The organism is Streptomyces vulcanius, assembly GCF_042653945.1.
Taxonomy (GTDB): Bacteria; Actinomycetota; Actinomycetes; order Streptomycetales; family Streptomycetaceae; genus Streptomyces; species Streptomyces mangrovi.
In genome coordinates, this window is the sequence record NZ_JBHSFK010000027.1 from 57,672 (window position 1) to 169,123 (window position 111,452).

Annotated in this window: 99 protein-coding genes, 1 pseudogene and 1 riboswitch; of the genes and pseudogenes, 66 read left to right on the plus strand and 34 right to left on the minus strand. The window is 72.0% G+C overall.

Annotated elements, in window-relative coordinates:
• Positions 1-35: 35 nt before the first annotated feature.
• Genes ACFPIH_RS34495 through nusB form a run of 3 tightly spaced genes read left to right on the plus strand, consistent with a single transcriptional unit; the run spans position 36 to position 2,194 of the window.
• Positions 36-1,142 (plus strand): aminopeptidase P family protein, encoded by a 1,107-nt coding sequence (locus tag ACFPIH_RS34495; RefSeq protein ID WP_381181405.1) that lies wholly within the window; start codon positions 36-38, stop codon positions 1,140-1,142.
• Between the two features lie 54 nt (positions 1,143-1,196).
• Complete coding sequence (gene efp, locus ACFPIH_RS34500; protein ID WP_381181403.1) at positions 1,197-1,763, plus strand: elongation factor P; 567 nt, start codon at positions 1,197-1,199, stop codon at positions 1,761-1,763.
• 2 nt (positions 1,764-1,765) lie between these two features.
• Positions 1,766-2,194 carry a transcription antitermination factor NusB gene (gene nusB / locus ACFPIH_RS34505; protein ID WP_381181401.1) on the plus strand — a complete coding sequence of 143 codons (429 nt, stop codon included), beginning with the start codon at positions 1,766-1,768 and terminating at the stop codon, positions 2,192-2,194.
• Between the two features lie 217 nt (positions 2,195-2,411).
• On the opposite strand, the gene bldD is transcribed toward nusB, so the two are convergent.
• Positions 2,412-2,912, minus strand: coding sequence for a transcriptional regulator BldD (gene bldD / locus ACFPIH_RS34510; protein WP_009313753.1), 501 nt, complete (start codon positions 2,910-2,912; stop codon positions 2,412-2,414).
• Between the two features lie 254 nt (positions 2,913-3,166).
• On the opposite strand from bldD, the gene pyrR reads away from it, so the two are divergent.
• The 14 genes from pyrR (at position 3,167) to ACFPIH_RS34580 (ending at position 19,895) form a co-directional block, all read left to right on the plus strand.
• A complete protein-coding gene (gene pyrR / locus ACFPIH_RS34515) occupies positions 3,167-3,724 on the plus strand; it encodes a bifunctional pyr operon transcriptional regulator/uracil phosphoribosyltransferase PyrR (protein ID WP_381181399.1) in 558 nt (185 codons plus the stop codon).
• An 86-nt stretch (positions 3,725-3,810) separates the two neighbouring features.
• Positions 3,811-4,800: an aspartate carbamoyltransferase catalytic subunit gene (locus tag ACFPIH_RS34520; RefSeq protein ID WP_381181397.1), complete on the plus strand. Its 990-nt coding sequence runs from the start codon at positions 3,811-3,813 to the stop codon at positions 4,798-4,800.
• Positions 4,801-4,806: 6 nt separating this feature from the next.
• Positions 4,807-6,093: a dihydroorotase gene (locus ACFPIH_RS34525; protein WP_381181395.1), complete on the plus strand. Its 1,287-nt coding sequence runs from the start codon at positions 4,807-4,809 to the stop codon at positions 6,091-6,093.
• A complete protein-coding gene (locus tag ACFPIH_RS34530; protein WP_381181393.1) occupies positions 6,090-6,689 on the plus strand; it encodes a PH-like domain-containing protein in 600 nt (199 codons plus the stop codon). The genes ACFPIH_RS34525 and ACFPIH_RS34530 overlap by 4 nt, the downstream gene beginning before the upstream one ends.
• Positions 6,686-7,840 (plus strand): glutamine-hydrolyzing carbamoyl-phosphate synthase small subunit, encoded by a 1,155-nt coding sequence (gene carA, locus ACFPIH_RS34535; protein ID WP_381181391.1) that lies wholly within the window; start codon positions 6,686-6,688, stop codon positions 7,838-7,840. Before ACFPIH_RS34530 ends, carA begins: the two co-directional genes overlap by 4 nt.
• Positions 7,833-11,141: a carbamoyl-phosphate synthase large subunit gene (gene carB / locus ACFPIH_RS34540; protein ID WP_381181389.1), complete on the plus strand. Its 3,309-nt coding sequence runs from the start codon at positions 7,833-7,835 to the stop codon at positions 11,139-11,141. The genes carA and carB overlap by 8 nt, the downstream gene beginning before the upstream one ends.
• Before the next feature lie 54 nt (positions 11,142-11,195).
• The gene (locus ACFPIH_RS34545; RefSeq protein WP_381181387.1) at positions 11,196-12,305 is read left to right on the plus strand and encodes a quinone-dependent dihydroorotate dehydrogenase; all 1,110 of its coding nucleotides are present in this window, start codon (positions 11,196-11,198) and stop codon (positions 12,303-12,305) included.
• A complete protein-coding gene (gene pyrF / locus ACFPIH_RS34550) occupies positions 12,302-13,144 on the plus strand; it encodes an orotidine-5'-phosphate decarboxylase (RefSeq protein WP_381181385.1) in 843 nt (280 codons plus the stop codon). Before ACFPIH_RS34545 ends, pyrF begins: the two co-directional genes overlap by 4 nt.
• Positions 13,145-13,434: 290 nt before the next feature.
• The gene (locus tag ACFPIH_RS34555) at positions 13,435-13,758 is read left to right on the plus strand and encodes an integration host factor (protein WP_003977346.1); all 324 of its coding nucleotides are present in this window, start codon (positions 13,435-13,437) and stop codon (positions 13,756-13,758) included.
• Positions 13,759-13,818: 60 nt separating this feature from the next.
• Positions 13,819-14,412 (plus strand): guanylate kinase, encoded by a 594-nt coding sequence (gene gmk, locus ACFPIH_RS34560; protein ID WP_381181384.1) that lies wholly within the window; start codon positions 13,819-13,821, stop codon positions 14,410-14,412.
• A 66-nt stretch (positions 14,413-14,478) separates the two neighbouring features.
• Positions 14,479-14,751, plus strand: a complete 273-nt coding sequence (gene rpoZ / locus ACFPIH_RS34565) for a DNA-directed RNA polymerase subunit omega (protein ID WP_003977348.1) — start codon at positions 14,479-14,481, stop codon at positions 14,749-14,751.
• A gap of 111 nt (positions 14,752-14,862) precedes the next feature.
• On the plus strand, positions 14,863-16,065 hold the full coding sequence (coaBC, locus tag ACFPIH_RS34570) for a bifunctional phosphopantothenoylcysteine decarboxylase/phosphopantothenate--cysteine ligase CoaBC (RefSeq protein WP_381181382.1): 1,203 nt from the start codon (positions 14,863-14,865) through the stop codon (positions 16,063-16,065).
• Between the two features lie 240 nt (positions 16,066-16,305).
• A complete protein-coding gene (metK, locus tag ACFPIH_RS34575) occupies positions 16,306-17,514 on the plus strand; it encodes a methionine adenosyltransferase (RefSeq protein ID WP_381181380.1) in 1,209 nt (402 codons plus the stop codon).
• 182 nt (positions 17,515-17,696) lie between these two features.
• Positions 17,697-19,895 carry a primosomal protein N' gene (locus tag ACFPIH_RS34580; protein ID WP_381181378.1) on the plus strand — a complete coding sequence of 733 codons (2,199 nt, stop codon included), beginning with the start codon at positions 17,697-17,699 and terminating at the stop codon, positions 19,893-19,895.
• 90 nt (positions 19,896-19,985) lie between these two features.
• Here the strand turns inward: ACFPIH_RS34580 and ACFPIH_RS34585 are convergent, their stop codons facing one another.
• Entirely contained in the window at positions 19,986-20,534 is a 549-nt protein-coding gene (locus ACFPIH_RS34585) for a hypothetical protein (protein ID WP_381181376.1), read from the minus strand.
• 236 nt (positions 20,535-20,770) lie between these two features.
• On the opposite strand from ACFPIH_RS34585, the gene fmt reads away from it, so the two are divergent.
• Together fmt and ACFPIH_RS34595 are read left to right on the plus strand one after the other, a co-directional pair.
• Positions 20,771-21,703: a methionyl-tRNA formyltransferase gene (gene fmt, locus ACFPIH_RS34590; protein WP_381181374.1), complete on the plus strand. Its 933-nt coding sequence runs from the start codon at positions 20,771-20,773 to the stop codon at positions 21,701-21,703.
• A 55-nt stretch (positions 21,704-21,758) separates the two neighbouring features.
• The gene (locus tag ACFPIH_RS34595; RefSeq protein ID WP_381181372.1) at positions 21,759-23,186 is read left to right on the plus strand and encodes an RsmB/NOP family class I SAM-dependent RNA methyltransferase; all 1,428 of its coding nucleotides are present in this window, start codon (positions 21,759-21,761) and stop codon (positions 23,184-23,186) included.
• Here ACFPIH_RS34595 and ACFPIH_RS34600 read toward each other — a convergent pair.
• On the minus strand, positions 23,167-25,308 hold the full coding sequence (locus ACFPIH_RS34600; protein ID WP_381181370.1) for an MMPL family transporter: 2,142 nt from the start codon (positions 25,306-25,308) through the stop codon (positions 23,167-23,169). The two genes, ACFPIH_RS34595 and ACFPIH_RS34600, sit on opposite strands and share 20 nt — an antisense overlap.
• A gap of 128 nt (positions 25,309-25,436) precedes the next feature.
• On the opposite strand from ACFPIH_RS34600, the gene rpe reads away from it, so the two are divergent.
• From rpe to ACFPIH_RS34640, 8 genes are all read left to right on the plus strand, one after another.
• A complete protein-coding gene (gene rpe, locus ACFPIH_RS34605) occupies positions 25,437-26,123 on the plus strand; it encodes a ribulose-phosphate 3-epimerase (RefSeq protein ID WP_381181368.1) in 687 nt (228 codons plus the stop codon).
• A 134-nt stretch (positions 26,124-26,257) separates the two neighbouring features.
• Complete coding sequence (locus ACFPIH_RS34610; RefSeq protein WP_381181366.1) at positions 26,258-27,301, plus strand: sugar-binding transcriptional regulator; 1,044 nt, start codon at positions 26,258-26,260, stop codon at positions 27,299-27,301.
• A gap of 77 nt (positions 27,302-27,378) precedes the next feature.
• The gene (locus tag ACFPIH_RS34615) at positions 27,379-27,687 is read left to right on the plus strand and encodes a barstar family protein (protein WP_381181364.1); all 309 of its coding nucleotides are present in this window, start codon (positions 27,379-27,381) and stop codon (positions 27,685-27,687) included.
• 119 nt (positions 27,688-27,806) lie between these two features.
• The gene (locus ACFPIH_RS34620) at positions 27,807-29,255 is read left to right on the plus strand and encodes a GuaB1 family IMP dehydrogenase-related protein (protein WP_381181362.1); all 1,449 of its coding nucleotides are present in this window, start codon (positions 27,807-27,809) and stop codon (positions 29,253-29,255) included.
• 40 nt (positions 29,256-29,295) lie between these two features.
• Positions 29,296-29,748, plus strand: a complete 453-nt coding sequence (locus tag ACFPIH_RS34625; RefSeq protein ID WP_381181360.1) for an Lrp/AsnC family transcriptional regulator — start codon at positions 29,296-29,298, stop codon at positions 29,746-29,748.
• 91 nt (positions 29,749-29,839) lie between these two features.
• Entirely contained in the window at positions 29,840-30,979 is a 1,140-nt protein-coding gene (locus ACFPIH_RS34630; protein WP_381181508.1) for an MFS transporter, read from the plus strand.
• A 189-nt stretch (positions 30,980-31,168) separates the two neighbouring features.
• Positions 31,169-31,957, plus strand: a complete 789-nt coding sequence (locus ACFPIH_RS34635) for a carbon-nitrogen hydrolase family protein (protein WP_381181358.1) — start codon at positions 31,169-31,171, stop codon at positions 31,955-31,957.
• A 38-nt stretch (positions 31,958-31,995) separates the two neighbouring features.
• Complete coding sequence (locus ACFPIH_RS34640) at positions 31,996-33,714, plus strand: flavin monoamine oxidase family protein (protein ID WP_381181356.1); 1,719 nt, start codon at positions 31,996-31,998, stop codon at positions 33,712-33,714.
• A 7-nt stretch (positions 33,715-33,721) separates the two neighbouring features.
• Here ACFPIH_RS34640 and ACFPIH_RS34645 read toward each other — a convergent pair whose 3' ends face one another.
• Complete coding sequence (locus ACFPIH_RS34645) at positions 33,722-34,414, minus strand: DUF5995 family protein (RefSeq protein WP_381181506.1); 693 nt, start codon at positions 34,412-34,414, stop codon at positions 33,722-33,724.
• A 186-nt stretch (positions 34,415-34,600) separates the two neighbouring features.
• Here ACFPIH_RS34645 and ACFPIH_RS34650 point away from each other — a divergent pair, with 186 nt between their 5' ends.
• Positions 34,601-35,716, plus strand: a complete 1,116-nt coding sequence (locus tag ACFPIH_RS34650) for a glycoside hydrolase family 6 protein (RefSeq protein WP_381181504.1) — start codon at positions 34,601-34,603, stop codon at positions 35,714-35,716.
• A gap of 7 nt (positions 35,717-35,723) precedes the next feature.
• On the opposite strand, the gene ACFPIH_RS34655 is transcribed toward ACFPIH_RS34650, so the two are convergent.
• Positions 35,724-36,938 (minus strand): MFS transporter, encoded by a 1,215-nt coding sequence (locus tag ACFPIH_RS34655; RefSeq protein WP_381181354.1) that lies wholly within the window; start codon positions 36,936-36,938, stop codon positions 35,724-35,726.
• Between the two features lie 139 nt (positions 36,939-37,077).
• Here ACFPIH_RS34655 and ACFPIH_RS34660 point away from each other — a divergent pair, with 139 nt between their 5' ends.
• A complete protein-coding gene (locus ACFPIH_RS34660) occupies positions 37,078-38,427 on the plus strand; it encodes an ROK family transcriptional regulator (protein ID WP_381181352.1) in 1,350 nt (449 codons plus the stop codon).
• On the opposite strand, the gene ACFPIH_RS34665 is transcribed toward ACFPIH_RS34660, so the two are convergent.
• Both ACFPIH_RS34665 and ACFPIH_RS34670 read right to left on the minus strand, forming a co-directional pair.
• The gene (locus ACFPIH_RS34665; RefSeq protein ID WP_381181350.1) at positions 38,424-39,185 is read right to left on the minus strand and encodes an SDR family oxidoreductase; all 762 of its coding nucleotides are present in this window, start codon (positions 39,183-39,185) and stop codon (positions 38,424-38,426) included. The two genes, ACFPIH_RS34660 and ACFPIH_RS34665, sit on opposite strands and share 4 nt — an antisense overlap.
• Positions 39,186-39,279: 94 nt before the next feature.
• Positions 39,280-40,164, minus strand: coding sequence for an RNA polymerase sigma-70 factor (locus tag ACFPIH_RS34670; RefSeq protein WP_381181348.1), 885 nt, complete (start codon positions 40,162-40,164; stop codon positions 39,280-39,282).
• 96 nt (positions 40,165-40,260) lie between these two features.
• Positions 40,261-40,391, plus strand: a riboswitch (FMN riboswitch).
• Positions 40,392-40,537: 146 nt separating this feature from the next.
• Between ACFPIH_RS34670 and ACFPIH_RS34675 the strand changes: the two genes are divergently transcribed.
• The 9 genes from ACFPIH_RS34675 to ACFPIH_RS34715 all read left to right on the plus strand — a co-directional run bounded on the left by ACFPIH_RS34675 (position 40,538) and on the right by ACFPIH_RS34715 (position 47,931).
• Entirely contained in the window at positions 40,538-41,143 is a 606-nt protein-coding gene (locus tag ACFPIH_RS34675) for a riboflavin synthase (RefSeq protein ID WP_381181346.1), read from the plus strand.
• A complete protein-coding gene (locus tag ACFPIH_RS34680; protein WP_381181344.1) occupies positions 41,140-41,799 on the plus strand; it encodes a nicotinamide mononucleotide transporter family protein in 660 nt (219 codons plus the stop codon). The genes ACFPIH_RS34675 and ACFPIH_RS34680 overlap by 4 nt, the downstream gene beginning before the upstream one ends.
• Positions 41,796-43,085, plus strand: coding sequence for a bifunctional 3,4-dihydroxy-2-butanone-4-phosphate synthase/GTP cyclohydrolase II (locus ACFPIH_RS34685; protein WP_381181342.1), 1,290 nt, complete (start codon positions 41,796-41,798; stop codon positions 43,083-43,085). The genes ACFPIH_RS34680 and ACFPIH_RS34685 overlap by 4 nt, the downstream gene beginning before the upstream one ends.
• 22 nt (positions 43,086-43,107) lie before the next feature.
• Entirely contained in the window at positions 43,108-43,593 is a 486-nt protein-coding gene (gene ribH / locus ACFPIH_RS34690) for a 6,7-dimethyl-8-ribityllumazine synthase (protein ID WP_381181340.1), read from the plus strand.
• A 34-nt stretch (positions 43,594-43,627) separates the two neighbouring features.
• Positions 43,628-43,900, plus strand: a complete 273-nt coding sequence (locus ACFPIH_RS34695) for a phosphoribosyl-ATP diphosphatase (protein ID WP_133916329.1) — start codon at positions 43,628-43,630, stop codon at positions 43,898-43,900.
• A 55-nt stretch (positions 43,901-43,955) separates the two neighbouring features.
• A complete protein-coding gene (gene hisG, locus ACFPIH_RS34700; RefSeq protein ID WP_381181337.1) occupies positions 43,956-44,813 on the plus strand; it encodes an ATP phosphoribosyltransferase in 858 nt (285 codons plus the stop codon).
• Between the two features lie 27 nt (positions 44,814-44,840).
• Entirely contained in the window at positions 44,841-45,323 is a 483-nt protein-coding gene (locus ACFPIH_RS34705; protein WP_381181335.1) for a PH domain-containing protein, read from the plus strand.
• Positions 45,324-45,523: 200 nt separating this feature from the next.
• Complete coding sequence (locus ACFPIH_RS34710) at positions 45,524-46,849, plus strand: hemolysin family protein (RefSeq protein ID WP_381181334.1); 1,326 nt, start codon at positions 45,524-45,526, stop codon at positions 46,847-46,849.
• Positions 46,846-47,931, plus strand: a complete 1,086-nt coding sequence (locus ACFPIH_RS34715) for a hemolysin family protein (protein ID WP_381181333.1) — start codon at positions 46,846-46,848, stop codon at positions 47,929-47,931. Before ACFPIH_RS34710 ends, ACFPIH_RS34715 begins: the two co-directional genes overlap by 4 nt.
• Before the next feature lie 139 nt (positions 47,932-48,070).
• Here ACFPIH_RS34715 and ACFPIH_RS34720 read toward each other — a convergent pair whose 3' ends face one another.
• Together ACFPIH_RS34720 and ACFPIH_RS34725 are read right to left on the minus strand one after the other, a co-directional pair.
• Positions 48,071-49,939, minus strand: a complete 1,869-nt coding sequence (locus ACFPIH_RS34720; protein WP_381181331.1) for an AAA family ATPase — start codon at positions 49,937-49,939, stop codon at positions 48,071-48,073.
• A gap of 458 nt (positions 49,940-50,397) precedes the next feature.
• The gene (locus ACFPIH_RS34725) at positions 50,398-51,042 is read right to left on the minus strand and encodes a uridine kinase family protein (RefSeq protein ID WP_381181502.1); all 645 of its coding nucleotides are present in this window, start codon (positions 51,040-51,042) and stop codon (positions 50,398-50,400) included.
• A gap of 104 nt (positions 51,043-51,146) precedes the next feature.
• Here ACFPIH_RS34725 and ACFPIH_RS34730 point away from each other — a divergent pair, with 104 nt between their 5' ends.
• From ACFPIH_RS34730 to ACFPIH_RS34740, 3 genes are all read left to right on the plus strand, one after another.
• On the plus strand, positions 51,147-52,505 hold the full coding sequence (locus ACFPIH_RS34730; protein WP_381181329.1) for a peptidase C39 family protein: 1,359 nt from the start codon (positions 51,147-51,149) through the stop codon (positions 52,503-52,505).
• Between the two features lie 82 nt (positions 52,506-52,587).
• Complete coding sequence (locus ACFPIH_RS34735) at positions 52,588-52,728, plus strand: SCO1431 family membrane protein (RefSeq protein ID WP_381181327.1); 141 nt, start codon at positions 52,588-52,590, stop codon at positions 52,726-52,728.
• A 93-nt stretch (positions 52,729-52,821) separates the two neighbouring features.
• Positions 52,822-53,478, plus strand: coding sequence for a TetR/AcrR family transcriptional regulator (locus tag ACFPIH_RS34740; RefSeq protein ID WP_381181325.1), 657 nt, complete (start codon positions 52,822-52,824; stop codon positions 53,476-53,478).
• Positions 53,479-53,532: 54 nt separating this feature from the next.
• Here the strand turns inward: ACFPIH_RS34740 and ACFPIH_RS34745 are convergent, their stop codons facing one another.
• Together ACFPIH_RS34745 and ACFPIH_RS34750 are read right to left on the minus strand one after the other, a co-directional pair.
• Entirely contained in the window at positions 53,533-54,744 is a 1,212-nt protein-coding gene (locus ACFPIH_RS34745) for a glycoside hydrolase family 18 protein (RefSeq protein WP_381181323.1), read from the minus strand.
• Between the two features lie 56 nt (positions 54,745-54,800).
• A complete protein-coding gene (locus ACFPIH_RS34750; protein WP_381181321.1) occupies positions 54,801-55,055 on the minus strand; it encodes a hypothetical protein in 255 nt (84 codons plus the stop codon).
• Positions 55,056-55,207: 152 nt separating this feature from the next.
• On the opposite strand from ACFPIH_RS34750, the gene ACFPIH_RS34755 reads away from it, so the two are divergent.
• Both ACFPIH_RS34755 and ACFPIH_RS34760 read left to right on the plus strand, forming a co-directional pair.
• Entirely contained in the window at positions 55,208-56,332 is a 1,125-nt protein-coding gene (locus ACFPIH_RS34755) for an Rv3169 family protein (RefSeq protein ID WP_381181319.1), read from the plus strand.
• 4 nt (positions 56,333-56,336) lie between these two features.
• Positions 56,337-57,431: a phosphotransferase family protein gene (locus tag ACFPIH_RS34760; RefSeq protein ID WP_381181317.1), complete on the plus strand. Its 1,095-nt coding sequence runs from the start codon at positions 56,337-56,339 to the stop codon at positions 57,429-57,431.
• Between the two features lie 10 nt (positions 57,432-57,441).
• On the opposite strand, the gene ACFPIH_RS34765 is transcribed toward ACFPIH_RS34760, so the two are convergent.
• Positions 57,442-57,888 (minus strand): hypothetical protein, encoded by a 447-nt coding sequence (locus ACFPIH_RS34765; protein ID WP_381181315.1) that lies wholly within the window; start codon positions 57,886-57,888, stop codon positions 57,442-57,444.
• 268 nt (positions 57,889-58,156) lie between these two features.
• Here ACFPIH_RS34765 and ACFPIH_RS34770 point away from each other — a divergent pair, with 268 nt between their 5' ends.
• From ACFPIH_RS34770 to fxsA, 4 genes are all read left to right on the plus strand, one after another.
• Positions 58,157-58,597, plus strand: a complete 441-nt coding sequence (locus ACFPIH_RS34770; protein ID WP_381181313.1) for an Lrp/AsnC family transcriptional regulator — start codon at positions 58,157-58,159, stop codon at positions 58,595-58,597.
• Between the two features lie 69 nt (positions 58,598-58,666).
• Entirely contained in the window at positions 58,667-60,268 is a 1,602-nt protein-coding gene (locus ACFPIH_RS34775) for an amidohydrolase (RefSeq protein WP_381181311.1), read from the plus strand.
• Between the two features lie 682 nt (positions 60,269-60,950).
• Complete coding sequence (locus ACFPIH_RS34780) at positions 60,951-61,874, plus strand: polyprenol monophosphomannose synthase (protein ID WP_381181309.1); 924 nt, start codon at positions 60,951-60,953, stop codon at positions 61,872-61,874.
• Between the two features lie 46 nt (positions 61,875-61,920).
• Positions 61,921-62,454 carry an FxsA family membrane protein gene (fxsA, locus tag ACFPIH_RS34785; RefSeq protein WP_381181307.1) on the plus strand — a complete coding sequence of 178 codons (534 nt, stop codon included), beginning with the start codon at positions 61,921-61,923 and terminating at the stop codon, positions 62,452-62,454.
• 109 nt (positions 62,455-62,563) lie between these two features.
• On the opposite strand, the gene ACFPIH_RS34790 is transcribed toward fxsA, so the two are convergent.
• The 4 genes from ACFPIH_RS34790 to yczE form a co-directional block, all read right to left on the minus strand.
• Entirely contained in the window at positions 62,564-62,938 is a 375-nt protein-coding gene (locus ACFPIH_RS34790) for an RNA polymerase-binding protein RbpA (protein WP_020128921.1), read from the minus strand.
• Positions 62,939-63,216: 278 nt separating this feature from the next.
• Positions 63,217-64,554 carry an MFS transporter gene (locus ACFPIH_RS34795; protein WP_381181305.1) on the minus strand — a complete coding sequence of 446 codons (1,338 nt, stop codon included), beginning with the start codon at positions 64,552-64,554 and terminating at the stop codon, positions 63,217-63,219.
• Positions 64,555-64,602: 48 nt separating this feature from the next.
• The gene (locus ACFPIH_RS34800) at positions 64,603-65,370 is read right to left on the minus strand and encodes a glycerophosphodiester phosphodiesterase family protein (RefSeq protein ID WP_381181303.1); all 768 of its coding nucleotides are present in this window, start codon (positions 65,368-65,370) and stop codon (positions 64,603-64,605) included.
• On the minus strand, positions 65,367-66,086 hold the full coding sequence (gene yczE / locus ACFPIH_RS34805) for a membrane protein YczE (protein ID WP_381181301.1): 720 nt from the start codon (positions 66,084-66,086) through the stop codon (positions 65,367-65,369). The genes ACFPIH_RS34800 and yczE overlap by 4 nt, the downstream gene beginning before the upstream one ends.
• Positions 66,087-66,120: 34 nt before the next feature.
• Here yczE and ACFPIH_RS34810 point away from each other — a divergent pair, with 34 nt between their 5' ends.
• Positions 66,121-67,629, plus strand: a complete 1,509-nt coding sequence (locus tag ACFPIH_RS34810; protein ID WP_381181299.1) for an SCO1417 family PLP biosynthesis transcription factor — start codon at positions 66,121-66,123, stop codon at positions 67,627-67,629.
• 38 nt (positions 67,630-67,667) lie between these two features.
• Here ACFPIH_RS34810 and ACFPIH_RS34815 read toward each other — a convergent pair whose 3' ends face one another.
• Both ACFPIH_RS34815 and ACFPIH_RS34820 read right to left on the minus strand, forming a co-directional pair.
• Positions 67,668-69,260, minus strand: a complete 1,593-nt coding sequence (locus tag ACFPIH_RS34815; protein WP_381181297.1) for a P-loop NTPase family protein — start codon at positions 69,258-69,260, stop codon at positions 67,668-67,670.
• A 52-nt stretch (positions 69,261-69,312) separates the two neighbouring features.
• Positions 69,313-69,507: a hypothetical protein gene (locus ACFPIH_RS34820; RefSeq protein ID WP_381181295.1), complete on the minus strand. Its 195-nt coding sequence runs from the start codon at positions 69,505-69,507 to the stop codon at positions 69,313-69,315.
• 262 nt (positions 69,508-69,769) lie between these two features.
• Between ACFPIH_RS34820 and ACFPIH_RS34825 the strand changes: the two genes are divergently transcribed.
• From ACFPIH_RS34825 to ACFPIH_RS34845, 5 genes are all read left to right on the plus strand, one after another.
• Complete coding sequence (locus ACFPIH_RS34825) at positions 69,770-70,162, plus strand: ankyrin repeat domain-containing protein (protein WP_381181293.1); 393 nt, start codon at positions 69,770-69,772, stop codon at positions 70,160-70,162.
• Positions 70,163-70,498: 336 nt separating this feature from the next.
• Positions 70,499-71,920: a HEAT repeat domain-containing protein gene (locus ACFPIH_RS34830; protein WP_381181292.1), complete on the plus strand. Its 1,422-nt coding sequence runs from the start codon at positions 70,499-70,501 to the stop codon at positions 71,918-71,920.
• 192 nt (positions 71,921-72,112) lie between these two features.
• Positions 72,113-73,240, plus strand: a complete 1,128-nt coding sequence (locus ACFPIH_RS34835) for a glycosyltransferase family 4 protein (protein ID WP_381181290.1) — start codon at positions 72,113-72,115, stop codon at positions 73,238-73,240.
• Complete coding sequence (locus ACFPIH_RS34840) at positions 73,237-74,577, plus strand: glycosyltransferase (RefSeq protein WP_381181288.1); 1,341 nt, start codon at positions 73,237-73,239, stop codon at positions 74,575-74,577. The genes ACFPIH_RS34835 and ACFPIH_RS34840 overlap by 4 nt, the downstream gene beginning before the upstream one ends.
• Positions 74,574-75,425 (plus strand): SGNH/GDSL hydrolase family protein, encoded by an 852-nt coding sequence (locus tag ACFPIH_RS34845; protein WP_381181286.1) that lies wholly within the window; start codon positions 74,574-74,576, stop codon positions 75,423-75,425. The genes ACFPIH_RS34840 and ACFPIH_RS34845 overlap by 4 nt, the downstream gene beginning before the upstream one ends.
• Before the next feature lie 10 nt (positions 75,426-75,435).
• Here ACFPIH_RS34845 and ACFPIH_RS34850 read toward each other — a convergent pair whose 3' ends face one another.
• The 5 genes and pseudogenes from ACFPIH_RS34850 to ACFPIH_RS34870 all read right to left on the minus strand — a co-directional run bounded on the left by ACFPIH_RS34850 (position 75,436) and on the right by ACFPIH_RS34870 (position 80,095).
• Positions 75,436-76,305, minus strand: a complete 870-nt coding sequence (locus ACFPIH_RS34850) for a 5-oxoprolinase subunit C family protein (RefSeq protein ID WP_381181284.1) — start codon at positions 76,303-76,305, stop codon at positions 75,436-75,438.
• Between the two features lie 179 nt (positions 76,306-76,484).
• Positions 76,485-77,084: pseudogene (gene pxpB / locus ACFPIH_RS34855) on the minus strand (5-oxoprolinase subunit PxpB); the annotation flags it as partial.
• 56 nt (positions 77,085-77,140) lie between these two features.
• Positions 77,141-77,899: a LamB/YcsF family protein gene (locus ACFPIH_RS34860; RefSeq protein WP_381181282.1), complete on the minus strand. Its 759-nt coding sequence runs from the start codon at positions 77,897-77,899 to the stop codon at positions 77,141-77,143.
• A gap of 67 nt (positions 77,900-77,966) precedes the next feature.
• Positions 77,967-78,797, minus strand: a complete 831-nt coding sequence (locus ACFPIH_RS34865) for a putative hydro-lyase (RefSeq protein WP_381181281.1) — start codon at positions 78,795-78,797, stop codon at positions 77,967-77,969.
• Positions 78,794-80,095 carry an MFS transporter gene (locus tag ACFPIH_RS34870; RefSeq protein WP_381181279.1) on the minus strand — a complete coding sequence of 434 codons (1,302 nt, stop codon included), beginning with the start codon at positions 80,093-80,095 and terminating at the stop codon, positions 78,794-78,796. The genes ACFPIH_RS34865 and ACFPIH_RS34870 overlap by 4 nt, the downstream gene beginning before the upstream one ends.
• Before the next feature lie 136 nt (positions 80,096-80,231).
• Here ACFPIH_RS34870 and ACFPIH_RS34875 point away from each other — a divergent pair, with 136 nt between their 5' ends.
• From ACFPIH_RS34875 to ACFPIH_RS34895, 5 genes are all read left to right on the plus strand, one after another.
• Positions 80,232-80,945 carry a GntR family transcriptional regulator gene (locus tag ACFPIH_RS34875; RefSeq protein ID WP_381181277.1) on the plus strand — a complete coding sequence of 238 codons (714 nt, stop codon included), beginning with the start codon at positions 80,232-80,234 and terminating at the stop codon, positions 80,943-80,945.
• A gap of 60 nt (positions 80,946-81,005) precedes the next feature.
• A complete protein-coding gene (locus ACFPIH_RS34880) occupies positions 81,006-82,532 on the plus strand; it encodes a hypothetical protein (RefSeq protein WP_381181275.1) in 1,527 nt (508 codons plus the stop codon).
• Positions 82,529-82,657 carry a hypothetical protein gene (locus tag ACFPIH_RS34885; RefSeq protein ID WP_381181274.1) on the plus strand — a complete coding sequence of 43 codons (129 nt, stop codon included), beginning with the start codon at positions 82,529-82,531 and terminating at the stop codon, positions 82,655-82,657. Before ACFPIH_RS34880 ends, ACFPIH_RS34885 begins: the two co-directional genes overlap by 4 nt.
• Positions 82,658-82,659: 2 nt before the next feature.
• The gene (locus ACFPIH_RS34890; protein ID WP_381181272.1) at positions 82,660-83,538 is read left to right on the plus strand and encodes a hypothetical protein; all 879 of its coding nucleotides are present in this window, start codon (positions 82,660-82,662) and stop codon (positions 83,536-83,538) included.
• Between the two features lie 85 nt (positions 83,539-83,623).
• Positions 83,624-88,273 (plus strand): hypothetical protein, encoded by a 4,650-nt coding sequence (locus tag ACFPIH_RS34895; RefSeq protein WP_381181270.1) that lies wholly within the window; start codon positions 83,624-83,626, stop codon positions 88,271-88,273.
• A 41-nt stretch (positions 88,274-88,314) separates the two neighbouring features.
• Here ACFPIH_RS34895 and ACFPIH_RS34900 read toward each other — a convergent pair whose 3' ends face one another.
• Entirely contained in the window at positions 88,315-88,893 is a 579-nt protein-coding gene (locus ACFPIH_RS34900; protein ID WP_381181268.1) for a hypothetical protein, read from the minus strand.
• 424 nt (positions 88,894-89,317) lie between these two features.
• On the opposite strand from ACFPIH_RS34900, the gene ACFPIH_RS34905 reads away from it, so the two are divergent.
• From ACFPIH_RS34905 to ACFPIH_RS34920, 4 genes are read left to right on the plus strand one after another with little or no spacing between them, the layout of a single operon-like run.
• Positions 89,318-92,335, plus strand: a complete 3,018-nt coding sequence (locus ACFPIH_RS34905) for a sensor histidine kinase (protein WP_381181266.1) — start codon at positions 89,318-89,320, stop codon at positions 92,333-92,335.
• Positions 92,332-92,766: a roadblock/LC7 domain-containing protein gene (locus ACFPIH_RS34910; protein ID WP_381181264.1), complete on the plus strand. Its 435-nt coding sequence runs from the start codon at positions 92,332-92,334 to the stop codon at positions 92,764-92,766. The genes ACFPIH_RS34905 and ACFPIH_RS34910 overlap by 4 nt, the downstream gene beginning before the upstream one ends.
• A 9-nt stretch (positions 92,767-92,775) precedes the next feature.
• Positions 92,776-93,171 carry a DUF742 domain-containing protein gene (locus ACFPIH_RS34915; RefSeq protein ID WP_381181262.1) on the plus strand — a complete coding sequence of 132 codons (396 nt, stop codon included), beginning with the start codon at positions 92,776-92,778 and terminating at the stop codon, positions 93,169-93,171.
• Positions 93,172-93,223: 52 nt separating this feature from the next.
• Complete coding sequence (locus ACFPIH_RS34920) at positions 93,224-93,829, plus strand: GTP-binding protein (RefSeq protein ID WP_381181261.1); 606 nt, start codon at positions 93,224-93,226, stop codon at positions 93,827-93,829.
• A 36-nt stretch (positions 93,830-93,865) separates the two neighbouring features.
• Here ACFPIH_RS34920 and glpK read toward each other — a convergent pair whose 3' ends face one another.
• From glpK to ACFPIH_RS34945, 5 genes are all read right to left on the minus strand, one after another.
• A complete protein-coding gene (gene glpK / locus ACFPIH_RS34925; protein ID WP_381181258.1) occupies positions 93,866-95,386 on the minus strand; it encodes a glycerol kinase GlpK in 1,521 nt (506 codons plus the stop codon).
• Between the two features lie 88 nt (positions 95,387-95,474).
• A complete protein-coding gene (locus ACFPIH_RS34930) occupies positions 95,475-96,206 on the minus strand; it encodes an MIP/aquaporin family protein (RefSeq protein WP_381181256.1) in 732 nt (243 codons plus the stop codon).
• 257 nt (positions 96,207-96,463) lie between these two features.
• Positions 96,464-98,098: an EAL domain-containing protein gene (locus ACFPIH_RS34935; RefSeq protein WP_381181254.1), complete on the minus strand. Its 1,635-nt coding sequence runs from the start codon at positions 98,096-98,098 to the stop codon at positions 96,464-96,466.
• 144 nt (positions 98,099-98,242) lie between these two features.
• On the minus strand, positions 98,243-99,433 hold the full coding sequence (locus ACFPIH_RS34940) for a lipid-transfer protein (protein ID WP_381181253.1): 1,191 nt from the start codon (positions 99,431-99,433) through the stop codon (positions 98,243-98,245).
• Entirely contained in the window at positions 99,430-99,855 is a 426-nt protein-coding gene (locus ACFPIH_RS34945; RefSeq protein WP_381181500.1) for a Zn-ribbon domain-containing OB-fold protein, read from the minus strand. The genes ACFPIH_RS34940 and ACFPIH_RS34945 overlap by 4 nt, the downstream gene beginning before the upstream one ends.
• Before the next feature lie 138 nt (positions 99,856-99,993).
• On the opposite strand from ACFPIH_RS34945, the gene ACFPIH_RS34950 reads away from it, so the two are divergent.
• A complete protein-coding gene (locus tag ACFPIH_RS34950) occupies positions 99,994-100,530 on the plus strand; it encodes an NUDIX domain-containing protein (RefSeq protein WP_381181251.1) in 537 nt (178 codons plus the stop codon).
• A gap of 4 nt (positions 100,531-100,534) precedes the next feature.
• On the opposite strand, the gene ACFPIH_RS34955 is transcribed toward ACFPIH_RS34950, so the two are convergent.
• Positions 100,535-102,901 (minus strand): glycoside hydrolase family 31 protein, encoded by a 2,367-nt coding sequence (locus ACFPIH_RS34955; protein ID WP_381181249.1) that lies wholly within the window; start codon positions 102,899-102,901, stop codon positions 100,535-100,537.
• A gap of 212 nt (positions 102,902-103,113) precedes the next feature.
• Between ACFPIH_RS34955 and ACFPIH_RS34960 the strand changes: the two genes are divergently transcribed.
• Positions 103,114-105,090, plus strand: coding sequence for an acetoacetate--CoA ligase (locus ACFPIH_RS34960; protein WP_381181247.1), 1,977 nt, complete (start codon positions 103,114-103,116; stop codon positions 105,088-105,090).
• 18 nt (positions 105,091-105,108) lie between these two features.
• On the opposite strand, the gene ACFPIH_RS34965 is transcribed toward ACFPIH_RS34960, so the two are convergent.
• The gene (locus tag ACFPIH_RS34965) at positions 105,109-106,428 is read right to left on the minus strand and encodes an aminotransferase class I/II-fold pyridoxal phosphate-dependent enzyme (protein WP_381181245.1); all 1,320 of its coding nucleotides are present in this window, start codon (positions 106,426-106,428) and stop codon (positions 105,109-105,111) included.
• 112 nt (positions 106,429-106,540) lie between these two features.
• Here ACFPIH_RS34965 and ACFPIH_RS34970 point away from each other — a divergent pair, with 112 nt between their 5' ends.
• Positions 106,541-107,749, plus strand: coding sequence for an MFS transporter (locus ACFPIH_RS34970; RefSeq protein WP_381181244.1), 1,209 nt, complete (start codon positions 106,541-106,543; stop codon positions 107,747-107,749).
• Positions 107,750-107,783: 34 nt separating this feature from the next.
• Positions 107,784-108,686, plus strand: coding sequence for a hypothetical protein (locus ACFPIH_RS34975; RefSeq protein WP_381181242.1), 903 nt, complete (start codon positions 107,784-107,786; stop codon positions 108,684-108,686).
• Positions 108,687-108,771: 85 nt separating this feature from the next.
• Here ACFPIH_RS34975 and ptsP read toward each other — a convergent pair whose 3' ends face one another.
• The 3 genes from ptsP to ACFPIH_RS34990 all read right to left on the minus strand — a co-directional run.
• Positions 108,772-110,442 carry a phosphoenolpyruvate--protein phosphotransferase gene (ptsP, locus tag ACFPIH_RS34980; protein ID WP_381181240.1) on the minus strand — a complete coding sequence of 557 codons (1,671 nt, stop codon included), beginning with the start codon at positions 110,440-110,442 and terminating at the stop codon, positions 108,772-108,774.
• 114 nt (positions 110,443-110,556) lie between these two features.
• Positions 110,557-111,006 carry a PTS sugar transporter subunit IIA gene (locus ACFPIH_RS34985; RefSeq protein ID WP_381181238.1) on the minus strand — a complete coding sequence of 150 codons (450 nt, stop codon included), beginning with the start codon at positions 111,004-111,006 and terminating at the stop codon, positions 110,557-110,559.
• Positions 111,007-111,263: 257 nt separating this feature from the next.
• Positions 111,264-111,452 (minus strand): hypothetical protein (locus ACFPIH_RS34990; RefSeq protein WP_381181236.1); only part of this gene is annotated, 189 nt, incomplete at its 5' end.

Here is a 111,452-nt window from a genome sequence, read left to right on the forward strand (position 1 = left end):
CGGCACAAATCCCGCTCGACTCATACGCTCGACTCATGTCCGAGGTGTACGCGTCGCGCCGCACACGACTGAGGGACCGCTGCAACGCAAGCGGCACCACAGCCGCACTCATCACCAGCCCCGCCAACGTGAGATACCTCGCAGGCGCGGCCCCGCACGGCGCCGTCCTGCTCCTGGGCACGCAGGAGGACCTCCTCGTCTGTCCGGGCCCGCCCGACGACCGCCCCACCGAGGGCCGGCCGGACGACAGCCTTCTCGTCCACGCCCTGCCGCGCGCCGGCGGCGACCCCGCGGTGGCCGCCGCCGACCTGCTCAAGGCCCAGGGCGGAGACTCCCTCGCGATCGAGGAGCACCACCTCACCGTGGCCCGCCACCGGCAACTCCACTCGGTCGCCCCCCGGCTGCGCGTCGCGGACCTCGGCACGACCGTCGAACAGCTCAGGGTCGTGAAGGACGAGGAGGAGATCTCCTGCCTCCGCATCGGCGCCGAGATCACCGACCAGGCCCTGGGCGAGCTGCTGGAGTCGATCCTCGTCGGCCGCACCGAACGCCACCTCGCGCTGGAACTGGAGCGGCGGCTCGTCGACCACGGCGCCGACGGCCCCGCCTTCGCCACCTCCGTCGCCACCGGCCCCAACGCCGGCCGGCGCGGACACCGGCCCACCGACCGCCGGGTCGAGGAGGGCGACTTCCTCTCCGTCTGCCTGGGCGCGAACTACCACGGCTACCGCTGCGAGATCGGCCGCACCTTCGTCATCGGGACCTCGCCCGCGGACTGGCAGATCGAGCTGTACGACCTGGTCTTCGCCGCCCAGCGCGCCGCACGGGAGGCGCTGGCCCCCGGGGCCGCGTACCGCGACGTGGACCGCGCGGCACGTCAGGTCCTGGACTCCGCGGGGTACGCGGAGCACCTCCCGGCCCTCTCGGGGCACGGTGTCGGGCTCGAAATCGACGAGGACCCGCAGTTGGCCCCCGCGGCCATGGGTAAACTGGACGCCTGCGTGCCGGTCACCGTCGAACCGGGGGTCCACCTCCCGGGCCGGGGCGGTGTCCGGATCGATGACACGCTCGTCGTACGCCCCGAGGCGGACGGCGGACCCGAGCTACTCACCATCACGACCAAGGAGCTGCTCGCACTCTAGGCAAAGGTGCGTGCCCCCGGGGTCGTCCACGTCAGTCCAGGAGATTCCGCAACCGTGGCTTCCACGAACGACCTCAAGAACGGCCTGGTGCTCAAGCTCGAAGGCGGCCAGCTCTGGTCCGTCGTCGAGTTCCAGCACGTCAAGCCCGGCAAGGGCCCGGCCTTCGTGCGCACCAAGCTCAAGAACGTGCTCTCCGGCAAGGTGGTCGACAAGACCTTCAACGCCGGCGTCAAGGTCGAGACGGCCACCGTCGACAAGCGGGACATGCAGTTCTCGTACAAGGACGGCGAGTACTTCGTCTTCATGGACATGGAGACCTACGACCAGCTGATGATCGACCCCAAGGCCGTCGGCGACGCCGCGAACTTCCTGATCGAGGGCTTCACCGCGGTCGTCGCGCAGCACGAGGGCGAGGTGCTCTTCGTCGAGCTGCCGGCCGCCGTCGAGCTGGTCATCGCCGAGACCGAGCCGGGCCTCCAGGGCGACCGCTCCACCGGTGGCACCAAGCCCGCCACCCTGGAGACCGGTTACCAGATCCAGGTCCCGCTCTTCATCACCACCGGAGAGAAGATCAAGGTCGACACCCGCACCAGCGACTACCTCGGCCGGGTGAACAGCTAACCGTGGCTGCTCGCAACACGGCCCGCAAGCGCGCCTTCCAGATCCTCTTCGAGGGCGACCAACGCGGGGTCGACGTCCTGACGGTCCTCGCGGACTGGGTGCGGCTCTCCCGGAGCGACACCCGGCAGCCGCCGGTCAGCGAGTTCACGATGCAGCTGGTCGAAGGCTACTCGGGGCACGCGAAGCGCATCGACGAGCTGCTCTCCCAGTACTCCGTGGGCTGGACGCTCGACCGGATGCCAGTCGTCGACCGCAACATCCTGCGGCTCGGCGCGTACGAGCTGATCTGGGCCGACGAGACCCCGGACGCCGTCGTCATCGACGAGATGGTGCAGCTGGCGAAGGAGTTCTCCACGGACGACTCGCCGTCGTTCGTCAACGGCCTGCTGGCCCGGCTCAAGGAGCTCAAGCCGTCGCTCCGCCGGGAGTAGCTCCGCCGGAAGAAGCCGGGGACTGGGGTCGTACGTGGCCTGCGGGCCGCCTGTGGCTTGTCGCGCAGTTCCCCGCGCCCCTGAGGGGGGCGACCTCGCCGGAGGGCCCACAGCGCACGCTGTGGGCCCTCCGGCGTTGCAACAGAAAGCCGGGGTGGCCCGAACGGTCAGGTTCGGGCCACCCCGGCGGCACGTTTCTGCTGAAGCGGCGGAGCGGCTAGCTCTCCTCGTGGGACACCGCGCGACGCGCGTCCGCATCCAGCACGCCCCAGCTGATCAGCTGCTCGGTGAGGACCGAGGGGGACTGGTCGTAGATCACCGCGAGAGTGCGCAGGTCGTCCTGGCGGATCGACAGCACCTTGCCGTTGTAGTCACCGCGCTGCGACTGGATCGTCGCCGCGTAGCGCTGCAGGGGTCCCGCCTTCTCGACCGGAACGTGGGCCAGCCGCTCCAGGTCCAGGACCAGCTTCGGCGGGGGCTCGGCCGCCCCGCCCGGGGTGGTGCCCGGCAGCAGCTCCTGGACGGGGACGCCGTAGAAATCCGCCAGCTCGGCAAGGCGCTGCACGGTCACGGCGCGGTCGCCGCGCTCGTACGAACCGACCACGACCGCCTTCCAGCGTCCCTGGGACTTCTCCTCGACACCGTGGAGGGAAAGGCCCTGCTGGGTGCGGATCGCCCGGAGCTTGGCCCCGAGCTGTTTGGCGTATTCGCTGGACATATAGCTCCCCGGCACTGGGTCGACGCTACTGGCTTTGGTTCCATGCCGCGCGGCTGGTAACTCATTGTGAGGTTACGCAGCGTGATTCTTCTGCGTCAAGCCGAATGGTCCACACCGACTCTTCCGTGGTATCGATGGCCGATTACGCCAAGGGGGTGATGCCGGGCGGTCCGCGCAGGCTGCTACGGTGGATGGCGCAAACCCGACGTCCTTTAAGATCCGTCCCGTGAGGCGGAGAAGGAGGTCCTTTTCGTATGGACATCCAAGCGTCCGATGCGCGGCCCGTTCTCGAAGGCCCCGACATCGCGCGGGTACTGACCCGCATCACCCACGAGATCGTCGAACGCGCCAAGGGCGCCGACGACGTGGTGCTCCTGGGGATTCCCACCCGAGGCGTCTTCCTTGCCCGGCGGCTCGCCGCCAAGCTCGAGGAGATCACCGACCGCAAGATCCCGGTCGGCTCGCTCGACATCACCATGTACCGCGACGACCTGCGCATGCACCCGCCGCGTGCGCTGGCCCGCACCGAGATCCCCGGTGACGGCATCGACGGCCGGCTGGTCGTCCTCGTCGACGACGTGCTCTTCTCCGGCCGCACCATCCGCGCCGCCCTCGACGCCCTGAACGACATCGGGCGCCCGCGCGCGGTCCAGCTCGCCGTCCTCGTCGACCGCGGCCACCGCGAACTGCCCATCCGCGCCGACTACGTCGGCAAGAACCTCCCCACGTCGCTGCGGGAGACGGTCAAGGTGCTGCTCGCCGAGGAGGACGGCCGGGACACCGTGCTGCTCGGTGTGAAGCAGACCCAGTAGCGGACCTGCGGCGCGTGCCGTCCCGGCGCGCCCCCGTCTGCCCGGAATCTCCCTACATACGTGAACTGCCTTACGGAGCCTGACAGATGCAGCGTCATCTCATCTCGGCCGCCGACCTCACCCGCGACGACGCCGTCCTGATCCTCGACACCGCCGAGGAGATGGCCCGGGTGGCCGACCGGCCCATCAAGAAACTGCCCACCCTGCGCGGCCGTACGATCGTCAACCTCTTCTTCGAGGACTCCACGCGCACGCGTATCTCCTTCGAGGCCGCCGAGAAGCGGCTCTCCGCGGACGTCATCAACTTCTCCGCCAAGGGCTCCAGTGTCTCCAAGGGCGAGTCCCTGAAGGACACCGCCCAGACGCTCGAAGCCATGGGCGTCGACGCCGTCGTCATCCGGCACGGCGCCTCCGGAGCGCCGTACCGCCTGGCCAACTCGGGCTGGATCGACGCGGCCGTCGTCAACGCGGGCGACGGCACCCACCAGCACCCCACCCAGGCGCTCCTCGACGCCTTCACCATGCGCCGCCGACTGGTCGGCCGGGACGCCGGGCTCGGCCAGGACCTCGCGGGCAGGCGCATCACCCTCGTCGGCGACGTCCTGCACAGCCGCGTCGCCCGCTCCAACGTCGACCTGCTGCACACCCTCGGCGCCGAGGTCACCGTGGTCGCCCCGCCCACCCTGATCCCGGTCGGCGTCGAGGCCTGGCCCTGCGAGGTGTCGTACGACCTCGACAGCACCCTGTCCAAGTCCGACGCGGTGATGATGCTGCGGGTGCAGCGCGAGCGGATGAACGCCGCGTTCTTCCCCACCGAGCGCGAGTACTCCCGGCGCTACGGCCTCGACGGCGACCGCATGGCGAAGATGCCCGAGCACGCCATCGTGATGCACCCCGGCCCGATGGTCCGCGGTATGGAGATCACCGCCGAGGTCGCCGACTCCCCGCGCTGCACCGTCGTCGAGCAGGTCACCAACGGCGTGTCCATCCGGATGGCCGTCCTCTACCTGCTCCTGGGCGGCAACGAACCCGCCGTCAGCCACGCCCGTACCACCGGTATCACCGAGGAGAAGTAAGAACCCATGAGCAAGATCCTGATCCGTGGTGCGAAGGTGCTCGGCGGCGAGCAGCAGGACGTCCTGATCGACGGCTCGCAGATCGCGGCGGTGGGCCAGGGGCTCTCGGCCGACGGCGCCGAGGTCGTCGCGGCCGCCGGCAAGGTGCTGCTGCCGGGTCTCGTCGACCTGCACACCCATCTGCGGGAGCCGGGCCGCGAGGACTCCGAGACGGTCCTGACGGGGACCAGGGCGGCCGCGAGCGGCGGTTACACGGCCGTCTTCGCCATGGCCAACACCTTCCCCGTCGCCGACACCGCCGGTGTCGTCGAGCAGGTCTACCGGCTCGGGCAGGAGCACGGCTACTGCGACGTCCAGCCGATCGGCGCCGTCACCGTCGGCCTGGAGGGCCGCAAGCTCGCGGAACTCGGCGCCATGCACGAGTCGGCGGCCGGGGTCACCGTCTTCTCCGACGACGGCAAGTGCGTGGACGACGCGGTGATCATGCGGCGCGCGCTGGAGTACGTGAAGGCGTTCGGGGGGGTCGTCGCCCAGCACGCGCAGGAGCCCCGGCTCACCGAGGGCGCGCAGATGAACGAGGGCGTCGTCTCCGCCGAGCTGGGCCTCGGCGGCTGGCCCGCGGTGGCCGAAGAATCGATCATCGCCCGGGATGTCCTGCTCGCCGAGCACGTCGGCTCCCGCGTCCACATCTGCCATCTGTCGACCGCCGGATCCGTCGAGATCGTCCGCTGGGCGAAGTCCCGGGGCATCGACGTCACCGCCGAGGTCACCCCGCACCACCTGCTCCTCACCGACGACCTGGTGCGCACCTACGACCCCGTCTACAAGGTCAACCCGCCGCTGCGCACCGAGCGCGACGTGCTCGCCCTGCGCGAGGCCCTCGCCGACGGCACCATCGACATCGTCGCCACCGACCACGCCCCGCACCCGCACGAGGACAAGGACTGCGAGTGGGCCGCCGCCGCCATGGGCATGGTCGGCCTGGAGACCGCGTTGTCAGTGGTCCAGGAGACGATGGTGGAGACAGGCCTGCTGGACTGGGCCGGGGTCGCCGAGCGCATGTCCTTCAAGCCCGCCGGGATCGGCCGGGCGAAGGGGCATGGGCGTCCCGTCTCGGCTGGTGAGCCCGCCAACCTCACGCTCGTCGACACGGCATACCGTGGGTCCGTGGACCCCGCGGGCTTCGCCTCGCGCAGCCGGAACACCCCGTACGAGGGGCGCGAGCTGCCGGGCCGTGTGACGCATACGTGGCTCCGGGGCAAGGCCACGCTCGTCGACGGGAAGCTCACGTGACATCTTCAGTACCACTGCTCACGGGTTTCACGGCCCTCGCGGCCGAGAAGGAATCGGCCCAGGTGACCGACTGGGCCGCGCGGATCGGCTGGGTGGTCGGCCTCGGTCTGTTCGTCGCCCTCGTCTACTGGCTGATGCGCGAGGGCTGGAAGTGGCGCGGCACGCTCCAGGGCGACATCCCCGAGCTGCCCGCCGCGCCTTCCCCGCCGGGTGAGGCGAGACTGACCGTGTTGTCGATGAGTGGCCGCTACCACGGCTCCACCACGGCGGGACAGTGGCTCGACCGCATCGTGGCGCACGGCCTCGGCACCCGCAGCCGCGTTGAGCTGACGCTCACGGACGCGGGACTTTACGTCGTACGCCCCGGCGCGACCGACTTCTTCGTCCCGGCCGCCGCGCTGCGCGAGGCCCTGCTCGGCAAGGGCATCGCAGGCAAGGTCCTCACCGAGGGCGGACTGCTCGTGGTGACCTGGGCGCACGGCGACCGGCTGATCGACTCCGGATTCCGCTCCGACCACGCGGCCGAGCACACCGAGTGGGTCGAGGCCATCAACTCCATGATCAAGAACAACACGACGGAAGGCGCCGAACGATGACGACCTCCACCAGGGGAACCGCTTTCGCAAGGAAGGCGCTTCCCGCCGTACTCGTCCTGGAGGACGGCCGCACCTTCCGCGGCCGTGCCTACGGGGCCGTGGGGGAGACCTTCGGCGAAGCGGTGTTCTCCACCGGGATGACCGGCTACCAGGAGACCCTGACCGATCCGTCCTACGACCGCCAGATCGTCGTCGCGACGGCCCCGCAGATCGGCAACACCGGCTGGAACGACGAGGACGACGAGTCGGCCCGCATCTGGGTCTCCGGCTACGTGGTCCGCGACCCCGCGCGCGTGCCGTCCAACTGGCGCGCCAAGCGCTCCCTGGACGACGAACTGGTCGCTCAGAACGTCGTCGGGATCTCCGGCATCGACACACGCGCGCTGACCCGTCATCTCCGCGAGCGCGGCTCCATGCGCGCCGGCATCTTCTCCGGCGAGGCCGTCGGTTCCGAGACCGAGCTCCTCGCGCGCGTGCAGGCCCAGCCGCACATGAAGGGCGCGAGCCTCTACGAGGAGGTCGCCACCAAGGAGGCGTACGTCGTCCCGGCGGTCGGTGCGAAGCGGTTCACGGTCGCGGCCGTCGACCTCGGCATCAAGGGGATGACACCGCACCGGATGGCCGAGCGAGGCATCGAGGTGCACGTCCTCCCGGCGACGGCGACCGAGGAGGACATCTACGCCGTCAGCCCCGACGGGGTCTTCTTCTCCAACGGTCCCGGTGACCCGGCCACGGCCGACGGCCCCGTGGCGCTCATGACGGCTGTCCTGAAGCGGAAGACGCCGCTGTTCGGCATCTGCTTCGGCAACCAGATCCTGGGCCGTGCCCTGGGCTTCGGCACGTACAAGCTGAAGTACGGCCACCGCGGCATCAACCAGCCGGTGCAGGACCGTACGACGGGCAAGGTCGAGGTCACCGCGCACAATCACGGCTTCGCCGTGGACGCGCCGCTCGACCAGGTCAGCGACACGACGTTCGGCCGCGCCGAGGTCTCCCACGTCTGCCTCAACGACAACGTGGTGGAGGGGCTGCAGCTGCTCGACCAGCCGGCCTTCTCCGTCCAGTACCACCCCGAAGCGGCAGCAGGCCCGCACGACGCCGCCTACCTGTTCGACCGCTTCGTATCCCTGATGGAGGCCCAGCGTGCCTAAGCGCACCGATATCCAGTCCGTCCTGGTCATCGGCTCGGGTCCGATCGTCATCGGGCAGGCCGCCGAGTTCGACTACTCCGGCACGCAGGCGTGCCGGGTGCTGCGGGCCGAGGGCCTGCGCGTGATCCTGGTCAACTCCAACCCGGCGACGATCATGACGGACCCGGAGATCGCCGACGCGACCTATGTCGAGCCGATCACCCCGGAGTTCGTCGAGAAGATCATCGCCAAGGAGCGGCCCGACACCCTGCTGCCCACCCTGGGCGGCCAGACGGCCCTCAACACGGCGATCTCGCTGCACGAGAACGGCGTCCTGGCGAAGTACGGCGTCGAGCTGATCGGCGCCAACGTCGAGGCGATCCACAAGGGTGAGGACCGCAACCTGTTCAAGGACGTCGTCGAGGCCGTCCGCGGCAAGATCGGGCACGGCGAGTCCGCCCGTTCCGTCATCTGCCACACCATGGACGAGGTCCTCGCGGGCGTCGGCGAACTCGGCGGCTACCCGGTCGTGGTGCGTCCCTCCTTCACCATGGGCGGCGCGGGTTCGGGTTTCGCTCACGACGAGGAGGAGCTGCGCCGCATCGCGGGGCAGGGCCTGACGCTCTCGCCGACCACGGAGGTGCTCCTTGAGGAGTCCATCCTGGGGTGGAAGGAGTACGAGCTGGAGCTGATGCGCGACAAGCACGACAACGTCGTGGTCGTGTGCTCCATCGAGAACTTCGACCCCATGGGTGTGCACACCGGTGACTCGATCACGGTGGCGCCGGCGATGACGCTGACCGACCGCGAGTACCAGATCCTGCGGGACATCGGCATCGCCGTGATCCGTGAGGTCGGTGTCGACACCGGCGGGTGCAACATCCAGTTCGCGGTGGACCCCGAGGACGGGCGGGTGATCGTGATCGAGATGAACCCGCGCGTGTCGCGTTCCTCGGCCCTCGCCTCCAAGGCGACCGGTTTCCCGATCGCCAAGATCGCGGCCAAGCTCGCCGTCGGTTACACCCTGGACGAGATCCCGAACGACATCACGCGCGAGACGCCGGCCTCCTTCGAGCCGACGCTCGACTACGTGGTCGTGAAGGCCCCGCGCTTCGCCTTCGAGAAGTTCCCGAGCGCCGACTCCACGCTGACCACGACCATGAAGTCGGTCGGCGAGGCCATGGCGATCGGCCGGAACTTCACCGAGGCGTTCCAGAAAGCCCTGCGGTCGCTGGAGAAGAAGGGCAGCCAGTTCACGTTCGTGGGCGAGCCCGGCGAGAAGTCTTCGTTGCTGGAGGAGTCCCGGCGCCCGACCGACGGCCGGATCAACACCGTCATGCAGGCCATCCGCGCGGGTGCCACCCCGGAGGAGGTCTTCGCGTTCACGAAGATCGACCCCTGGTTCGTCGACCAGCTCTTCCTCATCAAGGAGACGGCCGACGAGCTCGCCGCAGCCGACCGCCTGGACGCCGATCTGCTCGCCGAGGCCAAGCGGCACGGCTTCTCGGACCAGCAGATCGGTGAGATCCGGGGTCTGCGTGAGGACGTGGTGCGGGAGGTGCGGCACGCGCTGGGGGTGCGCCCGGTCTACAAGACGGTCGACACCTGCGCCGCCGAGTTCGCCGCGAAGACGCCGTATTTCTACTCCTCCTACGACGAGGAGAACGAGGTCGCGCCCCGGGAGAAGCCGGCCGTCATCATCCTGGGGTCGGGGCCGAACCGGATCGGGCAGGGCATCGAGTTCGACTACTCCTGCGTGCACGCCTCCTTCGCGCTGTCCGACGCCGGGTACGAGACGGTGATGGTCAACTGCAACCCGGAGACCGTCTCCACGGACTACGACACCTCCGACCGCCTGTACTTCGAGCCGCTGACCCTCGAGGACGTGCTGGAGATCGTCCACGCCGAGACGCAGGCCGGACCCGTCGCCGGAGTCATCGTCCAGCTCGGCGGGCAGACTCCGCTGGGTCTGGCGCAGGCGCTGAAGGACAACGGCGTGCCGATCGTCGGCACCCCGCCGGAGGCGATCCACGCGGCCGAGGACCGGGGCGCGTTCGGGCGGGTGCTGGCGGAAGCCGGTCTGCCGGCTCCGAAGCACGGGACCGCGACGACCTTCGCCGGCGCCAAGGCCATCGCGGACGAGATCGGCTACCCGGTCCTCGTACGGCCCTCCTACGTCCTCGGCGGGCGGGGCATGGAGATCGTCTACGACGAGACCCGGCTGGCCTCCTACATCGCCGAGTCGACCGAGATCAGCCCGACCCGGCCGGTCCTCGTCGACCGCTTCCTCGACGACGCCATCGAGATCGACGTCGACGCCCTCTACGACGGCCAGGAGCTGTACCTCGGCGGGGTGATGGAGCACATCGAGGAGGCCGGCATCCACTCCGGCGACTCGGCGTGCGCGCTGCCCCCGATCACCCTCGGCGGGCACGACATCAAGCGGCTGCGGGCCTCGACGGAGGCCATCGCGCGCGGGGTGGGGGTGCGCGGTCTGATCAACATCCAGTTCGCGATGGCCGGTGACATCCTCTACGTCCTGGAGGCCAACCCGCGCGCGTCCCGTACGGTCCCCTTCACGTCGAAGGCGACCGCGGTGCCGCTGGCCAAGGCCGCCGCGCGCATCTCCCTGGGCGCGACCGTCGCCGAACTGCGCGCCGAGGGGCTGCTCCCGGCGACCGGCGACGGCGGTGAGCTGCCGCTGGACGCGCCGATCTCCGTCAAGGAGGCCGTGATGCCGTGGAGCCGCTTCCGCGACACCTCCGGGCGCGGTGTGGACACCGTCCTGGGGCCGGAGATGCGCTCCACCGGTGAGGTGATGGGCATCGACTCCGTGTTCGGGACGGCGTATGCGAAGTCGCAGGCGGGCGCGTACGGGCCGCTGCCGACCAAGGGACGGGCGTTCATCTCCGTCGCCAACCGCGACAAACGCTCGATGATCTTCCCGGCGCGTGAACTGGTCGCCCACGGCTTCGAACTGCTCGCCACCTCCGGCACCGCCGAGGTCCTCAAGCGCAACGGGATCAACGCGACCGTGGTGCGCAAGCAGTCCGAGGGGACCGGGCCGAACGGGGAGAAGACCATCGTCCAGCTGGTGCACGACGGCGAGGTCGATCTGATCGTCAACACCCCCTACGGCACCGGTGGGCGGCTGGACGGGTACGAGATCCGTACGGCGGCCGTGGCGCGGTCCGTGCCCTGTCTGACCACGGTCCAGGCGCTCGCCGCCGCCGTCCAGGGCATCGACGCCCTCCACCACGGCGACGTGGGCGTCCGCTCACTCCAGGAACACGCACAACACCTGACCGCGGCCCGCGACTAGCAGCCAGGAGGGGGACACCGGAAACGGTGTCCCCCTCTTCATGAGGACACCTACATGTACAAGATCTTCTTCCGTCTGGTCTTCCGGCGGATGGACCCCGAGCAGGCCCACCACCTCGCCTTCCGCTGGATCAGGCTGGCCGTCCGGATCCCCGTGCTGCGTACCTTCCTGGCCGCCGCCCTCGCGCCCCGCCACAAGGAGCTGCGTACCGAGGCGTTCGGGCTGCGGATGCACGGTCCGTTCGGGCTCGCCGCCGGCTTCGACAAGAACGCGGTCGCGATCGACGGCATGTCGATGCTGGGCTTCGACCACGTAGAGATCGGCACGGTCACCGGGGAGCCGCAGCCGGGCAACCCCAGGAAGCGGCTCTTCCGGCTCGTGCCGGACCGGGCGCTCATCAACCGCATGGGCTTCAACAACGAGGGTTCGCTGGCCGTGGCCGCCCGGCTCGCCTCGCGTGAGCCGGTGTTCCGGACCGTCGTGGGCGTCAACATCGGCAAGACCAAGGTGGTCCCGGAGGCGGAGGCCGTCGGCGACTACGTGAAGTCGACCGAGCGGCTCGCGCCGTTCGCCGACTACCTGGTCGTGAACGTGTCGTCGCCGAACACGCCCGGGCTGCGCAACCTTCAGGCGACGGAGGCGCTGAGGCCGCTGCTGAGCGCCGTCCGCGAGGCCGCCGACCGTCGGGTGACGTCGCGACGCGTCCCGCTGCTCGTGAAGATCGCCCCGGACCTCGCAGACGAGGACGTGGACGCCGTCGCCGATCTGGCCGTCGAGCTGGGCCTGGACGGGATCATCGCCACGAACACCACGATCGCGCGCGAGGGACTCGGTCTGACATCCGATGCCTCGTTCGTGAAGGAGACCGGCGGGCTGTCCGGGGCGCCCCTCAAGGAGCGCTCCCTGGAGGTGCTGCGGCGTCTCTACGCGCGCGTGGGCGACCGGATCACCCTCGTGGGCGTCGGCGGCGTCCAGGACGCCGAGGACGCCTGGCAGCGCATCCTCGCCGGGGCCACGCTGGTGCAGGGCTACAGCGCCTTCATCTACGAAGGACCCTTCTGGGGCCGCGCCATCCACAAGGGGCTCGCCGCGCGGCTGCGCACGAGCCCGTACGCCACCCTCGCCGACGCGGTCGGCGCCGACGTGAGGAAGAACACTCCATGACCCTGGAGCCCTTCGGCGCGCGCCTGCGCCGCGCCATGGACGAGCGCGGCCCGCTCTGCGTCGGGATCGACCCGCACGCCTCCCTGCTCGCGGAGTGGGGCCTGAACGACGACGTGGCGGGCCTCGAGCGGTTCAGCCGCACGGTCGTCGAGGCCGTCGCCGACCGGGTCGCCGTGCTCAAGCCGCAGAGCGCGTTCTTCGAGCGGTTCGGCTCGCGCGGGATCGCCGTCCTGGAGACGTCGGTGCGGGAGGCGCGGGCCGCCGGCGCCCTGGTGGTCATGGACGCCAAGCGAGGCGACATCGGCTCGACCATGGCCGCGTACGCCGAGTCCTTCCTGCACAAGGACGCGCCGCTGTTCTCGGACGCGCTCACCGTCTCCCCGTTCCTCGGCTACGGCTCGCTCAGCCCTGCCGTCGCGCTGGCCAGGGAGAACGGTACGGGGCTGTTCGTGCTGGCGCTGACCTCCAACCCGGAGGGCGGCGAGGTCCAGCACGCGGTGCGGGCGGACGGCCGGGACGTCGGCGCGACCGTACTGGCCCACCTGGCCGCCGAGAACGCCGGGGAGGAGCCCCTGGGCTCCTTCGGGGCCGTCGTCGGCGCGACGCTCGGCGATCTCTCGTCGTACGACCTCGCCGTCAACGGTCCACTGCTCGCGCCCGGCGTCGGCGCGCAGGGGGCGACCCCGGCGGACCTTCCCCGGGTCTTCGGGGCCGCCTTGCGCAATGTCGTGCCGAACGTCAGCCGCGGGGTGTTGCGCCACGGTCCCGACGCGGTCGCGCTGCGTGACGCGGCGGAACGGTTCGCGGAGGAGATCCGGGTGGCGACGGCGTCCGCCTGAGCGCTCGTCCGCCGTCCCGTCCGACGCCGTTTCAAACCTCCGATGAGTGCGTCTCGGCCGGTCAGAGGCTGGATACATTCTCAAATCCGGGGCACTATGTCTGAAATATCCTGTACTGACAGAGGCTGACCAGGACTTTTCCTCTGTTCTCGCTGACTCGGGCGGACTTGGCCGCTAGTCTCCGAGCAGGGTGAACGGGCAAGCGTGTTGCTCGTGGCTCCCCAGGTGTGGGGCGACTAGGTTCCTCACCGGTCCGTATCCGACAGTTCGACATCCGAGGTGACGTAGGCGTGGCTCTTCCGCCCCTTACCCCCGAACAGCGCGCAGCCGCGCTCGAAAAGGCCGCCGCGGCTCGCCGGGAGCGGGCCGAGGTCAAGAATCGACTCAAGCACTCCGGCGCCTCCCTGCATGAGGTCATCAAGCAGGGTCAGGAGAACGACGTCATCGGCAAGATGAAGGTCTCCGCCCTGCTCGAGTCCCTGCCGGGCGTGGGCAAGGTCCGCGCCAAGCAGATCATGGAGCGGCTCGGCATCTCCGAGAGCCGCCGGGTGCGCGGTCTCGGTTCCAACCAGATCGCTTCCCTGGAGCGTGAGTTCGGCAGCACCGGCTCCTGATCCCGGGCTCGGCCGGGAGGGGAGTCCCGGGCACTCCGGGATTGCTGGAATAATCGCTGCATGGCTGCAACATTCCGGGGGACGACCCCCGAGCCCCCGGACGCACGTCCGCGGCTGACCGTGCTCTCCGGCCCCTCAGGGGTCGGTAAGAGCACGGTCGTCGCGCATATGCGCAAGGAACACCCCGAGGTCTGGCTCTCGGTGTCGGCGACGACCCGTAGGCCCCGCCCGGGTGAGAAGCACGGAGTCCACTACTTCTTCGTCTCCGACGACGAGATGGACAAGCTGATCGCCAACGGCGAGCTCCTCGAGTGGGCCGAGTTCGCGGGCAACCGCTACGGCACTCCGCGGACCGCGGTGCTGGAACGCCTGGAGGCGGGTGAACCCGTCCTCCTGGAGATCGACCTCCAGGGCGCCCGGCAGGTCCGTGAGTCCATGGCGGAGGCCCAGCTGGTGTTCCTGGCTCCGCCCTCCTGGGAGGAGCTGGTGCGCAGACTCACCGGGCGGGGCACCGAGCCGCCCGAGGTCATCGAGCGCCGGCTCGAGGCCGCGAAGATCGAACTCGCGGCCGAGCCGGAGTTCGACGTGACCCTGGTCAACACCTCCGTCGAGGATGTGGCGCGCGAGCTGCTAGCCTTGATGGATGTCGTGTGATCACGACTGTGTGATCAGGCTTGTGTGATCACGATCATTTTTTTCCCATCCATCGGAAGGTAGAGCGTGTCCTCTTCCATCTCCGCGCCCGAGGGCATCATCAACCCGCCGATCGACGAGCTCCTCGAGGCCACCGACTCGAAGTACAGCCTCGTGATCTACGCGGCCAAGCGGGCCCGCCAGATCAACGCGTACTACTCGCAGCTCGGCGAGGGCCTCCTCGAGTACGTCGGTCCGCTCGTGGACACCCACGTCCACGAGAAGCCGCTCTCCATCGCCCTCCGCGAGATCAACGCGGGGCTGCTGACCTCCGAGGCAATCGAAGGCCCGGCGCAGTAGTAGCAGTAGTACTTTCAGCTTTGTGCTGACTTTTCCACAGGCCCGGCAGCGCGACTGCCGGGCCTGTGGTGTGTCATGGGGTAGTACGTTTCCGAGGTGCGGGGAGAGACGGTGGACAAGCCGAAGGTCGTTCTGGGCGTCAGCGGGGGCATCGCCGCGTACAAAGCCTGTGAGCTGCTGCGCAGACTGACCGAGTCGGGCCACGACGTACGGGTGGTCCCCACCGCCGCCGCGCTGCACTTCGTCGGCGCCGCCACCTGGTCCGCCCTCTCCGGCAACCCGGTCTCCACCGAGGTCTGGGACGACGTCCAGGAGGTCCCGCACGTCCGCATCGGCCAGCACGCCGATCTGGTGGTCGTCGCCCCGGCCACCGCGGACATGCTCGCCAAGGCCGCCCACGGCCTCGCCGACGACCTCCTCACCAACACACTGCTCACGGCCCGCTGCCCGGTCGTCTTCGCCCCCGCGATGCACACCGAGATGTGGGAACACCCGGCGACCCAGGAGAACGTGGCCACGCTGCGCCGCCGGGGCGCCGTAGTGATCGAGCCGGCCGTCGGCCGCCTCACCGGCGTCGACACCGGCAAGGGCCGGCTGCCCGACCCCGCCGAGATCTTCGAGGTGTGCCGCCGGGTGCTGGCCCGGGGGGTGCGCGAACCCGACCTCGTCGGCCGGCACGTCGTGGTCAGCGCCGGTGGCACCCGCGAGCCGCTCGACCCGGTCCGCTTCCTCGGCAACCGCTCCTCCGGCAAGCAGGGTTACGCCCTCGCCCGCACCGCCGCCGCCCGTGGCGCCCGTGTCACCCTGATCGCCGCGAACACCGCCCTGCCCGACCCCGCCGGCGTCGACGTGGTGCGGATCGGTACGGCCGTACAGCTCCGCGAGGCCGTCCTGAAGGCGGCCTCGGACGCCGACGCGGTGGTGATGGCCGCCGCCGTGGCCGACTTCCGGCCGGAGACCTACGCGGCCGGAAAGATCAAGAAGAAGGACGGCCGGGACCCCGACCCCATCGTCCTCGTACGGAATCCGGACATCCTCGCGGAGATCTCAGCCGAACGGCCCCGCCCCGGTCAGGTGGTCGTCGGCTTCGCCGCGGAGACCGACGACGTCCTCGCCAACGGCCGGGCCAAGCTGCGGCGCAAGGGATGCGACCTGCTGGTGGTGAACGAGGTGGGGGAGCGCCGCACATTCGGCTCAGAGGAGAACGAGGCACTTGTGCTGGGTGCCGACGGAAGTGAGACCCCGGTGCCGCACGGCCCCAAGGAAGCCCTGGCCGAAATCGTGTGGGACCTGGTGACGATACGACTGACCTGACGGTTTGATGCGCATCGCCGTTCCCTCGCGGCTCGCTCGATTCGTGCGTGGCGACGCTGGCCAAGCACGCTCGGCATTCGGCAGAATGCCCGTGCCGCAGGTCACAGCACTCCCGAGAGGCGAGACAGGTGGGCCGGTGGTGGGGCTCGACGGATAAACTGTTCCCGGACGACGCCGGGCGCAGCTCCCGTCGCGTCCACCAATGATCAGCCAGCAGCCGCTGCAACCCCAGGGAGCGTTGTGTCCCGTCGCCTGTTCACCTCGGAGTCTGTGACCGAAGGTCACCCCGACAAGATCGCTGACCAGATCAGTGACACCATTCTCGACGCCCTCCTGCGCGAGGACCCGACCTCCCGGGTCGCGGTCGAGACCCTGATCACGACCGGTCTGGTGCATGTGGCCGGTGAGGTCACCACCAAGGCGTACGCGCCGATCCCCCAGCTCGTCCGGGACAAGATCCTCGACATCGGCTACGACTCCTCGAAGAAGGGCTTCGACGGCGCCTCCTGCGGCGTGTCGGTGTCCATCGGCGCGCAGTCCCCGGACATCGCGCAGGGCGTCGACACCGCGTACGAGTCCCGGGTCGAGGGCGATGACGACGAGCTCGACAAGCAGGGCGCCGGCGACCAGGGCCTGATGTTCGGCTACGCCTCCGACGAGACGCCGACCCTGATGCCGCTCCCGATCTTCCTGGCGCACCGCCTCTCCAAGCGCCTGTCGGACGTCCGCAAGAACGGGACCATCCCCTACCTGCGCCCCGACGGCAAGACCCAGGTCACCATCGAGTACGACGGCGACAAGGCCGTCCGCCTCGACACCGTCGTCGTCTCCTCGCAGCACGCGAGCGACATCGACCTGGAGTCCCTGCTGGCCCCCGACATCCGCGAGTTCGTCGTGGAGGTCGAGCTGAAGGCGCTGCTCGACGAGGGCATCAAGCTCGACACCGAGAACTACCGCCTGCTGGTCAACCCGACCGGCCGCTTCGAGATCGGCGGCCCGATGGGCGACGCCGGCCTCACCGGACGCAAGATCATCATTGACACCTACGGCGGTATGGCCCGCCACGGTGGCGGCGCGTTCTCCGGCAAGGACCCGTCCAAGGTGGACCGTTCGGCGGCGTACGCGATGCGCTGGGTCGCCAAGAACGTGGTCGCCGCAGGTCTGGCCGCCCGCTGCGAGGTCCAGGTGGCCTACGCGATCGGCAAGGCCGAGCCGGTCGGTCTGTTCGTCGAGACCTTCGGCACCAACAAGGTCGAGACCGAGAAGATCGAGAAGGCCATCGACGAGGTCTTCGACCTGCGTCCGGCCGCCATCATCCGCGACCTCGACCTGCTGCGCCCGATCTACGCCCAGACCGCCGCGTACGGCCACTTCGGCCGTGAGCTGCCCGACTTCACCTGGGAGCGCACGGACCGGGTGGACGCGCTGCGCAAGGCCGCGGGGCTGTAGACCGCGGACGTAGAACCGTAGAACACACGACGGCGGCTCCCAGGAGCCGCCGTCGTGGTGCGTGGTCACGCCTTCTGGGTCTCCGCCGAGGGCGCGGCGAGGTAGGCGCGGCGGTCGGGGGCGCGGTCGGTGAAGTGGCTCGCGTGGAGCCGATGTCAGTGGCGTTTGGTAAGAATGCAGGCGTGAGCAGCGAGAACGAGCAGGGGGGCGGTGGCGCGGGCGGATCGGGCGCGCCGCCGGAGCAGCTCGCGCTGATCCGGGAGAGCGTGCGCCGGGCCAAGGCACCCCGGGCCAAGCCGCGGACCTGGCGGGGAGCCGAGCTGGCCGAGGAGCTGCCGGTCGCGCGGGTCCTCGTCGACAAGGGCGTGCTCCATCTCGACCGGTACTTCGACTACGCCGTGCCCGCCGAGCTGGACGCCGACGCACAGCCCGGAGTCCGGGTGCGGGTGCGGTTCGGCGCCGGGCGGGGCCGCGTGCGCGAGGGGCGGCGCGAGGGCGGCGGCCTCATCGACGGCTTCCTCGTCGAGCGGCTCGCCACGTCCGACTACTCGGGGCCGCTGGCCGCGCTCGCCCAGGTCGTGTCGCCCGAGCGGGTGCTGAGCCCCGAACTCCTGGGGCTGGCACGCGCCGTCGCAGACCGGTACGCCGGGAGTCTGGCGGATGTGCTCCAGCTGGCCGTCCCGCCGCGCAACGCGCGCGCGGAGCAGCGCCCCTCACCCGAACCGCTGCCCCCGCCTCCGGTGCCGGCGGCCGGGACCTGGGAGCGGTACGAGCGGGGGGACGCGTTTCTCCAGTCACTGGCCTCGGGGGGCGCACCGCGCGCGGTGTGGAACGCGCTGCCCGGTCCCGGGTGGAGCGAGGAGCTGGCGCGGGCCGTGGCCTCGACGCTCGCCTCGGGACGCGGCGCGCTCGTGGTCGTACCGGACGGACGGGTCGCCGCGCGGGTCGACGCCGCGCTGACCGAGTTGCTGGGGGAGGGGCGGCACGCGCTGCTGACGGCGGACGCGGGGCCGGAGAAGCGGTACCGGGAGTGGCTCGCCGTGCGGCGGGGAAGCGTGCGCGCCGTGGTCGGGACCCGGGCCGCCATGTTCGCCCCGGTACGGGACCTCGGTCTCGTCGCCCTCTGGGACGACGGGGACGACAGCCACAGCGAGCAGCACGCCCCGCAGCCCCATGCGCGGGAGGTGCTGCTGCTGAGGGCGGCGCAGGACGGGTGCGCGTTCCTGCTGGGGGGCTGGAGCTGCTCGGTGGAGGGCACGCAGCTGGTGGAGAGCGGGTGGGCGCGTCCGCTGGTCGCGTCCAGGGAACAGGTACGCCAGGCCGCGCCCCTGGTGCGGACGGTGGGAGACCAGGACCTCGCCCGGGACGAGGCCGCGCGGGCGGCCCGACTGCCCACCCTTGCCTGGCAGGCGGTCCGGGACGGGCTGCGGCACGGGCCCGTGCTGGTGCAGGTGCCGCGACGGGGATACGTGCCGCGGATGGCGTGCGTGCAGTGCCGGGCCGCCGCCCGGTGCCGGCACTGCTCCGGGCCGCTGGAGGCGCGGGACGGCGGGGCGTTGTGGTGCGGGTGGTGCGGGCGTGAGGAGAGCGCCTGGCACTGCCCGGAGTGCGGGTCGGTCCGGTTGCGGGCACAGGTCGTCGGGGCGCGCCGGACCGCCGAGGAGCTGGGGCGGGCGTTTCCGGCGGTGCCCGTGCGGACCTCCGGGCGGGAGCATGTGCTGGACACCGTGCCCGCGACGCCCGCGCTGGTCGTGAGCACACCGGGGGCCGAGCCGGTCGCCGAGGGCGGGTACGCGGCGGCGCTGCTGCTGGACGGCTGGGCGATGCTCGGGCGGCCCGATCTGCGGGCCGGCGAGGACGCGCTGCGCCGTTGGATCGCGGCGGCGGCGCTGGTACGGCCGCAAGGGGAGGGCGGGACGGTGGTCGTCGTCGCCGAGCCGACGCTGCGGCCCGTGCAGGCGCTGGTGCGGTGGGATCCCGTGGGGCACGCGCTGCGGGAGCTCGCCGAGCGGGCGGAGCTGGGGTTCCCGCCGGTGTCGCGGATGGCCTCGGTGTCGGGGACGGCGGAGGCGGTGGCCGCGTTCCTGGGGGCGGTGGAACTGCCTCGGGAGGCGGAGGTGCTGGGGCCGGTGCCGGTGCCCGTCACACCGCCGGGGCGACCGCGGCGGGCCGGGGGGCCGCCGCCGGGGGAGCAGTGGGAGCGGGCGCTGATCCGGGTGCCGCCGGGCCGGGGCGCCGCGCTGGCCGGGGCGTTGAAGGCGGCACAGGCGGCTCGGATGGCTCAGGGGAGCCGGGGGGGCCGGGGAGGCCGGGGGACCCAGGGGAGCCGTGGTGGGGAGGAGAGTGTCTGGGTACGGATCGATCCGGCGGACATCGGGTGAGGGGCGGCGGGGCGGGCACCATGCGGCTGCCCTCTCGGGCAGGTGCCTAGAGGGCAGGTGCCGAGAGGGCAGGAGTGGGGGCGTGGCGCGTCAGCCGTTGCGGGGGGCGGGGAACGCGGTCGGTCTTGCCTCGTCGCGCAGGGCCTGGCTGCCCGCCGTCGGCTGGGTCGGCATGGAGCGGGCGGCGGGGACGGTGGGAACCGTGGGGATGCCCGTGTTCACGCTGACCGTGCGGGGGCCGGTCGGCTCCGGCGCCCGTTCGGCCTCGGCGCTGGGCGGCGGGGCGGTGGTGGCGCGGCGGGCGCCGTAGCGGCGGTGGACGGCCTGCTTGGTGACTCCCAGCGCGGAGCCCACCGCGTCCCACGAGAAGCCGAGCGAACGGTCGAAGTCCACCGCGGCGGTGACCAGGGTCTCGACGCTGTCCCGGAGTTCCTGGGCGAGGCGGACCGTGGGAGCGGGGGCGCGTCCGTAGACGACGAAACCGGCGGCGGGGCCGGAGCGGCGCGGGCGGTAGACGTTGCCCAGTTGGGCGGTGAGGGTGCGGAGTGCGTCCACCTGCCGGCGGACCCGCTCGATGTCCCGCACCAGCAAGTGCAGGCTGGCCCGGGCCTGGGCGTCGTGGGTTGCATGGTCGGCCATGAACAAGCCTCTCGAACCGGCGTTGAAAGAGAAGGGAAGTCAACTCGTTCTTGACAACGCGGGTTTGCTCCGCTGGTCACGGTGTGGGGGCGTATGGGCATATGCGTACGCCCCCTCGGGAGCGCCCGCCGCCGCGGCTGTCCCGTTGTGCGGCCGTCCCGTTGGTGTGCGGTGGCTGCGCCATAAACTTGAGCGTTGCCCGTCGTCCGTTCCGTCCGAGAGGCGTTTGTCTACTTATGAGGCTTGTCTTCGCCGGTACACCTGAGGTTGCCGTTCCCGCGCTGGACGCCCTGATCGCCTCCGGGCGGCATGAGGTGGCCGCCGTCGTCACCCGCCCCGACGCGCCGGCCGGGCGGGGACGGCGGCTGGTCGCGTCGCCCGTGGCGCAGCGGGCCGAGGAGGCGGGGATCGAGGTGCTGAAGCCCGCCCGGCCCCGCGAGCCGGAGTTTCTGGAGCGGCTGAGGGAGATCGCGCCCGAGTGCTGTCCCGTCGTGGCCTACGGGGCCCTGCTGCCCAGGGTCGCGCTGGACATCCCCGCGCACGGGTGGGTCAACCTGCACTTCTCGCTGCTGCCCGCGTGGCGCGGCGCGGCGCCCGTGCAGCACTCCGTCATGGCGGGGGACGAGATCACCGGGGCGTCGACCTTCCTCATCGAGGAGGGCCTCGACTCCGGGCCCGTGTACGGGACCGTCACCGAGGAGATCCGGCCCGCCGACACCAGCGGTGACCTCCTCACCCGGCTCGCCTTCGCCGGCGCCGGGCTGCTCGCCGCCACCATGGACGGCGTCGAGGACGGCACGCTGAAGGCCGTACCGCAGCCGGGCGACGGAATCACCCTCGCGCCCAAGATCTCCGTCGAGGACGCGCACGTCGACTGGGCCGCTCCCGCGCTGCGGGTCGACCGCGTCGTGCGCGGCTGCACCCCCGCGCCCGGGGCCTGGACCGTCTTCCGGGGCGAGCGGCTGAAGCTCGTCCAGGTCCAGCCGGTGCCTGGGCGCGACGACCTCGCCCCGGGCGTCCTCCAGGTCGGCAAGAACAATGTGTACGTGGGCAGCGGCTCGTACGCCGTGGAACTGCTGTGGGTCCAGGCGCAGGGGAAGAAGCCCATGCGGGCCGCGGACTGGGCGCGCGGGGTGCGCATCGGGGACGGTGAGATCCTCGGGCGGTGAGCGCGGCGACGTAGGCTTGGCGGGTATCCCTTACTGATATCCGGAGCACCTTTTCGTGAGCGAACAGCACCACCGTCCCCGTAAGCCCGGCAAGCCCTACCGCCGGCCGCAGAAGGACCCCGTCCGCATCCTCGCCTTCGAGGCGCTGCGGGCCGTGGACGAGCGGGACGCCTACGCCAACCTCGTGCTGCCGCCGCTGCTGCGCAAGGCGCGGGAGAAGGCGGGACCCGACAAGTTCGACGGGCGGGACGCCGCGCTGGCCACCGAGCTCGTGTACGGGACGCTACGGCGGCAGGGAACGTACGACGCCGTCATCGCCGCGTGTGTCGACCGGCCGCTGAAGGAGGTCGATCCGCCGGTGCTCGATGTGCTGAGCCTCGGCGCGCATCAGCTGCTCGGAACCCGGATCCCCGCCCACGCCGCCGTGTCCGCCTCCGTCGAGCTGGCCCGGGTGGTGCTCGGCGACGGGCGGGCCAAGTTCGTCAACGCCGTGCTGCGGAAGGTCGCGCAGCACGATCTGGACGGGTGGATCGAGCGGATCGCCCCGCCCTACGACGACGATCCCGAGGACCATCTCGCGGTCGTGCACTCGCATCCCCGCTGGGTCGTCTCCGCACTGTGGGACTCGCTCGGCGGCGGACGGGCCGGCATCGAGGAACTCCTGGCGGCCGACAACGAGCGGCCCGAGGTGACCCTCGTCGCCCGGCCGGGGCGGGCCACCACCGAGGAACTCCTCCAGGAGGAGGCCGCGGTGGCCGGGCGCTGGTCGCCGTACGCCGTGCGGCTCAGCGAGGGCGGCGAGCCGGGCGCCGTCGACGCCGTACGGGAGGGCCGGGCCGGAGTGCAGGACGAGGGGAGTCAGCTGGTCGCGCTGGCGCTCGCCAACGCGCCCGTCGAAGGGCCGGACGAACGGTGGCTCGACGGGTGTGCCGGGCCCGGCGGCAAGGCCGCGCTCCTGGCCGCCCTGGCCGCAGAGCGCGGGGCCACCCTCCTCGCCTCGGAGAAGCAGCCGCACCGGGCGGGACTGGTCGCCAAGGCGCTGGCCGGCAACCCCGGGCCGTATCAGGTCATCGCCGCCGACGGGACCCGGCCGCCCTGGCTGCCGGGGTCGTTCGACCGTGTGCTGATGGACGTGCCGTGCACCGGCCTGGGTGCGCTGCGGCGGCGGCCGGAGGCACGGTGGCGGCGCCGGCCGGAGGATCTGGAGGGGTTCGCGCCGTTGCAGCGCGGGCTGCTGCGGACCGCGCTGGAGTCCGTGCGCGTCGGGGGTGTCGTCGGATACGCCACCTGCTCCCCGCACCTCGCCGAGACCCGGGCCGTCGTCGCCGACGCTCTCAAGCAGTTCCCGGAGGCCGACCTCATCGACGCGCGTCCGTTGCTGCCGGGCGTACCGGCGCTCGGGGACGGGCCCGACGTACAGCTGTGGCCGCATGTGCACGGGACCGACGCGATGTATCTGGCGCTCATCCGTCGGACCGGGTGACCGCCGGTTCCTTCGGCGGCGCCTCCGCGACGTCCTCCCGCGCCCGGCGGTGCGGCCACCAGATCTTCGGGCCGATGTCCAGGAACAGGGAGGTCACCAGCACCGACCGTACGACGAAGGTGTCCAGGAGGACGCCCAGGGCGACCGCGAAGCCGATCTCGGCGAAGGCGACCATGGGGAGGGTGCCCAGGGCGGCGAAGGTGCCCGCCAGCACCAGGCCGGCCGAGGTGATCACCGAGCCCGTCGCGGCGAGGCCGGTCACCACCCCCGGCCGGGTGCCCTGGTGGGCCGCCTCCTCGCGGATCCGGGTGGTCAGGAAGATGTTGTAGTCGATGCCCAGGGCGACCAGGAACACGAAGACGAAGAGCGGGAAGTCCGTCGACTCGCCCGCGTAGTCGAAGATGTGGCGGAACGCCAGCGCGCTGAGCCCGAGGGCCGCCGCGAAGGACAGGATCACCGTGCCGACCAGCAGCAGCGGGGCGATCAGGGCGCGCAGCAGGCCGCAGAGGATCAGCAGGACCACGCCCAGGACCAGCGGGATGATCAGGATGTTGTCGTGGGTGGTCGCCGTGTCCGCGTCCAGCAGGGCCGCCGTGCCGCCGCCCACCTGCGCGTCGGCGTCGGGCACCGCGTGCACGGCGTCCCGGACCCGCTCCACGGTGTGTTTCGCGGCCTCGCTGTCCGAGGGGTCGCTCATGGTCGCCTCGAAGAGCACCTTGCCGTCGTAGAGCGGTTTCGTGCCGGCAGGCAGCCCCAGGGAGGTCGGGACGACGCCGTCCGTGGCGGCCACCGCCTGGCCCACCTGCCGGGCCTGGGCCTGGCGGGAGACGATCACGAGCGGGTCGCCGCTGCCCGCAGGGAAGTACTGCTCCGAGATCTCCTGACCGGTGATCGAGTCGGGTTTGTCGGTGAAGGCGTCGGCGTTGCTGATGCCCTCCGCGCGCAGCTGGATCAGGCCGAGGGAGCAGATCGCGAGGACCAGCGCGGTCACCGCCCAGACCATGCGCGGACGGCGGGCGAAGGAGCGGCCCATACGGGCCCAGAGCCCTTGTTCGGTCGGGTCGGCGGTGCCGTAGTGCGGGATCACCGGCCAGAAGATCCAGCGGCCGCAGATCACCAGCAGGGCCGGGAAGAGCGTCATCATGACGAGCAGCGCCACCGCGACGCCGATGGCCGCGACCGGGCCGAGGCCGGCGGTGGAGTTCATCTCGGCGGCCGTCAGCACGAGCATGCTCAGCACGACCGTGGCGCCGGACGCCAGCACCGCCGGGCCCGCGCGGTGCAGGGCCAGGGCCATCGCCTCGTGACGGTCCTGGTGCCGGCGCAGCTCCTCTCGGTAGCGGGCCACGAGCAGCAGGGCGTAGTCCGTGCCCGCGCCGAAGACGAGGACCGTGAGGATGCCGGCGCTCTGTCCGTTCACGGTCAGACCCGCGTGCTCGGCCAGGAAGTAGATCAGGGCCTGGGCGGTGAACAGGGCGACGACCACGCCGAGCAGCGGGACCACCAGGAGGGTGGGGCTGCGGTAGGTGATCAGGAGCATGACGATGACGACGGCCATCGCCGACAGCAGCAGGGTCGAGTCGATGCCCTCGAAGGCCTCGGAGAAGTCCGCGGAGGTGCCGCCGGGGCCGGTGATGTGCACGGCCAGGCCGGCCCCGCCCTTGCCGACGACGTCCCGGATGGAGTCCACCGCCGGGGCGATCCGCTCCCAGCCCTTCTCGTCCATCGTGATCGGCACGTAGAGCTGCGCGGCCCGCGGGTCCACCGTGCGGTCGTAGACCGGGCCGCGGGTCTCGGCGCCCCGGATGCCGTGGTCGGTGAGCTGCTTGAGCCGGCCCGCGTCCTCGGTGATCTGCGCCCGGTCCTCGGCCGTCAGACCGCTCTCGCGCGCGTACACGACGACGGCTGGGATCTGCTCGGGGCGGAAGTCCTTCGAGATCTCCAGGACCTGTGTGGACTCGGCCGACCCCGGCAGCCACGACGCCGCGTCGTTGTCCTGGGCGTCACTGAGCTTCGAGGCGAACGGCGCCGTCAGAAACAGCACGACCACCCACAGCCCCAGCACCATCCACTTGGCACGCCGCCCACACACGAGGTGCGCGATCCCACGGTTCCCGTTCATGCCGACCCCCGCCTGTAAGGGGCACGGAGAACACCGCGACCAGCCCCACACGGCTCGCGGTGCACAACTGACCGTAGCCACCCCGGACCGATGCGGCCAACCCCCGAAGGGCATGGCAGGCTTGGGGCATGGCCCCGCAGATCAGCCCCAGCATCCTGTCCGCCGACTTCGCCCGCCTCGCGGACGAGGCGAAGTCGGTGGAGGGAGCCGACTGGCTCCACGTCGACGTCATGGACAACCATTTCGTCCCGAACCTCACCCTCGGTGTGCCGGTCGTAGAGTCCTTGGCCCGTGCGACGGATACCCCGCTGGACTGCCATCTGATGATCGACGCCCCCGACCGCTGGGCCCCGCAGTACGTCGAGGCGGGTGCCTCGTCCGTCACCTTCCATGTCGAGGCCGCCGCGGCGCCGGTGCGGCTCGCCCGCGAGATCCGCGCCAAGGGCGCCCGGGCCTCCATGGCGCTCAAGCCCGCGACGCCCATCGAGCCGTACGAGGACCTGCTGCCCGAGCTCGACATGGTGCTGATCATGACGGTCGAGCCGGGCTTCGGGGGCCAGGCCTTTCTCGACATCATGCTCCCGAAGATCCGCCGCACCCGCGAGTTGATCACCAAGCACGGTCTGCAGCTGTGGCTCCAGGTGGACGGCGGCGTCTCGGCCTCGACGATCGAACGCTGCGCGGACGCGGGCGCGGACGTCTTCGTCGCCGGCTCGGCGGTGTACGGCGCCGAGGACCCGGCCGAGGCGGTCCGCGCGCTGCGCGCCCAGGCGGCGGCGACCACCGCGAAGGCGAGCTGGGCCTGCGCCCACTGAACAGCAGGCTGACCGCGTACGTAGCCCACTGAATACGCGGACCATGCGGACACTGGGCCACAGGAACGTGAACGGCTCTCGTCAGGGCTGATCAAGACCGCCGGATCTGCGAGGATGAACGGCGTATCCAGAGTGTGAACAGCAGTGAGGAGATCGCCGTGTCGGGTATGTCGGCGGGCCGGTCAGCCATGCGGATGGGACCCGCTGAGCTGGTCCAGGCGGCGGCCATGGCCCGCCGCTTCTACCTCGAGGGCAAGTCCAAGATCCAGATCGCGGAGGAGTTCGGCGTCAGCCGCTTCAAGGTGGCCCGGGTCCTGGAGACCGCCCTCGAACGGGATCTCGTACGTATCGAGATCCGTGTGCCGGCCGAGCTGGACGCCGAGCGCTCCGACGCGCTCCGCGCCCGCTACGGCCTCAGGCACGCCGTTGTGGTCGAGTCCCCGGCCGATGTCGAGGAGTCGCCCGACCCCGAGAACCTCGGGGAGGTGGCCGCCGACCTGCTCGGCGAACTGGTGAACGAAGGTGATGTCCTGGGCCTGGCCTGGGGCCGCTCCACCATCCACATGGCGGCGGCCCTCGACCGGCTGCCGCCGTGCACGGTGGTGCAGCTGACGGGCGTGTACGACGCCGGGACCGCCGAGCGCGGTTCGGTGGAGGCGGTGCGGCGCGCCGCCCAGGTGTCGGGCGGCGACGCGCACCCGATCTACGCGCCGATGCTGCTGCCGGACGTGGCCACCGCGGAGGCGCTGCGTCATCAGACCGGGATCGCCCGGGCCTTCGAGTACTTCGACAAGGTCACGGTCGCCTGTGTCTCCATCGGCTCCTGGGAGCCGGGTATCTCCACGGTGCACGACATGCTCACCGAGGAGGAGCGCGCGCACTACTCCACCCTCGGCGTCGCCGCCGAGATGTCCGCGCACCTGTTCGACTCCGACGGCCGCAGGGTCGGACGGGATCTGGGCGAGCGGTGCATCACCGTCAAGGCCGACCAGCTCCGCCGGGTCCCCGAGGTCGTCGCGATCGCGGGCGGGCAGCGGAAGGCCGCCGCCATCGACGCGGTACTGCGCTCCGGGCTGGTCACCAGCCTGGTGACGGACACGTCGGCGGCCGACTATCTGATGGCGGCAGGACCGAACCCGAAGCCGGCCCTCAACCGGACCGACCCGGACGGAATCTGACGGAAGACCAGGGGACGGGTCGCTTCGGCGGCCGTCCCCTTCTCTCCGCAACACGACTCGCTCAGGACGGTGGCTGGATGACCGAGCAGGCGCTCACGCTGGATCTCGACGGGGTCATGGACAAGGCGGCGCTGATGGACCGGTGCGCGCGGGACCTGGAGCTGCCGGAGTGGTTCGGGCGGAACTGGGACGCCCTCGCCGACAGCCTCACCGAGTTGTCGGCGCTGCCCGAGTCGGGGGCGCTCGTGGTCGTCGTACGGAACTGGCAGCCCTATGCGAAGGCGCGGCCGGAGGAGTGGGAGATCGCGCTGGAGGTGTTCTCCTCGGGGGTGGCGCGGGTGCCGGGGCTGTCCGTACTGCTGGCTCTTGGGGGATCCTCCAAGTAGGGCGCTGAGCTGCTTGGCCGTTCCGTCGGGGCCGGATGCCGCGGGCTGCATGGGACACTGAAGTACGTGCTTCTCCCCCTGGCTGACCTGTCCGGGGGTCACCTCTGATCGACTGGGATGTGCAGCACGTGCGTTTCCTCAACGACATCCGGCCCGCGTACGACCTCACCTACGACGACGTCTTCATGGTGCCGAGCCGTAGCGCGGTCGGGTCGCGGCAGGGTGTGGACCTCGCCTCTCCGGACGGCACGGGTACCACCATCCCGCTGGTCGTGGCCAACATGACCGCCATCGCGGGGCGCCGGATGGCCGAGACGGTGGCCCGGCGCGGCGGTCTCGTCGTCATCCCTCAGGACATCCCGATCGACGTCGTCACCGAGGTCGTCACCTGGGTCAAGAGCCGGCATCTGGTGCTGGACACCCCGATCGTGCTCGCCCCGCACCAGACCGTCGCGGACGCCCTCGCACTGCTGCCCAAGCGCGCGCACAACGCGGGTGTCGTCGTCGACGAGGACGGCCGTCCGGTCGGTGTCGTCACCGACCGGGACCTCACCGGCGTCGACCGGTTCACCCAGCTCGAGGTCGTCATGTCCCGCGACCTGGTGCTCCTGGACGCCGGCATCGACTCCCGCGAGGCCTTCAACGCCCTCGACGCGGCCAACCGGCGCTACGCCCCCGCCGTGGACGAGGACGGCAGGCTCGCCGGCATCCTCACCCGCAAGGGCGCCCTGCGCGCCACGCTGTACACGCCGGCCACCGACGCGCGGGGGCGGCTGCGTGTCGCCGCCGCCGTCGGCATCAACGGCGACGTCGCCGGCAAGGCCAAGCAACTGCTCGACGCGGGCGTGGACACGCTCGTCATCGACACGGCGCACGGCCACCAGGAGTCGATGATCAGCGCGGTCCGGGTGGTCCGGACGCTCGACCCGCAGGTCCCGGTCGTGGCTGGCAACATCGTCTCCGCCGAGGGTGTGAAGGACCTGGTCGAGGCGGGCGCCGACATCATCAAGGTCGGGGTCGGACCGGGCGCCATGTGCACCACCCGGATGATGACCGGCGTCGGCCGGCCGCAGTTCTCCGCCGTCCTGGAGTGCGCCGCCGAGGCGCGCAAGCACGGCAAGCACGTGTGGGCCGACGGCGGGGTGCGCCACCCGCGTGACGTCGCCATGGCCCTGGCCGCCGGTGCGTCCAACGTGATGATCGGGTCGTGGTTCGCGGGGACGTACGAGTCCCCGGGCGACCTCCAGCAGGACGCCCAGGGCCGCCTCTACAAGGAGTCCTTCGGCATGGCGTCCGCGCGCGCCGTCCGCAACCGTACGTCGGAGGAGTCGGCCTACGACCGGGCCCGCAAGGCGCTGTTCGAGGAGGGCATCTCCACCTCCCGGATGTTCCTCGACCCGGCCCGCCCGGGCGTCGAGGACCTCATCGACTCGGTCATCGCCGGCGTCCGCTCCTCCTGCACCTACGCCGGCGCGAACTCCCTGGAGGAGTTCGCAGAGAAGGCCATCGTCGGCATCCAGAGCGCGGCCGGCTACGCGGAGGGCAAGCCGCTGCACGCCAGTTGGTAGCCCCACCCGGGTGCCGTACGAAAGAAGTGATCAACCCACCGTGCTGAACGATCTCGACGAACGCATCGTGCACGCCCTCGCCGAGGACGCCCGCCGTTCCTTCGCGGACATCGGGCAACTGGTCGGCCTGTCCGCGCCCGCCGTGAAGCGGAGGGTGGACCGGCTGCGGGCCGTCGGAGCCATCACCGGTTTCACCGTGCGGGTCGATCCGGCGGCCCTCGGCTGGGAGACCGAGGGGTTCGTCGAGATCTACTGCCGGCGCAACACCTCCCCGGAGACCATCCGGCGGGGCCTGGAGCGCTATCAGGAGGTGGTCGCCGCGTCCACCGTCACGGGTGACGCGGACGCCGTCGCCCAGGTCTTCGCCTCCGACATGCGCCACTTCGAGCGGGTCCTGGAACGGATCGCCGGGGAGCCCTTCGTGGAGCGCACCAGGTCGGTCCTGGTCCTGTCCCCGCTGCTGCGCCGTTTCTCCTCCGGCTCACCGACCTGAGGATTTTCGCTGGGCAGCGGGGCCGGAGCTGTCTAACATCGGTGGCATGACCCGGCGACATTGATCCACCACCCGCTCCGGCACCCGTCGACTGACCGCGACGCTGTACGCGTACGCGTTCCTCGACGAGTTCGTGCTGCTCTACCCGGTGTACGCGCTGCTGTTCGCGGACACCGGGCTGTCCGTCTGGCAGATCTCCTCCCTCTTCGTCCTGTGGTCGCTCACCGGCGTCCTGCTGGAGATCCCCTCCGGCGCCTGGGCCGACGCGGTCTCCCGACGCCTGCTGCTGTGGCTGGGCCCGCTCCTTGGCGGGGCCGGCTTCGCCCTCTGGGTGCTCTTCCCGTCGTACTGGGCCTTCGCGGCCGGATTCGTGCTGTGGGGCGTGCGCGGAGCGCTGAGCTCCGGCGCGCTGGAGGCGCTGGTCTACGAGGAACTGGAGCTGCTCGGCGCCGCCGACCGCTACGCCCGCGTGACGGGCCGCTCCCACGCGGCGGGCCAACTGGCCGCGATGGCGGCGATGGGCCTGGCCGGACCGGTCTTCGCGGCCGGCGGCTACCCGGCCGTCGGCGCGGCCAGCGTCCTCGCCTGCGTCCTCTGCGCCGCGACCGCGACCCGCTTCCCCGAACACCGGCGGCCCACCGGCGACGGCGACGGCTGGGCGGCGACCCTGCGGTCCGGACTCACCGACGCCCACCGCGACCGCTCGGTGCGCGGCGCCCTGCTGCTGGTTCCGGCCGTGACGGCGGTGTGGGGCGCCCTCGACGAGTACACGTCCCTGCTGGTCCGGGACACCGGCGTGACCGAGACCGCCGTTCCCTACTACCTGATGCTGATCTGGGCCGGCGTCACGGCCGGCAGCCTGCTCGCCGGGCCCGCCGAGCGGCTGGGCAGGACCGGATTCGCCGCCGTGCTCACGGGCTCCGCGCTCGCCCTCGCCGTCGGCGCGCCGGCCGGCACCCCGGCGGGCATCGTCCTGGTCGCCCTCGCCTTCGGCGGCTTCCAGCTGGCGACCGTCCTGGCCGACGTCCGGCTCCAGCACCGTATCGAGGGCACCGGCCGGGCCACCCTCACCTCGGTCGCGAGCCTGGGCACCGAGGTGGTGACCATCGGGGTCTACGGCGTGTACGGCGCCCTCGGCTCGGAGTTCGAGCACGGCACGGTGTTCGCGCTGTGCGCCGCGCCGTACCTGGTGACGGCACTGGCGGTTGCCCGGAGGAGGCGCACGCAATGAATCGCTGCCGAGGGCTCAGCAGACGCAACAGATCGTTCACCGGCGCGCAACGGCTCCTCCTTGTCGGGCCAGGCGCACCGCCCGTACCGTTTACGTGGCCCCCGCAACGACCTGGGTGGCACCCCACAAGCCCCCGCAACGAACTCGGTGGCCCCCACAACCACCCCTCCGCCCCGGTGAGGACCACGCATGCGCGCCGCCCTGCTCCAGAGCTCCGGACGTCCCGGCTCCGTCGTCGAGAACCTCAAGGTCCTCGACGAGGCCGCGGGCCGGGCCGTCGCCGCGGGTGCCGGGCTGCTCGTCGCGCCGGAGATGTTCCTCACCGGGTACGCCATCGGCGACGGCATCGCCCGTCTCGCCGAGCCCGCCGACGGCGACTCCGCCGACGCGGTCGCCGAACTCGCCGGCCGGCACGGGCTCGCCCTCGCCTACGGCTACCCCGAGCGCGACTCGGACGCGGTGTACAACTCCGCCCAGTTGATCTCCGCCGACGGAACCCGCCTCGCCAACTACCGCAAGACGCACCTCTTCGGCTGCTTCGAGCGCGACCACTTCACCCCCGGCGAGCAGCCGGTCGTCCAGGCCGAGCTGGACGGCCTCCGCGTCGGCCTCATGATCTGCTACGACGTCGAGTTCCCGGAGAACGTCCGCGCCCACGCGCTGGCCGGCACGGATCTGCTGCTCGTCCCGACCGCGCAGATGCACCCCTTCCAATTCGTCGCCGAGTCGATGATCCCGGTGCGCGCCTTCGAGAACCAGATGTACGTCGCGTACGTCAACCGGGTCGGCCAGGAGGGCGAGTTCGAGTTCGTCGGACTCTCCACGCTGGCCGGCCCCGACGGGGTCGCCCGAGCCCGGGCCGGACGCGGCGAGGAGCTGATCCTCGCCGACGCCGACCCCGTCGCCCTCACCGTCTCCCGCGAGGCGAACCCGTATCTGAAGGACCGTCGACCCGGTCTCTACGGGTCCCTCGTCTGAACCTCCCGAACCTTCACGCTGCAAGGAGTCCGTACCCCATGACGTCCATGGTGCCCAACGCCGTCGAGCACGCAGACGAGCCGCAGCAGCCGCCGATCACCATGTTCGGGCCGGACTTCCCGTACGCCTACGACGACTTCCTCGCCCACCCGGCGGGGCTCGGCCAGATCCCCGCGACCGAGCACGGCACCGAGGTGGCGGTGATCGGCGGCGGACTGTCCGGGATCGTCGCCGCCTACGAGCTGATGAAGATGGGCCTCAAGCCCGTCGTCTACGAGGCCGACCGGATCGGCGGACGGCTGCGGACCGTCGGTTTCGACGGCCCCGGCACCGAGGGCCTGACCGCGGAGATGGGCGCGATGCGCTTCCCGCCCTCCTCCACCGCCCTCCAGCACTACATCGACCTGGTCGGTCTGGAGACCCGCCCCTTCCCCAACCCCCTTGCGGAAGCCACCCCTTCGACGGTCGTCGACCTCAAGGGCGAGTCGCACTACGCCGAGACGGCCGCGGACCTCCCGCAGGTCTACCGCGATGTCGCCGAGGCCTGGAACAAGTGCCTCGAAGACGGCGCCGACTTCTCCGACATGAACCGCGCGATGCGCGAGCGGGACGTGCCGCGCATCCGGGAGATCTGGGCGAGGCTCGTCGAGAAGCTCGACAACCAGACCTTCTACGGTTTCCTCTGCGACTCCGAGTCCTTCAGGTCCTTCCGGCACCGCGAGATCTTCGGCCAGGTCGGCTTCGGCACCGGCGGCTGGGACACCGACTTCCCCAACTCCATCCTGGAGATCCTGCGCGTCGTCTACACCGAGGCCGACGACCACCACCGCGGCATCGTGGGCGGTTCCCAGCAACTCCCGCTGCGGCTCTGGGAACGCGAGCCGGAGAAGATCGTCCACTGGGCGTACGGGACGTCTCTCGCGAGCCTGCACCCGAACGGCGAGCCTCGCCCCGCCGTGACCCGGCTGCACCGCACCGCCGGCAACCGGATCACAGTCACGGACGCGAACGGCGACATCCGCACCTACCAGGCGGCGGTCTTCACCGCCCAGTCCTGGATGCTGCTCTCCAAGATCGCCTGCGACGACTCGCTCTTCCCGATCGACCACTGGACCGCCATCGAGCGCACCCACTACATGGAGTCGAGCAAGCTCTTCGTCCCCGTCGACCGCCCGTTCTGGCTCGACAAGGCCGTCGACGACAGGGGAAATCCGACCGGGCGGGACGTCATGTCGATGACGCTCACCGACCGTATGACGCGCGGGACCTACCTCCTCGACGACGGCCCGGACCGGCCCGCCGTCATCTGCCTCTCCTACACCTGGTGCGACGACAGCCTGAAGTGGCTGCCGCTGTCCGCGAACGAGCGGATGGAGGTCATGCTGAAGTCGCTCGGCGAGATCTACCCGAAGGTCGACATCAGGAAGCACGTCATCGGCAGCCCGGTGACGGTGTCGTGGGAGAACGAGCCCTACTTCATGGGCGCGTTCAAGGCCAACCTGCCCGGCCACTACCGCTACCAGCGCCGCCTGTTCACCCACTTCATGCAGGACCGGCTGCCCGCCGACAAGCGGGGCGTCTTCCTCGCCGGCGACGACGTCTCCTGGACGGCGGGCTGGGCGGAGGGCGCGATCCAGACCGCGCTGAACGCCGTCTGGGGCGTCATGCACCACTTCGGCGGCGCGACGGACGCCACCAACCCGGGCCCGGGCGACGTGTACGACGAGATCGCGCCGGTCGAGCTGCCGGAGGACTGAGCGCGCCTCACAGGGGCGTGAGCAGCATGCGCCCCGCGAAGCCGACCGCCGTGTCGAGACGTTCGGTGAACTCCTGGGCCACGTCCGGGAGTCCGCGCAGCGCCCACAGCGCCCTCGCCGCCGTCCAGGTGGCGTCCCGGGCCCGCTCCAGGCTCCAGGAACCGAGCAGGTGGGTGAGCGGATCGGCGATCTGGAGCAGGTCGGGGCCCGGCATCAGCTCCTCGCGGATGCGTTCCTCCAGCGCGACCAGGACATCGCCCACCCGCTCGTACTCGTCCGCCAGGTCGGCCGGTTCACAGCCGAGGCTACGACAGGCGTCCACGACGGCCAGCGCGAGATCGTGTCCGATGTGCGCGTTGATGCCCGCGATCGCGAACTGCAGGGGGCGTACGCCGGGATGGTGGCGCATCTGGAACAGCGGGCGCCAGCAGGCCGGCGGCCGTCGGTCGGCGGCGACCGCGTCCACCGCCGCGAGGTAGCGCTCGGCGAACCGCACGTCCAGCGTGGCCGCGGCCCGCGCGTCGGTGAGCCGGCCGGTGTCGATCCGCCGGTCGACCTCCCAAGTCACCGCGAGGTAGACGCGGTTGAAGACCGCGAGTCCGTCCTGCGGTGGCAGGGCCGCGTCCAGGGCGCACATCCGGGCGAGCACGTCGTCGACGGTCGGGTCCGTTGCCGGGTCCGTCGCGTCGGTGGTGTCCATGGGCGGGTGGACAGAAGTGGTGAACTGTTCCCATTGGGGCATGGGGGAAGGTTCGCAGCCCTAGGCTGGCCCGCGCGTCGGCCGTCCGGTCGCTTTCCCCGGAACGGGGCAACGGGCCCGGCGCGGGGGAGGGGGAACAGCACGGTGCCAGAGGTACGTGAGTGGCGGGCCGGCCGTCGGGGTGTCATGGTCGCGGTCGCCGCGGCGGTGGTCGCGCTGGGCACCGCGGCCGGGACGATGACCGCGCTCGGGGCGGGGGACGACGGACGGGAACAGCGCGGGGCGCGACCACGCGCGAGTTCCACGACCCCCTCCGCGTCGCCTTCTTCGTCGCCCTCGCCATCCCCCTCGCCCTCCCCCTCGGTTTCGCCTTCTCCCACGAGGGCCGCGGTCGGTGCGACGCCCGCCCCCAGCCGCACGGTGCGGAAGACGCGGGCCGTGTCCCGTCTCTACCGGCACCCCGACTCCCAGGTGCTCGACTGGCTGCGCGACCACCCGGCCGACCCGCGCCGGGCGGTCATCGAGTCCCGGATAGCCGGCCGGCCCGCCGCCGTGTGGTTCACCGAGTACACCCCGGACACGATCACCGCGCGGGTCCGCACGGTCACCTCCACCGCCGCGGCGCAGCGCCGGGTGCCGGTCCTCGTGGTGTACGCGATCCCGGACCGCGACTGCGGCGGCGCCTCCGAGGGCGGCGCGCCCGACCTGGACTCCTACGACGGCTGGATCGACCGGTTCGCCGCAGGGCTCGGCTCCGGCGAGGCCGTGATCGTCCTGGAGCCCGACTCGATCGCCCAGTCCGACTGCCTCGACGAGGGAGCGCGCGCTGACCGTTTCGCCGCGCTGGCCCGTGCCGGGCGCGTCCTGAAGTCGGCGAACCCGAAGGCCCGTGTGTACTACGACGCCGGTCACTCCGGCTGGAACAGCCCCGCGCGGCAGGCCGACCTGCTCAGGGAGGCGGGCGCCGCGTCCGCGTTCTCCGACGGCGTGTTCAGCAACGTCTCCAACTTCCACACCACGGCCGACGAGACCGCCTACGACCGGCGTGTCCTGGATGCCCTCGGCGGTCCGGCGGGCCTCGGTGCCGTGATCGACACCAGCCGCAACGGAAGCGGCGCCCCCGCCGACGAGGAGTGGTGCGACCCGGACGGGCGGCGGATCGGCCGGACGCCCACGCTCGACACCGGCGAGGCCCGCATCGACGGCTACCTGTGGGTGAAACTGCCGGGGGAGTCCGACGGCTGCAAGGGCGCCGCGGGCGAGTTCAGCCCGTCGTACGCCTACGAACTGGCCTCGCCCTGACGCTCCTTCAGGGGCGTGGGCCGGGCACCGCCGCCGCCCGCGGGCCGGTCTTCGCGGTGGTCGGCCGCTCGCCGCCGCGCAGGACGCCCGCGAACACCATGAGCCCGCAGGCCAGCGCCGTGACCACGCCGAACGACACCATCAGGCTGGTCGCCTGGGCCACCCCGCCGATCAGGCTCGGCGCGATCAGCCCGGAGGTGTACGTGATCGTCGCGACGCCCGCGATGGCCTGACTGGGGTTCGGCCCGCTGTGCCCGGCCGCGGCGAAGCACAGCGGTACGACGACGGCGATGCCGAGGCCCATCAGGCCGAACCCGGCCATCGCCACCGCCGGATGCCCGGCGAGGACGATCAGCAGGCCGCCCAGCGCGGCCAGCGCGCCTCCCGCCCGGACGGTCCGCACCGCGCCGAAGCGGTTCACCACCGCGTCGCCCACGATCCGGGCCGCCGCCATCGTGAGCATGAAGCCGGTCGTGCAGGCCGCGGCGAGGCCGGCCGACGCCTCCAGCCGGTCGCGCAGATAGACCGCCGACCAGTCCAGGCTCGCCCCCTCCGCGAACACCGCGCAGAACCCGACCGCGCCGATCAGCACCGCCGTGCGCGGCGGCAGCGCGAAGCGCGGCGGCGGCTCCTCGTCCTCGGTGGGCCTGAGGTCCGGCACCCAACGGCAGACCAGCATTCCGAGCGCGGTCAGCGTGGCAGCCGCCAGGGCGTGGTGCACACGCGCGTCCGAACCCAGATGCGCGGCGAGGGTGCCCGCCGCCGAGCCGATCAACGCGCCGACGCTCCACATGCCGTGCAGCCCGGACATGATCGACTTGCCGAGCTGCCGCTCCACCTCGACGCCGAGCGCGTTCATCGCCACGTCCGCCATGCCCGAGGTCGCGCCGTACACGAACATCGCCAGGCAGAGCGTGAGCAGGTTCGGCGCCAGCGACGGCAGGGTGAGCGACAGCGTCCACAGGGCGAGCAGGACGCGCAGTGTGGCACGGCTGCCGAAGCGGTGGGTTATCCGGCCGGCCAGCGGCATCGCGCAGGACGCGCCGAACGCGGTGAACGCCAGCGAGAAGCCGAGCTGGCCCGCGCTCACCCCGGCGTGGTCCTGGATCCACGGCACGCGCGTGGCGAACGAGCCGGTGACCCCGCCGTGCACGGTGAACGCGGCCGCCACGGCGTACCGGGCGCGCCCGACCCCCGACGGCGCCTGGACCACATCGCTCATTCTGCTGCCCCTCCCGGCTCTCTGCCGTCCCACTGCGGCGCGGTCGTAAACTGGCGATCGGTAAACTATCAGGAACCCTGCCTGATAAATAGATGGCTTTCCGGACCGCTCGATCGGCCGGCCATGGGAGGATCCGCGCATGCCCGCATCCCCGAGCACCGCCCGGGCCATCAACGACCGGCTCGCCCTGCGGCTCCTGCAGGACGAGGGCCCGTTGACGGCGGGGCAGTTGAAACAGCTCACCGGCCTCTCCCGGCCGACGGTCGCCGACCTGGTCGAGCGCCTCACCGCCGCCGGTCTGATCGAGGTCGCGGGGGAGACCGGCGAGCAGCGCCGCGGGCCCAACGCCAGGCTGTACGGCCTGGTCGCCGACCGCGCCCAGCTGGCCGCCCTGGACGTCCGCACCGAGGGCGTCGCCGTGCTCGTGTCCGACCTGGTGGGCCGGGTGCTCGCGGAGGCGTCGGTGCCGATCGACGGCGACATGGGCACCGGGCCCGCCGTCGAACAGGCGGTGACGCTGGTCGAGCGGGTGGCGAAGGAGGCGGGGGCCGACCGGCTGCACACCGTCGGCATCGGCGCGCCCGGCCTGATCGACCCGGCGAGCGGCGAACTGTACGACTCCGGCGGGCTGCCCGAGTGGCACCGGAGGCTGGTGGCCGTCCTCCAGGAACGCCTCCCGCACGCGCGCGTGAGCGTCGAGAACGAGACCAACCTCGCCGCCCTGGCCGAGCAGCGGGAGGGCGCCGCCCGGGACCGCGACACCTTCGTCCTCCTGTGGCTCGGCCACGGCACCGGCGCGGCCGTCGTCCTCGACGGTCACCTGCGCCGGGGCGCCTCCGGCGGCACGGGCGAGATCGGCTTCCTCCCGGTGCCTGGCACCGGCGCCCTCCCGTCGGCCACGGACTGCGAGGGCGGTTTCCACTCCCTGGCGGGCTCGGCGGCGATCGCGGCACTCGCGCGCGACCACGGACTGCCGGCCCTTCCGGAGGGAGAGGAACCGGCGGGCGCGGCGGGGGTACGGGAGGCGGTCCGCCTGATCGGAGGTGTGGGTGTGGGCGCGGCCAGCGGTGGGAGTGGTGCGGCGGCGGGAGGTGTGGGTGTGGGCGCGGGTGGGGCCTCGGCCGGAGGTGAGGGTGGGGCCGCGGCCCGAGGTGACGGTGGGGCCTCGGCCGGAAGTGAGGGTGGGGCCGCGGCCCGAGGTGACGGTGTCGGCGCGGCCGGTCGGTTCCTGGACGCCCTCGCCGAACGCATCGCCCTCGGTGTCGCCTCCGTCGTGGCCGTCCTCGATCCCGGGTGCGTGGTGCTGGGTGGCGAGGTCGGGCGGGCCGGCGGGTCCGTGCTGGCCGAGCGGGTGGCCGTACGGCTTCGGCTGATGGCGCCGCTGCCCACCGAGGTGCGGCCCAGCGCCCTGGGCGGTGGCGCGGTCCTGCGCGGCGCACTGCTCACGGCACGCGAGTCCGCGCAGGAGGAGCTGTTCGGGACGCCTTAGTGGCGGACCTGGCGAAGCGTGCGGGAGCGTGCCGCCAGGTACTCCTCGAACGTGCCCTTCCCCACCGCCCGTTCCGGCGCCAGATGACCCCCCGCCCGGAACCCCCGGTAGGCCGCGCCCCACAGCGGCACGTGCACCAGCCGCCGCCGCTTGCCGCTCGCCCTCAGATACGCGCGGGTCAGCGACTCGAACGTACGGACCTCCGGCCCCGCCATGTCCTCGACCCGCCCCGCAGGCGCGCCGACCGCCAGCTCCACGAGCCGGTCCGCGACCTCGGCCACCTCCACCGGCTGGTCGCTCACCCCGGCCGGCAGGAACATCACCGGCACCCTGGCCAGCCCCTCGAACAACCGGAGCAGCAGATCGTGGAACTGGGTCGCGCGCAGCACGGTCCAGCCGAGGCCGGACTCCTCCAGCAGCCTCTCCACGCCGAGCTTCATCCTGTAGTAGCCGAACGGCACCCGGTCCACCCCGACGATCGAGATGTAGACCAGGTGCCGTACCCCCGCCGTCCGCGCCGCCGCGATCAGGTTCGCCGCCGCCCGCTCGTCGCCCCCGAGCGGGGTGCTCGCGCAGTGCACGACCGTGTCCACGCCGACGAGCGCCGCGTCCAGGCCCGGTCCGCCCTCCCGCAGGTCGACGCCGTACGGCTGACTGTGCCGGCTCAGTACCCGCACCTCGTGGCCGTCCGTCCGCAGCCGCTCGGCGAGGCGCCGGCCGAGGGTTCCGGTGCCACCGGTCACCAGGATCGTGGTCAAGCTGCTCAGCCCCTTCCGACACGGACGCCCCGGTCGGACGCCCTCCGCCAGCCGAGACCGAGAGGCCCCCACGAAAAGTGACGGGCCCCGGCGGTCACGCCAGCTGACGCCGTACGAAGTCCAGCTTGTCCGGGTTCAGCACGGCCCGCACGCCCACGATCCGTCCGTCGCGGTACTCGAACCCGATCGCGCTGACCAGGACGCCGTCCTCCCAGGCGAGCAGGCCGGGCGTGCCGTTGAGCTCGGACACCGAGAACGTGACCCGCGCGGCGAATTTCTTGAAGATGCCCCCCAGGAACCGCATGACCTTCTCGCGTCCCTCGATCGGCTGCGGCGCCGCGGAGACCTTGCCGCCGCCGTCGCCCCACCAGGTCACGTCGTCCGCGAGCAGCCGTTCCAGGTCGGAGAGGTCCCCCTCCCGGGCCGCCGCCAGGAACGAGGCGACCAGCTCCTCCTGCCGCTCCGGAACCACCTCGAAGCGGCCCTCCTCCAGCGCCAGCCGCTGCTCCGCCCGCCGGTACAGCTGACGGGAGTTGGCCTCGGTCAGGTCGAGCGTCTCCGCGATCTCCCGGTGGCTGTACGCGAACGCCTCCCGCAGCACGTACACCGCCCGCTCGGTGGGCGTCAGCCGCTCGAGGAGCACCAGCATCGCGAGCGAGACGGCGTCCCGCCGCTCGGCCGACTCCAGCGGTCCCAGGGTGCCGTCGGACGTGACGACCGGCTCGGGCAGCCAGGGTCCGACATAGGTCTCACGCCGCGCCCGGGCGGAGGTCAGACGGGTGAGGCAGAGGTTGGTGACGGTCTTCGCCAGCCAGGCCGCCGGGTGCGTGATCACACTGCGGTCGGCCCCGCTGAACCGCAGATAGGCGTCCTGGACGGTGTCCTCGGCCTCCTCGGCGGAGCCGAGCATCCGGTAGGCCAGCCGGAACATCCGGGGACGGTGGGTCTCGAACTCCTCGGCGATCGTGGTCGTCGTCATGGAGCCACCCTGTCAGAACCGGCCCTGTGAGCCACCCCACACCCTTCACCCGTATGGGCGCGCATCGGGCGTGGCACACTGACCGTGTACCTAAAGCAGCGCACTCCGGGGTCGGTGAAAGTCCGAACCGGCGGTTACAGTCCGCGACCCGGTCACTTCCAGTGGCCGGTTGACCAGGTGAAATTCCTGGACCGACGGTTAAAGTCCGGATGGGAGGCAGTGCGCGGCGGGCGGGCATTCGTGCGCGCCGCCGTATGTGTACTCGTCCAGGCGGACGAGTCTGTCGGCGTCGCCCCGGTGTTCTCGTCCGTGTTCTCTGTCGTCATCGACAGCCCCGGAGTCCGTGCCCGAATGAGGCAGGAGGACCCGGGAAGTGTTCACCGGAATCGTCGAAGAGCTGGGTGAGGTCACCGCCGTCGAGAGTCTCGGCGACGCCTCCCGCTTCCGGCTGCGTGGCCCCGTCGTGACCGACGGCGCGAAGCACGGCGACTCCATCGCCGTGAACGGTGTCTGTCTCACCGTCGTCGAGCACGAGGGCGACGAGTTCACCGCCGACGTCATGGCGGAGACCCTCGACCGCTCCAGCCTCGGCGCCCTCGCCGTGGGCTCCCGTGTCAACCTCGAACGCCCCACCGCCGTCGGCGACCGCCTCGGCGGACACATCGTGCAGGGCCATGTCGACGGCACGGGCCGGGTGTTGGAGCGCAAGCCCTCCGAGAACTGGGAGATCGTCAAGGTCTCCCTCCCCGCCGACCTCGCCCGCTACGTGGTCGAGAAGGGCTCCATCACCGTCGACGGCATCAGCCTCACGGTCGTCGAGGCCGGCCCCGACTACTTCACCGTCAGCCTGATCCCCACCACGCTCGCCCTGACCACGCTCGGCCGCAAGCAGCCCGGCGACCCGGTCAACCTCGAGGTGGACATCGTCGCCAAGTACGTCGAGCGCCTCCTGGCGAACACGCAGGGAGCGGGCCGGTGAACTCGCTGAACTCCGAGGCGTTCACCCTCCTCGACCAGCACATCATCTGGTCGGACATGATCGGCAACACCCTCGGCCTGATCACCCTCGCCCTCGGCTGGCGGCGCTCCCTGCTGACCTGGCCCGTGCAGTTCCTCTCCGGCCTGGTCCTCTTCACCGCCTTCTACGGCCATCTCGCGGGCAGTGCCGGCAAGCAGGTCGTCGTCATGGTCGTCGCCCTGTACGGCTGGTGGCAGTGGAACCGCTACAAGGGGCAGTCCGAAGACGGAGGGGCCGGAGGTGACGGCCACATCGTGCCGCGCTTCGCCACCTGGCCCGAGCGCGGAGCGATGATCGGCGCCGCCGCCGTCGGCACGGTCGCCGTCGCCCTGCTCTTCGAGAACTACCCGTCCCTGTCCTGGGACCCCTGGCCGGACGCGTACATCTTCGTCGGCACGATCGTCGCCATGTACGCCCAGGCCCGCGGCATGGTCGAGTTCTGGATCGCCTGGCTTCTCGTCGACGTCGTCGGCGTCCCCCTCAACTTCGCCAACGGCTACGCCTTCTCCGGCTTCGTCTACGTCATCTACGGCGCGCTCGTCCTGTGGGGCCTGCGCGACTGGTGGCTGCGCTCCCGTCAGGGCACGCGGCCCGCTCTGGAAGGAGCGACGGCATGAGCACGGCACCGATCCTGTACAGCACCGAAGGTCTGGAGGACCTCACACTCGACCCCGTCGAGCAGGCCATCGCCGACATCGCGGCCGGCCGCCCGATCGTGGTCGTCGACGACGAGGACCGCGAGAACGAGGGCGACCTCGTGGTCGCCGCCGAGAAGGCCACCCCCGAGATCGTCGCCTTCATGATGAGCGAGTGCCGCGGCCTGATCTGCGCCCCCATGGAGGGCGAGGAACTCGACCGGCTGAAGCTCCCCCAGATGGTCGAGGACAACACCGAGTCGATGAAGACCGCGTTCACGGTCTCCGTCGACGCGTCCGCCGCGCACGGCGTCACCACCGGTATCTCCGCCGCCGACCGCGCCATCACCCTCCAACTCCTGGCGGGCGGCGCCGCGGAGCCGACGGACCTCGTCCGCCCCGGCCACATCTTCCCCCTCCGCGCCAGGCCCGGCGGTGTGCTGACCCGCAACGGCCACACCGAGGCCGCCGTCGACCTCGCCCGCCTCGCCGGACTGCGCCCGGCCGGCGCGATCGTCGAGATCGCCGGGGAGGACGGCCGTATGCTCCGCCTCCCGGAACTGATCCCGTTCGCCCGCAAGCACGGCCTGACGATCATCTCCATCGAGGACCTCATCGCCTACCGCCGCAGCTCCGAGCCGACGGTCCGCCGCGAGGCCGAGACCCGGCTGCCCACCGTCCACGGCACCTTCACCGCCTACGGCTACCGCTCCACCGCCGACGGCGTCGAGCATGTCGCCCTCGTCCACGGCGAGATCGGCGAAGGCGAGGACGTCCTCGTCCGCGTCCACTCCGAATGCCTCACCGGCGACGTCTTCGCCTCGCTGCGCTGCGACTGCGGCCCCCAGCTCGACGCGTCCCTGGAACGCATCCAGAGCGAGGGCCGGGGCGTGCTCGTCTACCTGCGCGGACACGAGGGCCGGGGCATCGGCCTGCTGTCCAAACTGAGGGCGTACGAACTCCAGGAGCAGGGCCACGACACCCTCGACGCCAACCTGGAGCTGGGCCTGCCCGCCGACGCCCGCGACTACGGCGCCGGCGCGCAGATCCTCGAGGACCTCGGCGTGCGCAGCGTCCGGCTGATGACCAACAACCCCGAGAAGACCGACGCGCTCGTCCGGCACGGCATCGAGGTGACCAAGCGCGAGCCGATGCCCGTGCAGGCGGGCGAGCACAACATCCGCTACCTGCGCACCAAGCGCGACCGGATGGGACACGACCTGCCCTGGCTGGACACGGCACCCGTGTCCCCCTGCGGCAACCAGTAACGACAGCACTTCTAGGAGAGACGTGAGCGGCAAGGGCGCACCGGAACTGTCCGTACGCAATGTGGGTGACCTCAGGGTCGCCGTCATCGCGGCACAGTGGCACGAGAAGGTGATGGACGGTCTGGTCGACGGCGCGCTGCGCGCCCTGCACGACCTGGGCATCGACGAACCGACCCTCCTGCGGGTCCCCGGCAGCTGGGAGCTCCCGGTCGTCGCCAAGGTCCTCGCGGGCCGCGGCTACGACGCGATCGTCGCCCTGGGGGTCGTCATCCGCGGCGGCACCCCCCACTTCGAGTACGTGTGCCAGGGCGTCACCCAGGGCCTCACCCAGGTCTCCGTCGAGACCGGCGTCCCCGTCGGCTTCGGTCTCCTCACCTGCGACACCGAGGAACAGGCCCTGGACCGGGCCGGCCTGGCGGGCTCCAACGAGGACAAGGGGCACGAGGCGGTGACGGCGGCGGTGTCGACCGCGGCCACCCTCCGCTCAGTATCTGAACCCTGGAGGTAGGCAGTCCGGCACAACGGCTAGGGTGAGCAGCACCATGTCCAAGAAGACGTTCGAGGAGCTCTTCTCCGAGCTCCAGCAGAAGGCCGCCACCGGCGACCCCGCCACCTCCCGCACCGCCGAACTGGTCGGCAAGGGCGTCCATGCCATCGGCAAGAAGGTCGTCGAAGAGGCCGCCGAGGTCTGGATGGCCGCCGAGTACGAGGGCAAGGAGGCAGCCGCCGAGGAGATCTCTCAGCTGCTCTACCACGTCCAGGTGATGATGGTCGCCCGCGGAATCTCACTGGACGACGTGTACGCCCACCTGTAAAACCCCTTTCAGACAACTCACCCCTTTTCACGTTCACGCGAAGGACACCGACCTCATGCTGCGCATCGCCGTCCCCAACAAGGGTTCCCTCTCAGGCCCTGCGGCGGACATGCTGCATGAGGCCGGCTACCAGCAGCGCCGCGAGTCCAAGGAACTGCGCATCGTCGACCCGGAGAACGAGGTCGAGTTCTTCTACCTCCGCCCCCGCGACATCGCGATCTACGTCTCCTCCGGCCGCCTCGACATCGGCATCACCGGCCGCGACCTGCTCATCGACTCCGGCGCCGGCGCCGAGGTGATCCTCCCGCTCGGCTTCGCCCGCTCCACCTTCCGCTTCGCCGCCAAGCCGGGCACCGTCGGCGCCATCGAGGACCTCAAGGGCAAGACGGTCGCCACCTCCTACGAGGGCATCGTCGCCGGACACCTGGCCGAGCACGGCATCGAAGCCTCCGTCGTCCACCTCGACGGCGCCGTGGAGACCGCCATCGAACTCGGTGTCGCCGAGGTCATCGCCGATGTCGTCGAGACCGGGACCTCGCTGCGCAACGCCGGTCTGGAGGTGTTCGGCGAGCCCATCATGAAGTCCGAGGCCGTCGTGATCCGCCGCGTCGGCGCGGAGGCCGAAGACACCGCCGAGCCGAAGGTCCAGCAGTTCCTGCGCCGCCTCCAGGGCGTACTGGTCGCCCGGACGTACGTGATGATGGACTACGACTGCCGCGTCGAGCAGCTGGAGAAGGCCGTCGCGCTGACCCCCGGCCTGGAGTCGCCGACCGTCTCCCCGCTGCACAACGAGGGCTGGGTCGCCGTCCGCGCCATGGTCCCCGCCAAGGAGGCGCAGCGGATCATGGACGACCTGTACGACATCGGCGCCCGGGCCATCCTGACCACGGCCATCCACGCCTGCCGCCTCTGACCTCAGCCCCTTACCTCAGCCGGGAACATGTCCGATCTTCCGGGTAGCGAACTGCCCAACCTGCCCGTCACCTTCCGGCCAGGCCGTACCCGCGCGGTGCTGCTCTCGGCCGGGGTGGCGATCTTCCTCGTCATCTCCGCCATCGCGATGCTGCTGGAGAAGCTCGGCCCGGGGGAGCGACTCAGCTTCGTCTTCACCGGTGGCCTGATCTTCTGGGTGCTGGCCCGGCTCGCCCGGGTCCGGGTCGTCGCCGACGACTCCGGTGTCACCGTCGTGAACATCGCGAGCAGCCGCCGTCTGGACTGGGCCGAGATCATCCAGGTGAACCTCCGTCCGGGCGACCCCTGGGTGTTTCTCAACCTCACCGACGGCACCAGCCTGCCCGCGCTCGGCATCCAGCCCGGCATCGACAAGCAGCAGGCCATCGCGGACGCACGGGCGCTGCGCGCGCTCGTCGAGGCCCGCTCCGTCCGGGACCCCGAAGCGTCCACAGGGCAAGATCAGGGCTGACTCGGGGACATCCACCCTGCCGCAACGGGCCCTGTCTTGATTAATCTGGTGACGGAGGCGTTCCCTTTGGCCCTCCGCCCCTGTTGTGCCCTGCCGGGTTCACAGGGGTTCCTGCTACCCGAGGAGTGACCCTCTCCGGCGATGGACGGTTCGTCCTGTAGTACCTGCGCCGCCCCCTTCCCTGCTGAGGCGGCGGCAACATGACCATCCCCCTGCTGCTCCTGGCAGCCGCGTTCCTGCTCATCCTCGCCAACGGCTTCTTCGTCGCCGCCGAGTTCGGCCTCGTCACGGTCGAGCGCCCGGAGGCGGAGAAGGCGGCCGCCGAGGGCGACAAGCGAGCCCGTACGGTCGTGGAGTCGCTGAAGGAGCTCTCGTTCCAGCTCTCCGGCACCCAGCTCGGCATCACCATCACCTCGCTGGTCGTCGGCATGCTCGCCGAACCCGCGCTCGCCGAGCTGCTGCACGGCCCGTTCACCGCGATCGGCATCCCCGAGGGCGCCGTCTCCGGGGTCGCCGTGGTCGTCGGCATGCTGCTGGCGTCCGCCGTCCAGATGGTGATCGGCGAGCTCGTGCCCAAGAACTGGGCGGTGTCCAGGCCCCTGCAGGTCGCGCGCTTCGTCGCCGGCCCGCAGCACACCTTCTCCCGTCTGTTCCGCCCGGTGATCTCGGTCCTCAACACCGTGGCCAACCGGCTGGTGCGCGCCCTGGGCGTCGAGCCCACCGAGGAGCTGGCCTCCGCCCGCACCCCCGGTGAACTCGTCTCGCTGGCCCGCCACTCGGCCCAGGCCGGGGCGCTCGAACAGGACACGGCGGACCTCTTCGTCCGGACCCTGTCCCTGGCCGAGCTCACCGCCCAGCATGTGATGACCCCACGCGTGAAGGTCAGCGCCCTGCAGTCCTCGGCCACCGCCGAGGACGTGGTCAACCTGACCCGGGCCACCGGCCTGTCCCGTTTCCCCGTCTACCGCGAGAAGATCGACGAGATCGTCGGCATGGCCCACCTCAAGGACGCTCTGGCCGTCCCCGTCCGCGACCGCCTGCGCACCCCGGTCGTGCGTATCGCCCGCCCGGCGCTGCTGGTCCCCGAGACCCTGCCCGTCCAGCCCCTGCTGGCCCGGCTGCGCAGCGAACAGCCCATCGCCGTCGTCGTCGACGAGTACGGCGGCACGGCCGGCGTGGTCACCCTGGAGGACATCGTCGAGGAGATCGTCGGCGAGGTCCGCGACGAGCACGACGGCCAGGACACCCCCGAACTCGCCCCCGCCCCGCCCGAGGACGGCAGGCCCGCCTGGGATGTCGACGGCAGCTGCCGGGTCGACACCCTCCAGCGCATAGGCCTGGAGGTGCCCGAGGGGCCGTACGAGACGGTCGCGGGCCTCGTCGCCGACCTGCTCGGCCGGATCCCGGCCGTGGGCGACCGGGCCGAACTGCCCGGCTGGCGCCTCTCGGTACGCAGGGTCGGCCACTACCGTGCCGAACGGATCCGGCTGGTGCGCACCGGGCGGGTCGTGGAGGTCTCCCGATGAACGTCCTCCAACTCGTCTTCGCCGCGCTCCTGGTCCTCGCCAACGGCTTCTTCGTCGGCGCCGAGTTCGCGCTCGTCTCCGTCCGTCGCAGCCAGATCGAGCCACTCGGCACCGCCCGGGCCCGCCAGGTCCTGCACGGTCTGGAGCGGCTGCCGCAGATGATGGCCGCCGCCCAGTTCGGCATCACCCTCTGCTCGCTCACCCTGGGCGCGGTCGCCGAACCGACGGTCGCCGAGCTGCTGGAGCCGTTCTTCGAGTGGATCCACCTCCCGCACGGGATGATCCACCCCCTGGGCTATGTCATAGCCCTGGCGGCCGTGGTCTTCTTCCACCTCGTCATCGGCGAGATGGTCCCGAAGAACCTCGCCATGGCGGCCCCGGAGAAGGCCGCGCTGTGGCTCAGCCCCGGTCTGGTGGCCTTCGCCCGCGTCTGCCGGCCGATCACCGTCGCCCTCGGCGCCTGCGCCCAGGGCATCCTGCGGCTCTTCCACGTCGAGCCGAAGGACGAGGTCGAGGCGGTCGTCACCAGCGAGCAGCTGAACCGTCTCCTGGAGGACTCCGGCCAGGCCGGCCTCCTCGGCCCCGAGGAGCAGGAGCGCCTGGAGGACGCGCTGGAACTGGGCTCCCGCCCGGTCACGGACGTCCTCCTCAAGCGGGACTCGCTGGTCACGGTCAGCCCCTCCGTCACCCCCGGCGAGATCGTCGAGCTCACCGCCCGTACCGGCTACTCCCGCTTCCCCGTCGCCGCGGAGAAGGGCGCCTACATGGGCTACCTCCATGTGAAGGACGTCCTCGACGCGGAGGACTCCGAGCGGGCGGTCCCCCAGCAGGTCTGGCATCCCATGACGACCCTCCGCTCCGACCTCCCCCTGGACGACGCCCTCACGGTCATGCGCCGCGCGGCGACCCACCTCGCCCAGGTCGCGGACGCCTCCGGCAAGGTCCTGGGCCTGGTCGCCCTGGAGGACGTACTGGAACTCCTGGTGGGCGAGGTCACGGACCCGGCCCACCGGGAGATCCCGGAGGTCAGACTGACCGAACCAAGGCCGAGCGACGCACCGGAGGAAGTCCTGACGCCCTAGCTGCGGGCGCGGGTGCCGCTGTACAGCCGCCCTCCCCCTGGCTGCGGGCATGCGTGCAGCTCGGGGCGGCACGGGTGGGCGCAGCGGCACCCCGCAAGCGCGGGCAAGTGAAACCCACCCCCCGCCCCAGCACCGATGGCTAGATCGCCGACGGATCCTGCGGCCCCCGACCCGACAGCACCTCTCCATACGCCTGCATCAGATCCGGCAGCCGCAGCGTCGACAACTCGTCCCGCGTCAGCGCACCCGGATACGTCGACAACCGAAGATCCCGGTACGCACAGCTCTTCTCGTACAGCGTCCGCAGGAACCGCCCGTTCCCCAGCTCGTCGATCCACCCCTGGTCGACGACATGCCCCGCGATGGAGCGCAGCTCGTCCAGCGCCTCCTCGTCCCACACGTCACCGTTCTCCGCGGCCAGCACCTCGCCGATGGAGGTGAGTTCGAGAGGGCGGTAGGAAGGGAAGTCCACGCGCGTGGTGAAGCGTGAGGACAGCCCCGGGTTGGCGGCGAGGAGCCGGTCCATGCCCTCCGGGTAGCCCGCCAGGATCACCACCAGGTGGTCCCGGTTGTCCTCGGCCCGCTTCAGCAGCACCTGAAGCGCCTCGTCGCCGTACGCGTCGCCCTTGCCGTAGCCGGAGTTGGAGAGCGAGTACGCCTCGTCGACGAAGAGGACGCCCCCGAGGGCGGAGTCGATCAGTTCGTTCGCCTTGACCGCCGTCTGGCCGAGGTACTCGCCGACCAGGTCGGCCCGCTGGGCCTCCACGAGATGGTCGCCGCCGAGCAGACCGAGGGCGTAGAAGACCCGGCCGAGGATGCGGGCCACCGTGGTCTTGCCGGTGCCGGACGGGCCGGAGAAGACGAAGTGCCGCTTCGGCGGCTGGACCGGAAGGCCCTGCCCGGCCCGCAGCCGGGCCATGTTGAGCTGTGCCGACAAGGCCTTGACCTGGCGTTTCACCGGTTCCAGCCCCACCATGCGCTCCAGTTCGGCGAGCGCCTCCTCGAGGAGGACGGGGTCGGTGGGCCCGGCCGGCAGCGGGGACGACGGTACGGCCGTCTTCGCGCGCACCACCGGGTCGCCGACCGTCGGCAGCGGCCCGACCGGCGGCAGGTCGGACGGCTCGGGGAGCTTCAGGTCCCTGCCCTCCGTGCCGAACAGCGGGTCGAGGGCGTCCGGCCCGTCCCCGACGTCCTGCCCGACCCCGGTGAGCGTGATCGCCGCGAGGTCGGCGGAATCGTCGTACCCGTCCCCCTCGGAGATCGCGGCCAGCCGGGCCGAGGTGTCCATGAAGGCCGGGTCGACCCGGTGCACGGCCCGGTAGAGGGGGAGGGCGGCGGCCGAGCGTCCGGTGCCCTCATGGGCCCGGGCCAGCCAGTACCGCAGCTCCTTGCGCTGCGGCTGTTCGCTGCGACAGCGCATCAGGGACGCCGAGAGCAGCGGCTCGGCCTGGCCGTACATCTCCAGGCGGACTCTGGCCATCCCCCCGAACAGTCCGGCCTCGATGCCGAGGAGCGGGTCGTTCACGAGCGGGTCGGTGTGCCGGACCAGCTGTTCCCAGTCCTTGACCAGATAGGCGCGGCAGGCGTGCAGAAAGCGGACCTGGTGGTCGGCGTCGACGGGCGGCAGCCCGGCCAGCGCCCGGTCCAGCTCGGGGACGTGTCTGCCGTCCAGCCAGTGCGAGGCGTGCGCGAGCAGCAGATCGCGCGGGCTCTCCAGGACCGGCTGCACCCACCACCCCAGCCAGTACCAGGAGTTGAGCGTCCGGCGGTGCCGGGTGCGCTGTTCGCCGAAGCGGTCCCGGTGCCGGAACATCCGCAGCAGCGCGGTCGTCGTGTCGACCCGCAGCGCGTGCAGGCCGAGCCAGCCGTCGGCCATCCCGGGGTCGATCCGCACCGCGGTGCGGAACTCCTCCTCCGCCTGCGGATAGGCGCCCATGGTGTAGGCGTCCACGCCTCGCAGCCAGGCCAGGTCGGCCGGGGCTTCGAGGCCCTGCGTGCCGAAGTCCATCACGTCCCCCACAAACCGTGCCCCCGTCGGTTTGCCACCGGGCCGTTGCCCGCCGGCTGCCTTGGTCGAACCGCTGTGCCGCGGACCGGAGTTGCAAGGTGCGCGGCAGCTGTCCGTAGATCGCACCGAGGGCATCGTACCTGCGGGGGAGGGGCCCGCCGAAGGGTGCCGCACAGGCCGTTTGACGAGGTGGGAGCAGATGGGGCGCACCCCGGCACGGTGACCCTGGGTGAGCGGATCGCCGCACGGCGCGTCCGGATGGGGTCCGCGGGACGGGGTGCGGGCAGAACGAAGCCCCCGATCACGGGGGAACAACCGGGGGCTTCGCGACTTGGGGCGGCTGCGATGGCCGCACATTCAGAACGTAAGTCCTGTACGGGCCGTCGGTCAAGCCAACTTGGTGCAGTTGGCGAACTTCGAACGCAGGGCCCTTCACGGGTTCACCACAACGCGGGTGGTCACTCACCGTGGGTGACATCCGGGTCGGGGCGATGACCTCCCGCGGGCCCCGCTTTCACCTCGTATCCCATCGCCAACTGCCGTACCAGCAAAGCGGCGTACGGTTTTGACGGGTCCTGAGCAAAGTGGCGGGATTCCGCCCGCACCCAGCCGTCCCAGAACTCCCGCTGCTCCTCCCCGTCCCGCGCCCGGCCGCGCGCCCAGGCCTCCTCGCGCGGCACGTCCAGCCACAGCAGACACGCGAGATACGGCCGCAGGGCCCGGCGGCCCGCCCCGACGCCCTCGATCAGTACGACGGGGGCCGCGGGCAGCGGGCGGGGCGGGGCGAAGCGGCGGGAGTGCCAGTCGTAGGCCGCGCAGTGCGCGGTCCGGCCGTCCCGGAAGGGGGCGATCACCTGTGTCAGCAGCCGTCCGGTCCAGTCGAACAGTTCCTCGTGGCTGGCGATGTCGTCCAGGTGGAGCACGGGGGCGCCGTCGAGCGCCTCGGCCAGCCGGCCCGCGAACGTGGACTTCCCGGACCCGGCATGTCCGTCGACACCGATCAGACGGACCGGGCCGCAGGACGGGGGGAGCCGGCGGAGCCGGGCGGCGAGCTGATGGATGGCGGGTCCTGGGGTGGAGGTGGGGAGGGCCGGGCGCGCCAGTGCGACACGGTGGGCCCTCCGGGCGGAGGTGCTGGCAGGCGGGGGTACCTGCGTCCATAGTGGGCGAACAGCCGAGCAACGGACATCCGGGGGTCTTCAAGCTCATGAGCAGGGCAGATCAGCCGTCCCGCAGAACGGTCCTCGCCGCGGCGGTCGCCGTGGCCGCCGGCACGCCCGGTGCCGCGGAGGCCGCCGACGAGGAAGAGCGGCGCGCCGCAGCCGCTCCCACCCGTCCCGTCGACCACCGCTCCTGGATCACTTACGCCGACTGGAGCGCCGGAACGGCCGCCGGCACCCGTGCCGTGGCGGGCACCCGTCCCGGCCTGGCCGTCGGTACCCCGCTCGGCACTGTCGACCACACCGACCCGCACACCGGGGCCACGGCGGCCTGGGAGTACGCGACCTGGACGTCCCCCGTGCACCGGCTCGCCGTGCCCGCGACAGAGGCGATCGTCTCCTGGAACGCGAGCACCCCGGCCGGCACCTGGCTGCAGGCCGAGCTGCGGGGCACGTACTCCGACGGCACCGACACCCCCTGGTATGTGATGGGCCGCTGGGCCTCCGGCGACCAGGACATCAGACGGACCTCCGTCGACGGCCAGACCGACGGCAGGAGCACGGTCTGGACGGACACGCTCGCGATCGACGACGCCCCGACCGGCCTGCGGCTCGCGTCGTACCGGCTGCGGCTCACCCTCCACCGCAGGCCCGGCACCACGCTCACGCCGACCGTGTGGCGGCTGGGCGCGATGGGCTCCGACGTCCCGGACCGCTTCACCGTGCCCGCCTCGGTGCCCGGCGTCGCCCGGGAACTGGCCGTCCCGCGCTACTCGCAGGAGATCCACAAGGGTCAGTACCCGGAGTACGACAACGGCGGCGAGGCCTGGTGCAGCCCCACCTCCTCGCAGATGATCATCGAGTACTGGGGCGGCCGGCTGACCGCCGCACAGCTGACGTGGGTCGACCCGTCCTACGCCGACCCGCAGGTGTGCCACGCGGCCCGTCACACCTACGACTACCAGTACGGCGGCTGCGGCAACTGGCCGTTCAACGCCGCCTACGCCGCGACCTTCCCCGACCTGCAGGGCGTGGTCACCCGGCTCTGCTCCCTCACCGACCTGGAGATCCTGATCGGGGCCGGCATTCCCGCCATGACCTCCCAGTCCTTTCTGAAGGAGGAGCTCACCGGCGCGGGATACGGCACCGCCGGGCACCTGATGACCGTGATCGGCTTCACGGCGGACGGCGATGTGATCGCCAACGACCCGTACTCGGCGGACGACGCGGGGGTGCGGCGCGTGTACCGGCGGCCGGAGTTCGAGAACGTCTGGCTCAGGAGCAAGCGGTACAACGCGAGCGGCAAGGTCGTCTCCGGCACGGGAGGCGTCTGTTACCTCTACTTCCCGGCGCGTCCGAACGCCCTTCAGCGCGTCGCGCTCACGGCGGTGGGCGTGGCCGTGTGAGCAAGGTCTCGGCGGCAAAAGCCCTGATCAGTGGCAAGGTGGACAGAACCTGACGGCCCTCGCCCGACCTCAGAGAGACGCCATGACCGCACACACCGCCACCGCCGCCCGCGTCCGCACCGGCGGCCCCCGGGACCATGGACCGAAGATCGCCGAGCATCTCGTGGGCTGGGTCCTGGTCGTGGTCGTCGCGATGCTGGTGACCCGGCTGGGGCTGGTCTGACCTCTGTTTTGAGCTGTGGCCGATGTGACGTGACCCACCGTTCGACCTGACATACTGACGCCGTCCGCCCGACCGTTGGAGACCAGGGTCGCATTGAACATCAGCCACCAGCGTGACGCCGCCCGTCCCCGGGCGCGGGGGACCGAGCGGTCCCTGGCCCGTCGCGCCGAACTCATCACCATCGGGCGCAGGTTGTTCGCCGACACGTCCTACGACGCGCTCTCGATGGACGACATCGCCCGGCAGGCGCATGTCGCCAAGGGGCTGATCTACTACTACTTCCAGTCCAAGCGCGGCTACTACCTGGCCATCGTCCAGGACTCCGTCGCCGACCTGGTCTCCTTCGCCGCCAGCGGTCTCGAACTGCCCCAGGTCGACCGGGTACAGCGCACCATCGACGGCTATCTGCGCTACGCCGAGCACAACCAGGCCGCCTACCGCACGATCGTCAGCGGCGGCGTCGGCTTCGACACCGAGGTGCACGCCGTCCGGGACGGGGTGCGCGCGGCGATCGTCGCGACCATCGCCGAGGGCGCGTACGGCCGCAGCGACATCCCGCCGCTTCCCCGGATGGGCCTGCTGTCGTGGGTGTGCAGCGTCGAGGGTGCCACCCTGGACTGGATCGACCGGCCCGAACTCTCCCGCGCCACCATGTGCGACCTGCTGGTGAAGACCCTGGGCGGCACCCTGCGCGCCATCGCGGAGATCGACCGGGCCTTCCCGGCCCCGGAGCCGGCCCGCAGGGACTGACGGAGCAAGGGGCGGAGGCCTGCGCCCGCCGCCCCAAGCGCCATGCGGACGCGGTCAGTTGATCGCGTGGATCAGCTCGCCGTCCGCCGTGTCGCCGCTCAGCTCCCAGAAGAACGTCCCACCCAGGCGCTGGGCGTCCTTGTACTTCATCTTCCCCTTGACGGTCTTCGGAGTGTCGTAGCTCCACCAGTCGTTGCCGCACTTGGCGTAGGCGGTGCCGCCGACCGTGCCGGTCGCCGGGCACTTCGTCTTGAGCACCTTGTAGTCCTCGTTGCCCGCCTCGTACGTCCCCGCCGCCGGCCCGGTCGCCGTGCCGCCCGGCTTGGCCTGGGTGACGCCGGTCCAGCCGCGCCCGTAGAAACCGATGCCGAGCAGCAGCTTCTTGGAGGGAATGCCCAGGCTCTTGAGCTTGGCGATCGTGGTGGCGGTGTCGTAGCCCTGCTCCGGAATGCCCGGGTAGGAGTGCAGCGCCGAGTGCGGCGCCGTGGGGCCGGTGGCGGCCCAGGTGCCGAAGTAGTCGTACGTCATCGGGTTGTACCAGTCGACGTACCGTGCCGCGCCCGCGTAGTCCGCCGCGTCGATCTTGCCGCCGTCGGTGGCGTCCGCCGTGATCGCCGCCGTGACCAGATCGCGCTTGCCGAACTTGGCGCGCAGGGCCTTCATGACGTCCCGGAACGCCTCGCGGCCGCTGGTGTCGCAGGTGAGACCGCAGGCGTTCGGGTACTCCCAGTCGATGTCGATGCCGTCGAAGACGCCAGCCCACTTGGAGTTCTCGACCAGGTCGTAGCAGGACTTGGCGAAGGCCGCCGGGTCCTTGGCCGCCTCTCCGAAGCCGCCCGACCAGCTCCAGCCGCCGAAGGACCAGATGACCTTGAGGTTCGGGTGCAGCTTCTTCAGCTTGAGCAGCTGGTTGAAGTTGCCGCTGAGCGGCTGGTCCGCGGTGTCGGCGACGCCGTCCACGGACTCCTCGGCGGTGAACGGCCGGTCGGTGTCCGCCCAGGAGTCGCCGAGGGCGCACTTGCCGTCGGTGACGTTGCCGAAGGCGTAGTTGATGTGGGTGAGCTTGTCGGCGGAGCCGGACGTCTCGATGTTCTTGACGTAGTACTGGCGGCCGTAGATGCCCCAGTCGGTGAAGTAGCCCACCACCTTGGAACCGGCCGCACGGGCCGGTTCCTTGGCGTCGGCGGTGCCCGCGCCGGCGAGCAGGGCGGCGCCGAGGGCGGCACAACAGCCGGCCGAGAGCAGTGGGCGCAGGGGTATGTGCATCGGGTGTCTCCTCGCGGGGAACCAGGGGAAGCGAAAATCTAGGTGGACTAGACCACTCAGGTCAATGGTTCGGACCAATCGACGAGTCCGCTCTCTCCGTCGAGCAGCTTGGGGCGCGGAGCCGTGAGGCGCGCCCACTCCGGGTCGTGCCGCCCGGGCAGGGTGCGTCCCCGCTCGGCCCAGGCGTGCAGCAGGGCGCGGTAGATGGGCGGGTCCGGCGGGGGCGGTGGGGTCGGCGGAACCGGTTCTGCGGAGACCGGGACGAAGAGCCGGCGGCGCTGTCCGCGCACGGGTGCGTAGGTGGGGGCCATACCAGGGCAACGCGAACCGCGAGAACAGGTCACGGCTCCCGCGGGCGAGTGTGCGTTCGGCACCCCCGCCCCGGGTTCGGCCGATTGTGCGTCTGGCCGCCGAAGCTCTCCTGACGTACCGTCAAATCCCTTGCGTCCAGGGAGGTGTGCCCGTGGTCGACGACCGCCCCGTGCCGCTCGACGAGTACCCCGTCCACCAGGTGCCCCTGTCGATGAAGCACGTCGCGACCGGGGACCGCAACGCCTACGACCGCTGCATCTTCCACGTCTTCGACCACGAGGGCCGCGCGCTGCTCATCGCCGGCCTCGGCGTCTACCCCAACCTCGGCGTGATCGACGCCTACGCCACCCTCCGCCTCGGCGATCGCCTGTACGCCGTCCGCGCCTCCGACGCCCTCGGCGAGGACCGGATGCGCCTGGAGGTCGGCCCACTGCGCATCGGCGTCGAGCGCCCGCTGCGGGACTTCGTGCTGAGCTGCGCCCCGGATCCGGGCGACCCGGACGGGCTGTCGTACGAGATCCACTGGTGCGCGGACTTCCCGGCCCTGTGGGAGCCGCACCACCAGCAGCGGCGCGGCGAGCGGCTCACGCTGGAGGGCAGACGGTTCGTCCAGGCCGGGCGGTGCGTGGGACGGCTGCGGGCGGGCGGCCGGGAGATCCGGCTGACGGCGGGCGCCTGGACCGGGACCCGGGACCGCAGCTGGGGCGTGCGCCCGGTGCCCGGCGAGGAGGGCGGACGGCTCGCGCAGGACCATCAGACGGAGGGCTTCCACTGGATCTGGTGCCCGGTCCGCTTCGAGGACCGCTTCCTGATGGTCATCACCCAGGAGGACGCCGACGGCCACCGCTCCCTGAACGAGGCCACCCTGGTACGCCCGGGCCGCCGTGACCGCCAACTCGGCTGGCCCCAGGCCGAGATCGGCTACCGGCCCGGCACCCGCCACCCCGAGCGCGCCCTGATCCACCTCGGTGACAACCGCAAACCCCTGGAGCTGGAGGCGGAGATCCTCACCTCCTCCCCGCTCGCCATCGGCGCCGGCTACCCGCCCGCCGACGACTGGCAGCACGGAACCTGGCAGGGCCCCGGCTGGACCGACCGCCGTACCTACGACCTGACGGACCCTCACCCCCGGGCCGCCTACGGGGTGACGGACCACGCCGCCCGCTTCCGTCTCGACGGCCAGACCGGCTACGGCATCTTCGAGCACGGCTCGTTCGGACGCCATGACCCGAGCGGCTTCACCGGCTTCGACTCCGCAGCACCGCAAGGGAGTTGAGGAGATGTCCGGCGCACCCCGGCCCCGCACCACCACCCGGGACCCACAGCAGCTGGCCCGCCGGCTGACCGACTGGCTCCGCATCCGGCTGCCCGGCGCCAGAGCCACCGGCGTGACCGTCCCCGCCTCCAACGGCCTGTCCAGCGAGACCCTCCTCTTCGACATCGAGCACGCCGAAGCGCCCTTCCGCGCCTGCGCGTTGAGGCTGGCGGCGGACCCGGCCGCGTACACCGTGTTCCCCGTCTACGACATGGCCCGGCAGTACCGCACCATGCGTCTGGTCGCGCAGCGCACGGACCTCCCGGTGCCGAGGGCGATCTGGCTGGAGGAGGATCCCGGCCCGCTCGGCGCACCCTTCTTCGTCATGGAGCGCGTCGAGGGGCGGGTCCCGCCCGACGTGATGCCCTACACCTACGCGGATAACTGGCTGCACTCGGCGAGCGACGAGGAGCGGGAGCACCTGGAGGCCGCGACGATCGGGCTGCTGGCCCGGCTGCATGACCAAGTGCCCGCGCACGAGGCTGAGTTCCTCGCGTCACCCGGCGAAGGGGACGCCCTGCACCGTCACGTCGCGGCCCAACGCGCCTACTACGACTGGGTGGTGGCCGGACTCGCCCCCTCGCCGCTGATCGAGGCCGCCTTCGACCGGCTGGCGGAGCTGTGGCCGGACGACCCGGGCGCACCCGTCCTCAACTGGGGCGACGCCCGCATCGGCAACGTCGTCTACGACGGCATCGAACCCGCCGCCGTACTCGACTGGGAGATGGCGGCGCTCGCTCCGCGCGAGGTGGACCTCGGCTGGACGATCTATCTGCACCGCTTCTTCCACGACCTGACGGTGGCCTCCGGACAGCGTGGACTGCCCGGCTTCCTGCGCCGCGACCGGGTGGAGGCGAGATACGCCGAACTCACCGGGCACACCCCGCGGAACATGGAGTTCCACACCCTGTACGCGGCACTGCGGCACGCCGTCGTCATGCTGCGGATCGCCTACCGCCAGGCCTACTTCGGCGAAGTGGCCCTGCCGGCGGACCCGGACACACTGATCCTGCACCACGGCAGTCTGCGCGCCATGGTGCAGGGCAGCTACTGGGATTGAGCGCGGACGCTCAGGCGGCGTGCCGGCGCATCGACGGCACACGCATCGGGCGCGAGGCCGGGCCGCCGACGTGCGAGAAGGGCTGCATCCGCCAGTCGAGCCCCTGAGGGAGCGTCAACAGCAGCGCGGTGTCCTGCTGCTGGGGCTCCGCGGACTGGTCCGCGGGCCGTGCCTCGTCCGCCGTACGGCCCGTACCGGCACAGACCGTGAGGCCGAACGGGTTCCACGGCGAGGCGCACAGCGCGTGCTCCGGCAGGATCTCCTCGTCCGCCAGGAGCGCGATGGGCTGCGCGCAGTCCGGGCAGATCACCCGGTACATCTCGAGAGTGTCGTACGCGTCGAACTCGTCGGTGCCGAACTCGTCGGACTCGTCGGGTTCGACGCCCTCCGGCTCGGGTTCGCTGACGGAGTGAAGGCGCTTGGGCGCGGTGCGACCAGGTCGCTTGAGACTCTGCATGGGATTCTCCCCCTCGGGCTGGGCCGTGAAGGCACTGCGGCCTCGACCACAGCAAGCACTTCCCAACCCGTCTCGGCGGTAATCACGAGGACATCACGAAGCCGCCACAAGGGCTGTGGCCTTCGTCACATGCCAATCGCAGGTGCCCCGCGTGGCGGCCGGACCGCTCAGGCGGCGCACAGGAAGCTCCCACCCACATCACAAACCGGGTATGACCTGGGCGGCGGCGGTATACGCGGAGATCAGACGCACTGTAGGTTCTTGCGCCATGGAGGAGCTGGACCGCCACATCGTGCAGCTGCTCGTCAAGGACGGGCGGATGAGTTACACCGACCTGGGCAAGGCCACGGGCCTGTCCACGTCGGCCGTGCACCAGCGGGTGCGTCGGCTGGAACAGCGCGGCGTCATCCGCGGCTACGCGGCCGTCGTCGACCCCGGGGCGGTCGGGCTGCCCATGACCGCCTTCATCTCGGTGAAACCGTTCGACCCGAGCGCCCCCGACGACATCGCCGACCGGCTGGCCGACGTACCGGAGATCGAGGCCTGCCACAGCGTCGCCGGCGACGAGAACTACATCCTCAAGGTGCGCGTGGCGACCCCGCACGAACTGGAGGAACTGCTCAGCCGGCTACGGGCGCTCGCGGGCGTGTCGACCCGGACGACGGTCGTCCTGTCCACGCCGTACGAGGCCCGGCCGCCCCGGATCTGAACCGGATCCGGACCGGATCCGAGGGGCCCGTGTGCCGGGCCGCCCCGGCGAGGCGCGAGACTGTTCCCCATGAGTGAGCGCGCCCCCGAGCCGAAGACCGTCCTGCTCCGCCGCGGAGAGGTCCACAGCCCCGCCGACCCCTTCGCGACCGCGATGGTCGTGGAGCGCGGCCAGGTCGCCTGGGTCGGCTCGGAGGGCGCGGCCGACGCGTTCGCGGACGGCGTCGACGAGACCGTCGACCTCGACGGCGCCCTCGTCACCCCGGCGTTCAGCGACGCCCACGTCCACACGACCTCCACCGGCCTCGCCCTGACCGGCCTCGACCTGTCCACCGCCCCCTCCCTGGCCGCGGCGCTCGACCTCGTACGGGACTTCGCAACCGCCCGCCCGCAGGCCAAGGTGCTCCTCGGGCACGGCTGGGACGCCTCCCGCTGGCCCGGTGGCCGTCCTCCGACGCGCGCCGAACTCGACGCGGCCACCGGAGGCCGCCCCCTCTACCTGTCCCGGATCGACGTGCACTCGGCGGTCGTCACCACCGCCCTGCTGGAGCTGACCCCCGGACTCGGCGCGCCCGACGGCCCGCTCACCGCCGACGCCCACCACGCCGTCCGCGCCGCCGCGTTCGCAGCCGTGACGCCCGCCCAGCGCACCGAGGCCCAGCGGACCGCCCTCGCGCACGCCGCCTCCCTCGGCATCGGCTCCGTCCACGAGTGCGCGGGCCCCGAGATCTCCTCCGAGGACGACTTCACCGGCCTGCTGAGGCTGGCCGCCGAGGAACCCGGCCCGCGTGTCGTCGGCTACTGGGCCGAGCAGGACGTCACGAAGGCCCGGGAACTGGGCGCGCTCGGCGCCGCCGGCGACCTGTTCATGGACGGCGCCCTCGGCTCCCACACCGCCTGTCTGCACGCCCCCTACGCCGACGCGGCCCACACCGGCACCGCCTACCTCACCGCCGCCGACGTCGCCGCGCATGTGACGGCCTGTACCGAGGCCGGGATGCAGGCGGGCTTCCACGCCATCGGCGACGCCGCCGTGACCGCCGTCGTCGAGGGCGTGCGCGCCGCCGCAGAGAAGGTCGGCCTCGGGCGCGTGCGCGCCGCCCGGCACCGCGTCGAACACGCCGAGATGCTCACCCCGGAGACGATCGCCGCCTTCGCCGAACTCGGTCTGACCGCCTCCGTGCAGCCCGCCTTCGACGCGCTGTGGGGCGGCGAGGACGGCATGTACGCCCAGCGGCTCGGCGCCGGGCGGGCCCGCACCCTGAACCCCTTCGCGGCCCTGCTGCGGGCCGGTGTCCCGCTCGCCCTCGGCTCCGACAGCCCGGTAACCCCGCTCGACCCGTGGGGCACGGTCCGCGCCGCCGCCTTCCACCGCACCCCCGAGCACCGCGTCTCCGTCCGCGCCGCCTTCACCGCCCACACGCGCGGCGGCTGGCGGGCGATCGGCCGCGACGACGCGGGCGTCCTGGTCCCGGGCGCACCCGCCGACTACGCGGTCTGGCACACCGACGCACTGGTCGTGCAGGCCCCCGACGACCGAGTCGCCCGCTGGTCCACCGACCCCCGCTCCGGCACCCCCGGCCTGCCCGACCTGACCCCCGGCACCGACCTCCCGGTGTGCCTGCGCACGGTGGTCGGCGGCCGCACGGTGTACGCACGGGCGGGCGCCTGACCCGCGGAGACGGTGCCGGGTCCGTCAAGGGCAACCCCGGGGGTAATTCCGGGGCGGATCAGGGGCAGGACGGCCGCGGATCAGGGGCGGATCCGGGACGGTTCCGGGGCGGATCGGGGGAGGAACAGGGGAAGATCACCCGTCCGCACGGCGCGGCATCCCGGGCAACGGCTGCCGCGCTGACCAGGGCATTGGCGAGAAAGCCGCAGGTCACACCCCTGTTGACAGCTGATGGCCGGGGGCCGGTAGGTTCGGCCGGGTCCACCACCGGACGCCCCGCCGCAGAACGTCCGCACACTCGCCGTGGCGCCGCTGGGTCAGGGACGGTGTGCCGCACCCGGGGCACCGTCGCTGGCAGCCAGGCTCAGCGGCTGCGTCGTGGGGAGGGAACGTTCCGTCCGGCCGGGGAGGTGTGACCCGGGTGGGGCCCGGGCGCTCAGTAGACAACGGCTTTCGGTCGACCCGCAGCCAGCGGGCCCCAGGTCGGCCCGAAGAGCGCCGGGCCCCGATCCGCAGCAGGCTTCGACGCGCCCACCGGCGGGTACGTGACCCGGTGCGAGCCCAAAAGCGGATTCTTACCCCGCTCTTGTGGGTTCGACACCGCCGGATGAACGTCCTGTCACGTCATCGCAGGCGGTGACCACTATGGTGGTGCCGTGCGTACGGACACGAAGGGGCAGCAGTGAACGACGGCGACGGGACCCTCGCGGCACAGGACCGGGGAAGGAAGTTCGGCCCCCTCGGCACCGCCCTGGTGATCATTCCGACCTACAACGAGGCCGAGAACATCAAGGCCATCGTCGGCCGGGTACGCGAGGCCGTCCCCGAGGCGCATGTCCTCGTGGCCGACGACAACAGCCCCGACGGCACCGGCAAGCTCGCCGACGAGCTGGCGGTCGGCGACGACCAGGTCCAGGTCCTGCACCGCAAGGGCAAGGAAGGCCTCGGCGCCGCCTACCTCGCGGGCTTCCACTGGGGCCTGGAGAACGGCTACGGCGTCCTGATCGAGATGGACGCCGACGGCTCCCACCAGCCCGAGGAACTGCCCCGGCTGCTCACCGCCCTCAAGGGCGCCGACCTGGTGCTGGGCTCCCGCTGGGTGCCGGGCGGCCGGGTGGTGAACTGGCCCAAGTCCCGCGAGGTCATCTCCCGGGGCGGCAGCCTCTACTCCCGCCTCGCCCTCGATCTGCCCCTGCGCGACATCACCGGCGGTTACCGCGCCTTCCGCCGCGAGACCCTGGAGGGCCTCGGCCTCGACGAGGTCGCCTCCCAGGGCTACTGCTTCCAGGTCGACCTCGCCCGCCGCGCCGTGAAGGCCGGCTTCCATGTCGTCGAGGTGCCCATCACGTTCGTCGAGCGCGAACACGGCGACTCCAAGATGAGCCGCGACATCCTCGTCGAGGCGCTGTGGCGGGTCACGGCGTGGGGCGTGGGGGAGCGGGTCAACAAGATCACGGGTCGCGCCGGTGACCAGCCGGAACCGCCCCGCGCGCAGCAGGGTTCCGAGGACGCCGGGGCGCAGGGCCGACCCGACGCGGTGCCGGCGCAGAACCGTTCCGCGGACGAGCCGGCGCAGTCGCCCGCGAAGTCCCACAGCGACGGCTGATCGTCCCCTTATCCCGCTCTGAGCCGGGTCCGGGCACACTGGAAGCATGACGACTGGCGCACCGATCCCGACGTACCCCGCCTCCGGCTCCGCCCCCACCCGGCCCAAGCGCTCCCGGCTGCGGACGTTCCTGCCGCTGGGGCTCGCCGCGTGGCTGGTGCTGGAGATCTGGCTGCTGACGCTGGTCTCCGGCGCGACCAACGGGTTCGTGGTCCTCCTGCTCCTGGTCGCCGGTTTCGTCCTCGGCTCGGTGGTGATCAAGCGGGCGGGCCGCCGCGCCTTCCGCAACCTCAACGAGGCGCTCCAGCGCGGCACCGCCCCCACCAGCGGCGGCGGCAACGGCCTGATGATGCTCGGCGGTCTGCTCCTGATGATCCCGGGCCTGGTCTCCGACGCGGCGGGCCTGCTGCTGCTCCTCCCGCCGGTCCAGAAGGCCGTCAGCGCCTACGCCGAGCGCAAGTTCCTCGCCGCGGCCACCGGGGCCACCCCGGGCTCCCTGGGTGACGCCTTCCAGCAGGCCCGTATCCACCGCCCGGACGGCAAGGTGGTGCCGGGCGAGGTCATCCGGGACGACCAGTAACTCTCGTCGCCGGGTAAATCTCGTCGCATCGCACAAAGACCGCGGGCGCCGTACGTGAGATACGTACGGCGCCCGCGGTCATTCGCGTGCGGTTGTTGCGGCCTTCCCGCTACGCGGACTTGCGGCTGTCGCGGGGATGTACCGCAAGGTTCATCGCCCCGGACCGCAGAACGGCCAGCCGTTCCTCGAGGACCTCTTCGAGTTCCTCACGGGTCCGCCGCTCCATCAGCATGTCCCAATGCGTACGTGCGGGCTTGGCCTTCTTCTCCTCAGGGCCGTCGCCGTCCACGAGGAGTGCAGGGGCTCCGCAGACCTTGCACTCCCACTCCGGCGGGATCTCCGCCTCCACCGAGAAGGGCATCTCGAAGCGATGCCCCTTCTCGCATGCGTACTCCACGGCCTGGCGCGGGGCCAGGTCGATGCCGCGGTCCGTCTCGTAGCTGGTCACCACGAGGCGCGTGCCGCGAAGAGCTCGCTCACTCATGAATCGTGCCTCCCGGGCTTGTCGCCCACAGGACAGGTGTCGCTGTCGTCGTCATCCGGTCAACGTCCGGTCGGCGGTAAAGATTCCCGTTCCGAGTCTTGTTCCGGGTCATGCGTCGCCGTCGTAGCCGCAGCCTTGTCAACCAGTGCAGTACCCACCGGCGCCCGGTTTGTCACATCCGTTAGGGGATGTCACCCAGCGTTTCGGCATCTTTGACGCGCAGTAACGGTACGCCTGGCAGGCCAAACGCGTACACTACCGCTCTTCCGCCCCCAGCGCTAAATCTTCTCGGGTACGGGATTCCCGGCCTCGCCGATCGCCCGCCGCACCGGAACCCGCGCGAGCAGCACGAACCCGATGACGAAGAAGGCCACCAGGGAGATGATCGCGCTCCGATAGCTCCCGGTCAGCTGGTAGGTCACCCCGAACAACAGCGGACCCAGCCAGCTCATCCCGCGGTCGCTCATCTCGTAGGCGGAGAAGTACTCGGCCTCCTTGCCGGGCGGGACGAGATGGGAGAACAGCGACCGGGACAGCGCCTGGCTGCCGCCGAGGACCAGCCCGATCGCCGACGCCAGCAGGAAGAAGCCCACCGGCGCCCCGGACGGCAGGAAGTATCCGGCCCCCAGGGTGAGTGTCCAGGCGACCAGGGAGCCGAGGATCGTGCGCTTCGCACCGTACGTCCGGGCCAGCCGCCCCATCCCCAGGGCGCCCGCGACGGCCAGCACCTGCACCAGCAGGACCGCGACGATCAGCGTGGACTGGCTCAGTCCCAGTTCCTCGGAGCCGTAGACCGACGCCTGGGAGATCACGGTCTGGATGCCGTCGTTGTAGATGAGGTACGCCAGCAGGAAGCCGAGCGTGAGCGGATGGCGGCGCATGTCGCGGACGGTCGCCGCCAGCTGCCGCAGCCCCGGGGCCGTCGGCTCCCGTACGACGGCCGGCCGGTCGCGCAGCCGCAGCAGCGGGATCAGTGTGAAGCCGCCCCACCACAGGCCCGCCGACGCCAGGCAGATCCGCACGGCCGTCGACTCCGAGACACCGAAGGAGTCGTGGGAGAGATAGAGGACCAGGTTCACGACCAGGACCAGGGAGCCCGCCGCGTACCCGAAGGCCCAGCCGCGCGAGGAGACCGCGTCGCGCTCCTCGGGCGGGGCGATCTGCGGCAGATAGGAGTTGTAGAGCATCATCGAGACCGACTGCGCCGCGTTCGCCACGATCAGCAGCGCGCCGCCGAGCAGATAGCGGTCGCCGCCGAGGAAGAACATGCCGGTCGTGGCCGCGGCACCGGTGTAGGCGGCGGCCCCCAGCAGAGGCTTCTTGCGGCCCGCGCGGTCGGCGGCGGCGCCCACCAGGGGCATCACCACGACGGCCACGATCACCGACAGGGACACCGAGTACGCGAAGAAGGAGCCCGCGCGCACCGGGATGCCCAGGGGATGGACGTACCCGTCGGCGTCCGCGGCCTCCTTGGCGACCGAGGTCAGGTACGGGCCCAGGAACACGGTCAGCACGCTCGTCGAGTAGACGGAGCACGCCCAGTCGTAGAAGTACCAGCCGCGCTGCTCGCGCTTCAGGTCCGTGGCGTCATCAGCCACCAGGGTGTCGTCGCCCACCCGCCCTCGCTTCCCCGCCCAGGATGCCGCGCACGGCGGCAGGGGCCGTCAGACCCAGACGCCCCGGTCCTCCATGACCTCGCGCAACGTGTCGATGTGATCGGTCATGATGCCATCGACTCCCAGGTCCAGGAGCCGGTGCATACGGTCGGCATCATTGATCGTCCACACGTGCACCTGCAGCCCGCGCGCGTGGGCGGTCCGGATGAAGCGCCGGTCCACCACCTGGATGCCCGACTGGGCCTCCGGCACCTGTGCCGCCACCGCCGACGCGCGCAGCGCCGCGGGCACCCCCCAGGACCGCAGCCGCAGGTTCAGCACACCCCGGGTGCCGTACGACGTCGCCAGGCGCGGCCCGGCCAGCCGCTGGGCGCGCACCACGCGGGCCTCGGAGAACGAGCCGACACAGATCCGGTCCCAGGTGTTCGTGCGCGCGATGAGCTTGAGCAGCGGGTGCAGGGCGGGCTCGGCCTTGATGTCCACGTTCCAGCGCGCCTCGGGGAAGGTCTCCAGGAGTTCCTCGAAGAGCGGCACCGGCTCCTTGCCGCCCACGCGCGCGTGCGCCACGTCCGCCCAGGGCAGATCGGCGATGCGGCCGGCGCCGTCGGTGACCCGGTCCAGCGTCGAGTCGTGGAAGGCGGCGAGCCTGCCGTCCCGGGTGGCGTGCACATCGGTCTCCATGTACCGGTAGCCCAGGTCGACCGCGCGCCGGAACTGCGCCACGGTGTTCTCCAAGCCGTCCGCGGCCCCGCCGCGGTGCGCGAACGGGATCGGCCCCGGATGGTCGAGGTAGGGGTGGCGTATGAGGGTGCTCACCGACGCAGTATCACCCCACCCGGTGTCCCGGTGGCAACGACCGTACTGCCGCCGGATGCCTTGGGGACGGCGAACATCCTGAGGAAGAGCTGAGCGAGCGGGCCGATCGACACCGCGTACAGCAGAGTGCCGACGCCGATCGTGCCGCCGAGGGCGAAGCCGGTCACCACGACCGCCGCCTCGATCGCCGTACGGGTCAGCCGGATCGAGCGGCCGGTGCGCCGGTGCAGCCCGGTCATCAGCCCGTCCCGCGGCCCCGGACCGAAGGCGGCGGCGATGTACAGACCGGTGGCCATGCCGTTGAGCACGACCCCGGCCAGCAGGAGGGGAACGCGCACGGCGAGCGAGTGCGCCTCGGGAAGCAGCGCGAGGGTGCCGTCCATCGCGAGGCCGACGACGAAGACGTTGGAGACCGTGCCGAGGCCGGGCCGCTGGCGCAGCGGGATCCACAGCAGCAGCACCGCCGCGCCGACCACGATCGAGACCACGCCGATCGTCAGACCGGTGAGCTCCGCCAGCCCCTGGTGGAGCACGTTCCAGGGCTCCAGGCCCAGCCCCGCCTCGACGAGCAGCGCCGAACTGGCGCCGTAGAGGACGAGTCCGGCGTAGAGCCGCCCCAGCCTGCGTGTGAGATGTTCCCCGGTCGGCAAGAGGTGCTCCTCAGTGGTCGTAGTGGCCTGACCCGTGTCACTCTGTGGCTTGGAAGGAATCGCCATCCATGGCCAATTCGGGGAAGGTGGACTGGTAATCATGGCGCAGTGGACCTCTGCGGTGGGGGCCGCACAGCTCGCGCGGCTGCTCAAGTCCCAGCAGGACCGCCCGGCGGGCCCGGGGACGCGCCGCCCGCCCGCCTATCGCGCGCTCGCCGACGGCGTCCGGCTGCTGGTGCTGGAGGGCCGCGTCCCGGTCGCCGCCCGGCTGCCCGCCGAACGCGAACTGGCCCTCGCCCTCTCCGTGAGCCGTACGACCGTCGCCACCGCCTACGAGGCGCTGCGCGCGGAGGGATTCCTGGAGTCCCGGCGCGGAGCCGGCAGCTGGACGGCCGTTCCGGCGGGCAACCCGCTTCCCGCGCGGGGCCTCGAACCCCTGCCGCCCGAGGCGCTCGGCTCGATGATCGACCTGGGCTGCGCCGCCCTTCCGGCCCCCGAGCCCTGGCTCACCCGTGCCGTGCAGGGTGCCCTGGAGGATCTGCCGCCCTACGCCCACACGCATGGCGACTACCCGGCGGGGCTGCCCGCGCTGCGCGCGATGATCGCCGACCGCTACACGGCGCGCGGGATCCCGACGATGCCCGAGCAGATCATGGTGACGACCGGCGCGATGGGCGCGATCGACGCGATCTGTCATCTCTTCGGCGGTCGCGGCGAGCGCATCGCCGTGGAATCGCCCTCCTACGCCAACATCCTCCAGCTGATGCGGGAGGCGGGTGCGCGGCTGGTGCCGGTGGCGATGGCCGAGGGGCTCGCCGGCTGGGACCTGGACCGCTGGCGGCAGGTGCTGCGGGAGGCCGCGCCGCGGATCGCGTACGTCGTCGCGGACTTCCACAACCCGACCGGCGCGCTGGCCGACGAGGACCAGCGGCGGCAACTGGTGGAAGCGGCCCGGTCGGCGGGGACCGTGCTGGTGGCCGACGAGACGATGACCGAGCTGTGGCTGGAGGACCTCGACGAACATGTGGTGAAGCCGCGGCCCGTGTGCGGGTTCGACCCCGCCGGGTCGACGGTGATCACGGTCGGTTCGGCGAGCAAGGCCTTCTGGGCGGGCATGCGGATCGGCTGGGTGCGGGCGGCTCCGGACGTCATCCGCAGCCTGGTCGCCGCCCGCGCCTACGCCGACCTGGGCACTCCGGTGCTGGAACAGCTCGCCGTGAACTGGCTGTTCGGCACGGGCGGTTGGGAGCGGGCCGTCGGCCTGCGGCGCGCCCAGGCCCGGGAGAACCGGGACGCGCTGGTGGCGGCGGTGCGCCGGGAGCTGCCCGAGTGGGAGTTCGCCGTGCCGAAGGGCGGGCTGACGCTGTGGGTGCGCACCGGGGGCCTGTCCGGTTCGCGGCTCGCCGAGGCCGGGGAGCGGGTCGGGGTGCGGGTGCCGTCCGGGCCCCGGTTCGGGGTCGACGGCGCCTTCGAGGGGTATGTGCGGCTGCCGTTCACCGTCGGCGGCGCGGTGGCGGAGGAGGCCGCGGTGCGGCTGGCTGCCGCGGCCCGGATCGTGGAGAGCGGCGGGACGGCGGGCGGCGAGGGGCCGCGGACGTTCGTGGCATAGCGGTGGGCGGGGCCTTCGGGGCCCCGCCCCCTCGGCTGCTATTCGGCCACGGCCGCCTCCACCGGCACCGGCACCGGGAGCGACTCCGTCATCTCGGCGTCCACCTTCTCCATGCGCACCGGAGCGGTCCGCGGCGGCAGCAGGTCCAGCACCGCCTGCCGGTGTACGTCGCTCGTCGCGTCGTCGTACGGATCGGGGGTCGCCGGCACCTGGACGCGGTGCACCGGTCCGGCGCCGAGCCGCGCGTAGCCGCGCCCGGCCGGGACGTGGTCGACGGGAGTGGTGTGCGGACGAACGCCCAGGACCGCGGTGAGCTGTCCCGCGGACGCCCGCCCGAGTACGACACGCGCGCGTGTGTGCTGCTGTACGACGTCACTCAGGACGTCCAGGCTGTCGAGCTGCTCGGCGACGACCACCGTCACCGAGGCCGCGCGGCCGTGCCGCAGGGGGACCTGGAGCAGGGACTGGGGGTCCTTGTGGCCGTCCGCCTCCGCCAGGTGGGTGAAGGCGGAGGGACGGTCGAGGAGGATCCACAGCGGGCGCCTGGTGTCGTCCGGCGGCGTCCGGCCCGTCTGCCGGGCGCCGTTGGCGGCGATGAGACGACGCTCCGTCTCCTGCGCGGCCCACTCCAGCGCGCCCAGCGCCCCGGCCAGCCCGACCTCGACGCCCAGGACGCCGTCCCGGCCGGTGAGACACGCGTACTCGCCGGTGCCGCCGCCCTCGACGATCAGTACGTCGCCGTACTGCAGGGCCTGGAGGGCGATGGAGCGCAGGAGGGTGGAGGTGCCGCTGCCCGGCTGGCCGGTGACCAGCAGATGCGGCTCGGTGGAGCGGAAGCCGGTGCGCCAGACCACCGGCGGGACGTCCCGCTGCTCCTCCCCGTAGCCGAGGGGAAGGGTGCGCTGGACGAGGGACGGGTCGGTGAAGCCCAGGACCGTCTCGCCGGGCGCGGTGACGAACCGCTGGGCGCAGATGTCGGTGGGCAGCGGGGCGAGGACGGCGACCGTGAGTTCGTTGCCCTCCTCGTCCCAGGTGAGGAGGTACTCACGGCCGCGGCCCGACTTGGCCGTGAGCAACTGCTCGATCCGCGCGCGCGGTTCGGCCTCGCCGTCCGGGAAGTAGGCCGGGTACCGGATCAGGAGGTGGCTGATCCGGCCCGAGCCGTCGAACTCGTAGGCGGGGAACGCCTCCTCCCAGTCGCCGCCGTGGGCGTAGAGGGGAGAAGGGTCCTCCGCCGTCGAGAAGTACGGGACCAGGGCCTCGTACAGCGACTGGAGTCGCTGGGTCTGCGACTCGTCGGGGCCTTCGGGAGCCGGTGGGGTGCGGTCCCGGCCCTGCCAGGCCGCCGCCGCCATCAGGGTGATGACGGCGAGCAGCGGGCCGTACGGCATGAGTGTCACGACCAGGATCACCGAGGCCACCAGGAACAGCAGCGGCCCGCGTCTGTCCTTGGGGGTCTCGGCCCACCTGCGCCGCCCGGCCGAGGCCAGCCGGCGCAGTCCGCGGGTGATCGTGATCAGGGGTTGGAGGACGTCGGTGGCGCTGTCCGTCGCCGTCCGGGCCAGCTCCCGGCTCCGGGCGATCTGCGCGCTGCCTGTGCTCAGGATGCGGGGGAGGGGGCGCCGGGCCACTGCAGTCTCCTGGAAGTGCGTACGGAAGGGACGGACGGCGGGGTGGGCGGCGTCAGAACTTGATGCCGCCCAGGAGGCTCGCCAGGCTCTCGCCGCCGGCCTTGATGCTCGGCGCGATGGCCGTGCTGGCCATGTAGAAGCCGAAGAGCGTCGAGACGACGAGGTGCGACGGCTTGAGCCCGTCCTTGCGGAAGAACAGGAAGACGATGACGCCGAGCAGGATGACGCCTGAGATGGAAAAGATCATTGGGGATCTCCTGGTTCGTGGGGACAGTCACCATGAGTACTTCCAGGATCACAGGATGTATCCATACTATTAAAGGTGCAACTGGGTGAATTTCATAGAATTTCCCCTATCTGGCGGAAAGTCTGGTGAGCCGCCTGAGCTGGCGAATTGCGTCGGACGGGTCCGTGCGTGATCTTTGCCTCAGCGAGGACCGGCCATGTGCGCGACGAGCCAGTACGCTGACGATTCACCTGAACGGTTGTAGCGAGAGGCGGTCCGGCCGATGAGTGAAGCCCCCGACCCCGAGGTCGTGGAGCTGGCGACCAGGATCTTCGATCTGGCCCGGCAGGGGCGGACCGAGGAACTCGTGTCGTACGTGGACGCGGGCGTTCCCGCCGACCTCACGAACGACCGCGGCGACTCCCTGGTGATGCTCGCCGCCTACCACGGCCACGCCGACGCGGTCCGGGCGCTGCTCGCCCGCGGGGCCGAGGCCGGCCGGATCAACGACCGGGGCCAGACCCCGCTCGCCGGGGCCGCCTTCAAGGGGGAGACGGACGTGATCAAGGTGCTCCTGGAGGCGGGCGCGGACCCGTCCGCGGGCACCCCCTCGGCCGTCGACACGGCCCGGATGTTCGCCAGGACCGAACTCCTGGAGCTGTTCGGCGCGCACTGAGCGGGCCGGGTAATGAACACTTCCTGAGCAGGTAATACGAAGTTCTTGACCAGTTAAGTCAACAACTACGGGGGAGGCGGTACGGGGCCGCCGGAAATTTCGGTCGCGGCAGGCAGAAGCGCCGGGTCATCATGACGACGTGATTCACGGACGTGATGGCTGGGCAGGTGTTGCCGCACCGCGCGGGCCGTGACGCGGTCCGCATGGGCCACCGACGAGAGGCAGAGGAAGATGGTCTACAGCAAGCAGGAAACGGCGGGCGCCCCGACGTGTTGTCACGCGGCCAGGTAGTACACGTCCCCGGTTGCGTCGACGCTTGATGTGAGGCTGTTTCCCATGTTCGATCCGGTCATAGCGCCCAGCGGTACGCTGCTCGGCCTGCTCCAGAGGGGTCGCGGCGACGGCACGCTGCACGCGCTCACCGCCCCGCGCGCCGAGGCGCTCGCGGCCCTGAACCACTGTGTGCTGCGCGATCCCCGCCACGACTGGCAGGTGGAGAACCGCTCCCTTTACTACGCCCGGCTCTACCTCGACCTGGGCGGCGACCTCGACGAGATCGAGGCACACCTCTTCGACGTCGAGGACGCCTTCGACACCGAGGAGTCACGCACGGGCCTCGCCCTGGCCGTCCTCGGCCATCTCGCCTCCTACGGCAGGCGGGACGCCCTGGAACTGCTGCGCAGGTACGCCGCCTCGGGTACCAGCTGGGCCTGGGCCCTGGACGAGCTCGCCCTGCGCGACGACGACGCCGGCCTGCGCGCCCTCGCCCTGCCGGTGCTCGCGCGGTTCGCCACCGACGCCGAGGGCGAGGCCGAACTGGCCGCCGCCGTACGCGACGCTTTCGAGCCACGGCCCTGGCGGCTGTGGGCCGAGGATCCCCGCGAATACGTCTCCACGCGTGTGCGTGCCGCCCAGGAAGCCGGCTGCTTCGACCGCTGGCAACGGCAGATGAGCCCGGGCGGACCACGCCCCGGCTGGAGCGTACGAGCCGTGTTCGAATGGGCCCAGCAGGGCCTCGAACGCGGCGCCGCCCTCCATGTCCCGGCCGCCCGATGTCTGATCGCCGTCGCCGGGCCCGAGGACCGCCCGGAGATCGTGCGAGCCGCCGAGGACGGCACCGACGGAGCCAGGAGCACCGCCCTGCGCTATCTCGCCGACTGCAACGACCCCGACGCCCTCGCCCTGATCGAGCGGGCCGTCGTCACCGGCTCCACGGCCGTCGTGGAGGCCGCCGTGGACGCCTTCGAACGCATGCGCAGTCTCGCAGCCGTCGACCGGGCCCGCGGCTGGGCCCACCGGCCCGACGCCCTCGGCGCCGCCGCCGGCCGCATGCTCGCCTGCCGGGGCGGCACCCGGGACAGCGACCTCGTCCTCGGTGCCCTGCGCGAGGCCGTACGCGGTGAGGGCCCCGACGCGCCGACCCTGTGGACGCTCGTCGACGGCACCGGGCGGCTCGGCATCGTCTGCGCGGCCCCCGTGCTGCGCCATATCTACCGCGAGACGGGCTCCTCCCATCTACGCGGGCGCTGCGCCCGCGCGCTCGCCGCCACCGACCCCTCCTTCGCCACCGGCTTCGCCGTCGAGTGCCTGTGGGACTGCGAGGAGTCCACCCGCGAGATCGCCGCCCGGCACGCCGAGACCGGTGACGCCCGGGTCGTCGAGCGCCTGCGCCGGCTCGCCGCCGACCCCGCCGAGGAGGCGGAGGTCCAGACGGCCGTAAGAAGCCGGATCGGACCGGACCCGGCGTCCGCCATGTGACCGCCGGACCCGTGGCGCGCCCGGCCGGTGAACACGAAGTGACTCGTGGGTCAGTTGCGCATGGACACCGCCTGACCTGCGCGGGCGGGTATCGGCCGGGCGTCGCGGGCGCAGCGCAACGCTCACAGGACGTTTGTCGTCCGGAAAGATCCACGTTGACGCGGCCACGTCCAGAGCGGCGAGAACACCCGTATGCGTGTCGTCATCGTGACCGAATCCTTTCCCCCCGACGTGAACGGCGTGGCCCACTGCGCGCTCCAGACCGCCCGGCACCTCGTAGATCGCGGTCACCTCCCGCTCGTCGTCGCACCGGCCACCGCCGCCGGTACCGGGCCCGACGCCTCCGCGCCGTGCCCCGTCGTCCGTGTCCCCTCCCTCCCGCTCCCCGGCTACCCCCAGGTACGCGTCGCCCTCCCCAGCCGACGCGTCGCCGCGGCCATCGTCGAACACCAGGCCGACATGGTCCACCTGGCCAGCCCGTTCATCCTCGGCGTACGCGGTATGGCCGCCGCCGCCCGGCTCGGTATCCCCGCCGTCGCCGTCTACCAGACCGACCTGGCCGGATACGCCCGCACCTATGTGCACGCCGGCGAGGCGGCGGCCTGGCGCCGCATCCGCTCCGTGCACGCCGCCGCCGACCTCACACTCGCCCCCTCCACCGCCGCCCGGCACGACCTGGAGACCCACGGGATCCCCCGGGTCAAACTGTGGGCCCGGGGCGTGGACACCGACCGCTTCCGCCCCGAACTCCGCGACGAAGCGCTACGCCGCGAACTCGCCCCGAACGGCGAGGTGATCGTCGGCTACGTCGGCCGCCTCGCCCCCGAGAAGCAGATCGAACTGCTCGCCGGGGCCTGCGGTCTGCCCGGTGTACGGGTCGTGGTGGTCGGCGACGGCCCCAGCCGCCCCCACCTGGACGAGGCCCTGCCCGGCGCCGTCTTCCTCGGCCGGCGCACCGGCGACGACCTCGCCCGGATCTTCGCCTCGCTCGACGTCTTCGCGCACACCGGCCCCTTCGAGACGTTCTGCCAGACCGTCCAGGAGGCCATGGCCAGCGGGGTCCCGGTCGTCGCGCCCGCCGCCGGCGGTCCCCTGGACCTCGTCGCCCACGGCCGCACCGGCCTGCTCGTCCCGCCGCGCGACACCGCCGCCGTACGGGACGCCGTCGGCGCCCTGGCCGCCGACCCCGCCCTGCGGAAGGCGTACGGCGCGACCGCGCGCGACATGGTCGAGGGACGCACCTGGGCCGCCGTCGGCGACCAGCTCATCGGGCACTACGGCGACGTGCTCGCGGCCCGCCGGCTGGTGATGGCGGCATGAGCGCCTCGGCACCCGGCAGGAGGGGCGGGACGTTCGCGACCGCCGCGGTAGGGCCGCTGCGGATCGTGCGCCTCGCGAACTTCGTCGCCCCGGCCTCGGGCGGGCTGCGCACCGCGCTGCGCGAACTCGGCAAGGGCTACCAGGCCGCGGGCCACGAGTCGGTCCTCATCGTGCCCGGCGAGCACGCGAGCGACCACGAGACCGAGCAGGGCCGCGTGATCACCCTGCCCGGGCCGCTGCTGCCCGGCACCGGCGGCTACCGCGTCCTCACCGACAAGCGGCGCGTCGCGGACCTCCTCGAGGACCTCGCGCCCGACCGCCTGGAGGTCTCCGACCGTACGACCCTGCGCTGGACCGGCAAGTGGGCGCGACGCGCCCGGGTCCCCGCCGTGATGGTCTCCCACGAGACCGCCGACGGCGTACTGCGCACCTGGGGCGTGCCGGAGAACGCCGCCCGGCGGGCCGCCGACGCGCTCAACATCCGCACGGCACACACCTACGCGCGCGTGGTGTGCACCACCGAGTTCGCCGAGCGCGAGTTCGTGCGGATCGGGGCGCGCAACGTGGTGCGGGCGCCGCTCGGCGTCGACCTCGTCGAGCGGCACCCCGCCCTGTACGACGCGGCCGTGCGGGCACGGTACGCGCGTGAGCACGAGGTGCTGCTGGTCACGTGCACCCGGCTGTCCGTGGAGAAGCGGCCCAGTACCGCACTGGACGCACTGGAGGCGCTGGTCGGACGAGGTGTCCCGGCGGTCCTGGTGATCGCCGGGGACGGGCCGCTGCGGGCCCGGCTGGAGCAGCGAGCCCGGGACCGGGGGCTGCCGGTCACCTTCCTCGGACACGTCCGGGACCGGGACGCCCTGGGCGCGCTGCAGGCGTCCGCCGACGTGTGCCTGGCTCCCGGGCCCGCGGAGACCTTCGGGCTGGCCGCGCTGGAGGCCATGGCCTGCGGCTCGCCGGTGGTCGTCAGCGCCTCCTCGGCCCTGCCCGAGGTGATCGGGGCGGCGGGAGCCGTCGCGGCCGACACGGGCGCCGCCTTCGCGGACGCCGTCGAGAGCCTTCTGGAGCGTTCCGAGGCGGAGCGCCGGGAAGAGGCACGCGCGCGTGCGGAGTGCTTCGGGTGGGGGACGGCCGTCGAGGCGTTCCTCGCGGCGCACGACGCGACGGTGCCGGCCCGGCCCCTGGCGGTCGGTCGTTCGGGTACGGGCGCTCCCGGCGCGGGCGACGCGTCGGGACCGGAGCGTCCTGACGTGAACGGTTCGACGGGACGGGAGCGTTCTGACGCGGGCGTAGCGACGGTACTGGCACGTCCCTTCGCCGCCGGAGGCCTCGGATGAGAAGCGTCCGTTTCGTCGCGCTCGGGGACTCCCTCACCGAGGGGGTCGGCGATCCGACGGAAGACGGGTGGCGCGGCTGGGCCGCGCTGCTCGCCGGCGGGCTCGCCGAGGAACCGGTGGACTTCACCAACCTCGCGGTCAGCGGGGCACAGACACGGGACGTGCTGGAGCGGCAGCTCCCGGCCGCGCTGGCCCTGCGACCCGACGTGGTCTCCGTCGTCGTGGGCGTCAACGACACCCTGCGCTGCACCTTCGACATCCACGCCGTCGCCGCCCGGCTCGACACCGTGTTCGCCGCCTTCGCCGAGCAGGGCGCGGTGCTGCTCACCGCGTGCCTGCCCGACCCGGGCGCCATGCTCGGTCTGCCCGGCGCCCTCGCCCGTCCGCTGGCCCGGCGGCAGCGGGCCGTCAACACCGTCGTCCACGCGCTGTCCGAGCGGTACGGGGCCGCCCACCTGCACGCGGCCGAGGGCGCCTGGCTGATGGACCGCGAGATGTGGAGCGCGGACCGGCTCCATCCGGGCGAGCGGGGGCACCGGCAACTGGCCGTGCGGTTCCACGAACTGCTCATGCCCATGGGGTGGGCGACCGGGCCCGCGCCCTCGCCCGAGCCGCAGTTCCCCGCCCCCACGACCTCGGCGAGCCTGTTGTGGCTGGCGACCGCGGGCACCGGCTGGGTGGCCCGCCGGTGCACCGACCTGCTGCCGCAACTGCTCAGGCTCGCCGCGGACGAGATGCGCCACCGTGCCCGCGGGACGAGCGCCAGGCTCGACCTGCGGGCCTCCGCGGCGGTCTCCGCGGCACTCGCCGCGCTGTCCGCCTCGGAACGCCGGCCGGACGTCGCCTAGTGCGCGGGGCTCACCACCGCCGTACGGCCACGAAGCGCACCGGTGTGCCCGGGACCGCCTGGGCGGCGGCCGGGAGGTCGGTCGCCCGGACGACCCCGATCACCGGGTAGCCCCCGGTGGTCGGATGGTCGGCCAGGAACACGACGGGCCGGCCGTCCGGCGGCACCTGTACGGCGCCCAGGACCATCCCCTCGCTGGGCAGCTCCCCGGTCACCGCCCGCTCCAGGGCGGGCCCCTCGGTGCGCAGCCCGATGCGGTTGCTCGCCGGCGACACCCGGTACGCGCGCGTGGTGAACGCCCGCATGGCTTCCGGCGTGAACCAGCCGTCGCGTGGGCCGAGCGTGATCCGCAGGACCAGTTCGGCCGGCGGAGCGGGCTGCGGGGCGATGTCCACGCGTGTGTGCTGCGCGGGTTCGGGGCCCAGCGGCAGCACCGTGCCCTTGGTGAGAGGTGCGGGGCCGAGGCCCGAGAGCAGGTCGGTGGAGCGGCTGTCGAGGACGGGTTCCACGGCGATGCCGCCGGACACCGCGACATAGCCGCGCAGTCCGGAGACGGCCGCCCCGACCTCCAGCACCGCTCCCGTCGGCACGCGCACCGGAGCGCCCCAGGCGGCCGGACGCCCGTCCACGGTGACCGCGCAGGGGGCGCCCCCGACGGCCACGGTGACCGTGCAGCCGGGGCGCAGGGCACAGCCGTTGACGGTGGTCTCCAGGACGGCCGCCTCGGGCGGATTGCCGACGAGCCGGTTGACCAGGGCCGCGGCCGGGGCGTCCAGCGCACCGGAGCGGGGCACGCCGAGGTGGGCGTACCCCGGGCGACCCCGGTCCTGGACGGTGGTGAGCGCCCCGGCGCGGACGACGAAGAGAGCGCGGTCGGTCACGCGGTCTCCGCTGGCCGGGTCGCGTTCGTGGCGTGTGTCGGCCCTGTCGGCTGGCCGGTCGGTCCGGCCGGTCCTGCCGGTCCTGCCGGTTCGGTCGTGTCTGTGGCGTCCGTCGGTCCGGCCGTGCTCGTGGCATCTGTCGGTCCGGCCGTGTCCGTCGCATTCGTCGACCCGGTCGCGACGAAACGCACGCGTGTGCCCGGCGACAGCAGCGCGGCCGGTTCGCGCGCCGGGTCCCACAGCACGGCGTCCGTCCGGCCGATCAGCTGCCAGCCCCCGGGCGACGCACGCGGGTACACGCCCGTGTACGGCCCCGCCAGCGCCACCGACCCCGCCGGGACGGCGGTGCGCGGGGTGGCCCGGCGCGGGACGTCGTAGCGCGCGGGCAGCCCGGTGAGGTACCCGAAGCCGGGCGCGAACCCACAGAAGGCCACCCGGAACTCGGTGTCCGAGTGGATACGGGCCACCTCCCCCTCGGAGACGCCCCAGTGGGCCGCGACGTCGGCGAGGTCGGGGCCGTCGTAACGCACCGGGATCTCGATCACCTCGCGCGCGGGCGGGGGAGCGGGCGGGATGTCCGCCGTGGTCAGTTCGGAAATCGAACGGGCCGGATCGTCCACGCCGTCCAGGAGCACCGTGCGGGCCGCCGGGACGATCTCGCGGACCGTCAGGAGTCCGGCGGCGCGACGGCGCAGCAGTTCCGCGTGCAGGGCCTCGGCCGCGGCGCCCGAGGCCACCTCGACGAGCAGGGCGTCGTCGCCGACGGGCAGGACGCGCAAACTCGCGCCCCCGCCCCCGCCCCCGCCCTCGCCCACGCTCGTCCTCGCGCTCATGCTCATGCGAAGGCCTCCAGCCGCACGCCGGATTCCTCCAGGCGGTGCCGCACCCGGCGGGCCAGGTCGACCGCGCCGGGCGTGTCGCCGTGCAGGCACAGGGAACGCGCGCGTACCGCGACCGAGGCCCCGCCGTGCGAGACGACCGTGCCGGAGAGCGCAAGGCTCAGCGACCGCTCCACGACGGCGTCGGGGTCGGTGAGCACGGCCCCGGCCTGCCCGCGCGGCACCAGCGTCCCCTGCTCGGTGTACGCACGGTCCGCGAAGGCCTCCGTGACGGTCGGCAGACCGGCCGCGTCGGCCAGGTCCAGCAGCCGCGAGCCGGGCAGCCCCAGCACGGGCAGCGCGGCGTCGGCGAGGCATACCCCGTCGACCACCGCGGCGGCCTGCTCCGCGTCGTGCACGACCCGGTTGTAGAGCGCGCCGTGCGGCTTGACGTACGCCACCCGCGCGCCCGCCGCCCGGGCGAAGACCTCCAGGGCGCCGATCTGGTAGGCCACCTCGGCGGCCAGTTCGGCGGGCGGCACGTCCATGGCGCGCCGCCCGAACCCCGCGAGGTCCCGGTAGGAGACCTGCGCGCCGATCGTCACGCCCCGCTCGGCCGCCAGCTCGCACACCCGCCGCATGGTGGCCGGGTCCCCGGCATGGAAGCCGCAGGCCACGTTGGCACTGGTGACGACGGACAGCAGTCGCTCGTCGTCGGTGAGCTGCCAGCGGCCGAAGCCCTCACCGAGGTCGGCGTTCAGATCGATCACGGTCATGGATCTTCCGAGTCTCCTTCCGGGGCCGTTGAGGGCCATTTTCCGCTTTCCGCCGGGCACGGTCGCACTAGGCCAGGCGGTACTGCTCGTCGCGGGCGTCGGTGAGGAACATCTGGCCCGGGGCGTGGGTCAGGGCGAACGGCGGGCGCGAGGCCATCACCGCGGCCTGCGGGGTCACACCGCAGGCCCAGAACACCGGGATGTCGTCCGGCTCGACGGCCACCCGGTCGCCGAAGTCGGGCCGGTCGAGGTCCCCGATGCCCAGTCCCGAGGGATCGCCGCAGTGCACGGGACTGCCGTGCACCGCCGGAAGCAGACTGCTCTCCCGGATGGCGGCGGCCAGATGTTCCGGCGGCACCGGACGCATCGACACCACCATCGGACCGTGCAGCCGCCCCGCCGGCCGGCACTGACGGTTCGTCACGTACATCGGGACGTTCCGCCCCTGCTCGATGTGCCGGATCGGGACGCCCGCCCCGGCCAGCGCCCACTCGAAGGTGAAGCTGCAGCCGATCAGGAACGACACCAGGTCCTCTCGCCAGTACGCGCGCACGTCCGTCGGCTCGGCCACCAGCTCGCCGTTCTCCCACACCCGGTAGCGCGGCAGATCGGTGCGCAGGTCCGCGCCCTCGGCCAGCACGGTCGTCCAGGAACCCGCGTCGGTGACGTCGAGAACCGGACACGGTTTCGGATTGCGCTGGCAGAACAGCAGCATGTCGTACGCCCAGTCGGCGGGCACCGAGATCAGGTTGACCTGGGTGTGGCCCGCCGCCACCCCCGCCGTGGGGCCCGCGAGGCCCTCGCGGAAGCGGGCCCGGGCGCCGGCGGGGCTCCACGCGTGCGCGTGCTCCTCGACCAGGGTCAGCGGACGGTCTTCGGTGGGGGCCGGCCGGTTCACTCGAGCTCCTTGCCACGCGTCTCCGGCAGCCCCAGCAGCGCCAGGGCGGCGATTCCGTAGCCGATCGCGCCGAAGACCAGCGCGCCGCCCACGCCCCAACTGTCGGCGAGGAAGCCGACCGTGGTGGGGAAGACGGCGCCCACGGCGCGCCCGGTGTTGTAGGTGAAGCCCTGTCCCGTGCCGCGTACGGCCGTCGGGTACAGCTCGCTCAGGAAGGACCCGAAGCCGCTGAAGATCGCCGACATGCAGAACCCGAGCGGGAAGCCCAGTACCAGGAGCAGGGTGTTGGCGCCGTCGGGGATGTTCGCGTACGCCAGGATGCAGATCGCCGACAGCAGGGCGAACAGCCAGATGTTGCGCCGCCGGCCCAGCCGGTCGGTGAGATAGCCGCCGGTCAGGTAGCCGAGGAACGCGCCCGAGATCAGGAACGACAGATAGCCGCCCGTGCCGACCACCGACAGTCCGCGGTCGGACTTCAGATACGTCGGCACCCACGTCGCCAGCGTGTAGTAGCCGCCCTGGACACCGGTGGACAGCAGCCCGGCGAACACCGTCGTCCGCAGCAGCGGGCCCTTGAAGATCGCCGTGAACGAGCCCTTCCGGTCGCTCCGCTCACGGACGGCCGTGGCCTCCGGCGCGTCCTTCACCCGGCGGCGCATCCACACCACGAGTACGGCGGGCAGGGCACCCGTCCAGAACATCACGCGCCAGGCCAGGTCGTCGCCGAAGAACGAGAAGACCAGCGTGTACACGAGCGCGGCGAGGCCCCAGCCGACGGCCCAGGAGCTCTGGACCGCGCCCAGGGTGCGGCCCCGGTGCTTCGGGCTCGCGTACTCGGCGACCAGGATCGCGCCGACCGCCCACTCGCCGCCGAAGCCGAGCCCCTGCAAGGCGCGGAAGACCAGCAGGGTCTCGTAGTTCGGCGCGAAGCCGCACGCCACGGTGAAGACGGCGTACGTGATCACCGTGATCATCAGCGCCTTCACCCGGCCGATCCGGTCGGCCACCACGCCCGCGACGGCGCCGCCGATCGCGGAGACGACGAGCGTGACGGTGGTGAAGAGCCCGGTCTGGCCGCTGTCCAGGCCGAAGTACGCCGCCAGCGCGACCATGCTCAGCGGCAGCGTGAAGTAGTCGTACGAGTCGAGCGCGTAGCCGCCGAACGCGCCGGCGAAGGCGCGACGGCCGCGCGGGCCGAGGGCGCGCAGCCAGGCGAACGCCCCGTCCTCGGGGGAGTGTTCGACGGCGGCGGACCGTGGGGCGGCGGTCGGGGTCCGTGATGGAGGGGTCGTGCTCATGGGCACCTCGCAGAGGGAGGACGGAGGGTGCGGGGAGTGAGCAGTGCAGTGCCGTTGAGCTGAAGGTAGAGGATCGTTGAACGATCCTTCAATACCCATGTTGTTTCGTTCTCGTGTTCTGCGGTTGAATTCCGGCATGGCAGAGCAGCTGACGGGACTGGCCGACGACCGCGCCCTCCTCGGGCGCACCAGTACGGCCGAACGGGTTTCGGACATCCTCAGGAGCCGGATCGCCGACGGATTCTTCCCACCCGGAACACGTCTGTCGGAAGACGCCATCGGCGGTGCTCTCGGCGTCTCCCGCAACACCCTCCGCGAGGCGTTCCGGCTGCTCACCCATGAGCGCCTGCTGGTCCACGAGCTGAACCGGGGCGTGTTCGTCCGGGTCCTGACCGTCGAGGACGTCGAGGACATCTACCGCACGCGCGCGCTCGTCGAGTGCGCCGTCGTACGGGGGCTGGGGGAACCGCCGTACGCCCTGGAACGGCTGCGGGCGGCCGTCACCGAGGGGCAGGTGGCCGCCGTGGAGAATGACTGGAAAGCGGTGGGTACCGCCAACATCCACTTCCACCGGGATCTGGTCGCCCTGGCCGGAAGCGACCGCACCAACGAGCTGATGCGCAGCGTCTTCGCCGAACTGCGTCTCGCCTTCCACATGGTCGACGACCCCCGGAAGCTGCACGAGCCGTACCTCATGCGCAACCGCCAGATCCTCCAGGCCCTGGAGGCCGACGACCGGCGCGAGGCGGAGAGACTGCTCGAGACCTACCTCCAGGACTCGCTGGAACGGGTCGTCGAGGTGTACCGGCGACGGGTCGGGGAAGGGGCGGCGGGCACGACCGAGGGCTGAGAACCCGCACGGTTTCTGTCGTTTGGGTCGATGTCAGACCGAGGACCTAGTCTGTGCACCGTGACTTCGCCTGCATCGACGGACCGTGTTCCGCCCCAGCTCAGCGCGGGACCGCGCCCGGCTCCGGGCCCGGCCGCCGACGAGGGGCTGGCGCGGCGGCTGCGCGCGCTCGCCTGCACCGCGCCCATCCACGACCTCGACGCGCGCAAGGCCAACCTCGCCGGTGAGTACTCGGTGTACGGCATGGCGGAGATCGCCCTCGCCGCCATCGACCTCGTCACCCTGAACATGGACTTCGACACCGGCGCCGACCACGACCAGATAGTGGCCAGGCTCCTCCCACGCATCGCCGCCCAGGCACCCCGGCGGCCCGTCGCCGAGCACGAGCGCGTGGCCCGCTGGGTCCTGGAGAACCTGATCAACGTCGGCAGCGTCGACCGCGGCTTCCGCGCCGTATACGGCACGTTCGCCGCGGACGGCACCTATGTGCGCCGCGACTACGACTTCAAGCTGATCGAGGAGGTCCCCGGCTACGGCGGCGCGGTCTACCTGCGGACCACCGACGAGGCGGTCAACGTCCTGGTCGGCGCCCTCGACACCGACGTCACCAGCGCCCAGATCGCCGCCGAGGTCAAGCTGGAGGTCCTCATCCGGCGCGGCCGTCTCGCCGACGCCCAGCTCGCCGCCGAGCAGGCGCGCTACCGCACCGTGCAGTACTCGGAGACCCTCCGCAGGGTCCTGGACGCCACCCGGCGCAACGTCCGCGCGGTGGACTGGCTCAGCACCGTGCCCGACATGATCGCCGAGGCCCTCGACCACGTCGCCGACCGCTACCGCCACGAGAACGCGATCCTCACCAACATCCGCCGGGCCCGCGACGAGATCGAGGACGCCGAGAACAAGCGGCGCGCCGCCGAACTCGTCGACATCGTCAAGGACTGCATCCGCCGCCACACCCAGCTGCAGTCCCGGCTGCTGGAGGCCGGCCCGCTGTTCCGCGCCGAGCAGGACCGGCAGGCCTTCGCCACACCCATGACCTCGTCCGGGATCGACCTCTACGGTCATCTCGTCGCACCCGTCCTCCCGCTGCCGCTGGAGCAGGCGGTCCGGGTCACCGACGCCTTCTTCGCGCGCGGTACCGGCCTGCGCACACCGGCGTCCGTGCGGGTCGGTGACCTCGTCGACCTGCTGCTGACGCCGCCGGTGGAGCGCGAGCACCTCGGGGCGGAGATGCCCGAGCCGGACCTCATCGCCACCCCCGACGACAGCCGCTTCAGCGAGGAGCAGCTGGCCGCCGCGATGGAGCTGCTCGACCTGCCGGCCGACGCGCCGCGGAGACTGTCGGGGCTGCTGGCCGAGGCCCGGCGCTCCGATCCCGACCTGCCCTACCTGGTCGCCCTGCTGGCCGTGCACGCCGCCAGCCCGGCGGTCGGCACGGCCTACCGGCAGGGCGAGGGGAAACTGCTGTTCGCCGTGGACGACGGCACCGAACTGGACGACCCCGAGTTCGGCGGCGCCGACCTGATAGTCGGCACCGCGCTGCTGGACGCGGCGGGGATGGCTGCGGACCGGACGGAGGCGGCGTGACGTCGTACTCCGGCTGTGGGCCGCTGGTGGCCGGTCGCGCCCACGCGGCGAAGCCGCACAGTGACGCAGCCCCGCGCCCCGAGGGAGCCGCCCTCACCCCCATTGGCGAGAACAAGGAGTGGTGACCGTGACCGAGCACGTCGACCGGAGTGAACCGGAGGCCCCCGCCCCCGCGGTGAACGCCCCCGTCACCCCCGCCGACGCCGCCGACGCGGCGCGGCTCGTCGCCTTCGGGCTCCAGCCCAAGCTCCAGCCCGCGCGCGACCAGGAGTACGCCGAGCTGCTGCGCCGCCACCGCGAGGACCCGGCGTTCGCGCGGCTCGCCGACGCCGTCGCCGCCGGGCTCGGGCTGATCGTGCTGGAGGTGTCCCCGCGCGCGGGGATGGCCGTGACCGCCGCCGAGGACTCGGTGTTCGCCGTCCGGATGGGGGACTACGCGCGTCGTACGTCCGCCGACGGAGGCGACCGCTTCCTGCACGGGCTCGCCCACCTCGCCGTCGCAGCGATGGCGTTCCCGCGCCCCGAGGACCTCGCCGACGACGGATACATCGGTCGGGTCAGCGTCAACGGCGTCGACGCCTTCGTGCGCCAGGCCTGCCGCCGGCTGGAGGAGCGGGCACAGGACCAGGGCGAGAACACCGACCCGGCCACCGACGCGCCCGGCCTGGAGACCGCCTGGCGGATCTGGGTCAGACGCAGCTCCACCGGCGCCACCAAGGACGCCCGCAGACTCGCCGGCTCGACCACCGGCATCGTCGGCAAGGCCGTCGCCTTCCTCACCGACTCCGGCTTCCTCCAGCGCACCGGCGACGACAACGGCGGCACGTTCCGGACGACCGCCCGCTACCAGCTCCAGGTCCGGGACATGGCGGGCAGCGCCGCCCTGGCCGAGCTGCTGGAGCTGGGCGTCGTACCGGTCACCGACGGCACACCGACGCTGCTGCCCCCGGAGGAGAGCGACGACCTGGAGCTGGTGGCCGACGCGGGGCTGCCCTTCCACTCCTGAGGCGCCTCGAAGTGCCTTGAAGCAACTTGCGGCGCCTTTACGGTGCCTGAACCCCTGATCTGCCGAAGACTTACGAGAGTCCGCCATGTACGAGCTGTCCCGGGTCCGTCTCTACTCCATCGGACCCGCCGGTGCGCGCTACGCCGACACCGTGCTTGACCTGCGGGGCGTCGGTGACGTCGTGCCCGACCCCGCCCCCACGCAGGCGGAGTTCTTCGAGGAGGAGCCCGTCGGCCCGCCGCGCCGCCCCGCGCCCGCCGGCGTGCTCTTCCTGGAGAACGGCGGCGGCAAGTCCGTCCTGCTCAAGCTGATCTTCTCGGTGATGCTGCCGGGGCATCGCAACACCCTCGGCGGCGCCAGCTCCGGTGTGCTGCGCAAGTTCCTGCTCGCCGACGACTGCGGGCACGTGGCACTGGAGTGGCAGCACGTGCTGACCGGCGAGTGCGTCGTCGTCGGCAAGGCCAGCGAGTGGCGCGGACGCCAGGTGTCCAACGACCCCCGGAAGTTCGCCGAGGCCTGGTACTCCTTCCGGCCCGGCCCCGGACTCAGCCTGGACAACCTGCCCGTCGCCGAGTCCACCGCCGTACGGCCGCCCGTCGAGGGCGCCTCAGGGGCGCAGGGCCGCCGCCGCACCATGAAGGGGTTCCGGGACGCCATCACCGACGCGGGGAAGGCGTACCCGCACCTGGAGGTGCACTGGGAGGAGATCCACGACCGCTGGGTCGAGCACCTCACCGAACTCGGCCTCGACCCCGAACTCTTCCGCTACCAGCGGGAGATGAACGCCGACGAGGGCGAGGCCGCAGGCCTCTTCGCGGTGAAGAAGGACTCCGACTTCACCGACCTGCTGCTGCGCGCGGTGACCGACACCCGGGACACCGACGGACTCGCCGACCTCGTCAGCGGCTTCGGCAACAAGCTGGGGCGACGCGCCGAACTGATCGCCGAACGCGAGTTCACCGCAGGGTCGGTGGACCTGCTCGGACGGATCGTCGAGGCCGCCGAGGGCCGCTCACGCGCGCGTGACATCCACACCGGCGCCGAGCGCCGCACCCGCACCCTGGCCCGCCGGCTCACCGCGCGCGGCGTACGGGAGCGGATGCGCGCCGCCGACCTCGCCCAGCGCGTCACGGCCGCCGCCTACGCCGTCACCCACTCCGAGGGCGCCCGCGAGCGCAGCTCCCTGATCGCCGCCGAACTCGCCTTCCGGCACGCCTCGCTGGCACTCGCCGCCGCCGAGAAGTCCGCCGCCGCGCTGAAACGCGAGCTCGCCGACGCGCGCACCCTGCACTCCGCGTGGCAGGCCGCCGAGGTCGTCCTGCGCCACCGTGCCGCCTCCGACCGCATCGCGCGCGTGTCCGCCGCGATCCAGGAGGCCGAGCGGGACGCCGCCCCCGCCCTCGCCGCCCGCGCCCACGCGGCAGTCGACCTCGTCCGCGCCCTGCACGCCGCCGCCGAGCGCGCCGAGACCCTCGCCAACGAGGAGGAGGAGCGCTCCGCCGCCCTTCAGGAGGCCGGTGAGGCCGCCCACCGGGACTCGACCTCCGCCGCGACCGAGGCACAGCGTGCCCGCAGCGAGATCGGGCACCTGCGCCAGCGGCTCACCGAGGTCGAGCAGGAGACCACCGAGGCCGTCCGCGCGGGCTGGCTGGACGACAGCGCGCCCGACGCCGACCCCGCCCGCGCGGCCCTCGCCGCCAGCGACGCCGAGAAGACGGCCGTCGCCGCCTGGGACACCGCCCGCGAAGCCTCCCGCAGGGCCGGCGAGCACGCCCGCGAGGCCGCCTCCGCGGAGTCCCGCGCCGAACTCACCGCGGCCCGCGCGGCGGACGCGGCCACGGCGGCGCGACAGACCCACGACGCCGAGCGCCGGCTCGCCGAAGCCCTGGCGGGCGAGGAACGCCTCGCGGAACTGCTCGGCCTGACCGGCGGCGCGTCCGGCGACGCCCCGCGCGGACCGATCCCCCAGCCCCGGCAGGACAGCGCTCCCGTCGACTCCCCGCTCACACCCGAAGACCTCGACCGCTGCGCCGACGACCTGCGCGAACTCCTCGACGACGCCGTCTCCTCCGCCGAACGCCAGCTCTTCGAGCTGCGCACCGCCGCCGCCGACGACTCCCGCATCCTCGGCGCCCTCGGCGACGGCGGGCTGCTGCCCCCCGGCCCGGACGTGCTGGCCACCGTCGAGTTCCTCGGCGAGCACGGCATCCCCGCCCTGCCCGGCTGGCGCTACCTCGCCCAGGCCGTCGACCCCGTCGACCACGCACGTGTGCTCGCGGCCCGCCCGGAGCTCGTCGACGGCGTCATCATCACCGACCCCGCCTCCCACGCACGCGCGCGTGACGCGCTCGGCGACGCCGCCCTGCTGCCCCGCTCGGCCGTCGCGGTCGGCACGGCCGCCGCCCTGCTCGCCCCGACCCCCGCGGAGGGCACCGCCGACGGCGACGTGTTCCTGGTGCCGCCGAACCCGGCCATGCACGACGAACACGCCGCCGACCAGGAACGCCAGGCCCTGCGCGCCCGCGCGACCGAGCGGGACGAGGACATCCGCCGCCTCGCCGCCCGGCTCGCCAAGGACCGCGAGCTGGCCGCCCGGCTCGCCTCCTGGCGCACGGGCTGCCCGGCGGGCCGGCTCGCCGAACTGGACCGGGCCGCCGAGGACGCGCGGGCGTTCGCCGAGGAGGCCGAGGCCGAACTGACCGAGGCCCGCGCCCTGCGTGCGGAGGCCGACGAGACCGCCGCCGAGGCCGCGCACATGCGCGAGGAGAGGCAGGCCGTCGCCCAGCGGGCCCAGCGGGCCGCCGACGCCCTCGCCGGGCTCGCCGTCCGGCTGCGGGAACGGGCGGGCTGGCAGGTCAAGCTGCGTGAACTCGCCGACGAGGCCGCCGAGTCCGAGGCCCGCGCCCAGGTCTGCCTGGAGCGGGCCCGCGCCGCCGACGAGGACCGCCGCGCCGCCCAGCGCGCCGCCGACGACGCCCGCCGCACCGCGCGTGCGCTGCGCGCCGAGCGCTCCGAGATCGCCGGCGCCCCCGACGACGTACCGGAGGAGGACGCGGACGACGGCGCGGACTCGTCCAGGTCCTCCCTGCCCGCCCTGCGCGAGGCCTACCGGGCCGCCTCCCAGGTGTACGAGAAGGTCGGCGTCGGCGCCGACCTGCGCGCCGAGCAGGCCCGCGCGGAGAGCGACGAGAGCGCGGCCCGCGCCGAGCTGGACCGCTTCAGCAACAAGGTCCGCACCCGCGCCGAGCAGCTGCTCCAGTCGCCCGACGGCTCCGACGGGCCCTCCAGGCAGGCCGCCGCCGCCCGCGCGGAGGAGCTGGTGCAACTCCTGGAGACCCGGATGTCCACCGCGAGCGAGCAACTCGGGCGGCTGCGCGGCGAGACCGAGCGGCTCGCACCCGAGGACGGCGAGACCCACACCGAGCTGGCCGAGGACTTCGAGCCGCGCGACGCCGAGCACGCCCAGGCCCTGCTGCGCACGGCCACCGCCGAACTGGCCTCCCGCACCGAGGCGTTGGCCCAGGCCCGGGAGGCGCACGCCGAACTCCTCGACGCCCATCGCGCCGCCGAGGACGCGGCCGGCGGCTTCGACGAGATCGCCGCGATGCTCCGCGACCTGCTGCGCGAGCAGACCCGTGAGCACACCGAGGAGGAGCAGGAGGCCCCGGAGCCGTACCCCGGCAGCCTGGAGGAGGCCCGCCAGTCGGCCGCCGAGGCCCGTCGCTCACTGCGCGGCTGCGCCGCCGATCTGTCCGCCGCCGAGTCCGCCGTGCGCGAGGCCAGTGACGTGCTCGTGCGGCACGCCAACTCCACACGCTACGAGCAGGTCCGTACGCCCGCCCGGCAGCAGATCCGCGAGCTGCCGGCCTCCGCGCTGCCCGAGCACGCCCAGAAGTGGGCGGACGCCTTCGCCCCCCGACTGCGGGTGCTGACCGACGAGTTGGCCCAGCTGGAGCGCAACCGCGACTCGATCGTGGACCGGCTGCGCGGGCTCGTCGAGTCCGCACTCGCCACCCTGCGCTCGGCCCAGCGGCTGTCGCGCCTGCCCGAGGGACTCGGTGAGTGGTCCGGGCAGGAGTTCCTGCGCATCCGCTTCGACGAGCCCGACCAGGCCACCCTCACCGAACGCCTCGGGGAGGTCATCGACGACGCGACCAGGGCGGCCGTGAAGAAGAACTCCGACCTGCGGCGCGACGGCATGTCACTGCTGCTCCGGGGTGTGGCCGCCGCGCTCCAGCCCAAGGGCGTCGCCGTCGAGATCCTCAAGCCGGACGCCGTGCTGCGCGCCGAGCGGGTGCCCGTGGGGCAGATGGGCGACGTGTTCTCCGGTGGTCAGCTGCTCACCGCGGCCATCGCCCTGTACTGCACGATGGCGGCGCTGCGCTCCAACGACCGGGGCCGGGACAAGCACCGGTATGCCGGCACGCTCTTCCTCGACAACCCCATCGGCCGCGCCAACGCGACCTATCTGCTGGAACTCCAGCGGGCCGTGTCCGACGCGCTGGGGGTGCAACTCCTGTACACCACCGGCCTGTTCGACACGACGGCACTCGCGGAGTTCCCGCTGGTCATCCGGCTGCGCAACGACGCCGACCTGCGCGCGGGACTGAAGTACATCAGCGTGGAGGAACACCTTCGCCCCGGGCTGCCCCAGCAACCGCAGGCGGACGACGCGGTGCGCAGCGAGATCACCGCGACCCGGATGTTCAAACGGCCGGCCCCCAACGCCCCCTGAGGGGCGCGGGGAACCCCGTCGGCAACCTCACTGACGGGACGTCACGGGTGGGACAGCTGCCCCGCCCCGCCCTGCCTGCGTATCCGCTCCTGCGCCCGCTCGGTGGCCCGGGCCTGACGCCGTGCGCGCCGCCGCTCGCGGCGCAGCGCACGGGCCGTGCTGCTCGGGGCCGACACCACGCCGTAGCGCTGGTTCCACACCTGACGGGTCACCCAGACGTCCAGGGCGGCCCAGGTGGCCACCACCGTGCTGACCACACCGCTGATCACCATCGGGAAGGCCAGCCAGGACTCGGCGAGGGTGCACAGGAACGCGACCATCGCCTGAATGAGTGTCACGGAGATGATCAGGACCGCGCGCACCGCCGCCGTGCGTACCGGGTCGGGCATCCGGCGGCGCCGCGCGCTCTCCTCGACCCACAGCTGCCGGTGGGCCGTCCGCGTCCCCTGTCTGTCCGCAGCGCCCGCGTACGGGTGTCCGTCCGTGGCCCCCGCATACCGGTCGGACGCCCCGTGTTCGGCTGTCGGAATGTCACGATCCGGTTGCTCGGGACTCCGTAGCGCCGTTCCGCGCGCGCCGGCGCCCTTCTCGGGTGCCCCGCGCCGCTCCGCCGTGCCCATCAACCTGTCACTCCCCACCGCCGGCAGACAGCTCTCCTTCCGGGTCGAAGACCCGGCTCCCCAGTGGCCTGCCCGGCTTGCTCTGGATTACGCCGCCCGAGGGGCGGCAAACGACCTCTCCGGTCGACTCCGCGCCCATTTCCCAATGAGTAGGACGAACAAGACGCCATGAAAGATCCCCGACTTACGAAAAATTCTGGCCAAGTCGATCACTGGGCGGAATCGTTCCGCTCCGACCAGAGCGCCCGGTTTCGGGTGGGCAATCTCCCGGAATGCCCGGACAACTCCCCATCTCTCGACTCTGGTGCGGAGGTTCGGGTTCCGGACAGCTCTTCGAGTTAACAGTGCGTCGGTAGTAGGCTCGCGCCGTTTGTTGACGCACATGCGTACCCCCTCCAGGCGGGGGTTCGAGCTGGGGGAGTCCATGCGCTTTCGCGGGAAGTCGGTCCGCCGGAAGATCGTGGCGCTGCTGCTCGTGCCGCTGGTGTCCCTGACCGCCATCTGGGGCTTCACCATGGTGCTGACGGGCCGTGAGGCGAACCGTCTGTTCACGGTGTCGTCCCTCATGGAGAAGGTCGGCTACCCCATCGAGGACACGGTCCGCGTCGTTCAGCAGGAACGCCGCCAGACCCTCGTCTACCTCGCCGACCCGCGGGCCTCCGACGCCTTCTCCGCGCTGCGCCGCACCCGCAAGGCCACCGACGAGGAACTCGCCGAGATCCGCCGCAACGCCCAGGACTCCGACGTCCGCGACGCCTTGGACCAGGACGACGGCGACGGCCTCACGGCGGTGCTCGACGCCTTCGACGGCCTCGACTCCCTGCGCCGCAGCGTCGAGGAGGGCACCCTCACCAGGGCCCAGGCCCTGGACCTCTACAACCAGCTCATCGACCCCTGCTACGCCCTGCTCGCCAAGCTCGACGTCGTCGACAGCGTCGAGATGGACAAGCAGTACCGGGCCCTCGTCAGCGTCGCCCGCGCCCGCGAACTGCTCTCCCAGGAGGACGCCCTGCTCGGCTCCGCCCTGGTCGTGGGCCGGCTCAGCCGCGAGGAGATCCGCGACGTCTCCGACCTGGAGGCCCAGCGGGCCGTGGTCTACGACATCAGCCTCGCCCAGCTGCCCACCGCCGAGCGCGAGCGCTACGAGACCTTCTGGAAGAACGCCACCACCGCACCGCTGCGCACCGTCGAACAGGCGGTCGTCGCCACCACGCCCGGCGAGGTGCCCCGGGGCGTCACCGCCAGGAACTGGGACACCGCGGCCGGAAACGTCCTCGACGAACTCGGCACCCTGGACGAACAGGCCAACGACCGCTACCAGGAGCGCGTCCGGCCGGTGGCCGTCGAGGTCATCGTCAAGACCGTGATCGCCGGCGTCCTCGGGCTGGTCGCCCTGATCCTCTCCCTGGTCCTGTCCGTACGCGTCGGCCGCGGCCTCATCCGCGACCTGCGCCAGCTGCGGCTGGAGGCCCACGAGGCGTCCGCCGTACGGCTGCCCAGCGTGATGCGCCGCCTCTCCGCCGGCGAACAGGTCGACGTGGAGACCGAGGTGCCGCGCCTGGAGTACGACAAGAACGAGATGGGCGAGGTCGGCCAGGCCCTCAACACCCTCCAGCGCGCCGCCGTCGAGGCCGCCGTCAAACAGGCCGAACTGCGCGGCGGGGTCTCCGAGGTCTTCGTCAACCTCGCCCGCCGCAGCCAGGTCCTGCTGCACAAGCAGCTCACCCTGCTGGACACCATGGAGCGCCGCACCGAGGACACCGAGGAACTCGCCGACCTCTTCCGCCTCGACCACCTCACCACCCGCATGCGCCGGCACGCCGAGGGCCTGGTGATCCTCTCCGGCGCCGCCCCCTCCCGCCAGTGGCGCAGGCCCGTCCAGCTCATGGACATCGTGCGCGCCGCCGTCGCCGAGGTCGAGGACTACGAACGCATCGAGGTGCGCCGCCTGCCCCGCCTGGCCGTCACCGGTCCGGCCGTCGCCGACCTCACCCACCTGGTGGCCGAACTCCTCGAGAACGCCACGGTGTTCTCCCCGCCGCACACCGCCGTCCAGGTCCTGGGCGAGCGGGTCGCCAACGGGTTCACCCTGGAGATCCACGACCGCGGCCTCGGCATGGCGCCCGAAGCGCTCCTGGAGGCCAACCTCCGGCTCGCCGAGACCCCCGAGTTCGAACTGTCCGACACCGACCGCCTCGGACTGTTCGTGGTCAGCAGGCTCGCCCAGCGCCAGAACGTCCGCGTCTCCCTGCAGCCGTCCCCGTACGGTGGAACCACCGCCGTCGTCTTCATCCCCGACGCCCTGCTGACCGACGACGTCCCCGACACCAACGGCGTCGGCTTCCGTCTCGACCGCCCCCGGGCCCCGAAGGCGGCCGAGTCCGCCGACGGCCGCAGGCCCGCGCTGCCCTCCTCGGTCCAGCTCCCCGGCATGCCCGCCTCGGTGCTGGACGGCCCGGTCGAGCTGGAGGCGCCCGTCGACCTGGACGCCCTGAGCGGCTTCCCGGTCGCCCTGGACAGCGGCTTCCCCGCCCCCTTGGACAGCGAATTCCCGGCCGTCCTGGACGAGGACGACGACGAGCACGGCGGACTGTTCCGCCCGCGCCGCTCGCTCCGTCACCCCGAGGGCGACCCGGCACCCGATACGGCCGACCGGCACCGCGGACTCGTCGACCCGCGCGCCCAGCAGGACCCTCGCACCCACCAGGACCCGCACGCCGAGCAGGACCGGGGTGCCGACCCGGCTGCTCCCGTACCCCTGCCGAACCGTCGGACGCCCAAGCTGGTCAGCTCGCACGGCCGCCCGGTCACCGAATCCCGCCCCCGGCGCGGGGAGCCGGACGACGAACTCTCGCCGCGCCGCCCGGAGTCCGCCGACGGACCCGCGCCCCTGCCGACCCGGCGACGCGGCACCTCGCCGCAGATCCCACACGGCGGCGGCACGCCCGAGCCTTCAGGCCGGGGCATGGCCGAGCCGCCCCCGCTGTCGTCCTCTCCAGGTCGCGGCACGCCCGAGCTTCCAGCCCTGTCGGCCTCTCCCGACCGCGGCGCCGGCGATCCCTCCCAGGTCCCCGGCCTGCCCCGGCGGACCCGCCAGCCCTCCGCCGCACCCGGCCGCGACGACTCCACCGTGCACCCGGGCCAGGTGCCCGAGGGACGCGCGGGCGGCCCAGGCGCCGGTGGGGCGCAGGGCGTCGGCCCCGCGCCCGAGGCGCTGCCCCGGCGCGTACGGCAGGCGAATCTCGCCCCGCAGCTGCGGCAGGGCCCAGCTCCACGCGCCGAGGACCGCACCGCCCCCGAGGACCGCGACGCCGACGAGGTACGCAGCCGTATGGCCTCGCTCCAGCGCGGCTGGCAGCGCGGTCGCGAAGAGAACGCCTCGGGCGACGCAGACCACAGCGGCACAGCACCACAACGAACGAGTAAGGGGGACGGTCGATGACCGCACCGAAGCCGACCGGCCACACCACGCCCAACCACGGCGAGCTGAACTGGCTCCTCGACGAGCTCGTCGACCGGGTCGCCAGCATCCGCAAGGCCGTCGTGCTCTCCGGCGACGGCCTCGCGACCGGGGCGTCGAAGGACCTGACCCGAGAGGACAGCGAGCACCTGGCCGCCGTCGCCTCCGGCTTCCACAGCCTCGCCAAGGGTGTGGGCCGCCACTTCGACGCCGGCAGCGTCCGGCAGACCGTCGTCGAACTCGACGACGCCTTCCTGTTCGTCACCGCCGCCGGTGACGGCAGCTGTCTCGCCGTCCTCTCGGACGCCGATTCGGACGTCGGCCAGGTCGCGTACGAGATGACTCTCCTCGTCAAGCGGGTCGGCGTACACCTGGGCACCGCGCCACGCACCGACCTGCCCGCGGGCGGGTAGTGGGATGGCATGAGCACAGACGGTCGGGGTAGCAGCCACTGGTTCGACGACGAGGCCGGACCGGTGGTGCGCCCCTACGCCATGACGCGGGGCCGCACCACCAGCGCGGTCCAGCACCGGCTCGATCTGATCGCGCTGGTCGTCGCCGAGCCGCACGCGGACGATCCCGAGGCGGACGACTCGCTGTCCCCGGAACACGTCGACATCGTGGACCTGTGCCTGGCCGCGCCGCAGTCGGTCGCCGAACTCGCCGCCGAACTCGACCTGCCCATAGGCGTGGTACGGGTTCTCGTCGGCGATCTCGTGGACGCGCGGTTCGTCCATGTGAACCGGCCCGTACCTCCTGCCGAGCTGCCGGACGAGAGTATTCTGCGCGACGTGATCAACGGCCTCCGGGCGCTGTGAGCCTACCCCTGCCCACGCCCCACCCCCCTTTTTCAAGCAGGAGAAGTGATCAATGATCTTCGGGCGTTCTGAGCGCGGCAAGCCGCAGGTCGAACCCGTCACGCTCAAGATCCTGGTGGCCGGCGGTTTCGGGGTGGGCAAGACCACCCTCGTCGGCGCGGTCAGCGAGATCCGGCCGCTGCGCACCGAGGAGTACCTCACCGAGGCCGGCCGTCCGGTCGACGACATCACCGGAGTCGAGCGCAAGCACACCACCACCGTCGCCATGGACTTCGGCCGCATCACCCTGCGCGAGGACCTGGTGCTGTACCTGTTCGGCACGCCCGGCCAGGAGCGGTTCTGGTTCATGTGGGACGAGCTCTCCGAGGGCGCGCTCGGCGCCGTCGTGCTCGCCGACACCCGCCGCCTGGAGGACTGCTTCGCCGCCATCGACTACTTCGAGCGGCGCTCCATACCCTTCCTGGTCGGCGTCAACTGCTTCGAGGGCGCGGTCCGTTACCCGGAGGCGGACGTGCGCCGGGCGCTCGACCTCGACGACGACGTACCGGTTCTGCTGTGCGATGCCCGCGACCGGCTGTCGGTGCGGGACGTCCTGATCGGTGTCGTTCAGCACGCGATGGACTTCGGCACCGAGCGCCGGGAGACCGTCACCACCTGAGCCGCGGCACTGCGGAGTGGCACACACGCGTGCGTGTCAGTCCGCGCCGTCCTCCACCCAGCCGAAGCTCTTCTCCACGGCCCGGCGCCAGTTGCGGTACTCGCGGTCCCGCTCCGACGGCTCCATCGCCGGAGTCCACTCGGCGTCCTTCTGCCAGTGCGCCTTGAGTTCGTCGAGGTCGTTCCACACGCCGGTGGCCAGCCCCGCCGCGTACGCCGCGCCCAGGCACGTCGTCTCGGACACCCTGGGCCGGACCACGGGAACCCCGAGCACGTCCGCCTGATGCTGCATCAGCAGGTTGTTCGTCGTCATGCCGCCGTCCACCTTGAGGGTCGTGATCGGCACCCCGGAGTCCTGGAACATGGCGTCCACGACCTCCCGCGTCTGCCAGCTGGTCGCCTCCAGCACCGCGCGCGCGAGATGCGCCTTCGTGACGTAGCGGGTGAGTCCGGTGACCACCCCGCGCGCGTCCGAACGCCAGTACGGCGCGAACAGCCCCGAGAACGCGGGCACGATGTACGCCCCGCCGTTGTCCTCGACGCTCGCCGCCAGCGTCTCGATCTCGTCGGCCGAACGGATGATGCCGAGCTGGTCCCGGAACCACTGCACGAGCGCACCCGTTATCGCGATCGAGCCCTCCAGGCAGTAGACCGGCGCCTCACCGCCGATCCGGTAACCCATCGTCGTCAGCAGCCCGTTCTTGGACGGCACCGGCCGGCCCCCGGTGTTGAGCAGCAGGAAGCTGCCCGTCCCGTACGTGTTCTTCGCCGTGCCCACGTCGTAGCACGCCTGGCCGAACACCGCCGCCTGCTGGTCGCCCAGCGCCGAGGCGACCGGCACCCCGCCGAGCTGCCCCACGGCGGTCCCGTACACCTCGGCGGAGGACCTGATCTCCGGCAGCACCCCTTCGGGGACGTTCATCGCCGAAAGAATGGAGGTGTCCCACTGCAGGGTCTCGAGGTTCATCAGCATGGTCCGCCCGGCGTTGGTCACGTCGGTCACGTGCCGTCCGCCGTCGACACCGCCGGTCAGGTTCCAGATCAGCCAGGAGTCGATCGTGCCGAAAGCGATCTCTCCGCGCTCGGCCCGGTCCCGCAGCCCGGGCACGTTGTCCAGCAGCCAGGCCACCTTGGGCCCCGAGAAGTAGCTGGCCAGCGGCAGTCCCGTCCGGTCACGGAACCGGTCCTGCCCGTCCGTGCCGCCGAGTTCGTCGCACAGGCCCGCGGTCCGGGTGTCCTGCCAGACGATGGCGTTGTGCACCGGCTTGCCCGTGGCACGGTCCCACAGCACGGTCGTCTCACGCTGGTTGGTGATCCCGAGCGCGCTGATCTGATCCGCCCGCAGGCCGGCCTTCGCGACCGCCCCGGCCACCACGGCCTGCACCTTGGACCAGATCTCGGTGGCGTCGTGCTCGACCCAGCCGGGCTTGGGGAAGATCTGGCGGTGCTCGCGCTGGTCGACGGCGACGATCGCGCCGCCGTGGTCGAAGACGATGCAGCGGCTGGAGGTGGTGCCCTGGTCGATTGCGGCGACGTACTTCTCGGCGTTGTCCGTCATGGCTACCCCTTGGGCCTGGTTCAGAAGGCTGCGTTGAGTCAGGAGGCTGGGCGGTTCGGAGCGACTGGGGGTTGGATGGCCGGTTCGTTCAGAAGGCCGCGTGGTAGAGCAGACCCGCGAGCGCTCCTCCGATCAGCGGGCCGACGACCGGGATCCAGGCGTAACCCCAGTCGGAGGTGCCCTTGTTGGGGATCGGCAGGAAGGTGTGCACGATGCGCGGGCCGAGATCGCGCGCCGGGTTGATGGCGTAACCGGTGGGGCCGCCCAGGGAGAGCCCGATGCCGACGACGAGCAGGGACACGATCAGCACCAGCGTGCCGGACTCACCGAGCCCCTTCGTCAGCCCGAACGCGAGGATCGGCAGCACGAGCGCCATCGTCGCGATGATCTCCGTGATCAGGTTGGCGACCGGGTTCCGGATCTCGGGGATGGTGGAGAAGATTCCCAGGGTCGGCGTCGGCTCGTCGTCGCCCTCCGGCACGTTCGCCTGGAACTGCGCGAGGTACACCAGGTACGCGAGAACGGCACCGAGCATCGCCCCGACCAACTGGCCCAGCAGGTAGACCCAGACCTTGCCCCACTCGCCCGTGTCGACGGCGATGCCGAGCGTCACGGCGGGGTTGAGCTGGCCCCCGGACAGCGGTGCGGCCGTGTACGCCCCGGCCAGCACCCCGAACCCCCAGCCGAAGGCGATCACCACCCACCCCGATGCCCGTGCCTTGGAGTGTCTGAGGGTGACGGCGGCGCAGACACCCGCGCCGAACAGGATGAGGATCGCGGTCCCGATGACCTCGCCGACGAATATGTGTCCGTTGCTCATGGCGGCTCCTGGGCCCGGCCCGGGGCATGCGGCCCCGGTGCTCCGTGCAGGGTGCGGTGCGCGTGGCTGCGTCGGCCATGACAGGGAGGTCCCGCGCGGCGCTTGCCTGAATACGCCGAATTTGTACGGCGATGTCGACTGACACCGGGAAGTGTTCTCCGGCACCCGGAGAGCGTCAAGGAGGCTGACGGCAATGGTTGGGCGCAGGTCTGCGGACCGACCGCCGGCGCGCTCCCGGACGGCTTGTCAGCCGTCGCTCACCCCACCCCGGCCCCCGCCGCGGCCACCGGAGGCGATCCGCGGCGGACCTCGTATCCGGGCAGCCCCGCGTGCCCCAGCACCCAGCTCGCCCCGAGAAGCGCCTTCGCGGCCTTCTTCAGCGGCGCCAGGCCCCCGGCCGCCTGCCGAATGTCCGTCACGCCGCCCGGCGGGCACAGGAGCGTCGCCAGCGACAGGGTGACGGGGCGTCCGCCGGCCGACCAGGGCGCGTCCAGCACGGCGCCGGCCAGCGCGTCCAGAGCCTCCGGATCGGTCAGCACCAGGAAGTCGTCCCCGCCGATGTGCCCCACGCGGGTGTTCCCGGCCGAGACGACCTGCAACGCCCGCCCCACCGACCGGATCAGCTCGTCGCCGGCCGCGAACCCCGCCCCGTCGTTGACCTGTTCGAAGTGGTCGACGTCCAGCCAACTGAGCGCGAACGCCCGGCCCTCCGCGATCCGCCGGTCCATCTCCCCGGTGATCGCGTCCGAACCCGGCAGCCGGGTCAGTGGGTTGAGCCGCACGGCCTCCTCCACCCGGCTCTCGGCGAGCGCCCGTACGAGATCGGCGAGTCGTACGACACCCACGCACCGCCCGTGCCGGTCGACGACCGCCACGTCGTCCGAGGTGCGGTCCAGACCGCCGACCGCGACCACGTCCAGCACCTCCCACGCCGTCGCGTCGATGCCCACCGTCCGCGGCGGGTCGCCGAGCTTGGCCGCGGGCCGGTCGGCGTAGAGGGCATGGCCGTAGCGCCCCGACATCGACAGCAGGAAGCGCGACCGGTGCACCGACCTGACCGGAACACCGGTGCGGTCCACCAGCAGCACCCCCGACACCTCCGGCGACCCGGTCAGCAGCGCCCGCACCTGACCGGCGGAGGCGGTGACCGGCAGGAGAGCGGCCGGCCGCAGGAACTGCCGTACCGACGGCCCCGAGCGGGGCGCCGACACCGCGCCGGCGACGTGCGGCGGGACGTACACCTCGGCGGCGGGCAGCCGGGCCGGAGGCGCGAACAGCGAGCCCTGCGCCAGCTGAGCACCCGCCGACAGCGCGGCAGCGCACTGCAGTTCGGTCTCCACGCCCTCGACGGCCAGCAGCGCCCGCGACTCCTCGCACAGGGTCCGCATCGCCCGCACCGCGGCCGGCCGTGCCAGCAGGGACGCGTCGAGCTTCACCAGGTCCGGCGCCATGTCGACCAGCAGCCGCAGCGGTACGTCCCCGTCGCCGACGCCGTCCGCGCTGATCCGGAAGCCCTGTTCCCGCAGCGCCGCCAGCGCCTCGAGGAGCGCCCGCTGGGGAACGTGCGTGTACGGCGGTACGACGTCGATCGTCACCTCCCACGGCAGTCGGCCCACCGCGCGCACCGCGTCGTGCAGAGGGGTGAGCCCGCCGAGATCGGCCAGCGTGCCAGCGAACACGTTCACATGCAGCGGCAGCAGCATTTCCCTGCGCACCGCCGCCCGCACCGCCAACACGGCCAGCTCGCCGTCGAGTTCGGGATCCCGGCGGGCCTCCGCCAGGATGTCGCCGGACTCCGGCCGGGCCAGAATCTCCAGCCCCGCCACACCTCCCGTGGCCAGGTTGACCACGGGTTGGAACGCGAAGCGGAGAGTATCCGTCCAGGAGCGCACGGGAGCATGATGACGCCGCCGGCGTACGCCCAAGCCCAGTTCATGAGACGTTCACGCAGGCTTCCGGGGTGCTCACGGACGGTGGCGGGCGCGGTCCGCGGCCCGCGCCGCGGCATCCCGTCCGTCCCTCCTCCGCCCGCCTTCTCACCGGACCGCGATCACCGCCGATCCGTGCCCGAACAGCCCCTGGTTCGCCGTGATGCCCACACGCGCGCCGGCGATCTGCCGCTCGCCGGCCTGCCCCCGCAGCTGCCAGGTCACCTCGCAGACCTGGGCGATGGCCTGGGCGGGCACCGCCTCCCCGAACGAGGCCAGTCCTCCGCTCGGGTTCACCGGTATACGACCGCCCGGCCCGGTCGCGCCCTCCCGCAGCAGCTTGGCGCCCTCGCCGTCGCCGCACAGCCACAGGTCCTCGTACCACTGCAACTCCAGTGCGGTGGACAGGTCGTAGACCTCCGCGAGGGACAGCTCCTCGGGCCCGACACCCGCCTCCTCGTAGGCGGCGCGGGCGATCGACGCCCGGAACGGCTCGTCGCCCGGCTCCACCGCGACCGCCGAGTCGGTCGCGATGTCCGGCAGGTCCAGGACGGTGCTGGGGTACCGGGGCGTCACCGTCGACACGGCCCGGATCCGCACGGGATCCGCCTGGCCGTGCCGACGGGCGAACTCCATGCTGGACAGCACCAGGGCCGCCCCGCCGTCCGAGGTCGCGCAGATGTCAAGGAGCCGCAGCGGATCGGCGACCACGGCGGACGCGGCGACCTCCTCGGCCGTCACCCGCTTGCGGTACCGCGCGTTCGGGTTCAGCGCACCCATGGCCGCGTTCTTCACCTTGACCTGGGCGAAGTCCTCCACCGTGTCCCCGTGCACGGCCATGCGTCTGCGCGCGTACAGCCCGAAGTAGGTCGGATTGGTGGCGCCGAGCACCCGGAAGCGGAGCCAGTCCGGGTCCTCGGGACGGTCTCCGCCCGCGGGGCGGAAGAAGCCCTTGGGTGCCGCGTCGGCCCCCACCACGAGGACCACGTCCGCCAGGCCCGCGAGGATCCGTGCCCGCGCCGCGTCGATCGCCTGGGCCCCCGACGCGCACGCGGCGTACACGCTCGCGACCCGGGCGCCCTGCCAGCCCAGCGCCTTCGCGAACGTCGCCCCGGCCACATAGCCCGGATAGCCGCCACGGACCGTGTCCGCGCCGACGATCGCGCCGACGTCCCGCCACTCCAGGCCCGCGTCGGCGAGGGCCGCGCGCGCCGCCTTCACCCCGTACTCGACGAAGCCGCGCCCCCACTTGCCCCACGGGTGCATTCCCGCGCCGAGCACCGCCACCTCTGCCGTCATTGCGCCACCCCCGTCGGCCGCCAGTGCCAGGTCGTCCAGACCGTCTCCGTGTCCTCGTTGAGCACCCCGGGGACGACCTCGACCTCCATGCCCACCGTCAGATCGGCGACGGTGACCCCGGGAACCGCCTGTCCCAGCACCACGATCCGCTCGGACTCCAGCTCCACAGCGATCAACGCGTACGGCTCCCACGGAAGTTCCGGATCGGTCACATAGGGTGACGGAGGCTGGTAGCGGCTGTCCGTGTACGACCAGACCCGCCCGCGGCGCGACAGCGGCACCTCGTCGAACTCGTCGCTCTGGCAGGCCGGGTTGCGGCAAAAGGCGTCCTCACGGGGGAAGAAGACCGACCGGCACGCCCGGCAGCGCGTTCCGAGCAGCCGGAAGGAGTCCCCCTCCCCGGTGAACCACCCGGCGACCACAGGTGTGCGTGTGCGTGACAAGGGCCCTCCTCCACCGAATCTGACGGAACGTCAGGAGTGTGGCACGGGCGACGGGAATTGGGCAGGGAGGACGCCTCACACGACTGGGCGTCCCGAAGATCGGATACGCTCCGCCGCGTGTCCGAAAATCTGCATTTCACTGCGAACTCCGCGCGCGACTCCCACTGTTCGAGTTGCGGAGCGCCCTATGGGGAGGGTGTCACCGGCTGGCCGCGCACCTGTCCGGTCTGCGCCGCCATGGCCTACCGCAACCCGCTGCCGGTGGCCATCGCGCTCCAGCCCGTGTACGACACGAAGGGCACCGCCCTGGTCGTCATCACCCGAACCATCGCCCCCGCGCGCGGGGGCATCGCACTGCCCGGCGGCTACATCGACGACCGCGAGGAGTGGAAGGCGGCCGTCGTCCGCGAACTCCGGGAGGAGACCGGCATCGACGCCGCGAGCCGCGATGTACGGCTCGCCGACGCCATGAGCTCCCCCGACGGGCACCTGCTGCTGTTCGGGCTCCTCCCGGAGCGCCCCGCCGACCGCCTCCCGGAGTCGGCCGCCACCGACGAGACGGAGGGCTGGCACCTGCTGCACAGGCCGGAGGAACTGGCCTTCCCGCTGCACACGCACGCGGTACGGGCGTTCTTCGAGGGCCGGTACGTCTGAGCCCTCACCGCTCGGCGAGTCCGCGTACACGCACAGGGTGGGACGGCTCGTGCACGCCGTCCTCACTCTCCCGCTCGACGACGACCTCCCGCCCCTCCCAGCGGGCGACGTAACGCTCGGTCTCGGGCTCGTCCCAGCCGTCGCCCGCGTCCCGCACCACCACACCGCCACCGGTCCGGCCCCGGGCGGGCGTCCACACCTCCAGCTCCAGCCCGCCGTCCTCCCCGCGCACCGGTATGACGGCTCCCGCGCGGGCGAACACCGGAATGCGCGACAAGGGCGCGTCCACGAGCACCTGCCCCGGGCCCCGGTGTCTGCGGCCCGTCGCCGTGTCGTACCAGAGCCCCCGCGGCAGCCGCACCGCGCGGCGGTCGGCACCCGGGTCGAGCACCGGCGCGACCAGCAGGGCGTCGCCCAGCAGGAAGGCGTCCTCGCAGTCCCGCAGCGCCCGGTCCTCGGGAGCCCCCCACCACAAGGGGCGCACGTACGGGGCTCCGGTGCGCCGGGCCAGATGCGCCAGCGTGACGAAGTACGGCAGCAGCCGCCGACGCTCGACGAGCGCCACACGCGCGTGCTCCAGCACCTCGGGACCGAGCTGCCACGGTTCCCGCAGCCCCGCACGCGCACTGGCGCGCGTCCGGAACAGGGGCAGATACGCGCCCAACTGAAGCCGGCGCAGATACAGCTCCGGCGACGGGCTCCCGTCGCCGCCGCCGACATCCGGCCCCGAGTACGGCACCCCGCACAGACCGAGGCCCAGCACCAGAGACAGCGACGAGCGCAGCCCCGGCCAGGCCGTGGCGACCTCCCCCGACCACGTCCCGCCGTAGCGCTGCTGGCCCGCCCAGCCGGAGCGGGAGAGGACGAACGGACGCTCCTGCGGGAACAGCTCCCGCAGCCCCTCGTAGCCCGCGCGGGCCATGCAGAGCCCGTAGACGTTGTGCGCCTCGCGGTGATCGCCGCCCCGCCCCTCCAGGGCGTGCCGGGCCGACCGTGGCAGGGTCGACTCCCCGAACGCGGCGAACGACGTCGGCTCGTCCATGTCGTGCCAGAAGCCGGCGAACCCCTGCGCGACCCGCTCCGCGTACAGAGCTCCCCACCACCGCCGCACGCGCGCGTCCGTGAAGTCGGGGAAGACCGCCTCGCCCGCCCGGACCACGCCCGTGACCGGATGCCCGGAGGAGTCCTTGACGAACACGTCCTCGGCGACCCCGCTGTCGTGGACGGGGCCGCCCGGCTCGGTCCCGACGGCCGGTTCGACGACGGACACCAGACGGATCCCGTCGCGCCGCAGTTCCTCGGCGAGCACCGGCAGCTTCGGGAAACGGTCCTGGTCCACGGTGAACACCTGATGGCCGTCGTGGTGCTCGACGCCCAGATGGACGGCGTCGAGCGGCAGACCGTGCTCCTGATGGGCCGCCACGACCCGGCGCACCTCCTGCTCGCCCCCGAGGCCCTCGCCCACGTGATGGTGACCGAGCGCCCACGCGGGCGGCAGGGCCGGCGCCCCGGTGAGCGAGGCCCAGGCGAGCAGCACGCGCGCGGGAGTGCCGACCACGACCCAGCAGCGCAGCGGTCCGCCGTCCATCCGCACCTCGCACGACCCGGCCCGGTCGTGTCCCGAACCGGCGCCCTCCTCACCCTCCCGCAGCGTCACCGTGCCGTCCCAGGAGGTGTCGTGGAACACCAGGTGCGTGGAAGCGTCGGCCACCACCAGCTGCACCGGCATCGTCAGATGCAGCGGATCGTCGACGCGGTCGAACGCGTGCCCGGGATCCGTGTTCCACAGCCGGTACGTGCCGTCGCGCAGCAGAGGCCCCGACGCCCGCCCGCCGAGCCCGAAGAAACGCGCGTCCGCCGCTACTTCGGCCCGCTGCATCCAGCGCGCCGGACCGCCGTCCCGCGGCTCCCACCACCGGGGCGGCAGCTCCCGGCGTAGCGTCACCCCTCCCGGCGTGCACACCTCGATCGCGCCGTGCCGCGACACCACGACCGTCACCCGCTCGGCCACGACCCGCCAGCCGCCGTCCTTGTGCGGCTCGAGCACTGCCCGGGGGTCGGGCTCCGGGCAGCGGCCGGCCAGCGCGTACGACGGCTCGGGCCCGGCCCCGTCCCAGCCCAGGAAGACCGCTCCGTTCACGGCGACGAGGATCCTCAGCTCCGACCGGCCGAACCGGATCGTGCCTCCACCGGGCCCGGGCTCCACCTCCTGCACAGGACCCGGCACGCGCGCACGTTCGGCGCCCCGCGCCGGCAGCCCGGTGGCATCGGCGCGCCTCCTGCGCCACGCCGCGCGTACGGCACGCAACCTCTGGGCCGCTCCCTCGGAACCGACCGCCTTCATCGAACGCACCAGGTCACGACCGTTCATGCTGCTCACCCTGCCACCTACCGCTCCACACGCGTGTGTCGTTCAACTGCCGTTCACCCGTGCTGGGACCGCTTCTTCACGACACGGACTGTGTGGGGTTCCCTGGTGCGGAAGTCGATCACATGGCATCGTCCCTGTCAGCCGCGTCGCGCGCACAACGCGAGCCCGTGCGCGGGCGACGCACACGACGCGCACAGTCCGGGAGCCGCCGCATGTCGATCCTGAACCCCGAGCCGCTCTGGCGGCCAGAGCCGCAGCGCATCGCAGAAGCCCAGGTCACCAGGTTCCAAGCCTGGGCGGCCGAGCATCACGGGGCCCCCGCCGACGGCGGGTACCCGGCCCTGCACCGTTGGTCAGTCGACGAGCTCGAATCATTCTGGAAAGCCGTCACGGAATGGTTCGACGTACGGTTCTCCACGCCCTACGCGCGCGTGCTCGCTGACCGTGCCATGCCCGGCGCCCAGTGGTTCCCCGGAGCCACCCTGAACTACGCCGAGCACGCCCTGCGTGCGGCTGCCGACCGCCCGGACGAACCGGCCCTGCTGCACGTCGACGAGTCCCACGAGCCACGTCCGGTGACCTGGTCGGAGCTGCGCCGCCAGGTCGGCTCGCTGGCCGCGGAACTGCGCGCCCTCGGTGTCGGCCCCGGAGACCGCGTCAGCGGCTACCTCCCGAACATCCCGCAGGCCGTCGTCGCCTTCCTCGCCACCGCAGCCGTGGGCGGCGTCTGGACCTCCTGTGCCCCCGACTTCGGCGCCCGCAGCGTCCTCGACCGCTTCCAGCAGGTCGAGCCCGTCGTCCTGTTCACCGTCGACGGCTACCGCTACGGCGGCAAGGAGCACGACCGCCGCGACGCCGTCGCCGAACTGCGCCGCGAACTGCCCACCCTGCGCGCCGTCGTCCACATCCCGCTCCTGGGCACCGACGCCCCCGAGGGTGCCCAGGAGTGGTCGGCCCTCACGGCCGCGGACGGGGAACCGGTCTTCGAACAGGTCCCCTTCGCCCACCCCCTGTGGGTGCTCTACTCGTCCGGCACGACCGGCCTGCCCAAGGCCATCGTCCAGAGCCAGGGCGGCATCCTCGTCGAACACCTCAAACAGCTCGGCCTGCACTGCGACCTCGGCCCCGAGGATCGTTTCTTCTGGTACACCTCGACCGGCTGGATGATGTGGAACTTCCTCGTCTCCGGCCTTCTGACCGGCACCACGATCGTCCTCTACGACGGCAGCCCCGGCCATCCCGACATCGGCGCCCAGTGGCGCGTCGCCGAACGCACGGGAGCCACCCTCTACGGCACCTCGGCGGCATACGTCATGGCCTGCCGCAAGGCGGACGTGCACCCGGCCCGCGACCACGACCTCACCAAGGTCCAGTGCGTCGCCACCACCGGGTCACCGCTCCCGCCGGACGGCTTCCACTGGCTGCACGACGAGTTCGCGGAGAGCGGGGCCGACCTCTGGATCGCCTCGGTCAGCGGCGGCACGGACGTCTGCTCCTGCTTCGCCGGCGCCGTCCCGACCCTCCCGGTGTACACCGGAGAGCTCCAGGCACCCGGCCTCGGCACCGACCTGCAGGCCTGGGACCCGAGCGGCCGTCCCGTCATCGACGAGGTCGGCGAGCTCGTCGTCACCAACCCCATGCCGTCCATGCCCGTCCACTTCTGGAACGACCCGGACGGCAGCCGCTACCACGACAGCTACTTCGACACGTATCCCGGCGTATGGCGCCACGGCGACTGGATCACCGTCACCTCGCGCGGCTCCGTCGTCATTCACGGCCGTTCCGACTCCACGCTCAACCGCCAGGGCGTGCGGATGGGCTCCGCCGACATCTACGAGGTCGTCGAACGGCTTCCCGAGATCAAGGAGTCCCTCGTCATCGGCATCGAGGAGCCCGACGGCGGCTACTGGATGCCCCTCTTCGTGCACCTCGCCCCCGGAGCCGCCCTCGACGACGCGCTGCTCGGTCGCATCAGGGCGGCCATCCGCGAACAGCTCTCGCCGCGCCACGTCCCCGACGAGGTCATCGAAGTGCCCGGCGTCCCGCACACCCTCACCGGGAAGCGCATCGAGGTCCCGGTGAAACGCCTCCTCCAGGGCACCCCGCTGGAGAAGGCGGTCAATCCGGGCTCCATCGACAACCTGGAGCTGCTGCACTTCTACGAGGCACTCGCGCGCAAGCGCTCCTGACGGCCCTGGAGAGCCAGCTCAGCCCCCGTAGGTCGCCTCGGACTCGCCCAGCACCAGGGCGAAGTCCGAGGCCAGCCGAGCGGCGTCGGGCGGCTCCAGCTCGGCGACGGAGATCCGCACCCCCGGCCCCGACGCCAACCGGAACCTCGCGCCCGCCGCGACCCACCAGCCGCACGACCGCAGCCCGTTGACGGCGGCCGACTCGTCCCGCACGGGCACCCACAGGTTCATCCCGCTCACGCCGTGCGCCGCGATGCCCCTGGCCGCCAGCTCCCGGACCAGGGCCCCCCTGCGCAGGGAGTACGTCTCACGCGCGCGTGTCACCAACGCGCGCGTGCCGTCGTCCGTGAGCAGTCCGTGGACCGTCTCCTGCAGGAGATGACTGACCCAGCCGGACGTCAGCAGCAGCCGTCCGTCGTGCCGGGCCAGCGTGGTCGCGTCGCAGGCCGCAGCGGCCCACCGCAGATCGGTACCCAGGAACTTGCTCACCGTCCGCACATGCACCCAGCGCGCCGGCCCGTCCGACGTCAGGGTCCGCAGCGACGCGTCCGCCACCACGGACGCGTGGTCGTTCTCGACGACCAGCAGCTCCGGCGCGTCCCGCAGGATCCCGACGAGCTCGTCCCTGCGCGCGACCGAGAAGCAGCCCCCATAGGGGTTCTGCGCCCGAGGACTGCACACCAGCGCCCGCACGCCGGCCCGTACGGCCGCACGCAGGGCGTCGGGACGCACACCCTCGTCGTCCACGGCCACAGGGACGCTGCGCAGCCCCAGAGCCGTGACCAGGTCCAGCAGATGGTGATACCCCGGGTCCTCCATGGCCACGGCGTCACCGGGCCGCAGCTCCACGGACAACAGCCGTCCGATCAGGTCCAGGGCTCCATGCGCGAAGGTCACGTGCTCCACCGGAACACCGTCGGGGCGCAGCCAGTCCCGCACGGCCTCCTCCAGCCGGGGCAGCCTGGGCGTGGAGCGATGGGAACGGACACCGGGGGACAGCCGGGAAGGCGGCACCAGAGCGGGCAGCAGCTCCGGGTCGGGATGCCCGCCGGCCAGATCCCGCAGCCCCTCCGGCACCTTGGGCGGCCTCCGGGAGGCAACGGCCGGCACCGCCGCCACGACCGTGCCGCCACGCCCGCGCGTGACGACGATGCCCCGTCTGCGCAACTCCTTGTAGGCCGTCGCGACCGTCCCGGGGCTCACCCCTAGATCGTCCGCGAGCCGCCGCACCGGAGGCAGCGCCGCCCCCGGCCCCAACGCGCCGTCGGCCACGCCCTGTTCGACGGACGCGGCAATCCCCTTGGCCGTCGTACCACTGATCCCATATTGTGTTGCCACATCAATAAGTATGTATCAATACATAACTTCACGCAAGGGGGAGTCAGTGCGTCCGATCCGCCGCGCAGCCACACGGCCGAGTCGCACACCGGGAGGGCGCGACGGGCGAAAAATGCTGACCATCGCCCTCGTCGACCGCATCGGCAGCGGACTGTGGGCATCCGTCAGCGTCCTGTACTTCACCTACGTCTCCGGCCTCTCCGTCGGCCAGGTCGGCACCCTCGTCGCCGTGGCCGGCGCCGTCGGCATCGCGGGCGCCCCCATCGGCGGCCGGCTCGCGGACCGCTTCCCGCTCACCCGCCTGCTCGTCGCGCTCCAACTGGTGCGCGCCCTCGCTTCCTTCGCGCTGCTGACCACCGACCACTACGCCCTCCTCGTGGTCTACTGCGCCCTCGGCGGCTTCGGCGACCGCGCCGCCAACATCCTCACCAAGCTCTACGCGACCCGAGTCGCCGGCCCCGACCGCGTCCGCTACCAGGCGCTCCAACGCACGGTCGCCAACGCCGGCTGGGCCCTCGGCGGCCTCGGCGCGGCGGCGGCCCTCGCCCTCGACAGCACCGCCGCCTACCGATGGCTCCTCGCCGGCGACGCCCTCTCCTTCGCCGTCTGCGCCCTCCTCACCCTCCGCTGCGGCGAACCCCGCTCCGCCACCCGCACCGTGAGCACCTCGAAAGACCCCGGGCCCACCACCACACCGACCAGCCCATGGCGCGACCGCACCTACCTCGCCTACGTGGCCACCGACACCGTCCTCTTCCTCGACGACGCCGTCTTCAAAGTCGGCCTGCCGCTCTGGATCGCCCACAGCAGCACCGCACCGCACGGCCTCGCACCCCTGCTGATGGTGCTCAACAACGTGATGGTCGTGGCCCTCCAGGTCCCCCTGGCCCGCTTCGGCGCCACCACGGCCGCAGCCCGCGCACTGCTGCTCCCGCTCTCGGCGGCCTTCGCCCTCGCGGGCACAGCCATGGCCGCCTCCGCGACCGGTGGAACCGCGGCCGCCACCCTGTGGCTCACCGCCGCGGCCATCCTCTTCACGCTCGCCGAGATGCTCCACGCCACCATCTCCTGGGAACTCTCCGTCGCCCTGGCTCCCGACACCGCTCAGGGCGCCTATCTCGGCGTCCACGGCCTGGCCCAGTCCGTCCAGCGCAGCATCGGACCACTCGCCGTCACCGCGGCAATCGCCACCGGCCCTCTGGGCTGGCTCACCTTCGGCACCGCCATCGCCCTGACCTGCGCGATTCAGCATCGACTGGTCCGCAGCAAGATCACGCCCAGTCCATTGTCAGTGCCGCCGGTTACTGTGAGTGAGCATTGATCGACCGTGCTCCATCGTGCTCACAGGGGGAAACATGGCACGCACCGACCACCAGACCATGCGCCGCGTTCTGCGCCGTGAGATCGCCGGCGCCATCGGCCTGCTCACCGACGAACACGACTTCCACGCCATGCGGCGCTACCGCAGCTTCACCTTCGACGACCACGCCACCTACCTCCGGCAGGTCGAGGCACTCCTGAGGACCCGCGCCCTCCAGGGCAGCCACACCACGGTCGTCCTCTTCGACCCGCAGGAGTACGCCGAATACTGCGCCGCCAGGAGCCTCGACCCCGATCTCCCCGCCAACCGCACCCGCTTCACGGCCCAACTCGCGACCACCGGCCCCACCATCCCCTACGAGGGCCAGCCCCTCGCCGACCTCGTCCCCGCCCTCGTCGACGAAGCCGTACGACAGGCGACCTGGGAGTTCGCGGCCACACTCCTGGCCCGCCTCGGCGCCTGCGCGACCTGCGGCGAGGACATCGGCCGCGCGGCCTTCGCCCAGGCCTCCGACCTCCTCACCCGCATCCTCGACACGGCCCAGCCCGGCAACCGACACCTCGTCTGCAGTGTCACCGGCACACCCGAAACACTCGTCGCCGTCCTCCACGCCGACGACGACGCCGACGGCACCACCCGGCTCGACGAGGCCGAAGCGCTGGAGTTCACCACCGTCCTCGCCCTCGGCCTCGCCACCCAGGGACCCGGTGGCCTGGTCATGCGCACCACGGCCCCCGACACCCCCGACCGGGTCTACGGCTGGCGCATGCGCGGCGACGGCCTCGAGGCGCTGACCGCCGGAGAGGTCTTCGACGCCTACTGCACCGACGCCGAATCAGGCGACCTCATCGCACCCGAATCCGGCGTCGACTACTGCGTCCCACCGGACCTCGGACCGGAGGGACCCACCGGACTCGCGGAAGACCACCATCACTGAGCGAACCCCGAAGGCCCACGCACAAGGGCGCTCCACCCGAAGGCGGAGCGCCCCTGCTCACCGGCCGACAGCCGGCCCGATCCGGCTACTCGCCCGACAGCACGGCCTGCGCCGCCTTGCGCGCCTCGTCGGCGCTGTCCGTCGCGCGCGCAGCCGCCGCCGCACGCTCGCACTGCGCCAGCGTGTACTTCGCCAGCGTCGCCCGCACATAGGGAATCGACGCCGAACCCATGGAAAGAGAGGTGACGCCCAGACCGGTCAGCACACACGCCAACAGCGGGTCGGCAGCGGCCTCGCCGCAGACGCCACAGCTCTTGCCCTCGGCCTTGGCCGCCTCGGCGGACAGCGCGACCAGGTCGAGCAGAGCGGGCTGCCACGGATCCTGGAGCCGGGACACCGCACCCACCTGACGGTCCGCGGCGAACGTGTACTGCGCGAGGTCGTTCGTCCCCAGCGACAGGAACTCGACCTCCTGCAGAATCGACCGGGCCCGCAGCGCGGCCGACGGAATCTCCACCATCGCCCCGAACTTCGCCCGCAGCCCGGCCGCACGGCACGCGTCCGCGAACGCCTTGGCATCCGCACGGTCCGCCACCATCGGGGCCATCACCTCGAGGTGGACCGGCAGCCCCTCGACCGCCTTCGCCAGCGCCGTCAGCTGCGTACGCAGCACCTCGGGATGATCCAGCAGGGTGCGCAGACCACGTACACCCAGCGCCGGGTTCGGCTCGTCGGCCGGAGTCAGGAAGTCCAGCGGTTTGTCCGCACCCGCGTCCAGCACGCGCACGACGACCCGCCCCTCGGGGAACGCCTCGAGCACCGCCCGATACGCCTCGACCTGCTTCTCCTCGGTCGGCGCGTTCTTGCTGTCATCAAGGAAGAGGAACTCGGTGCGGAAGAGACCGACACCCTCCGCCCCCGCCTCGACGGCGGCCGGCACGTCGGCCGGTCCCCCCACGTTCGCCAGCAGCGGCACCTTGTGACCGTCGGCGGTGGCACCGGGCCCCGTCGACGAGGCGAGCGCAGCCCTGCGCGCCGAGGCCGCGGCCTGGAGCTCCGCCTTCTTCTCTTCGCTCGGGTTCACGAATATCTCGCCGGAGCTGCCGTCCACGGCGATCATCGTGCCCTCGGCAAGCTCACCGGCCCCCGGCAGCGCCACGACAGCCGGCACCCCGAGCGCACGCGCCAGGATGGCGCTGTGACTCGTCGGCCCGCCCTCCTCGGTCACGAAACCCAGCACCAGCGTCGGGTCCAGCAGCGCGGTGTCGGCCGGCGCCAGATCCCGGGCCACCAGCACGTACGGCTCGTCGCTGTCCGGGACGCCAGGCATGGGAACGCCCAGCAGACGGGCGACGATACGATTCCGCACGTCATCCAGATCGGCCACCCGCCCGGCGAGGTACTCACCGGCATTCGCCAGCAGCTCGCGGTAGGAGGCGAACGCGTCGTACACGGCGCGCTCGGCCGTGCTGCCGACGGCGATCCGCCGCTCGACGTCCGCCATCAGCTCGGGGTCCTGGGCCATCAGGGCCTGTGCCTCGAGCACGGCCTGGGCCTCGCCCCCCGCCAGATTGCCGCGCGCCATCAGGTCGGCCGCCACAGCTTCCACGGCCTTGCGGGCGCGTCCCTGCTCGCGCTCGGCCTCCTCCTCGGGGATCTGCTTGGCAGGCGGTTCGAGTACCGCCGTTCCCATGTGCCGAACCTCGCCGATCGCCACACCGTGGCTCACGCCGACGCCTCGCAGCGTTGTCTCCATCTCACCCGTCTCCGATAGTGCGGCGGGTCCCGCCGCCGCGGTGGTTGTCCTACGAGCCGTCGCCGGTCCTCGTCACCTGAGATGTGCTGACGACGACCGACGACGGCGTGGGCATCACTGCCAGGAAAAGAGAACGTCGCCGGCCTTCACGTCGCCGTCTTCACGGAGCTCGCCGAGAGCGTCGGCCGTGGCCTCCAGTGCCACGACGGGGCACACGGGGGACTTGCCGGCCTCCTCAACCGCTGCCGGGTTCCAGCGCACGACGCTCTGACCGCGGGTCACGGTGTCGCCCTTGTTCACGAGGAGCTCGAAGCCCTCCCCGTTGAGTTGCACGGTGTCGATGCCGAGATGGGTGAGTACGCCGTGCCCCTCGGAGTCGACCACGACGAAGGCGTGCGGGTGGAGGGAGACGATGACTCCGTCCACGGGTGCGACCGCCTCGGAGGGCTCGCGTACCGGGTCGATCGCCGTACCCGGGCCGACCATGGCCCCGGAGAAGACAGGGTCCGGCACCGCTGCCAGTCCGATGGCGCGTCCTGCGAGAGGGGACGTCACGGTGGTCATGGGAAGCCTCCCAAGTGGAGATGTATGGGCCGTTGCTGCGTGGACTGCTTGTCCAGGACGGCGCACTGTGCAGCAGGGTATGTCATATGAAGTACCGGTTCCGCACCAGAGCGACCATCGTGGTCTAGACCACCACTCTAATGGATTTGCACGCGCTCTGCGGCCGCGTGTACAGTCGTACTCCTGCTTGAGGGTGAGCGACGCGATCAAGCGCGCTTATCGGGCAGCAACCAACTCGGTCGGATCCTAACTCTGGATCACCTTCTGCATGCCTGCAGGACGGTGGTCAGGACAGCGGAAAAACACTGATAGAGTTGGGAACGCAAGACCGAAGGGAAGCGCCCGGAGGAAAGCCTGAGAGTGTCTCGGGTGAGTACAAAGGAAGCGTCCGTTCCTTGAGAACTCAACAGCGTGCCAAAAATCAACGCCAGATATGTTGATACCCC

Bases quoted from the DNA above. Each gene is read 5' to 3' on its own strand.
- ACFPIH_RS34705 (WP_381181335.1), top strand. From the start codon at position 44,841: ATGTCCGATCTTCCGGGTAGCGAACTGCCCAACCTGCCCGTCACCTTC.
- ACFPIH_RS34495 (WP_381181405.1), top strand. From the start codon at position 36: ATGTCCGAGGTGTACGCGTCGCGCCGCACACGACTGAGGGACCGCTGC.
- ACFPIH_RS34775 (WP_381181311.1), top strand. From the start codon at position 58,667: ATGAGTGAGCGCGCCCCCGAGCCGAAGACCGTCCTGCTCCGCCGCGGA.
- ACFPIH_RS34545 (WP_381181387.1), top strand. From the start codon at position 11,196: ATGTACAAGATCTTCTTCCGTCTGGTCTTCCGGCGGATGGACCCCGAG.
- ACFPIH_RS34970 (WP_381181244.1), top strand. From the start codon at position 106,541: ATGCTGACCATCGCCCTCGTCGACCGCATCGGCAGCGGACTGTGGGCA.
- ACFPIH_RS34835 (WP_381181290.1), top strand. From the start codon at position 72,113: ATGCGTGTCGTCATCGTGACCGAATCCTTTCCCCCCGACGTGAACGGC.
- ACFPIH_RS34735 (WP_381181327.1), top strand. From the start codon at position 52,588: ATGACCGCACACACCGCCACCGCCGCCCGCGTCCGCACCGGCGGCCCC.
- rpe (WP_381181368.1), top strand. From the start codon at position 25,437: ATGGCCCCGCAGATCAGCCCCAGCATCCTGTCCGCCGACTTCGCCCGC.
- ACFPIH_RS34660 (WP_381181352.1), top strand. From the start codon at position 37,078: ATGCCCGCATCCCCGAGCACCGCCCGGGCCATCAACGACCGGCTCGCC.
- ACFPIH_RS34820 (WP_381181295.1), bottom strand. From the start codon at position 69,507: ATGATCTTTTCCATCTCAGGCGTCATCCTGCTCGGCGTCATCGTCTTC.
- ACFPIH_RS34940 (WP_381181253.1), bottom strand. From the start codon at position 99,433: ATGACGGCAGAGGTGGCGGTGCTCGGCGCGGGAATGCACCCGTGGGGC.
- ACFPIH_RS34640 (WP_381181356.1), top strand. From the start codon at position 31,996: ATGACGTCCATGGTGCCCAACGCCGTCGAGCACGCAGACGAGCCGCAG.
- ACFPIH_RS34685 (WP_381181342.1), top strand. From the start codon at position 41,796: ATGAGCACGGCACCGATCCTGTACAGCACCGAAGGTCTGGAGGACCTC.
- ACFPIH_RS34655 (WP_381181354.1), bottom strand. From the start codon at position 36,938: ATGAGCGATGTGGTCCAGGCGCCGTCGGGGGTCGGGCGCGCCCGGTAC.
- yczE (WP_381181301.1), bottom strand. From the start codon at position 66,086: ATGGCGATTCCTTCCAAGCCACAGAGTGACACGGGTCAGGCCACTACG.
- ACFPIH_RS34830 (WP_381181292.1), top strand. From the start codon at position 70,499: ATGTTCGATCCGGTCATAGCGCCCAGCGGTACGCTGCTCGGCCTGCTC.
- ACFPIH_RS34525 (WP_381181395.1), top strand. From the start codon at position 4,807: ATGAGCAAGATCCTGATCCGTGGTGCGAAGGTGCTCGGCGGCGAGCAG.
- ACFPIH_RS34585 (WP_381181376.1), bottom strand. From the start codon at position 20,534: ATGGCCGACCATGCAACCCACGACGCCCAGGCCCGGGCCAGCCTGCAC.
- ACFPIH_RS34715 (WP_381181333.1), top strand. From the start codon at position 46,846: ATGAACGTCCTCCAACTCGTCTTCGCCGCGCTCCTGGTCCTCGCCAAC.
- ACFPIH_RS34520 (WP_381181397.1), top strand. From the start codon at position 3,811: ATGCAGCGTCATCTCATCTCGGCCGCCGACCTCACCCGCGACGACGCC.
- pyrR (WP_381181399.1), top strand. From the start codon at position 3,167: ATGGACATCCAAGCGTCCGATGCGCGGCCCGTTCTCGAAGGCCCCGAC.
- ACFPIH_RS34910 (WP_381181264.1), top strand. From the start codon at position 92,332: ATGACCGCACCGAAGCCGACCGGCCACACCACGCCCAACCACGGCGAG.
- ACFPIH_RS34745 (WP_381181323.1), bottom strand. From the start codon at position 54,744: ATGCACATACCCCTGCGCCCACTGCTCTCGGCCGGCTGTTGTGCCGCC.
- hisG (WP_381181337.1), top strand. From the start codon at position 43,956: ATGCTGCGCATCGCCGTCCCCAACAAGGGTTCCCTCTCAGGCCCTGCG.
- bldD (WP_009313753.1), bottom strand. From the start codon at position 2,912: ATGTCCAGCGAATACGCCAAACAGCTCGGGGCCAAGCTCCGGGCGATC.
- ACFPIH_RS34870 (WP_381181279.1), bottom strand. From the start codon at position 80,095: ATGAGCACGACCCCTCCATCACGGACCCCGACCGCCGCCCCACGGTCC.
- ACFPIH_RS34985 (WP_381181238.1), bottom strand. From the start codon at position 111,006: ATGACCACCGTGACGTCCCCTCTCGCAGGACGCGCCATCGGACTGGCA.
- ACFPIH_RS34730 (WP_381181329.1), top strand. From the start codon at position 51,147: ATGAGCAGGGCAGATCAGCCGTCCCGCAGAACGGTCCTCGCCGCGGCG.
- ACFPIH_RS34810 (WP_381181299.1), top strand. From the start codon at position 66,121: ATGGCGCAGTGGACCTCTGCGGTGGGGGCCGCACAGCTCGCGCGGCTG.
- glpK (WP_381181258.1), bottom strand. From the start codon at position 95,386: ATGACGGACAACGCCGAGAAGTACGTCGCCGCAATCGACCAGGGCACC.
- ACFPIH_RS34720 (WP_381181331.1), bottom strand. From the start codon at position 49,939: ATGGACTTCGGCACGCAGGGCCTCGAAGCCCCGGCCGACCTGGCCTGG.
- ACFPIH_RS34760 (WP_381181317.1), top strand. From the start codon at position 56,337: ATGTCCGGCGCACCCCGGCCCCGCACCACCACCCGGGACCCACAGCAG.
- pyrF (WP_381181385.1), top strand. From the start codon at position 12,302: ATGACCCTGGAGCCCTTCGGCGCGCGCCTGCGCCGCGCCATGGACGAG.
- ACFPIH_RS34845 (WP_381181286.1), top strand. From the start codon at position 74,574: ATGAGAAGCGTCCGTTTCGTCGCGCTCGGGGACTCCCTCACCGAGGGG.
- ACFPIH_RS34770 (WP_381181313.1), top strand. From the start codon at position 58,157: ATGGAGGAGCTGGACCGCCACATCGTGCAGCTGCTCGTCAAGGACGGG.
- ACFPIH_RS34960 (WP_381181247.1), top strand. From the start codon at position 103,114: ATGTCGATCCTGAACCCCGAGCCGCTCTGGCGGCCAGAGCCGCAGCGC.
- ACFPIH_RS34635 (WP_381181358.1), top strand. From the start codon at position 31,169: ATGCGCGCCGCCCTGCTCCAGAGCTCCGGACGTCCCGGCTCCGTCGTC.
- ACFPIH_RS34615 (WP_381181364.1), top strand. From the start codon at position 27,379: ATGACCGAGCAGGCGCTCACGCTGGATCTCGACGGGGTCATGGACAAG.
- ACFPIH_RS34825 (WP_381181293.1), top strand. From the start codon at position 69,770: ATGAGTGAAGCCCCCGACCCCGAGGTCGTGGAGCTGGCGACCAGGATC.
- ACFPIH_RS34840 (WP_381181288.1), top strand. From the start codon at position 73,237: ATGAGCGCCTCGGCACCCGGCAGGAGGGGCGGGACGTTCGCGACCGCC.
- ACFPIH_RS34670 (WP_381181348.1), bottom strand. From the start codon at position 40,164: ATGACGACGACCACGATCGCCGAGGAGTTCGAGACCCACCGTCCCCGG.
- carA (WP_381181391.1), top strand. From the start codon at position 6,686: ATGACGACCTCCACCAGGGGAACCGCTTTCGCAAGGAAGGCGCTTCCC.
- ACFPIH_RS34650 (WP_381181504.1), top strand. From the start codon at position 34,601: ATGGTCGCGGTCGCCGCGGCGGTGGTCGCGCTGGGCACCGCGGCCGGG.
- ACFPIH_RS34975 (WP_381181242.1), top strand. From the start codon at position 107,784: ATGGCACGCACCGACCACCAGACCATGCGCCGCGTTCTGCGCCGTGAG.
- fmt (WP_381181374.1), top strand. From the start codon at position 20,771: ATGAGGCTTGTCTTCGCCGGTACACCTGAGGTTGCCGTTCCCGCGCTG.
- ACFPIH_RS34750 (WP_381181321.1), bottom strand. From the start codon at position 55,055: ATGGCCCCCACCTACGCACCCGTGCGCGGACAGCGCCGCCGGCTCTTC.
- ACFPIH_RS34900 (WP_381181268.1), bottom strand. From the start codon at position 88,893: ATGGGCACGGCGGAGCGGCGCGGGGCACCCGAGAAGGGCGCCGGCGCG.
- ACFPIH_RS34875 (WP_381181277.1), top strand. From the start codon at position 80,232: ATGGCAGAGCAGCTGACGGGACTGGCCGACGACCGCGCCCTCCTCGGG.
- fxsA (WP_381181307.1), top strand. From the start codon at position 61,921: ATGACGACTGGCGCACCGATCCCGACGTACCCCGCCTCCGGCTCCGCC.
- ACFPIH_RS34895 (WP_381181270.1), top strand. From the start codon at position 83,624: ATGTACGAGCTGTCCCGGGTCCGTCTCTACTCCATCGGACCCGCCGGT.
- ACFPIH_RS34860 (WP_381181282.1), bottom strand. From the start codon at position 77,899: ATGACCGTGATCGATCTGAACGCCGACCTCGGTGAGGGCTTCGGCCGC.
- ACFPIH_RS34790 (WP_020128921.1), bottom strand. From the start codon at position 62,938: ATGAGTGAGCGAGCTCTTCGCGGCACGCGCCTCGTGGTGACCAGCTAC.
- ACFPIH_RS34695 (WP_133916329.1), top strand. From the start codon at position 43,628: ATGTCCAAGAAGACGTTCGAGGAGCTCTTCTCCGAGCTCCAGCAGAAG.
- ptsP (WP_381181240.1), bottom strand. From the start codon at position 110,442: ATGGAGACAACGCTGCGAGGCGTCGGCGTGAGCCACGGTGTGGCGATC.
- ACFPIH_RS34645 (WP_381181506.1), bottom strand. From the start codon at position 34,414: ATGGACACCACCGACGCGACGGACCCGGCAACGGACCCGACCGTCGAC.
- ACFPIH_RS34905 (WP_381181266.1), top strand. From the start codon at position 89,318: ATGCGCTTTCGCGGGAAGTCGGTCCGCCGGAAGATCGTGGCGCTGCTG.
- ACFPIH_RS34710 (WP_381181334.1), top strand. From the start codon at position 45,524: ATGACCATCCCCCTGCTGCTCCTGGCAGCCGCGTTCCTGCTCATCCTC.
- ACFPIH_RS34930 (WP_381181256.1), bottom strand. From the start codon at position 96,206: ATGAGCAACGGACACATATTCGTCGGCGAGGTCATCGGGACCGCGATC.
- ACFPIH_RS34955 (WP_381181249.1), bottom strand. From the start codon at position 102,901: ATGAACGGTCGTGACCTGGTGCGTTCGATGAAGGCGGTCGGTTCCGAG.
- ACFPIH_RS34915 (WP_381181262.1), top strand. From the start codon at position 92,776: ATGAGCACAGACGGTCGGGGTAGCAGCCACTGGTTCGACGACGAGGCC.
- ACFPIH_RS34920 (WP_381181261.1), top strand. From the start codon at position 93,224: ATGATCTTCGGGCGTTCTGAGCGCGGCAAGCCGCAGGTCGAACCCGTC.
- ACFPIH_RS34765 (WP_381181315.1), bottom strand. From the start codon at position 57,888: ATGCAGAGTCTCAAGCGACCTGGTCGCACCGCGCCCAAGCGCCTTCAC.
- gmk (WP_381181384.1), top strand. From the start codon at position 13,819: ATGGCTGCAACATTCCGGGGGACGACCCCCGAGCCCCCGGACGCACGT.
- ACFPIH_RS34600 (WP_381181370.1), bottom strand. From the start codon at position 25,308: ATGAACGGGAACCGTGGGATCGCGCACCTCGTGTGTGGGCGGCGTGCC.